Source organism: Rhodoplanes sp. P11 (genome assembly GCF_964266735.1).
Lineage (GTDB): Bacteria > Pseudomonadota > Alphaproteobacteria > Rhizobiales > Xanthobacteraceae > Rhodoplanes > Rhodoplanes serenus.
Window position 1 is genome coordinate 1 of record NZ_CAXWGY010000018.1, and the last position, 113,457, is coordinate 113,457.

General features: G+C 70.8%; 100 protein-coding genes, 1 tRNA gene and 1 CRISPR repeat array. Of the genes, 39 read left to right on the forward strand and 62 right to left on the reverse strand.

Features of this window, described 5'->3' with window-relative positions:
- Positions 1-277: 277 nt before the first annotated feature.
- Positions 278-1,093 (forward strand): 4-hydroxy-tetrahydrodipicolinate reductase, encoded by an 816-nt coding sequence (gene dapB, locus ACFQUV_RS16815; RefSeq protein WP_129608860.1) that lies wholly within the window; start codon positions 278-280, stop codon positions 1,091-1,093.
- 133 nt (positions 1,094-1,226) lie between these two features.
- Here the strand turns inward: dapB and typA are convergent, their stop codons facing one another.
- From typA to ACFQUV_RS16830, 3 genes are all read right to left on the reverse strand, one after another.
- Positions 1,227-3,053 (reverse strand): translational GTPase TypA, encoded by a 1,827-nt coding sequence (typA, locus tag ACFQUV_RS16820; protein ID WP_129608861.1) that lies wholly within the window; start codon positions 3,051-3,053, stop codon positions 1,227-1,229.
- A 180-nt stretch (positions 3,054-3,233) separates the two neighbouring features.
- The gene (locus ACFQUV_RS16825) at positions 3,234-4,835 is read right to left on the reverse strand and encodes a TAXI family TRAP transporter solute-binding subunit (protein WP_129608862.1); all 1,602 of its coding nucleotides are present in this window, start codon (positions 4,833-4,835) and stop codon (positions 3,234-3,236) included.
- Between the two features lie 229 nt (positions 4,836-5,064).
- Positions 5,065-6,183 carry a site-2 protease family protein gene (locus ACFQUV_RS16830; RefSeq protein ID WP_129608863.1) on the reverse strand — a complete coding sequence of 373 codons (1,119 nt, stop codon included), beginning with the start codon at positions 6,181-6,183 and terminating at the stop codon, positions 5,065-5,067.
- Between the two features lie 118 nt (positions 6,184-6,301).
- Here ACFQUV_RS16830 and ACFQUV_RS16835 point away from each other — a divergent pair, with 118 nt between their 5' ends.
- From ACFQUV_RS16835 to ACFQUV_RS16845, 3 genes are all read left to right on the forward strand, one after another.
- Positions 6,302-6,604 (forward strand): 4a-hydroxytetrahydrobiopterin dehydratase, encoded by a 303-nt coding sequence (locus ACFQUV_RS16835; protein WP_111388621.1) that lies wholly within the window; start codon positions 6,302-6,304, stop codon positions 6,602-6,604.
- A 97-nt stretch (positions 6,605-6,701) separates the two neighbouring features.
- Positions 6,702-7,097, forward strand: a complete 396-nt coding sequence (locus ACFQUV_RS16840; protein WP_371851701.1) for a YkvA family protein — start codon at positions 6,702-6,704, stop codon at positions 7,095-7,097.
- Positions 7,098-7,410: 313 nt separating this feature from the next.
- Positions 7,411-8,031 (forward strand): invasion associated locus B family protein, encoded by a 621-nt coding sequence (locus ACFQUV_RS16845; protein ID WP_129608966.1) that lies wholly within the window; start codon positions 7,411-7,413, stop codon positions 8,029-8,031.
- Positions 8,032-8,392: 361 nt separating this feature from the next.
- Here the strand turns inward: ACFQUV_RS16845 and ACFQUV_RS16850 are convergent, their stop codons facing one another.
- The 8 genes from ACFQUV_RS16850 to ACFQUV_RS16885 all read right to left on the reverse strand — a co-directional run bounded on the left by ACFQUV_RS16850 (position 8,393) and on the right by ACFQUV_RS16885 (position 18,184).
- Complete coding sequence (locus tag ACFQUV_RS16850) at positions 8,393-10,444, reverse strand: hydantoinase/oxoprolinase family protein (protein ID WP_129608864.1); 2,052 nt, start codon at positions 10,442-10,444, stop codon at positions 8,393-8,395.
- A gap of 2 nt (positions 10,445-10,446) precedes the next feature.
- Positions 10,447-12,108, reverse strand: a complete 1,662-nt coding sequence (locus ACFQUV_RS16855; RefSeq protein ID WP_129608865.1) for a hydantoinase B/oxoprolinase family protein — start codon at positions 12,106-12,108, stop codon at positions 10,447-10,449.
- A gap of 92 nt (positions 12,109-12,200) precedes the next feature.
- Complete coding sequence (locus ACFQUV_RS16860; RefSeq protein WP_129608866.1) at positions 12,201-13,517, reverse strand: aspartate aminotransferase family protein; 1,317 nt, start codon at positions 13,515-13,517, stop codon at positions 12,201-12,203.
- 89 nt (positions 13,518-13,606) lie between these two features.
- Positions 13,607-14,314, reverse strand: coding sequence for an ABC transporter ATP-binding protein (locus ACFQUV_RS16865; RefSeq protein ID WP_129608867.1), 708 nt, complete (start codon positions 14,312-14,314; stop codon positions 13,607-13,609).
- Positions 14,301-15,038, reverse strand: a complete 738-nt coding sequence (locus ACFQUV_RS16870; protein ID WP_129608868.1) for an ABC transporter ATP-binding protein — start codon at positions 15,036-15,038, stop codon at positions 14,301-14,303. The genes ACFQUV_RS16865 and ACFQUV_RS16870 overlap by 14 nt, the downstream gene beginning before the upstream one ends.
- Positions 15,035-16,006, reverse strand: a complete 972-nt coding sequence (locus ACFQUV_RS16875) for a branched-chain amino acid ABC transporter permease (protein ID WP_129608869.1) — start codon at positions 16,004-16,006, stop codon at positions 15,035-15,037. Before ACFQUV_RS16875 ends, ACFQUV_RS16870 begins: the two co-directional genes overlap by 4 nt.
- Before the next feature lie 3 nt (positions 16,007-16,009).
- Positions 16,010-16,885, reverse strand: coding sequence for a branched-chain amino acid ABC transporter permease (locus tag ACFQUV_RS16880; protein ID WP_111388240.1), 876 nt, complete (start codon positions 16,883-16,885; stop codon positions 16,010-16,012).
- A 147-nt stretch (positions 16,886-17,032) separates the two neighbouring features.
- The gene (locus ACFQUV_RS16885; RefSeq protein WP_129608871.1) at positions 17,033-18,184 is read right to left on the reverse strand and encodes an ABC transporter substrate-binding protein; all 1,152 of its coding nucleotides are present in this window, start codon (positions 18,182-18,184) and stop codon (positions 17,033-17,035) included.
- A gap of 164 nt (positions 18,185-18,348) precedes the next feature.
- Here ACFQUV_RS16885 and ACFQUV_RS16890 point away from each other — a divergent pair, with 164 nt between their 5' ends.
- From ACFQUV_RS16890 to ACFQUV_RS16900, 3 genes are all read left to right on the forward strand, one after another.
- A complete protein-coding gene (locus ACFQUV_RS16890) occupies positions 18,349-19,149 on the forward strand; it encodes an IclR family transcriptional regulator (protein WP_165363862.1) in 801 nt (266 codons plus the stop codon).
- A gap of 115 nt (positions 19,150-19,264) precedes the next feature.
- Complete coding sequence (locus ACFQUV_RS16895) at positions 19,265-19,564, forward strand: antibiotic biosynthesis monooxygenase (protein ID WP_129608873.1); 300 nt, start codon at positions 19,265-19,267, stop codon at positions 19,562-19,564.
- Positions 19,561-20,748 carry an iron-containing alcohol dehydrogenase gene (locus ACFQUV_RS16900; RefSeq protein ID WP_129608874.1) on the forward strand — a complete coding sequence of 396 codons (1,188 nt, stop codon included), beginning with the start codon at positions 19,561-19,563 and terminating at the stop codon, positions 20,746-20,748. The genes ACFQUV_RS16895 and ACFQUV_RS16900 overlap by 4 nt, the downstream gene beginning before the upstream one ends.
- Positions 20,749-20,938: 190 nt before the next feature.
- On the opposite strand, the gene pyk is transcribed toward ACFQUV_RS16900, so the two are convergent.
- A complete protein-coding gene (gene pyk, locus ACFQUV_RS16905) occupies positions 20,939-22,369 on the reverse strand; it encodes a pyruvate kinase (protein ID WP_129608875.1) in 1,431 nt (476 codons plus the stop codon).
- 748 nt (positions 22,370-23,117) lie between these two features.
- Here pyk and pflB point away from each other — a divergent pair.
- The 4 genes from pflB (at position 23,118) to ACFQUV_RS16925 (ending at position 29,139) form a co-directional block, all read left to right on the forward strand.
- Positions 23,118-25,376: a formate C-acetyltransferase gene (pflB, locus tag ACFQUV_RS16910; protein WP_129608876.1), complete on the forward strand. Its 2,259-nt coding sequence runs from the start codon at positions 23,118-23,120 to the stop codon at positions 25,374-25,376.
- 33 nt (positions 25,377-25,409) lie between these two features.
- Entirely contained in the window at positions 25,410-26,330 is a 921-nt protein-coding gene (locus ACFQUV_RS16915) for a formate/nitrite transporter family protein (protein WP_129608877.1), read from the forward strand.
- Positions 26,327-27,133: a pyruvate formate-lyase-activating protein gene (gene pflA, locus ACFQUV_RS16920; RefSeq protein WP_280176753.1), complete on the forward strand. Its 807-nt coding sequence runs from the start codon at positions 26,327-26,329 to the stop codon at positions 27,131-27,133. The genes ACFQUV_RS16915 and pflA overlap by 4 nt, the downstream gene beginning before the upstream one ends.
- Positions 27,134-27,249: 116 nt before the next feature.
- Positions 27,250-29,139 carry a sensor histidine kinase gene (locus tag ACFQUV_RS16925; protein WP_129608879.1) on the forward strand — a complete coding sequence of 630 codons (1,890 nt, stop codon included), beginning with the start codon at positions 27,250-27,252 and terminating at the stop codon, positions 29,137-29,139.
- Positions 29,140-29,239: 100 nt separating this feature from the next.
- On the opposite strand, the gene otnK is transcribed toward ACFQUV_RS16925, so the two are convergent.
- The 7 genes from otnK to ACFQUV_RS16960 all read right to left on the reverse strand — a co-directional run bounded on the left by otnK (position 29,240) and on the right by ACFQUV_RS16960 (position 36,965).
- Positions 29,240-30,499 carry a 3-oxo-tetronate kinase gene (gene otnK, locus ACFQUV_RS16930; protein ID WP_129608880.1) on the reverse strand — a complete coding sequence of 420 codons (1,260 nt, stop codon included), beginning with the start codon at positions 30,497-30,499 and terminating at the stop codon, positions 29,240-29,242.
- A gap of 41 nt (positions 30,500-30,540) precedes the next feature.
- Complete coding sequence (locus tag ACFQUV_RS16935; RefSeq protein ID WP_129608881.1) at positions 30,541-31,206, reverse strand: arylsulfatase; 666 nt, start codon at positions 31,204-31,206, stop codon at positions 30,541-30,543.
- Positions 31,207-31,387: 181 nt separating this feature from the next.
- Positions 31,388-32,473, reverse strand: coding sequence for an isocitrate/isopropylmalate dehydrogenase family protein (locus tag ACFQUV_RS16940; RefSeq protein WP_129608967.1), 1,086 nt, complete (start codon positions 32,471-32,473; stop codon positions 31,388-31,390).
- A 160-nt stretch (positions 32,474-32,633) separates the two neighbouring features.
- The gene (locus ACFQUV_RS16945; protein ID WP_129608882.1) at positions 32,634-34,142 is read right to left on the reverse strand and encodes a tripartite tricarboxylate transporter permease; all 1,509 of its coding nucleotides are present in this window, start codon (positions 34,140-34,142) and stop codon (positions 32,634-32,636) included.
- Between the two features lie 9 nt (positions 34,143-34,151).
- Complete coding sequence (locus ACFQUV_RS16950) at positions 34,152-34,694, reverse strand: tripartite tricarboxylate transporter TctB family protein (protein ID WP_378395325.1); 543 nt, start codon at positions 34,692-34,694, stop codon at positions 34,152-34,154.
- 92 nt (positions 34,695-34,786) lie between these two features.
- Entirely contained in the window at positions 34,787-35,767 is a 981-nt protein-coding gene (locus ACFQUV_RS16955; protein ID WP_129608884.1) for a tripartite tricarboxylate transporter substrate binding protein, read from the reverse strand.
- Between the two features lie 274 nt (positions 35,768-36,041).
- Positions 36,042-36,965 carry a LysR family transcriptional regulator gene (locus ACFQUV_RS16960; protein ID WP_129608885.1) on the reverse strand — a complete coding sequence of 308 codons (924 nt, stop codon included), beginning with the start codon at positions 36,963-36,965 and terminating at the stop codon, positions 36,042-36,044.
- 200 nt (positions 36,966-37,165) lie between these two features.
- On the opposite strand from ACFQUV_RS16960, the gene ACFQUV_RS16965 reads away from it, so the two are divergent.
- Together ACFQUV_RS16965 and ACFQUV_RS16970 are read left to right on the forward strand one after the other, a co-directional pair.
- Positions 37,166-38,233, forward strand: a complete 1,068-nt coding sequence (locus tag ACFQUV_RS16965) for an isocitrate/isopropylmalate dehydrogenase family protein (RefSeq protein ID WP_129608886.1) — start codon at positions 37,166-37,168, stop codon at positions 38,231-38,233.
- Between the two features lie 99 nt (positions 38,234-38,332).
- On the forward strand, positions 38,333-39,268 hold the full coding sequence (locus tag ACFQUV_RS16970) for an amidohydrolase (RefSeq protein WP_129608887.1): 936 nt from the start codon (positions 38,333-38,335) through the stop codon (positions 39,266-39,268).
- Positions 39,269-39,307: 39 nt separating this feature from the next.
- Here the strand turns inward: ACFQUV_RS16970 and proB are convergent, their stop codons facing one another.
- On the reverse strand, positions 39,308-40,468 hold the full coding sequence (gene proB, locus ACFQUV_RS16975; RefSeq protein ID WP_129608888.1) for a glutamate 5-kinase: 1,161 nt from the start codon (positions 40,466-40,468) through the stop codon (positions 39,308-39,310).
- Positions 40,469-40,777: 309 nt separating this feature from the next.
- Here proB and ACFQUV_RS16980 point away from each other — a divergent pair, with 309 nt between their 5' ends.
- Positions 40,778-41,518: a DUF72 domain-containing protein gene (locus ACFQUV_RS16980; RefSeq protein WP_244601558.1), complete on the forward strand. Its 741-nt coding sequence runs from the start codon at positions 40,778-40,780 to the stop codon at positions 41,516-41,518.
- Between the two features lie 28 nt (positions 41,519-41,546).
- Here the strand turns inward: ACFQUV_RS16980 and ACFQUV_RS16985 are convergent, their stop codons facing one another.
- Positions 41,547-42,551, reverse strand: a complete 1,005-nt coding sequence (locus tag ACFQUV_RS16985) for a GDP-L-fucose synthase (protein WP_244601559.1) — start codon at positions 42,549-42,551, stop codon at positions 41,547-41,549.
- Positions 42,552-42,683: 132 nt separating this feature from the next.
- Between ACFQUV_RS16985 and ACFQUV_RS16990 the strand changes: the two genes are divergently transcribed.
- Positions 42,684-44,102: a hypothetical protein gene (locus ACFQUV_RS16990; protein ID WP_129608891.1), complete on the forward strand. Its 1,419-nt coding sequence runs from the start codon at positions 42,684-42,686 to the stop codon at positions 44,100-44,102.
- Here ACFQUV_RS16990 and ACFQUV_RS16995 read toward each other — a convergent pair.
- From ACFQUV_RS16995 to rplU, 8 genes are all read right to left on the reverse strand, one after another.
- Positions 44,086-45,948, reverse strand: a complete 1,863-nt coding sequence (locus ACFQUV_RS16995; RefSeq protein ID WP_129608892.1) for a glycosyltransferase — start codon at positions 45,946-45,948, stop codon at positions 44,086-44,088. The genes ACFQUV_RS16990 and ACFQUV_RS16995 overlap by 17 nt on opposite strands.
- A 60-nt stretch (positions 45,949-46,008) precedes the next feature.
- The gene (locus ACFQUV_RS17000; protein ID WP_129608893.1) at positions 46,009-46,911 is read right to left on the reverse strand and encodes a PepSY-associated TM helix domain-containing protein; all 903 of its coding nucleotides are present in this window, start codon (positions 46,909-46,911) and stop codon (positions 46,009-46,011) included.
- Positions 46,912-47,023: 112 nt separating this feature from the next.
- Positions 47,024-48,064, reverse strand: coding sequence for a GTPase ObgE (gene obgE, locus ACFQUV_RS17005; protein WP_129608894.1), 1,041 nt, complete (start codon positions 48,062-48,064; stop codon positions 47,024-47,026).
- A gap of 4 nt (positions 48,065-48,068) precedes the next feature.
- Complete coding sequence (locus ACFQUV_RS17010) at positions 48,069-48,512, reverse strand: type II toxin-antitoxin system VapC family toxin (protein WP_129608895.1); 444 nt, start codon at positions 48,510-48,512, stop codon at positions 48,069-48,071.
- Entirely contained in the window at positions 48,509-48,760 is a 252-nt protein-coding gene (locus ACFQUV_RS17015) for a type II toxin-antitoxin system Phd/YefM family antitoxin (RefSeq protein WP_111384133.1), read from the reverse strand. The genes ACFQUV_RS17010 and ACFQUV_RS17015 overlap by 4 nt, the downstream gene beginning before the upstream one ends.
- A gap of 102 nt (positions 48,761-48,862) precedes the next feature.
- A complete protein-coding gene (locus ACFQUV_RS17020) occupies positions 48,863-49,471 on the reverse strand; it encodes a GNAT family N-acetyltransferase (RefSeq protein WP_111384132.1) in 609 nt (202 codons plus the stop codon).
- A gap of 137 nt (positions 49,472-49,608) precedes the next feature.
- Positions 49,609-49,881 (reverse strand): 50S ribosomal protein L27, encoded by a 273-nt coding sequence (gene rpmA / locus ACFQUV_RS17025; RefSeq protein ID WP_111384131.1) that lies wholly within the window; start codon positions 49,879-49,881, stop codon positions 49,609-49,611.
- 99 nt (positions 49,882-49,980) lie between these two features.
- Entirely contained in the window at positions 49,981-50,355 is a 375-nt protein-coding gene (rplU, locus tag ACFQUV_RS17030; protein WP_111384130.1) for a 50S ribosomal protein L21, read from the reverse strand.
- Between the two features lie 451 nt (positions 50,356-50,806).
- Between rplU and ACFQUV_RS17035 the strand changes: the two genes are divergently transcribed.
- Positions 50,807-50,896, forward strand: a tRNA-Ser gene (locus ACFQUV_RS17035).
- Between the two features lie 260 nt (positions 50,897-51,156).
- Here ACFQUV_RS17035 and ACFQUV_RS17040 read toward each other — a convergent pair.
- From ACFQUV_RS17040 to ccmA, 5 genes are all read right to left on the reverse strand, one after another.
- On the reverse strand, positions 51,157-51,750 hold the full coding sequence (locus tag ACFQUV_RS17040; protein WP_129608896.1) for a DsbE family thiol:disulfide interchange protein: 594 nt from the start codon (positions 51,748-51,750) through the stop codon (positions 51,157-51,159).
- On the reverse strand, positions 51,747-51,968 hold the full coding sequence (gene ccmD / locus ACFQUV_RS17045; protein ID WP_129608897.1) for a heme exporter protein CcmD: 222 nt from the start codon (positions 51,966-51,968) through the stop codon (positions 51,747-51,749). The genes ACFQUV_RS17040 and ccmD overlap by 4 nt, the downstream gene beginning before the upstream one ends.
- Positions 51,969-51,972: 4 nt before the next feature.
- Positions 51,973-52,707 carry a heme ABC transporter permease gene (locus ACFQUV_RS17050; protein WP_111384128.1) on the reverse strand — a complete coding sequence of 245 codons (735 nt, stop codon included), beginning with the start codon at positions 52,705-52,707 and terminating at the stop codon, positions 51,973-51,975.
- A 75-nt stretch (positions 52,708-52,782) separates the two neighbouring features.
- A complete protein-coding gene (ccmB, locus tag ACFQUV_RS17055; protein WP_111384127.1) occupies positions 52,783-53,451 on the reverse strand; it encodes a heme exporter protein CcmB in 669 nt (222 codons plus the stop codon).
- A 196-nt stretch (positions 53,452-53,647) separates the two neighbouring features.
- Positions 53,648-54,250: a heme ABC exporter ATP-binding protein CcmA gene (ccmA, locus tag ACFQUV_RS17060; protein WP_129608898.1), complete on the reverse strand. Its 603-nt coding sequence runs from the start codon at positions 54,248-54,250 to the stop codon at positions 53,648-53,650.
- 248 nt (positions 54,251-54,498) lie between these two features.
- On the opposite strand from ccmA, the gene acnA reads away from it, so the two are divergent.
- The 6 genes from acnA to ACFQUV_RS17090 all read left to right on the forward strand — a co-directional run bounded on the left by acnA (position 54,499) and on the right by ACFQUV_RS17090 (position 64,377).
- Positions 54,499-57,204, forward strand: coding sequence for an aconitate hydratase AcnA (gene acnA, locus ACFQUV_RS17065; protein WP_129608899.1), 2,706 nt, complete (start codon positions 54,499-54,501; stop codon positions 57,202-57,204).
- Between the two features lie 205 nt (positions 57,205-57,409).
- Positions 57,410-58,639, forward strand: a complete 1,230-nt coding sequence (locus tag ACFQUV_RS17070) for an aminotransferase class I/II-fold pyridoxal phosphate-dependent enzyme (protein ID WP_371851702.1) — start codon at positions 57,410-57,412, stop codon at positions 58,637-58,639.
- A gap of 43 nt (positions 58,640-58,682) precedes the next feature.
- Positions 58,683-61,232, forward strand: coding sequence for a DNA translocase FtsK (locus tag ACFQUV_RS17075; RefSeq protein WP_129608900.1), 2,550 nt, complete (start codon positions 58,683-58,685; stop codon positions 61,230-61,232).
- A 222-nt stretch (positions 61,233-61,454) separates the two neighbouring features.
- On the forward strand, positions 61,455-62,279 hold the full coding sequence (locus tag ACFQUV_RS17080; RefSeq protein ID WP_207211449.1) for an outer membrane lipoprotein carrier protein LolA: 825 nt from the start codon (positions 61,455-61,457) through the stop codon (positions 62,277-62,279).
- A 152-nt stretch (positions 62,280-62,431) separates the two neighbouring features.
- Positions 62,432-63,466 (forward strand): alpha/beta fold hydrolase, encoded by a 1,035-nt coding sequence (locus tag ACFQUV_RS17085; RefSeq protein WP_129608902.1) that lies wholly within the window; start codon positions 62,432-62,434, stop codon positions 63,464-63,466.
- A gap of 95 nt (positions 63,467-63,561) precedes the next feature.
- Entirely contained in the window at positions 63,562-64,377 is an 816-nt protein-coding gene (locus ACFQUV_RS17090; protein WP_129608903.1) for an exodeoxyribonuclease III, read from the forward strand.
- A gap of 144 nt (positions 64,378-64,521) precedes the next feature.
- On the opposite strand, the gene ACFQUV_RS17095 is transcribed toward ACFQUV_RS17090, so the two are convergent.
- Together ACFQUV_RS17095 and ACFQUV_RS17100 are read right to left on the reverse strand one after the other, a co-directional pair.
- Positions 64,522-64,986, reverse strand: coding sequence for a cyclic nucleotide-binding domain-containing protein (locus tag ACFQUV_RS17095; RefSeq protein WP_129608904.1), 465 nt, complete (start codon positions 64,984-64,986; stop codon positions 64,522-64,524).
- 106 nt (positions 64,987-65,092) lie between these two features.
- On the reverse strand, positions 65,093-65,779 hold the full coding sequence (locus tag ACFQUV_RS17100; protein WP_378395336.1) for a response regulator transcription factor: 687 nt from the start codon (positions 65,777-65,779) through the stop codon (positions 65,093-65,095).
- Positions 65,780-65,948: 169 nt separating this feature from the next.
- Here ACFQUV_RS17100 and ACFQUV_RS17105 point away from each other — a divergent pair, with 169 nt between their 5' ends.
- Positions 65,949-66,452, forward strand: coding sequence for a L,D-transpeptidase (locus ACFQUV_RS17105; RefSeq protein ID WP_244601560.1), 504 nt, complete (start codon positions 65,949-65,951; stop codon positions 66,450-66,452).
- Positions 66,453-66,611: 159 nt separating this feature from the next.
- Here the strand turns inward: ACFQUV_RS17105 and ACFQUV_RS17110 are convergent, their stop codons facing one another.
- The 9 genes from ACFQUV_RS17110 to ACFQUV_RS17150 all read right to left on the reverse strand — a co-directional run bounded on the left by ACFQUV_RS17110 (position 66,612) and on the right by ACFQUV_RS17150 (position 71,975).
- Complete coding sequence (locus ACFQUV_RS17110) at positions 66,612-66,905, reverse strand: DUF6460 domain-containing protein (protein ID WP_129608969.1); 294 nt, start codon at positions 66,903-66,905, stop codon at positions 66,612-66,614.
- Positions 66,906-67,016: 111 nt separating this feature from the next.
- Positions 67,017-67,367, reverse strand: a complete 351-nt coding sequence (locus ACFQUV_RS17115) for an MmcQ/YjbR family DNA-binding protein (RefSeq protein WP_129608906.1) — start codon at positions 67,365-67,367, stop codon at positions 67,017-67,019.
- Positions 67,367-67,777 (reverse strand): VOC family protein, encoded by a 411-nt coding sequence (locus ACFQUV_RS17120; RefSeq protein WP_207211450.1) that lies wholly within the window; start codon positions 67,775-67,777, stop codon positions 67,367-67,369. Before ACFQUV_RS17120 ends, ACFQUV_RS17115 begins: the two co-directional genes overlap by 1 nt.
- 128 nt (positions 67,778-67,905) lie before the next feature.
- The gene (locus tag ACFQUV_RS17125) at positions 67,906-69,024 is read right to left on the reverse strand and encodes a sialidase family protein (protein WP_129608908.1); all 1,119 of its coding nucleotides are present in this window, start codon (positions 69,022-69,024) and stop codon (positions 67,906-67,908) included.
- A gap of 3 nt (positions 69,025-69,027) precedes the next feature.
- Positions 69,028-69,297: a MoaD/ThiS family protein gene (locus ACFQUV_RS17130; RefSeq protein WP_111384157.1), complete on the reverse strand. Its 270-nt coding sequence runs from the start codon at positions 69,295-69,297 to the stop codon at positions 69,028-69,030.
- A gap of 18 nt (positions 69,298-69,315) precedes the next feature.
- Positions 69,316-69,732, reverse strand: coding sequence for a VOC family protein (locus ACFQUV_RS17135; protein ID WP_129608909.1), 417 nt, complete (start codon positions 69,730-69,732; stop codon positions 69,316-69,318).
- Between the two features lie 43 nt (positions 69,733-69,775).
- A complete protein-coding gene (locus ACFQUV_RS17140; protein ID WP_129608910.1) occupies positions 69,776-70,144 on the reverse strand; it encodes a DUF1428 domain-containing protein in 369 nt (122 codons plus the stop codon).
- A 114-nt stretch (positions 70,145-70,258) separates the two neighbouring features.
- A complete protein-coding gene (locus ACFQUV_RS17145) occupies positions 70,259-71,554 on the reverse strand; it encodes an RNA polymerase sigma factor (protein ID WP_129608911.1) in 1,296 nt (431 codons plus the stop codon).
- 28 nt (positions 71,555-71,582) lie between these two features.
- Positions 71,583-71,975: a YciI family protein gene (locus ACFQUV_RS17150; RefSeq protein ID WP_111384161.1), complete on the reverse strand. Its 393-nt coding sequence runs from the start codon at positions 71,973-71,975 to the stop codon at positions 71,583-71,585.
- A 142-nt stretch (positions 71,976-72,117) separates the two neighbouring features.
- Here ACFQUV_RS17150 and ACFQUV_RS17155 point away from each other — a divergent pair, with 142 nt between their 5' ends.
- Positions 72,118-72,612 (forward strand): anthrone oxygenase family protein, encoded by a 495-nt coding sequence (locus ACFQUV_RS17155; protein ID WP_244601561.1) that lies wholly within the window; start codon positions 72,118-72,120, stop codon positions 72,610-72,612.
- Positions 72,613-72,624: 12 nt separating this feature from the next.
- Here ACFQUV_RS17155 and ACFQUV_RS17160 read toward each other — a convergent pair whose 3' ends face one another.
- From ACFQUV_RS17160 to ACFQUV_RS17175, 4 genes are all read right to left on the reverse strand, one after another.
- Positions 72,625-74,331 (reverse strand): cisplatin damage response ATP-dependent DNA ligase, encoded by a 1,707-nt coding sequence (locus ACFQUV_RS17160; RefSeq protein ID WP_129608913.1) that lies wholly within the window; start codon positions 74,329-74,331, stop codon positions 72,625-72,627.
- Positions 74,328-75,377: a ligase-associated DNA damage response exonuclease gene (locus ACFQUV_RS17165; RefSeq protein WP_129608914.1), complete on the reverse strand. Its 1,050-nt coding sequence runs from the start codon at positions 75,375-75,377 to the stop codon at positions 74,328-74,330. Before ACFQUV_RS17165 ends, ACFQUV_RS17160 begins: the two co-directional genes overlap by 4 nt.
- 39 nt (positions 75,378-75,416) lie before the next feature.
- Positions 75,417-76,514: a quinone-dependent dihydroorotate dehydrogenase gene (locus ACFQUV_RS17170; RefSeq protein WP_129608915.1), complete on the reverse strand. Its 1,098-nt coding sequence runs from the start codon at positions 76,512-76,514 to the stop codon at positions 75,417-75,419.
- 80 nt (positions 76,515-76,594) lie between these two features.
- Entirely contained in the window at positions 76,595-77,956 is a 1,362-nt protein-coding gene (locus ACFQUV_RS17175; protein ID WP_129608916.1) for a tetratricopeptide repeat protein, read from the reverse strand.
- Positions 77,957-78,076: 120 nt separating this feature from the next.
- On the opposite strand from ACFQUV_RS17175, the gene ACFQUV_RS17180 reads away from it, so the two are divergent.
- From ACFQUV_RS17180 to cysK, 3 genes are all read left to right on the forward strand, one after another.
- On the forward strand, positions 78,077-80,776 hold the full coding sequence (locus tag ACFQUV_RS17180) for a ligase-associated DNA damage response DEXH box helicase (protein WP_129608917.1): 2,700 nt from the start codon (positions 78,077-78,079) through the stop codon (positions 80,774-80,776).
- A gap of 76 nt (positions 80,777-80,852) precedes the next feature.
- Positions 80,853-81,626 carry a ligase-associated DNA damage response endonuclease PdeM gene (pdeM, locus tag ACFQUV_RS17185; protein ID WP_371851703.1) on the forward strand — a complete coding sequence of 258 codons (774 nt, stop codon included), beginning with the start codon at positions 80,853-80,855 and terminating at the stop codon, positions 81,624-81,626.
- Positions 81,627-81,863: 237 nt separating this feature from the next.
- Positions 81,864-82,853, forward strand: a complete 990-nt coding sequence (cysK, locus tag ACFQUV_RS17190) for a cysteine synthase A (protein WP_129608918.1) — start codon at positions 81,864-81,866, stop codon at positions 82,851-82,853.
- A 72-nt stretch (positions 82,854-82,925) separates the two neighbouring features.
- Here cysK and ACFQUV_RS17195 read toward each other — a convergent pair whose 3' ends face one another.
- From ACFQUV_RS17195 to ACFQUV_RS17205, 3 genes are all read right to left on the reverse strand, one after another.
- Complete coding sequence (locus ACFQUV_RS17195; protein ID WP_129608919.1) at positions 82,926-83,108, reverse strand: hypothetical protein; 183 nt, start codon at positions 83,106-83,108, stop codon at positions 82,926-82,928.
- A 13-nt stretch (positions 83,109-83,121) separates the two neighbouring features.
- On the reverse strand, positions 83,122-83,379 hold the full coding sequence (locus ACFQUV_RS17200; RefSeq protein WP_129608920.1) for a hypothetical protein: 258 nt from the start codon (positions 83,377-83,379) through the stop codon (positions 83,122-83,124).
- A 145-nt stretch (positions 83,380-83,524) separates the two neighbouring features.
- Positions 83,525-84,043 carry a hypothetical protein gene (locus tag ACFQUV_RS17205; protein WP_129608921.1) on the reverse strand — a complete coding sequence of 173 codons (519 nt, stop codon included), beginning with the start codon at positions 84,041-84,043 and terminating at the stop codon, positions 83,525-83,527.
- Positions 84,044-84,498: 455 nt separating this feature from the next.
- Here ACFQUV_RS17205 and ACFQUV_RS17210 point away from each other — a divergent pair, with 455 nt between their 5' ends.
- From ACFQUV_RS17210 to ACFQUV_RS17220, 3 genes are all read left to right on the forward strand, one after another.
- Positions 84,499-84,912, forward strand: coding sequence for a c-type cytochrome domain-containing protein (locus ACFQUV_RS17210; RefSeq protein ID WP_111384169.1), 414 nt, complete (start codon positions 84,499-84,501; stop codon positions 84,910-84,912).
- 328 nt (positions 84,913-85,240) lie between these two features.
- Positions 85,241-86,638, forward strand: a complete 1,398-nt coding sequence (locus tag ACFQUV_RS17215) for a lipopolysaccharide biosynthesis protein (protein WP_207211452.1) — start codon at positions 85,241-85,243, stop codon at positions 86,636-86,638.
- Between the two features lie 2 nt (positions 86,639-86,640).
- Positions 86,641-87,822: a GNAT family N-acetyltransferase gene (locus ACFQUV_RS17220; RefSeq protein ID WP_129608922.1), complete on the forward strand. Its 1,182-nt coding sequence runs from the start codon at positions 86,641-86,643 to the stop codon at positions 87,820-87,822.
- Positions 87,823-87,907: 85 nt separating this feature from the next.
- On the opposite strand, the gene ACFQUV_RS17225 is transcribed toward ACFQUV_RS17220, so the two are convergent.
- From ACFQUV_RS17225 to ACFQUV_RS17255, 7 genes are all read right to left on the reverse strand, one after another.
- Positions 87,908-88,726, reverse strand: coding sequence for a hypothetical protein (locus ACFQUV_RS17225; RefSeq protein ID WP_129608923.1), 819 nt, complete (start codon positions 88,724-88,726; stop codon positions 87,908-87,910).
- Positions 88,621-89,706, reverse strand: coding sequence for a hypothetical protein (locus ACFQUV_RS17230; RefSeq protein ID WP_129608924.1), 1,086 nt, complete (start codon positions 89,704-89,706; stop codon positions 88,621-88,623). The genes ACFQUV_RS17225 and ACFQUV_RS17230 overlap by 106 nt, the downstream gene beginning before the upstream one ends.
- Positions 89,707-89,748: 42 nt before the next feature.
- Positions 89,749-91,677, reverse strand: coding sequence for a hypothetical protein (locus tag ACFQUV_RS17235; RefSeq protein WP_129608925.1), 1,929 nt, complete (start codon positions 91,675-91,677; stop codon positions 89,749-89,751).
- A 151-nt stretch (positions 91,678-91,828) separates the two neighbouring features.
- Positions 91,829-94,213, reverse strand: a complete 2,385-nt coding sequence (locus ACFQUV_RS17240) for an RAMP superfamily CRISPR-associated protein (RefSeq protein WP_129608926.1) — start codon at positions 94,211-94,213, stop codon at positions 91,829-91,831.
- Positions 94,213-95,679 carry an RAMP superfamily CRISPR-associated protein gene (locus ACFQUV_RS17245; protein ID WP_129608927.1) on the reverse strand — a complete coding sequence of 489 codons (1,467 nt, stop codon included), beginning with the start codon at positions 95,677-95,679 and terminating at the stop codon, positions 94,213-94,215. The genes ACFQUV_RS17240 and ACFQUV_RS17245 overlap by 1 nt, the downstream gene beginning before the upstream one ends.
- Positions 95,672-97,567 carry an RAMP superfamily CRISPR-associated protein gene (locus ACFQUV_RS17250; protein ID WP_165363863.1) on the reverse strand — a complete coding sequence of 632 codons (1,896 nt, stop codon included), beginning with the start codon at positions 97,565-97,567 and terminating at the stop codon, positions 95,672-95,674. The genes ACFQUV_RS17245 and ACFQUV_RS17250 overlap by 8 nt, the downstream gene beginning before the upstream one ends.
- Positions 97,564-99,300, reverse strand: a complete 1,737-nt coding sequence (locus tag ACFQUV_RS17255) for a hypothetical protein (protein ID WP_129608929.1) — start codon at positions 99,298-99,300, stop codon at positions 97,564-97,566. Before ACFQUV_RS17255 ends, ACFQUV_RS17250 begins: the two co-directional genes overlap by 4 nt.
- Before the next feature lie 55 nt (positions 99,301-99,355).
- Positions 99,356-100,042: a CRISPR direct-repeat array (repeat unit 37 nt; unit sequence GTTTCAATCCGCTTCACGTCGCGGAGGGTCGGCAGAC).
- Between the two features lie 305 nt (positions 100,043-100,347).
- On the opposite strand from ACFQUV_RS17255, the gene cas1 reads away from it, so the two are divergent.
- The 3 genes from cas1 to cas6 are packed head-to-tail and all read left to right on the forward strand — an operon-like array spanning position 100,348 to position 103,677.
- On the forward strand, positions 100,348-102,372 hold the full coding sequence (gene cas1 / locus ACFQUV_RS17260; protein ID WP_129608930.1) for a CRISPR-associated endonuclease Cas1: 2,025 nt from the start codon (positions 100,348-100,350) through the stop codon (positions 102,370-102,372).
- Positions 102,373-102,379: 7 nt separating this feature from the next.
- A complete protein-coding gene (gene cas2, locus ACFQUV_RS17265; RefSeq protein WP_129608931.1) occupies positions 102,380-102,664 on the forward strand; it encodes a CRISPR-associated endonuclease Cas2 in 285 nt (94 codons plus the stop codon).
- Entirely contained in the window at positions 102,661-103,677 is a 1,017-nt protein-coding gene (gene cas6, locus ACFQUV_RS17270) for a CRISPR system precrRNA processing endoribonuclease RAMP protein Cas6 (protein ID WP_129608932.1), read from the forward strand. The genes cas2 and cas6 overlap by 4 nt, the downstream gene beginning before the upstream one ends.
- A 124-nt stretch (positions 103,678-103,801) precedes the next feature.
- Here the strand turns inward: cas6 and ACFQUV_RS17275 are convergent, their stop codons facing one another.
- Positions 103,802-105,754: a propionyl-CoA synthetase gene (locus tag ACFQUV_RS17275; RefSeq protein ID WP_280176754.1), complete on the reverse strand. Its 1,953-nt coding sequence runs from the start codon at positions 105,752-105,754 to the stop codon at positions 103,802-103,804.
- A 306-nt stretch (positions 105,755-106,060) separates the two neighbouring features.
- Between ACFQUV_RS17275 and ACFQUV_RS17280 the strand changes: the two genes are divergently transcribed.
- The 3 genes from ACFQUV_RS17280 to ACFQUV_RS17290 all read left to right on the forward strand — a co-directional run bounded on the left by ACFQUV_RS17280 (position 106,061) and on the right by ACFQUV_RS17290 (position 109,746).
- Positions 106,061-106,825, forward strand: a complete 765-nt coding sequence (locus tag ACFQUV_RS17280) for a sulfite exporter TauE/SafE family protein (protein WP_129608973.1) — start codon at positions 106,061-106,063, stop codon at positions 106,823-106,825.
- Between the two features lie 149 nt (positions 106,826-106,974).
- A complete protein-coding gene (locus tag ACFQUV_RS17285) occupies positions 106,975-108,603 on the forward strand; it encodes an acyl-CoA synthetase (RefSeq protein ID WP_129608933.1) in 1,629 nt (542 codons plus the stop codon).
- Positions 108,604-108,981: 378 nt separating this feature from the next.
- Positions 108,982-109,746 (forward strand): bifunctional 2-polyprenyl-6-hydroxyphenol methylase/3-demethylubiquinol 3-O-methyltransferase UbiG, encoded by a 765-nt coding sequence (locus tag ACFQUV_RS17290; RefSeq protein ID WP_129608934.1) that lies wholly within the window; start codon positions 108,982-108,984, stop codon positions 109,744-109,746.
- A 140-nt stretch (positions 109,747-109,886) separates the two neighbouring features.
- On the opposite strand, the gene ACFQUV_RS17295 is transcribed toward ACFQUV_RS17290, so the two are convergent.
- Positions 109,887-110,063 carry a YdcH family protein gene (locus ACFQUV_RS17295; RefSeq protein WP_129608935.1) on the reverse strand — a complete coding sequence of 59 codons (177 nt, stop codon included), beginning with the start codon at positions 110,061-110,063 and terminating at the stop codon, positions 109,887-109,889.
- A gap of 232 nt (positions 110,064-110,295) precedes the next feature.
- Between ACFQUV_RS17295 and ACFQUV_RS17300 the strand changes: the two genes are divergently transcribed.
- A complete protein-coding gene (locus ACFQUV_RS17300) occupies positions 110,296-110,502 on the forward strand; it encodes a YdcH family protein (RefSeq protein WP_111387767.1) in 207 nt (68 codons plus the stop codon).
- Between the two features lie 252 nt (positions 110,503-110,754).
- Here the strand turns inward: ACFQUV_RS17300 and ACFQUV_RS17305 are convergent, their stop codons facing one another.
- Entirely contained in the window at positions 110,755-111,516 is a 762-nt protein-coding gene (locus ACFQUV_RS17305; protein WP_129608936.1) for a GGDEF domain-containing protein, read from the reverse strand.
- A gap of 231 nt (positions 111,517-111,747) precedes the next feature.
- Here ACFQUV_RS17305 and purE point away from each other — a divergent pair, with 231 nt between their 5' ends.
- Positions 111,748-112,245: a 5-(carboxyamino)imidazole ribonucleotide mutase gene (gene purE, locus ACFQUV_RS17310; protein ID WP_129608937.1), complete on the forward strand. Its 498-nt coding sequence runs from the start codon at positions 111,748-111,750 to the stop codon at positions 112,243-112,245.
- Positions 112,242-113,330 (forward strand): 5-(carboxyamino)imidazole ribonucleotide synthase, encoded by a 1,089-nt coding sequence (locus tag ACFQUV_RS17315; protein ID WP_129608938.1) that lies wholly within the window; start codon positions 112,242-112,244, stop codon positions 113,328-113,330. Before purE ends, ACFQUV_RS17315 begins: the two co-directional genes overlap by 4 nt.
- The last annotated feature ends 127 nt before the right edge of the window (positions 113,331-113,457 follow it).

The window sequence follows — 113,457 nt, forward strand, 5'->3', positions numbered from 1 at the left end:
CCCAACGACAATCCGCTGCTCCCCATCGCGACACTCCGATCAGCCCGAAGTGTCCGACATGGAATCATGCGAAGCCCCCACTACGGAAGAGCTGCCGACACCCCCGAGTCACTCCGCCGCACCACGATGTGTGCATGCCCTAGCCCGCAAGCGGGGAGAGGGAGAGCCGCCGCCGTGCCTCGGAAGCTGGAAGCGGCTGTCCCTGCTGAAAGCCGGCGTCCCTGTTGTCCGCCCCCGTGCCCCTCCTCTATACCGACCCGACAGGCAGGAGGGCGCGATGAGCGATGTTCGACTGATCGTGGCGGGAGCGGGCGGCCGCATGGGCCGCACCCTGGTGAAGGCGATCGCCGACGCGCCGGGCGTCGTCCTGGCGGGCGCCGTCGACGCGCCGGGCTCGGCGGCGCTGGGCCGCGATTCCGGCGAGCTGGCCGGCCTCGGGCCGAACGGCATCGCGGTGACGGCCGATCTGGCCGCCCTCGCGGACGGCGCCGACGGCGTCGTTGACTTCACGCTGCCGGCCGGCTCCGTGGCGCTCGTCCGCCAGACCGCGGCGACGGGCCTGTTCCACGTGATCGGCACCACCGGCTTCTCGGTCGCCGACGAGCAGGTGATCGCCGAGGCGGCGCAGCGCATCCCGATCGTCAAGTCCGGCAACATGAGCCTGGGCGTCAACCTCTTGGCGGCCCTCGCCAAGCGGGTGGCGGCGACGCTCGACGAGGACTTCGACATCGAAATCCTCGAGATGCATCACAACAAGAAGGTCGACGCGCCGTCCGGCACCGCGCTGCTGCTCGGGCAGGCGGCGGCGGCGGGGCGCGGCATCGACCTCGCCACCCGCTCGGAGCGCGGCCGCGACGGCCACACCGGCGACCGCCGGCGCGGCGACATCGGCTTCGCGTCCCTGCGGGGCGGCACCGTGGTGGGCGAGCACTGGGCGATCTTCGCCGGACCGGCCGAGCGCATCGAGCTGGTCCACAAGGCCGAGGACCGGATGATCTTCGCGCGCGGCGCCGTGCGGGCCGCGACATGGGCCAGGGGCCGCGCCCCGGGCCTGTACTCGATGATGGACGTCCTCGGCCTAGCCGACGTCTGACACTGTGCCGGGTGATCAGCGCACCGTCATTCCGGGGCGCCGCGCAGCCGCGAACCCGGAGCTCTCGGCGGGATTCCGGATAGCCGCTTCGCGGCTTCCGGAATGACACCGAATGGATCAGCCGGATCTCGTGTCACACGCCTTCGGCGACGCGGCGGCGCTCTTCCTTCTTGCGCTCGTTGGGGTCGAGGATCTTCTTGCGAAGCCGGATCGACTTCGGCGTCACCTCGACCAGCTCGTCGTCCTGGATGTAGGCGAGCGCCTTCTCCAGCGTCATCTTCATCGGCGGCGTCAGCCGCACCGCCTCGTCCTTCGAGGTGGTGCGGATGTTGGTGAGCTTCTTGCCCTTGAGCACGTTCACCTCGAGATCGTTGTCGCGGGTGTGCTCGCCGACGATCATGCCCTGATAGACCTTCCAGCCGGGCTCGATCATCATCGGGCCGCGGTCCTCCAGGTTCCACAGCGCATAGGCGACCGCCTCGCCGGCGTCGGTGGAGATCAGCACGCCGGTGCGACGCCCCTGCACCTCGCCCTTGTAGGGCGCATAAGCGTGGAACAGCCGGTTCATGATGGCGGTGCCGCGGGTGTCGGTCAGCAGCTCGCCCTGGTAGCCGATCAGGCCGCGGGTCGGGGCGTAGAAGACGAGCCGGGTGCGGCCACCGCCGGACGGCCGCATCTCGATCAGCTCGGCCTTGCGCTCCGACATCTTCTGAACGACGACGCCCGAGAACTGCTCGTCGACGTCGATGACGACCTCCTCGATCGGCTCGCGCAGCTCGCCGTTCGCCTCGTCGCGCTGGAGCAGCACCTTGGGGCGCGACACCGACAGCTCGTAGCCTTCGCGCCGCATGGTCTCGATCAGGATGCCGAGCTGAAGCTCGCCGCGGCCGGCGACCTCCATCGAGTCCTTCTCGTCCGACTCGCTGACCCGCAGCGCCACATTGCCCTCCGCCTCGCGCAGCAGGCGGTCGCGGATCATGCGGCCGGTCACCTTGTCGCCCTCGGTGCCGGCGAGCGGCGAGTCGTTGACGCGGAACGTCATCGACAGCGTCGGCGGATCGATCGGCTGGGCCGGCAGCGGCTCCGACACCTCGGGGGCGCAGATGGTGTGGGCGACCGTCGCCTCCGGCAGCCCGGCGACCGACACGATGTCGCCGGCCACCGCCTCGTCGATCGGCTGGCGCTCCAGGCCGCGAAACGCCAGCACCTTGGAGATGCGCCCGCTCTCGACGATGCGGCCGTTGCGGTCCAGCACCTTGGCGGCCTGGTTCGGCTTGATGCTGCCGGAGGTGATCCGCCCGGTAACGATGCGGCCGAGATACGGGTTCGATTCGAGGATGGTGCCGAGCATGCGGAACGGCCCGTGCTCGATGGTGGGCGGCGGCACATGCTTCAGCACCAGATCAAACAGCGGCGTCATCGAGTCCTTCGGACCCTCCAGGCTCGGCGCCATCCAGCCTTCCTTGGCGGAGCCGTAGAGGATCGGGAAGTCGAGCTGCTCCTCGGAGGCGTCGAGCGCCGCGAACAGGTCGAACACCTCGCCGGCGACGACGTCGGGCCGGGCGTCGGAGCGATCGACCTTGTTGATGGCGACAATCGGCTTCAGGCCGATCTTGAGCGCCTTGGACACCACGAACTTGGTCTGCGGCAGCGGGCCTTCGGCGGCGTCCACCAGCACGATGGCGCCGTCCACCATGTTGAGGATGCGCTCGACCTCGCCGCCGAAATCGGCGTGGCCCGGGGTGTCGACGATGTTGATGCGCACGTCCTTCCAGACGATCGAGGTCGCCTTGGCCAGAATCGTGATGCCGCGCTCGCGCTCCAGGTCGCCGGAGTCCATGGCGCGCTCGGTGACCCGTTGGTTCTCGCGGAACACGCCGGACTGCTGGAGCAGCCGATCGACCAGGGTGGTCTTCCCGTGGTCGACATGGGCGATGATGGCGACGTTGCGCAGCGTCATAGGCGTCCTTTGGAAACGGAACGCGGGCCTCGTGGCCCGCGAAAGTTGCGCGGAATATAATCGAGGCCCGGCCGGAGGCAATGCCGACCGCCGGTTTCATCGATCTTTCACACGCGGGTTCGCGCAATCCGCCCGGCCGAGCAGCAACCTCTCGTTGTGCCGCGCGCGGCGTCGGGCCGGTCAGGACGGGTCGGAGGCTGAGGCGATGCGCAGCGGCGCGACGGAGCCGCCCGGCGCCTCGGGGCGGAGCGCGGCGGCAGCCGGAGATGTCGGCGGGCCGGCGAGCGCCGCCCGGCGCGCCGCGATGGCGCCGCGGGCCTGATCGAGGGCGAGCGAGAAGGCGGCGAGCGAGCCGTGGTCGAGGGCACTGCGGTCTCCCGGCAGCAGCACCCGCTTCAGGATGATGTCGATCTCGGCCTCCAGCGCCGCAACATCGTCGAGACTCCCGGCCGACCGCGCCCGCTCCAAGATCCCGACGAGCTGCTCCAGCAGGCGCTGGCGCCGGCCGCGGCTGTCGGCGCGGAAGTGGCTGGCCAGCCAGGCGAGCCCGGAGCCGACGCCCGACACCGCCATCACGCCCAGATAGATGAAGTCGCTGTAGCGATCGAAGAAGGTCTGCTGCTCGTTGTCGATATAGGCGGCGGCCCCCGGATGCGCCGGCACCGCGGCGTCGCGGTCGGTGTCGGGCTTCTCGATGCGGGCCGCCATCGGGAACTCGCCGGAGAGCGTCTGCCGCACCGCGAAGATCTGCCGGGTGAGATCCGCCACCGTGTCGTCCGGCACGCTGCGCCGCGCCACGATGTAGTGCTTGAAGCCGACGGTCTCGACGTTTTCGGCCGGCTGCGGGGTCTGGCCGCCGAACACGCCGGCCTTCAGCTCGGCCTCCTCGTAGGCCGGGGTGCGGGCCGCGATCGCCTCGGAGGCGCCGATCTCCAGGAAGGTCGGGCCGGTGCGGCCGTTGCTGGCCGCCGCCACCACGCCGGCCACCTGCGGGCTGGCCACCGGCCCGAGCGCCAGGATGGCGTCGACCGGGTTGGCCCGCAGCGCGGTGGCGAGGTCGCGGGCGTCGAGCGGCACCACGGTGACCTTCTCGGTCGGGACCTGGTACTGGCGCAGGATGGCGTCGAGCAGCTCGCGGTCGCCGACGCCGGGGCCGACCAGGCCGATGCGGCGGCCCGCCAGATCCTCGATGCTCTCGATCCGGGGCGGAGCGGGAGGCGGCGGGGCCGCGGAAGGGGCGGCAGCCTTGCGCTTGCGACCGCTCGATGGCGGTGGCGGCGCGGGTGCCGGCGGCGGCGGAGCGGCGCGGGCGCCGCCGGCCGCCAGCGAGCCCTCGGCCGGCACCACCAGAACGGCGACATTGTCGTGCAGCACCACCACGGCCCGGGCCGAGCCCGGCAAGGCGACGTCGCGGCGCACCACCGCGACATCGGCCTCACGGCCCTGGAGGGCGCGCGCCGCCTGGGCGGGCCCCTCCTTGACCACCGGCACGAGGCGGACCGCGGCGCCGCGGTCGCGGGCGAACTGCTGGGCCATCGCCTGGATCAGCCGGGCGTCCTCCCCGCCGGCCGGGCCGACCGCGATGCGCAGCGTCGTCGGACGGTCCGAGAGGTAGAACACCGCCGCCACGCCGCCCACTGCCAGGAACACCCCGAGCAGCAGGAGCGACGGGCTCTGCCGCAGCAGCACCCGCAGGCGCCGCTGCGCCCGGCCGGAGCGCACGCCGGTCCGCCGGTCCCGAACCACCAGCGTGGCGGCGATACGGCGCAGCGGCGAGGGCATGCGGGAGGGCTCCGGAGGGAGGATCGCGGCTCGTTCCGCTGATGTGGTAGCAGCCCGAGGTCACCGAAAGAGGGCGGCGGCGGGGCAGCAGCGGCCGCTTTCGCGGCAGACGGTAAACTCCGCATGCCCATGGCCGGCCGGTCCGAAGCCAGCCGAGAGTCACAAGCTTGCCGCGGGATGACGTGTTTCGCTGGGTTCCGACGGCCACCTGATCACCCGGAAACAGGCATCAGATGCCGGTGGCGGGTCCCCACGGGCCGACCCGCGCGTCGCGCGGCAGCGCCTCGCGCACCATCAGCATCTCGCCGATGGTCTCCGAGGTGACGAGGCCGACCAGCCGCCCGGCCGCATCGACGATGCCGACGGCCGGCTTCTGCTTCTCCTGCAAGGTGCGGAAGGCGTGCTCCAGCCGGCCGCGGTGGCTCATCAGCGGGACGTCGACGGTCATCACGTCGGCGACGGCCGCATGCGGACCGACCTGCTTGAGGGCGCGGATCATGTCGGCCCGGCTGAGCACCCCGACCAGCCGCCGCTGACCGTCGACCACCGGGAACTCCTGCTGGCTGGTGCGCAGCAGCGTCTCGATCGCCGCCTCGATCGGCTCGTCGGGCGCCAGCGTCGCGAACTCGGTGATCATCGCGGCCGACACCGGCACGTCGCGCGACATCGCCCGGATGGCGACGAGCTGCGCCTCCGAGGAGGCCGCCAGGTACACGAAGATGGCGATGAAGATCAGCAGCGGATTGCCGAACAGCCCGATGAAGCCGAACACGAAGGCGGCGGCCTGGCCGATCCAGGCGGCGATCTCGGTGGCCCGCACATGGCCGAGCTTGATCGCCAGCAGCGCCCGTAGCACCCGGCCGCCATCCATCGGGAACGCCGGGATCATGTTGAACAGCACCAGGAAGATGTTCACGGCGGCGAGCCGGTCGACCATCGCGGTCGCCGAGCTCTCCATCGCGGCGAGATTGCGCACCGACGGGTCGGCGCCGAACAGCACGATCAGCAGCGCCGCGATGACGACGTTGACCATCGGGCCGGCGACCGCCACCAAAAACTCCTCGCCGGGGGCCTCGGGGATGCGCTCCAGCCGCGCGACGCCGCCGATCGGCAGCAGCGTCACGTCGGGCGTCGCCACCCCGAAGGTCCGCGCCGCGAAGATGTGGCCGAACTCGTGCGCCAGCACGCAGGCGAACACCAGCAGCATGAAGACGAGGCCGCTCCACGCCGCGTCGATGCCCCCCTGGGTCCAGCTCGCCGCGAAGATCCAGACGAGGAACAGCACGAAGGTGACGTGGATGCGCACCGCCGTTCCGGCGATCGAGCCGATGTTCACCGACCACGTCATGCCTGTCTCCTCGCGTCCCTCTTGCCGCCGACGCTCGCACTCCAGATATGATCGCTCGGGGCCAGCCACCAGACGGCGCCCCGACACACGATGCACCGCGACAGCGACGGAGGGCGCGATGACGCAACGACTGAGCGCCGAGCGGCGGCGGGAGGCGCTCGCCGCCCTGCCCGGCTGGCAGGAGGTGGCCGGGCGCGACGCCATCGCCAAGACGTTCACGTTCGCGGACTTCAATGCCGCCTTCGGCTTCATGGCGCGGGTGGCGCTCGTCGCCGAGAAGCTCGACCATCATCCGGAGTGGTCGAACGTCTACCGCACCGTGGCGGTGACGCTGGCGACCCACGACGCCGGCGGCGTCACCGAGCGCGATGTCGCGCTCGCCACCGCGATGGAGCGCATCGCGGCCGGGTCGGGCGGCTGAGCCGGCCATCGCGCGGCGCGGCGGCGCCTTGCGGCCGCCGTCCCGGCACCTATCTGGTGGTGCGGCTGCTGCGGACAGCCGGTCGACGAGAGAGACGATGATCGACGTCATGGGCATGGGCCGGGGAGCGGCCGGCGGGCATGCGGGACCCGCGGACGCCGAGGCACGGGCGCAACGCGACGAGGACACGGTGCGGCGCGGCTTCTGGCCGAAGATCCGCCGTGTCGCGGCGCGGCTGCCCTTCGCCGAGGACCTGATCGCCGCCTACTACTGCGCTCTCGACCGCGGCACCCCGCACCATGTCCGCGTCGCGCTGCTCGGGGCGCTCGCCTATTTCGTGCTGCCCGCCGACCTGATGCCGGACCTCCTGCCGGCGCTCGGCTTCACCGACGACGCCGCCGTGCTGGCCGGGGTGGTGCGGCTGTTCTTCACCCACCTCACACCCGAGCATCGCACCGCCGCCCGCCACGCCCTCGACGAAATGGCGCGCTAGACCGCGAATCGGGGGAGCGCGGCGCACGGGGCACCGCGTCGCCGGTCGGCCACGATCTCCGGGACCATCGCCCTAGGCGCGGGCGGCGGCCTGGGGTAGCATGCCGGCCGTCCGGGATTGTTGCGGGCTGATAATGGGATACGATGTTTGCGAAGGCGCCGCCCGCGGCGGCGCGCGCCGGCGATTCGAGCGAGGAGCCACGATGGCCGTGCGGAGGCCGCCGGTGCCGAACCACCCGATGCGCGAGCGAGGCCGCACGCGCACCCTCCTGCTGGCCGGTGGTGCCGCGCTCGCGAGTGCCGCGCTCCTGCTGATGGCGGCCGGACCGGCCGCCGCCCAGCAGCCACCCGGTCAGCCCGCGGCCCCGCAGGCGCAGCCTCGCCCGGCGCAGCCGCCACGGCCGAAGCCGCCGGCCCAGACGCCAGCCGCTCAGCCCTCCGGGCAGCCGCCGCGCGCCCCCACGGTGCCGGCCGCCGCGGCCGGCGGCGCCGGGGCGCAGCTGCTCGGCCAATTCGGCAGCTGGGGCGCCTACACGGCGAGCCCGGGCGGCCGCAAGGTGTGCTTCGCGCTCGCCAAGCCGAGCCGGGCCGACACCGACCCGCCCGGCCGCCCGCGCGACCCGACCTTCCTGTTCATCGCATCGCGCCCCGCCGAGAAGGTGAAGGACGAGGTCTCGGTGATCTTCGGCTACGGCTTCAAGCCCAATGCGGATGCGGCCGTCGAGGTCGGCGGCGCCAGCTTCGCCATGTACACCCAGGCGGATGGCGGCTGGATCAAGAACGCCGCCGAGGAGCCGCGCCTGGTCGAATCGCTGCGCCGCGCCGGCGACGCCGTCGTGAAGGGCGTGTCGGCGCGCGGTACCGGCTCGACCGACGTCTACTCACTCAAGGGGCTCGCCCAGGCGCTCGACCGCGTCGCCCAGGAATGTCGCTGACGGCGGGTTCGGTGAGTGGCGGGTGCCGCTGATCGCCGGCTCTGCTCCCGCTACGCATCTTGTCATGCGGCCGTCCGTCGCGGCTGCGGTCATCCGCCCATTCGTGATCCAGGCCGGTTCCGGTGGCGTAGCACTCCTATCGCAACCGCCGACCCGGAGGACCTCCCATGGGCTACTTCAACGAAGCAAGTCTGCAAGAGCGTGCCGCCATCGCCATCACGGCCGCGCTGACGCTGCTGCCCCTGGTCGTGTACGTCGGGTGAGCACGACGTGATCTGATCCGCGCCTCGACCATTGGACAACGAAGCCCCCGGTGGACCCGCCGGGGGCTGTCACGTCGCCATTCCTCGACCGCGTCGCATCAGCCTTCGAGGCCGACCGCGATATCGAGCCAGCCGCGCGCATCCACGCGCAGACGGTCGGCGCGCCCGATCCGCACCGTGGTGGTCTCCGCCTCGATCAGCGCCGGCCCGACGATGCGATCGCCGGGCTTCAGCGCATCGAAGCGATACACCGGCACCTCGGCCCAGCCCTCCAGATAGACGCGGCGCCGCCCGTGCGGCACCGCGTCCGCCTCGCTCGCCATCGCCGCCGCCTCGACCGCGATCGCCGGCACGCTCCCCACGGCGGCGACGCGGGCATTGACGAACACCACCTCCTGGTCGGGCGAGGCGTAGGTGTAGAGCGCCTCGTGGCGGCGGTGGAAGCGCTCCTCCAGGGCCTCGACCAGCGTCGGCGATGCGAGATCGAGCCCGTCGAGATCGACGTCGATCTCGAAGATCTGCTCGCCGTAACGCATCTCGGCCGACCGCTCGAGGCGCACCGGGCCGTCGAACCAGCCCCGCATCCGCGCCGTCGCCTGCTGCTCCAGATCGCCGAACACGTCGCGCACCGCCGCGACGCTGGTGCGGCCGCTCGCCGCGATGCTGGTGCGGCCGACCTCGTAGCGCAGGTCGCTCGCCAGCATCCCCCAGGCGGACAGCACCGACGCGGCGACCGGCACCACGACGCGCGGAATTTCCAGCTCGCGCGCCACGTCGGCGGCATGCAGGCCGGCGGCGCCGCCGAAGCTGAGCACCGCGAAGCGACGCGGATCGACACCGCGGCGCAGCGTCATCAGACGGATGCCGTCCGCCATGGCGAGATTGACGACGCGGTGGATGCCGGCCGCCGCCTGCTCGCGCGACACGCCGAGCTTTTCCGCGATGCCGTCGACCGCCGCGGCGGCGGCGGCCGCATCGAGCCGGCGGGCGCCGCCCATGAAGGCGTCGGGATCGAGATAGCCGAGCACCACATTGGCGTCGGTGACGGTCGCGGCGGTGCCGCCGTTGCCGTAGCAGGCCGGCCCCGGCTGCGAGCCGGCGCTGGCCGGCCCGACATGCAGGGTGCCGCCGGCATCGACCGCGGCGATCGAGCCGCCGCCCGCCGCGATGCTGGCGATGTCGAGGCTGCGCAGCGCGATGCGCTGGCCGGCGAGGCCGGCGTCCGCCGTGAGCATCGCCTGGCCGTCGACGATCAGCGAGATGTCGGTGCTGGTGCCGCCCATGTCGAACGGCACCAGATCGGCGATGCCGAGCAGCTCGGCGCAGCGCCGGCAGCCCGAGATGCCGCCCGCCGGCCCCGACAGCACGGTGCCGGCAGCGAGCCGCGACGCCTCCTCGACCGGCGCCATGCCGCCATGGGACAGCACGATGAACAGGCTGCCGGCGAAGCCGGCGGCGGCCAGCCGCCGCTCCAGATTGCCGAGATAGTGCTCGACCGCCGGCCCCACATAGGCGTTGACCACCGTGGTGGAGACGCGCTCGTACTCCTTGATCTGCGGCCACACGTCGCTCGACCGCGACACGTAGACGTCGGGCAGCGCCCGCCGCAGCCGCTCCACCGTGGCGATCTCGTGGGCCGGATTGCGGTAGGCATGCAGGTAGCACACCGCGACCGACGTGGCGCCGGCGCGGCGCACCGCCTCGATCGCCGCGTCGAGCGAGGCGATGTCGAGCGGCACCCGCACGGCGCCGTCCGGCCCCAGCCGCTCGCGCACCCCGAAGCGGCGCTGGCGCGGCACCAGCGGCTCCGGCGGCGGCGAGCGCAGATCGTAGCGGTCGCCCTTCAGGCCCTCGCGCATCTCCAGCACGTCGCGGTGGCCCTCGGTGGTGAGCAGCGCCACGGTGGCGCCCTTGCGCTCCAGCAGCGCGTTGGTGGCGACCGTGGTGCCGTGGACGAGACGCCCGGTGCGGGCGAGCAGATCGCCGCGGGCGAGGCCGAGGCGGCGCGCCAGCTCGTCGAGCCCGGCCATCACGCCGAGGGACTGATCCTGCGGCGTGGACGGCGCCTTGGCGAAGACGACACGGCGGTCCGGCCCGATCGCCACCAGATCCGTGAAGGTGCCGCCGACATCGATGCCGATCGCGTACATGGTCAGTGCTCCTGCGCGCCGGCGTCGACGAGGCCCTGCTCGACATCGCGCCGCTGTGCCGCGGCGGTGCGCTCGGCCGGCGGCCCCCAGCCGCCGCCACCGCCCGAGCGGATCTCCAGGACGTCGCCGGGTGCCAGCACGATGCCGGCCTCCTTGGTCTTCAGCACCCGCGGCGGCCGGCCGGCCGAGACGAGGCGGTAGTCGTGCGGCGCACCGTCCTCGCCGCCGTGCAGCCCGCAGGCGCCGTGGCGGACACCGTCGCCCGCCGTGTTGGCGAGCGCCGGCCGCTCGGTCTCGACGACGAGATCGAGGGCGACACCGAGGCCGCCGCGATGACGCCCGCGACCGCCCGAGCCGGGGCGGAACTCGTGCCGGCGGAAGTGCAGCGGAAAGCGCACCTCGGCGACCTCGATGGAGCCGAACTTGATGCCGCCCGCGGTGTGCCACTCGCCGATCGACGACCAGCCGTCGCCGCCCGGCGAGGCGCCGCCGCCCGGGCGCGCCTGGAACATGTGCCAGATGAAGCCGCGATGGCTGCGCGGGTCCTCGCCCTTGATGGCGAGGCGGAAGCGGCGGCTCCAGCCCGCCATGGCGCGGTCCGGGCAGCAGCCGGCGAGCGCCTTGATCACCGCCTCGACGATCTCGTTGGACGGGTGGCTGGTGCACAGCGTCACCGGCCGGCCGGGATCGGCCCACACGATCGTGCCCTGCTTCGCCACCACCTTGAGGGGCCGCAGGGCGCCGTCGTTCTTGGGCGTCGCCGGATCGATCAGATAGGCGAAGGCCATCGCCACCGCGGCCTGGGTGTTGGCATGCGACGAGTTGACGAAGCTGTCGGCCTGCGGGTCCGAGTCGCTCAGATCCACCTCGATGTCGCTGCCGCGCTTGGTCACCGTCGCGGCGATGCGCAGGTTCTCCCGGCCGCGACCGTCGTCGTCGAGGAACGCCTCGCCGTGGAACACGCCGTCGGCCCAGCCGGCAACGACGGCGCGCGCCTGCTGTTCGGCGGCGTCGAGGATGGCCTCCACGGCGGCCTCCACCACCGCCGTGCCGAACTCGGCGAACAGCCGCTCCAGCCGGCGCTGGCCGAGATGGGCGGCCCCCACCATGGCGGCGAGATCGCCGCGGAAGTCGCGGGCGTTGCGGACGTTGAGGGCCAGCATGTCGAGCAGGTCGTCGCGCGCCCGCCCGCCCTCGTGCAGGCGCAGCGGCGGGATGCGCAGCCCCTCCTGCCAGATCTCGGTCGCCTCCGGATTGTAGCCGCCATGGGTGGCGCCGCCGATGTCGCTCTGGTGCGCCCGCACGACGGTCCAGAAGAACCGCCGCCCGTCGGCGAACACCGGCACGAAGGCGGTGAGATCGGGCAGATGGCTGCCGCCGTGATAGGGATCGTTGAGCAGCATCACGTCGCCGGGCACGATATCGGCGAAGCGCGCCTCGACGGCGCGCACCGCCCAGGGCAGCGCCCCGACATGCACCGGGATGTGATCGGCTTGCGCCACCAGGCGGGCGCGGGTGTCGCAGATCGCGATGGAGAAATCGCGGCTGGAGTTGAGGATCTGCGAGTAGGAGGTGCGCAGCATCGCCTCGCCCATCTCGGCCACGATGGACGACAGCCGGTGCTGGATGACGGAGCGAGTGATCGGATCGACCGCGGTGGACATGGAGGGCCTTCGTCGTCGACACGGGATGGACGGTGGCGCGGCGGCGGCGCCGTCGGGTCACACGATACGGGAGCTGGAGATCCGTTCGGCCGTCACATCGCCGCGACCTCGGCGAGCGAGTCGGAGATGGCCGCCACCACGGTCTCGATGTCGTCGTCGGTCATCGGGGTCGACAGCGCGATCAGCCCGTAGCCGGCGGCGAGCACGCCGCGGTTCAGCAGTTCGAGATTGAGGCGCGCCAGCCGGGCCGCCTCGGCAGGCGTCTGCCAAGCGCTGCGATAGTCGCGCACCGGCCGCTCGGTGAAATGGATCTTGGCGAGCGAGCCGAGCCCGACGGCGCGGCCCGCCACACGGTGGCGCGCGAACGCCTCGTCGATGCCGCGGCGCAGCCGCTCGCCGATGGCGTCGAGCCGCGCGAAGGCGGCATGGTCGAGGAGCTGCATGGCGGCGAGCCCGGCCCGCATGGTCACCGGATTGGCCGAGAAGGTGCCGCCGTGGGGCAGCGCCGGCTTGCCGGCGGTCGGATCGAACACCGCCATCACGTCGGCACGGCCGCCGACGGCGCCGACCGGGAAGCCGCCGCCGATGATCTTGCCGAGCGTCGTCAGGTCGGGGTCGATGCCCCACAGGCCCTGGGCGCCGGTGTAGCCGAGCCGGAAGGTGATCACCTCGTCGAAGATCAGCAGCGCGCCGACCTCGTGGGCGACGTCACGGAGGGCTTCGAGATACGCCTTGTCGGCGGGCACGAGGCCGGCGCGGTTCGGCATCGGGTCGACCAGGATGCCGGCGAGATCGGCGCCGTGCTCGCGCACCAGCGCGACCGCCGCGTCGGTGTCGTTGAAGGGCAGCGTCAGCGTGTCGGCCAGCACGCTCGCCGGCGTGCCCTTGGCGTAGGCGACCGACACCGGCGCATTGCCGCCCCAGTCGGCGGGACCGGGATCGAGACTCACCTCGGCGTAGTCGTAGGAGCCGTGATAGGCGCCCTCGCACTTGGCGATCTTGGGCCGCCCGGTGAAGGCGCGGGCCGCCTTGAGGGCCATCATCACCGCCTCGGTGCCGGAGTTGCAGAAGCGGATCTGGTCGACGGCGGGCAGGCGCGACACCAAGAGCTCGGCCAGATCGATCTCCGACTCGGTCGGCAGGCCGAAGGCGGAGCCGAGCGCGATCTGCGCAGTCGCCGCCGCCACCAGCGCCGGATGGGCGTGGCCGTGGATCAGCGCCGTGAAGTTGTTGATGCAGTCGATCCGGGCGACGCCGTCGACGTCGACCACTCGGCAGCCCTCACCACGCGCCGCGTAGATCGGATACGGCTTCATGAACACCGTGGTGCGGGTGTTGCCGCCCGGCAGGCTCGCCTGGGCACGCCGGGCGAGCGCCTGCGAGCGCGACGACGGGTCCGGATAGGTCATCTCGTGTGCTCCTCGCTGCGGCATCATCCGACGATCTTGTTAGATCGCATGGTCGACGGCGAACCGAGTTCCCTTCGCCGGACCATGCTCTAGCGGCCCAGATAGGCTTGGCGGACGCGCACGTCCTGGCGCAGATCCGCGGCGGCGCCCGCCAGCACGATGCGGCCGTTCTCCAGCACGTAGCCGCGATCGGCGACGGCGAGCGCCAGCACGGTGTTCTGCTCCACCACCAGGATGGTCAGCCCCGCCGCCGCGATCTCGCGGATGCGCTCGTAGACCTCCTCGGCGAGCCGCGGCGCCAGGCCGAGCGACGGCTCGTCGAGCAGCAGCATCCGGGGGCGCGCCATCAGGGCGCGGCCGATCGCCAGCATCTGCTGCTCGCCGCCCGACAGCGACCAGCCGAGCTGTCCGCGGCGCTCGCGCAGCCGCGGAAACAGATCGAAGACGCGGTCGAGATCGGCCGTATAGGACTGCCCCCAGCGCCGCCACGGCGTGGTGCCGAGGATCAGGTTCTCGGCGACCGTCAGCCCGGGGAACACCCGCCGACCCTCCGGCACATGGGCGATGCCGAGGCGCACCCGCGCCTCGGCGGCGCGGCGGCCGAGCGGCTGGCCGTCGAAGCGAATTTCGCCCGAGCGCACCGGCGCCAGGCCCGAGACGGTGCGCAGCAGCGTCGTCTTGCCGGCCCCGTTGGCGCCGATCAGCGCCACCGTCTCGCCCGCCGCGACCGCGATCGAGAGACCGTGCAGCACCACGTTCTCGCCATAGGCGACGACCAGGTCCTCAGCCGCCAGCATGGACATAGCCCTCGCCCAGATAGGCGGTGAGCACCGCCGGATCGGTCTGGATCTGTGCCGGCGGTCCCTCGGCGATGCGGCAGCCGAAGTTGAGCACCAGGATGCGCTCGGCGAGCCGCATCACCATCCCCATGTTGTGCTCGATCAGCACCACGGCGATCCGGTGGGTGGCGCGCAGCTCGGTCAGCCGCTCGATCAGGTGCTCGACCTCGCCGGAGTTGAGGCCGGCGGCCGGCTCGTCGAGCAGCAGCAGGCGCGGCTCGCCGGCCAGCACGCGGCACAGCTCGACCATGCGGCGCCGCCCGTAGGAGAGCGACCCGACCGCCTGACCGGCCTCGGCGGCGAGCCCCATGCGGTCCAGCACCGCGTGCGCGGCGTCGCGCAGCGCCGCCTCGCTGCGGTCGCGGCGGATGGCGGCGCCGACCATCACGTTCTCCAGGACGGAGAGGCGATCGAACAGCCGCCCGTGCTGGAAGGTGCGGCCGAGCCCGGCGCGGATGCGCGCGTGGGTCGACGCCCGGGTGATGTCGCGGCCGTCGAGCAGGACCTTGCCGGCGGTCGGGTAGACGAGCCCGGTGAGCACGTTCAGGAAGGTCGACTTGCCGGCGCCGTTCGGTCCGATCACGGCGACGAACTCAGCCGGCGCGACCGCGAGGTCGACGCCCGACAGCGCCATCAGGCCGCCATAGCGCATGGAGACGCCGGTGGCGTGCAGGAGCGTCATGGCGCGCCTCGCGGGGTGGCGGCGGCGCCGCGGCGAAACCGGAGACGAGCGGCCATACGCACCAGCCCGATCAGGCCGGTCGGCAGGAAGATCAGGATGACGAGCATCATCAAGCCGAAAAAGGCGAGATACGCATCGCCGAGACCGCGCAGCCACTCGGGCAGGAAGGTCAGCAGCGCGGCGCCGATCACCGCACCCACGACCGTACCCTCGCCGCCGACGATCAGCATGGCGAGATAGACGATCGAGTGCGCGTAGTTGAAGTCCTCCGGCGCGACGAAGCGGACATGGGTGGCGAACAGCACGCCGGCGAGACCCGCGGCGGCCGCCGACAGGCACAGCGCCGCCACCTTGGTGCGGGTGACGTCGATGCCGGACATGCGGGCCGCGGTCTCGTCGTCGCGCACCGCCATCATGGCGCGGCCGTGGCGCGAGCGTTGCAGCGCCACCGCGGCGGCGGCGACCACCGCCAGCGCCACCAGCCCGAGCCACAGGAAACGCCGCTCGTCGTCGATCACGAGGCCGGCGACCGCGAACGGCGGAACGCCGGAGATGCCGTTGGTGCCGTTGGTCAGCGCGATCCAGTTGGCGGTCACGATGGTGAAGCTGACATTGAGCCCGAGCGTCGCCAGCGCCAGGTAGTGGCCGCGCAACCGCAGCAGCGGATAGCCGATCAGCGCCGCGAACAGCGTCGTCACCGCGACCCCGACGGGCGCCGCGAGCCACGGCGACCAGCCGAGCTTGGTGGTGAGGATCGCCAGCGTGTAGGCCCCCATGCCGACGAAAGCGGCGTGGCCGAGCGAGATCAGCCCGGCGAGCCCGAAAGCGACGTTGAAGCCGATCACCGCGACGGCCGAGATCACCGAGAGATTGAGAAGCCGCAGGCTGTAGTCGGCGAGCCCGAGGGAGAGCAGGCCGCCGCCGGCCAGGATCGCCACCGCGGCGAGGAGGCTGTCGCGCACCCGCATCGCTCAGCCCCGGTCCTGGATGCGCTCGCCGAACACGCCCTGCGGGCGCACCAGCAGGAACAGGATCATCGCCCCGAAGGCGATCAGATCCTTGTAGGCGGACGACACGTAGGAGGCGCCGAGCAGCTCGGCGAGGCCGACGAACAGGCCGCCCGCGATGGCACCCGGCAGGCTGCCGAAGCCGCCGATGATGGTGGCGGCGAACGCCTTGAGGGCGATCGGATCGCCCATGTTGACGTCGGCGAACCACATCGGCCCGAGCAGCAGGCCGGCGATGCCGGCGAGCATCGCGGCCAGCACCCAGGACAGCGCCAGCAGGCGATTGACCGGCAGGCCCATCAGCCGCGCCGCCTCGACATCCTGGGCCACCGCGCGCATGCCGATGCCCAGCGCGGTGCGGTAGAACAGGAGCCAGATCAGGCCGATCAGCAGCGCCGTCACCGCCACCACCATCACCGCATGGGCGGTGATCATGGCGCCGCCGATCTGGAGCATGATGCCGTCGAGCGGCGACGGCAGCCGGAACGGCCACGAGCCGAAGCCGAGCAGCACGGCGTTCTGCATGACGATGCCGATCGCCACCGTGCCGATGATGATGGTGACCACCGGGCTCTTCCGCAGCGGCAGGTAGACCAGGACGAAGAACAGGACCCCGAACAGCGCCATGGCGGCGAGCGCCGCACCGTAGCCGAGGCCGAGCGGCAGCGCCCCCTGGGTGATCATGCCGACGCCCGCGAAGGTGCCGAGCATGACGAACTGGCCGGCCGCGAAGTTCACCACGCCGGTCGCCGCGTAGACGATGACGAAGCCGATGGCGGCGAGCGCGTAGACGCTGCCGAGCGCCAGCCCGTTGACGCACAGTTGGATGAAGTCGGCCATGTCTCGCCTCGCGCTCTCGTCTCGCGCTGGTGTCGCGGGTGGTCGACGGGCCGCACGGCGCCCTCGCGTCGCGTGCGGCGACGGCAGAGTTCAGAACCATGCCGGCGGGCACGCCGGCGCGCTGCGCCGACGCGCCGGTGCGTCGGGTCAGTCGACCTTGACGGTCTGCACCAGCTCCAGCGTCTTGGTGCCGGGCTTGGCCTTGACGACGGCGAGGTCGCGCACGCCGTTGCCCTTGGCATCGAACCCGTAGACGTGGCCGATGCCGGGCCAGTCGCGCAGGCCGGCGATCCAGTCGCGCAGCGCCTTGGGATCGAGCCCGACCTTGCGCATGCCCTCGGCCATGATCAGGGCGCCGTCGTAGTAGGCGAGGCCGTAGGGGTCGGCATCGGTGCCGAACATCTTGCGGTAGCGCTCGACGAAGTCCTTCATGCGGTCGCCGACGCTCGCATCCATGTAGGCGTCGACGACGCCCCAGACATTGACGAGATCGGCCGGCGACAGGAGTTGCAAGGCGGCGGGCACCAGCGCGGCCGACGAGGTGACGATCGGCATCTTCAGATCGAGCATCTTGGCCTGGCGCAGCAGCAGCGCGCCGTCCTGCGGGTAGTTGAACAGCACCAGCACGTCGGCGCCCTTGGCGCGCAGGCTCAGCATCTGGGCCGAGAAGTCCTTGTCGTTCTGCCCGTACGCCTCCATGCCGACCACCGGGGTGCCGGCGGCCTCGAACTGCTTCGCCGCCACGTTGGCGCCGCCCTGGCCGAAGTCGTTCTGGATGAAGAGAATGCCGGGCTTCTTGGCGTTCAGGATGGTGGTCGCCGCGGTCACCATGCCGCGCGCCGCGACCGAGTCGGCCGGGCGGATACGGAACATCCACTCGTTGCCCTGCTCGGCCACCACGTCGGCGCCGCCCGCATACATGGCCGGCACGCCGATCTTCTTCAGCTCCGGCGCCACCGCGAGGTTCTGGGTCGAGTAGCTCGACAGGAAGTAGAAGGCCGGCTTGGTCTCCTGGGCGAGCTTCATGAAGGCGTTGACGGCGGTGCTGTTGGACGCCTGGGTGTCCTCGAACACGATCCTGATCTTGCGGCCGCCGATGCCGCCCGCCGCGTTGATGTCCTGCTCGGCCATCCGCAGCGAGTTCAGATACTGCTTGCCGGTGAGCGACAGCGGCCCGGTGGTCGGCACCGTGGCGCCGATCAGGATGTCGCCCTGCTGGGCGAGAGTGGCGGCCGGAAGCGCCGGCGCCAGGGCGGCGGCCAGCGCGAGCCGCAAGACGGTCTGTCGGGTCAGTGTCATCGGACGTCTCCTCCACGGGCGCCTGCGGCGCGGCCGTCGTGATGGTGGCGGCGATCTCTGCGGATCGCTTGACGAATTCCGATATTCGGAATATCATTCCACAAATCGTTACTGACGATACGGGCTGCTCCGGTCCGTGTCAATCGGGCCGCGAGGATGCGACATTGGGTACCGACGCGACGGGTGCCGACAGGGAGAGCGACGGTCCGCTCGACCGCTACATGACGGTCCTGGAGCTGATCGCGGCCTTCCCGGGCAAGCTGACGCTCGCCGAGGTGGCGACACTGCTCGACCTGCCGAAGACGACGGCGCACCGGCTGCTGAAGGGGCTCGTCAAGGCGCGGCTGGCCAGTGGCGGCCAGGGCGGCCGCGCCTACGACATCGGCGACCGCCTCGCCCGGCTGCTGCACGCCACTGCGGCGGACGGCTGGCTGGAGACGCTGGTGCGGCCGGTGCTGGAGCGGCTGGCCGGCGACTCCAACGAGGCGTGCTATCTGACGCGGCTGGTGGGAGATCGCGTGCTGGTGGCGATCTCGCAGGCGCCCGAGGTGCGCTGGCGCAGCTACGTCCAGCCCGGCATCGAGATGCCCCCGCACGCGGCCGCCAGCGCCAAGGCAATCCTGGCGTTCCAGGACGACGCGCTGATCGCGTCGGCGCTCGCGACCGAGCGGCCGAAGCTCACCGTCAACACCCGCACCGAGCCGGCGTGGATCACGCAGGAATACGCCGCGGTGCGCCGGCAGGGCCACGCCACCTGCATCGGCGAGATCGACGAGGGGCTCGCCGCCATCGCGGTGCCGGTGCGCCAGCCCGACGGCGCGGTGCTGCACGCGGTCGCCATGACCGGGCCGCTCCAGCGCATCATGAACGGCGAGCTGCCGGGGCGGCTGCGCGCCCTGACGGACGCCGCCGAGGCGCTCGCCGGCAAGCTGGCGCTCGGCGCCCGCGCCGCCGCGCGGCCCTGAGGCGCGCCGCAGCGTCGCCGCACCATCAGCGCCTCGCGGCGCCCGCACGCCGTGGTGTCGGGCGCGGCGTTGCAGTACGGTCGGGGCGCCGCCCTCCTCGCGTGGAGCCCGACCGATGCACGTCACCCTCGTCCATGTCGTCGTCAAGCCCGAGGCCGTCGACGCCTTCATCGCCGCCACGCGCGCGAACCACGAGGCGTCGGTGCGCGAGCCGGGCAACCGCCGCTTCGATGTCCTCCAATCGCCGGACGATCCGGCCCGCTTCGTGCTCTACGAGGCGTATGCGAGCGCCGCCGAGGCCGCCGCCCACAAGCAGACGCCGCACTACGCCGTGTGGCGCGATACCGTCGCCCCGATGATGGCGGCGCCGCGCGAGGGCGTGCCGATGCGCGGGCTGTTCCCGAGCACACCATGATCGCGCCGTTCTCCATCGCCCGGCTGCCGCGCATCGTGTTCGGCGTCGGGGTCGTCAAGCAGTTGCCGGACCTCGTCGCGGCCTACGGGTCGCGACTGCTGCTGGTCACCGGCACGCGCTCGTTCCGCGCCTCGCCGCAGGCCGCGCCGCTGCTCGCCGGCTTGGCGGCGCAGGGCTGCACCATCGACACCGTCGAGATCACCGGCGAGCCGTCGCCCGAGATGGTCGACGATGCGGTGCGCAGCTTCGGGGGGCGCGCCATCGACGTGGTGGTCGGCATCGGCGGCGGCAGCGCCCTCGATGCGGCGAAAGCCATCGCCGGGCTGCTGCGGCCCGGCACCTCGGTGATGGACCATCTCGAAGGCGTCGGACCGGAGGCCCCCTATCGCGGCCCGACGACGCCGTTCATCGCGGTGCCGACCACCGCGGGCACCGGCTCGGAGGCGACCAAGAACGCGGTGCTGTCACGTCACGGCCCGGACGGCTTCAAGAAGTCGTTCCGCGACGAGGCGCTGGTCGCCGCGGTGGCGGTGGTCGATCCCGATCTCCTGGCCGGCTGCCCGCCGGAGCTGATCGCCGCCAACGGCATGGACGCGCTGACGCAGCTCCTCGAATCCTTCGTGTCCAGCCGCGCCAACCCGCTCACCGACGCGCTGGCACTATCGGGCCTCGCCGCGGTGCGCGACGGCCTTCTCGCCTGGCACGACGGCGGCGCCGCGGCCGCCGCGGCGCGCGCCCGCATGGCCTATGGGTCGCTGCTGTCCGGCGTGTGCCTGGCGCAGACCGGGCTCGGCGCCGTGCATGGGCTCGCCTCGCCGCTCGGGGCGTTCTTCCCGATCCCCCATGGCGTGGTGTGCGGCACCCTGATGGCGGCGGCGACGCGCGTCAACATCGCGGCCCTGGAGGCGCGGGCGCCGCAGAGCCCGGCGCTGGCGAAATACGCCGCCGTCGGGCGCCTGCTGTCCGACCGCGACAGCCGCGACGTGCGCGACGATCGCGCCCGCCTGGTCGACCTCCTCGAGGCGTGGACGGAGCGGCTGGCGCTGCCGCGTCTCTCCGCGCTCGGCGTCGCCGCCGCGGACGTGCCGCGCATCGTGGCCGCGAGCCGCGGCTCCAGCATGAAGACCAACCCGGTGGTGCTGACCGACGACGAGATCGCCGGGCTTCTCGCCGCACGACTGTGAGGCGAGAGGCCGGCGCCGTGCCGCCGGATCATACAGTTTGCAGTTTGCGGGTGATCAGTTCTCGTCTTTCCGGGACGCCGCGCAGCGGCGAGCCCAGAATCCAGCGCCAATTCGGAACTCTCGGCTGGATTCCGGACAGCCGCTTCGCGGCTTCCGGAATGACCACCAAATCGATCAGTCGGATCTCGTATCAGACCTCGCGCTTGTCGCTGATCTGCGCGACCCGCAGATTGTTGGTGGTGCCGGCACGGCCGAACGGAATGCCGGCCACGATGACGATGAAGTCGGCCGGCTGGGCGAAGCCCTCCAGGCTCGCCACCGACATGCCGCGCTCGACCATCTCCTCGTAGGAGCCGACGTCGCCGGCGAGCGAGGCATGCACGCCCCACAGCAGGCTCATGCGGCGCGCCGTCTCGCGGCTCGGCGTGATCGCCAGGATCGGCAGCGGCGGGCGCTTGCGGGCGATGCGGGTCGCGGTGGTGCCGGACGACGTGAAGGCCACGATGGCGGGCGCCCCGATCGACTCGGCGAGATCGGCGGCGGCGGCCGCCACCGCATGGGGCGGCGTCTCCTCGGTGCCGGGCTGCGACGCCTGGACGATCGAGCGGTACAGCTTGTGGGCCTCGGTGGCGCGGATGATCCGGTCCATCATCGCGACGGTCTCGACCGGATAGCGGCCGGTCGCGGACTCGGCCGACAGCATCACGGCGTCGGCGCCGTCGTAGATGGCGGTGGCGACGTCGGAGGCTTCGGCTCGCGTCGGCGTCGGCGCCCCGACCATGGAGTCGAGCATCTGGGTGGCGACGATCACCGGCTTGGCGGCCTGGCGGCAGGCCCGCACGATCTCCTTCTGCCGGCCCGGCACCAGCTCGTGCGGGATCTCGACGCCGAGATCGCCGCGCGCCACCATGACACCGTCGGCGAGACGGAGGATGTCGTCGATCGAATCGAGGGCGCTCGGCTTCTCGATCTTGGCGATGAGGCCGGCGCGGTCACCGACCAGTCGGCGCGCCTCGATGACGTCGGTCGCCTTCTGGACGAACGACAGCGCCACCCAGTCGACCCCGAGCTCGAGCCCGAAGGCGACGTCGGCGCGATCCTTGGGGGTGAGCGGCGAGACGTCCAGGATGGTGCCCGGCAGGTTGACGCCCTTGCGATTGGAGATGGTGCCGCCGAGCACCACCTCGGCGTCGATCGAGTCGCCGGTCAGCCCCGTCACCCGCACCTTCACCCGGCCGTCGTCGATCAGAAGCTCGTGGCCCGGCAGCACGGCATCGAAGATCTCGGGATGCGGCAGCGGGATCGACATGGCGTCGCCGTCGGCGCCGGTGCGCACGAAGCGGATCGCCTCGCCGGCCTCGACCTGCACGGCACCGCCCGCCAGCGTGCCGACGCGGATCTTCGGCCCCTGGAGATCCTGAAGGATGCCGATGGAGCTGCCGACCTCGGCCTCCAGCGCCCGGATGGCGGCGTGCACCCGCGCATGGTCGTCGTGGGTGCCGTGGCTGAAGTTCAACCGGAAGGTGTCGACGCCGGCGAGCAGAAGGGCACGCAGCGTCGCCGGATCGGCACTCGCGGGACCGACCGTGGCCACGATCTTGGCTCGACGAAAACGACGCATGGCAAACCTGCTCGATCATTTGGTGTGTGTCGGACCGCCGTCGAGGGCGGCCGACGGAAACGCCGGGGGAGCGCTTCCGCCGTTGTTGGTAGCCGGTGAAGGACCCGCACCGCAATCGGCTTCGCGCGATCGGCGCCCGGCCGAATGCCGGCTCTGCGCCGGAGCACGACACGAGACGCACGACACGAGCGCACGACGTGAGGCGCAGACGACCGACCTCGAGCACCGCCGCGCGCCTCCAAGGGGCTGCTCCTCGCGAACGCATCGCGACGGCGGCCGACCATCGCGCGGCTTCGTGCAACAAATAAGACCGGGCGACGACCATCGCGCCGTGTGCGCCACCCGACGTGCGGCGCCGGCGGGCGCGTCCGACCCTCGCGGCGGCGCCCGCCACGGCGGCTACGGCCTACGAACTACTGCTTACCGGCGAGGGGCCGTCGCAAGAAACTTCATCGTGCCTGCCGGGTCGCGTCATCCCATGTCGTCGGGGCGCGCCGGACGCGAACATTCGGAAAGGTCCCCGCCCAGCGGGCATCTGGCATTCGCGGCGCCGCCTGCCGGGCGAAGTATGTGGTGATATATCACGCTCGCTGTCCGGGCCGCCGCGGCCCTCGCGTCGCCCCGTCATGACGCAGTCTCGTCGCGGTCTCCGCATGGTTCGACACGACGTCGATCCCGGCCGACAGCCCGTGAGGCGCGACCGTCCAGGTCTCGCCACACGGCCGAACCTGATCAGAACGAGGTCGTCATGAACGCCGTCACCGAGAACGCCACCGCCGGAGAGCCCTGGACCGGCTTCGCCGCCGCACCGTGGCAGAGCCGCATCGACGTGCGCGGCTTCATCCAGGCGAACTACAACCCGTATCTCGGCGACGCGCGCTTCCTGGCCGGCCCGACGACCCGCACCCTCGGCCTCTGGGCGAAGCTCTGCGACCTGCTCGCCGAGGAGCGCCGCAAGGGCGTTCTCGACGTCTCGGTCGATCGCCCGGCCGCCATCACGGCGCATGCGCCGGGCTACATCGAGCGTGACGCCGAGCTGATCGTCGGCCTCCAGACCGACGCGCCGCTCAAGCGCGCCATCATGCCGAACGGCGGCCTGCGCATGGTCGAGACCGGCCTCGAAGCCTACGGCTACACGGTCGATCCCGTGGTGCAGGAGATCTGGACCAAGTACCGCAAGAGCCACAACCAGGGTGTCTTCGACGGCTACTCGCCGGAGATCATGGCGGCGCGCAAGTCCGGCATCGTCACCGGCCTGCCGGACGCCTACGGGCGCGGCCGCATCATCGGCGACTACCGTCGCGTCGCCCTCTACGGCACCGATCGGCTGAAGGCCGACAAGCGGCGCGAGCTGCACGAGATCGACGACGCGGTGTTCGACGAGGCGACGATCCGGCTGCGCGAGGAGCTCAACGAGCAGATCCGCGCCCTCGACGAGCTGGCCGAGATGGCGGTGAGCTACGGCTGCGACGTGACCCGCCCGGCCGCCAGCGGCCGCGAGGCGGTGCAGTGGACCTATCTGGGCTATCTCGCCGCCGTGAAGGAGCAGAATGGCGCCGCGATGTCGCTCGGCCGCGTCTCCACCTTCCTCGACATCTATCTCGACCGCGATCTTTCGCGCGGGCTCATCACCGAGGCGCAGGCCCAGGAGCTGATCGACGATCTCGTCATGAAGCTGCGCATCGTCCGCTTCCTGCGCACGCCCGAGTACGATTCGCTGTTCTCCGGCGATCCGACCTGGGTGACCGAGTCGATCGGCGGCATCGGCGAGGACGGCCGTCCGCTGGTCACCAAGACCAGCTTCCGCTTCCTCCAGACCCTCTTCAATCTCGGCCCGGCGCCGGAGCCGAACCTGACGGTGCTGTGGTCGACGCAGCTTCCCGAGGGCTTCAAGGACTACTGCGCCAAGGTGTCGATCGAGACCTCGTCGATCCAGTACGAGAACGACGACGTCATGCGGCCGCACTGGGGCGACGACTACGGCATCGCCTGCTGCGTGTCGCCGATGCGCATCGGCAAGCAGATGCAGTTCTTCGGCGCCCGCGCCAACCTGGCCAAGGCGCTGCTCTACGCCATCAACGGCGGCGTCGACGAGAAGTCGGGCCTCCTGGTGGCGGAAGGCTTCACGCCGATCGAAGGCGACGTGCTCGACTACGACACCGTCGTGGCCAAGCTCGACCCGATGCTGAGCTGGCTCGCCAAGACCTACGTCAAGGCGCTCAACGTCATCCACTACATGCACGACAAGTACGCCTACGAGCGCATCGAGATGGCGCTGCACGACCGCGACGTGCTGCGCACCATGGCGTGCGGCATCGCCGGCCTGTCGGTCGCCGCCGACAGCCTGTCGGCCATCAAGCACGCCACCGTGAAGGTGGTGCGCAACGCCGCCGGGCTGGCCGTCGACTACGTGATCGAGGGCGACTATCCGGCCTACGGCAACAACGACGATCGCGTCGACGCCATCGCGGTGTGGCTGACCGAGACCTTCATCGAGAAGATCAAGGCGCAGCCCTGCTTCTATCGCGACGCGATGCCGACCCAGTCGGTGCTGACCATCACGTCCAACGTGGTCTACGGCAAGAAGACCGGCAACACGCCCGACGGCCGCCGCGCCGGCGAGCCGTTCGCGCCCGGCGCCAACCCGATGAACGGCCGCGACCGCAAGGGCTTCGTGGCGGCCGGCGCCTCGGTGTCGAAGATCCCGTATGCCTGCGCGCTCGACGGCATCTCGTGGACCGCCTCGGCGACCCCGACGGCGCTCGGCCGCGTGCCGGAGGAGCGGCAGAAGAACCTCGCCGCCTGCCTCGACGCCTTCGCGGGCGCCATGGGCCACCACGTCAACGTCAACGTGCTCGACCGCGAGACCCTGCTCGACGCCATGGAGCGCCCGGAGGTCTATCCGCAGCTCACCATCCGGGTCTCCGGCTATGCGGTGAACTTCGTCAAGCTGACGCGCGAGCAGCAGCTCGACGTCGTCAACCGGACGTTCCACGCCGGCATGTGACGGCGGCGGACGGGCGGTCGGGAGGAGCGGACCATGGGGACGGACGACAGCGGAGGACGCGCCGATGCTCTCGGCGCGCTCGGCGCGGGCGCTCTGGCGCCGGCCGCGATCCAGGAGAAGATCGAGGTCCTCGGCATCAAGAAGGTCCGCCTGCCGCTGCCCGCCAGCGCCCTGCTCGCGGTGGTGGCCGGCGGCTTCATCGGCCTCGGCGCGCTGTTCTTCTGCATCGTGCTGGCCGATCCGACGCTCGGCTTCGCGGCCCAGCGCGTGCTCGGCGGCGTGGTTTTCTCGCTCGGCCTCGTCCTGGTGACGATCGCCGGCGCCGAGCTGTTCACCGGCAACTGCCTCGTCGTCATGGCGTGGATGAGCCGGCAGATCCGCGGCGCCGAGGTGCTGCGGAACTGGGCCGTCGTGTGGATCGGCAACCTGGTCGGCGCACTCGGGCTCGTCGCCCTGGTGGTCCTGGCGCACCATCCGGATCTCGGCGACGGCCGCGTCGGCGCCGCCGTGCTGACGCTGGCGGCCGGCAAGATCGCGCCGGACGCCGCCACCATCTTCGTCAAGGGCGTGCTCTGCAACGTGCTGGTCTGTCTCGGCGTGTGGCTCGCTCATGCGGGCCGCTCGGTCACCGACAAGATGGCCGGCATGGTGCTGCCGGTCGCCTGCTTCGTCGCCGCCGGCTTCGAGCACTGCGTCGCCAACATGTACATCCTGCCGCTCGCCTGGGTGCTGGTCGCCACCGGCCAGGTGCCGGCGGGCTTCGACGCCTCGCTGATCACGCTCCCGGGCATCGCCCACAATCTGATCGCGGCGACGCTCGGCAACATCGTGGGCGGCGCCGGACTGGTCGGCCTGGTGTACTGGACGATCTACCGCCGATGCCTCGGCGAACGCGAACCCGCCGGCGGCGCCCGGCGCGGCCCGGTGGTCGGCACCGGCGGGAGGGCATCGTGATCCGCCCCTCGCTCCCGGGGACCGCGGGCCCGGCGGCCAGGCCGAGCGTCGCACCAGGAATCGCCCCTTCCGATCCCGTCGGCTTCCTGCATTCGGTCGAGACCGGCGCGGCCGGCGACGGGCCGGGCATGCGCTTCGTGTTCTTCATGGCGGGCTGCCCGCTGCGCTGCCAGTACTGCCACAACCCGGACACCTGGAAGCTGAAGGCGGGCCGCCGCATCGATCTCGACGAGGCGATCGCCGAGGTGGCGCCCTATCGCGGCTTCCTGCGCCTCGCCGGCGGCGTCACCGTGTCGGGTGGCGAACCGATGACGCAGCCGGAGTTCGTCGGCGCGCTGCTCGCCCGGCTGCACGACGAGCTGCGGCTGCACACCGCGCTCGACACCACCGGGTTCCTCGGCCGCAACGTCGCCGACGACTGGTTCGACCCGGTCGATCTGGTGATGCTCGACATCAAGCACGCCGACCCTGCCGCCTACCGGCGAATCACCGGCTGCGATCTCCAGCCGACCCTCGACTTCGCCCGCCGCATGGTGCGCCTCGGCGTCCCGATGTGGATTCGCTACGTGCTGGTGCCGGGCCTCACCGACGACGACGCCGACATCGCCCGGCTCGCCGGCTTCCTCGCCGATCTCGGCCCGCTGGTCCATCAGGTCGACGTGCTGCCCTATCATCGGCTCGGGGTGCAGAAATGGGCCGCGCTCGGCCGCCCCTATCCGCTCGGCGACACGCCGACCCCGACCCGCGCCGACATCGACGCCGCCGTCGCGATCTTCCGCAGCCACGGCCTGACGGCCCGGTGACCCGGCCGATCAGCGCCGCCTCTCGGTGTGCCGGGGGCCCCGGGATGTAGCCGAGAACTGGCCAGACGGTCAGGGCTGATATATCAGGTCTCTCGGGAGGACGGCATGGAGACCTCATGGACGCGGGAGCGAACGCCAGTGCGGCCACCGCGGCCGAGCCGCATTGTCGGCCCGCCACAGGCGCCGTCGGCCCGGATCGCGGAGGCGGCGGGCTGACGATCCGGCATCGCCTGTTCCTCCTCGTGGTCGCCTGCACGGCGCCGATGCTGCTGCTCTCCTTCGCGATCATCTGGCAGCTCGCCCACCGCGAGCGCGAGACGAGCCGGCAGGCCATCACCTATGCGTCGCGCTCGATCGTCAGCGCGGTCGACGCGCAGTTCCGGCACTACATCGCGGTCGGGCAGGCGCTGGCGATCTCGCCGTCGCTCCAGACCGGCGATCTCGCCGCCTTCAGGGCCGAGGCCGAGCGGGCCATGACGGTGGTGCCCGGCGGCTGGCTGACGCTCGCCGACACGACCGGCCAGCAGCTCGTGAACACGTTGATTCCCGCCGGCGAGCCTCTGCCCCGGTTGGCTCCCGCCGTGGCGGAGGACGGCCGTCGCGCCTTCGCGTCCAAGACGGTCAAGATCGCCGATGTCGTCTTCGGCCCGGTCGCCAAGGCGCCGGTGACCGGCATCGGCGTGCCGGTCTTTCGCGGCGGCGAGCCGGCCTATTATCTGCTCGTCGGGGTGCCGGCGGCATCCTTCCGCGCCCTGCTCAACGACGGCCGGATGCCGGAAGGCTGGCTGGTCGCCGTGATCGACAGCCGGGGCAACCTCGTCGCCCGCTCGCGCGACCACGACCGCCTGGTCGGCCAACCCGCCGCGGCGGGCTGGCGCGCCGCCATGCATCGGGACGGGCTGATCGAGACCGAGACCCTCGAGGGGCGCCCGGTGCTGACCGCCAACACGGTGTCGCCGCTCACCGGCTGGGCGGTCGGGGTGGCCTCCGAGAGGGCACTTCTGGAGGCGCGGGTCTGGCGGACGCTGGCGGTCGCCGGCCTGGCCAGCGTCATGGTGAGCGTCGCGAGCGGGCTGCTGGCCGCCTGGATCGCCCGGCGCATCACCGTCCCGATCCAGGCGCTCGAAACCGGCGCCGGGCTGCTGGAGCGCGGCGAGCGGGTCCGGTTCGGGGAGACCCGGGTGCCGGAGATCGATCGGGCGCTGCACGCCTTCGATGCCGCCGCCGCCGAGCTGACCGCTCACGAGCGTGCGGTGGCGACGTTGCAGAGCGAGCTGTGGCACGTCTCCCGCCTGTCCGAGATGGGGCAGATGGCGGCGGCACTCGCCCACGAGCTCAACCAGCCGCTCACCGCGCTCGCCGTCTATGTGGGCGGGTGCGAGCGCCTCATGAAGGCCGACCCGTTCGACGACGCGCGCCGGGAGCAGATGCGCAATCTGCTCAAGGCGATCTCCGACCAGGCGTTGCGGGCCGGCGAGATCATCAAGCAGCTCCGCAGCTTCGTGCAGAAGGGCGAGGGCGAGCGGCGGGTCGAGAGCGCCGGCAAGGTCATGCGGGAGGCGGCGCGGCTGGCGATGACGGCGGCCAAGCACAAGGACGTGACATTCCGCTGCAATGTCGACGACACCGCCAGCATCCTCGTCAACAAGGTGCAGATCCAGCAGGTCGTCTTCAACCTGATCCGCAACGCCATCGAGGCGATGGAGACGAGCGCACGCCGCGAGATCGACGTCACCGTCGTGGTCGGCGACGGACAGGTCGAGACGAGCATCGCCGACACCGGCTGCGGGCTGGCTCCGGAGATCGCCGCGCGCCTGTTCATGCCGTTCGCCTCGACCAAGACCCACGGCATGGGAATCGGCCTGTCGGTCTGCCGTGACATCATCGAGGCGCACCGGGGGCGCATCTGGGCGGACTCGATCCCCGACGGCGGAACCGTGTTCCGCTTCACGCTGCCGGTGGTCTCCAGCGATCCGGCCGACGATTCCGAGCCGACCGAGACGTGACGCTCGGCATCGCCGGAGGGCGCCCCGCGTGCCGGCGAGCGATCGCGCCGCTCGACGACGGCCGCCGGGCCGCGCGAGATCGGCCCGCCCCACGGCAGCGCTACTGGAGCAGGTCCCAGGCTTTGACGAAGAGGTCGGGGCTGCCGAAGTTGCCCGACTTGAGAGCGAGGGCGAGATCGGCACCGGACAGTGATCGCGTCCACGGCACGCCGGGTGCGATCTCGGGCCCGATGCGCAACGCCCCGACCCCGAGCGCGGCGACGACGGCGCCGGACGTCTCGCCGCCGGCGACGATCAGGCGCGTGAAGCCGCGGCCCGGAAGGGCGCGCGCGACGTCGGCGAGACACTGCTCGACGAGCTCGCCGGCCGCCGCCGGACCGAGCTTCTCCTGAACCCGCCGCAGGTCGTCGGGATCGGCACTGGAGTAGACCAGCAACGGCCGCGCGTCGGACTGGCGCGCGATCCAGTCGAGGATGTCCGCGGCGGAGAGCCGGCCGGCGCTCAGCACCAGCGGATCGATCTTAAAGGCCGGAAAGCCGGCGGCGAGCGCGGCAGCGACCTGGCCACGGGTGGCGGCCGAGCACGACCCGGCCAGGATGGCACAGCGGCCCGTCGGCGCCGCCATCCGCTGCCCGGTGCGCTCGTGCGGCGCGAGGCCGAAGGCCCCCGGCAGACCCATGGCGACCCCCGACCCGCCGGTGATGACGGCGAGATCGTGGGCGGCGGCACCGATGGCGCGGAGGTGTGCGTCGGTGATGGCATCGACGACGACGATACGATGGCCGGCGGCGCGCGCATCCGCAAAGGCGGCCTTCAGCGCCTCGGGCCCGGCTGCCACCGCCTCGTAGCCCACGAGACCGACCGACATCCGCGTCTGCCGCCCGAGCACGCGAACCAGATTGGAGTCGCGCATCGGCGTCAGCGGATGGTCCTTCATGCTGGAGTCGCTCAGCAGCACGTCACCGACGAACAGGTGGCCGCGATAGACGGTGCGCCCGTTCGCCGGAAAGGCGGGACAGGCCAGGGTGAAGTCGCTGCCGGTGACATCGAGCAACGCCTCGATCACCGGACCGATGTTGCCGTCGTCGGTGGAATCGAACGTCGAGCAGTACTTGAAGAAGAGATGACGGGCACCCGCCCCGGTCAGTGCCTCGGCAGCGCGGACCGCCTGCGCCACCGCGGCGGCCGCAGGGATCGTGCGCGACTTCAACGCCACCACGACGGCGTCGGCCTCGGAGATGTCCAGCTCCCGATCGGGAACGCCCGCCGTCTGAACGACATTCATGCCCTCGCGGGCCAGCATGAGCGCGAGGTCGGTCGCTCCGGTCAGATCGTCGGCGATGCAGCCCAGTCGGACCATTCTGGAGTCCTTCAGAGTTATGTCGGCGGCGTCTCGACCGCTCACCCGCCGCCACGCTCGACGAGCGCCCGCACCTTCCGGACGGCACTCGCCGGGCTGGTGAAGACCGGCGTCCTGGTCTTCTCCCGAACGGCGGCCTCGGCGTAGGAGGTGGAGAAATGCGCCAGCAGCAATGCGTCGTATCCGGCCAGCTGCTCCGCGGCCTCCGCCACGAGCGTGTTGTGGAGTGCCGCATCGCCGTTGTTGATCGCGACGAGAGCGCTCGGCACACAGACCGTCGTGAGCGTCGCCACCGACTGTCTGGCCCGAGCCAGCTCGTAGAACTCGTTCTCCATCGACGCGACTGCCGACGGATTCGTGACGATCATCGCCACCCGCGTGCCCTGATCGAGGGCCGCGTCGAACATCCCTTCATTCGGCTTCACGACGGGAATTCCGGACGTTCGTGCCGCCAGAGAAATCGCATCTCCGAAGGCCGAGCAGGTGAACAGCAGACCGTCGGCGCCGATCGCCTCGGCATAGGCCGTCAAAGCGCAGAAACGGCGAAACAGCTCGGGCGTCAGCCGACCCGCCGCGGCGAGATCGGGCGCCAGCGAGTCGTCGAGGATGTTGACGCAGTCGGCCGCGGGCCAGAGCGTGCGAAAGGCGTCCTCGATCGGCTGCATCGCAACCTTGAGGGCATGGACGAGGGCAATTCGCTTGGTCATTCAGGTCGCTCGGACTGCTGATATCCAGAACCATGGTTCGCGAAGATCGGGCTGCGGGCGGCGCCGTCCGATCGGCGCCTTGTCGAGCGTTCGTCGCCGCCCGCAGTCCGTCGGTGATGCCGGTGCAGTGTGGCCACCTGCCGGCTCCGCCGCATTCCATCGTCGCCGACGTGAGAGCCCCTCACGCCGCCGATGCTCGCCTCATGCAGACGGCCTCGGCCACCGCCCGACCGAACTCGTCGGTGTTCAGCGTGCCGCCGAGGTCCCGGGTCCGGGTCGCCGGGTCCGCCAGGACGATGTCGACAGCCTCCTGCATCGCCGCGCCGGCCGCCTCGAAGACCGGCAGCTTCCGCTGCTCGCCGAGCCAGCTCAGCATCATGGCGGCCGACAAGATGAGGGACGTCGGATTGGCGATGTTCAGGCCCTGAATATCCGGCGCCGACCCGTGCTGCGCCTGCGCGCAGATCTTCCCCGTCTCCGCGTTGGCATTGATCGATCCCGCGAGGCCGAGCCCTCCGGAGAGCTCGCTCGCCAGATCCGAAAGAATGTCCGCGTGGAAATTCGTGGCCACGATGACGTCGTAGCGGCTGGAGTCACGGACGAGGTGCGCCGCCATCGCGTCGATGATGACCTCGTTCAGCTCGACCTCCGGGAACTCGGCCGCGACGCTGCGCACCTGGTCGAGAAACAGCCCGTCGGAGATGATGAAGTTGTTGACCTTGTGGATCGCCGTCACCTTCTTGCGGCGCTTCATCGCCAGCACGAATGCGGCGCGCGCGATCCGCTCGCAGCCACGTGCCGTCAACTTGCGGACCGACAAAGCGACGTCGGGCGTCGGCATGAACTCGCCGATCCCCTTGTACATGTTGCGGTCCGGATAGAAGCCCTCCGTCGCCTCCCGCATGATGACCAGATCCATCGACTTGGCCACGGAGTTGAGGAACGGCCGGGACCGAGCCGGGCGGACATTGGCATAGAGATCGAGCTTGACGCGGAACTGGGCGGATGGATTCGGCCCGCCCTTGTCGCGGGGCGGGTAGTCCAGGTGCGAGATCGGCCCGAGAAGGATCGCGTCGTAGCTCTTCGACTTCTCGATGGTCTCGTCGCGCAATGTCGTGCCGTACCTCTCGAGACTGGCAAACCCGATATCGTCGAAATCGAACGAAAGCCCGAGATCAAATCCCCGATTGGCCGCCTGGAGCACCATGACCGCCGCCTCGGCGATCTCCGGCCCGATGCCATCTCCTGGCAGAACATAGATTCTCATCACTTTCTCCTTCCGCACGAACGAGACCCGCCGTTGCCTCGCCGCCTGGCCCCTTAGCATTCTCCGGCGAAGTGGACGCCGGTTCGCCGTCGAGAATGCGATCACGCAAGGACCTCTGCCGCTTCGCCCACCAGCTCCGGACGATCGAACACCGGCCTGATCACGACGCCTCCGCTGTTGCTCTCGCGGCGGCGAACTGCTTCGATTTCTTCAGAATGACCGGCAGGAACAGGAAGGCGACCGCGCAGATGAGCAGCACGAGCGCGATCGGCTTCTCGAAAAAGATCCAGTTCGAGCCGTCGGAGATGATCAGTGCCTGACGGTATGCCTGCTCCATCTTGCCGCCGAGGATCAGGCCGAGGACGAGCGGCTCGATCGGATACTTGTGCTGCCGCATGTAGTAGCCGAGCACGCCGGCCGCACCCGTGATCACCAGGTCGACATCGGAATAGTTGAGCCCCCACACGCCGATCGTCGAAACGACCAGGACGATCGGCATCAGGTACTTCGCGGGCACCCGCATCACTCGGGCGAACACGTTGACCAGCGGCCAGTTGAGGACCAGCAGCAGCACGTTGCCGACATACATGGACGCGATCAGCGTCCACAGCATGGCCCCGTGCTTCTCGAACATCAGAGGTCCCGGCGCGATATCGAGCATCATCAGGGCGCCGAGCATCACGGCCGTCGCGCCGCCACCGGGCAGCCCCAGCGTCAGCAGCGGCACCAGCGAGGCACCGCTCGCCGCGTTGTTCGCGGACTCCGGGCAGGCGACACCGCGAATGTCGCCGGTGCCGAGCCGCTCCGGGTTCCTGCACAGGCGTTTCTCGATGTTGTAGGCGATGAAGGTCGACAGCGTCGCTCCCGCGCCGGGCAGCATGCCGACCAGGAAGCCGAACACGGTGCCGCGGCCGATCGACGGCAGCGAATAGACGAACTCCGACCACGTCACCCAGATGCCCTTGGGCTCGATGATCTCGGCACGGACGCCCGAGCGCACCTCGCGGGCGGTGACCACCACCTCGGTGAGTGCGAACATGCCGATCGCGATGACCACGAAGTCGATCCCATCCGAGAGGAAGGGATTGCCGAAGGTGAAGCGGGCCGCCCCCGAGACGAGGTCGATGCCCACCGTCGCGATCATCAGGCCGAAGCAGGTGGTGATGATCGACTTGAGCACATTGGTGCCGGTCAGGCTCGCCACGGTGCACAGGCCAAACACCATCAGGGCGAAGAACTCGGCCGGCCCGAACAGCAGCGAATAGGTGGCGATCGGCTTCCCGACTAGGCTGAGCATCACGACCGAGAAAGTGCCGGCGATGAACGAGCCGATGGCCGCGATGGCGAGCGCCGGTCCGGCGCGGCCCTGCATGGCCATCTTGTGACCGTCGATCGTCGTGATCACGGATGCGGACTCGCCCGGAATGTTGACCAGGATCGAGGTGGTCGAGCCGCCGTACATGGCGCCGTAGTAGACCGACGTCAGAAGGATCAGCGCAGTCGCCGGCGACATCGAGAAGATCAGCGGGATCAGCATCGCCAATGTGGCGGCCGGGCCGAGCCCCGGCAGAACGCCGATGAGGGTGCCGATCAGGCAGCCGGACAAGGCGATGAGGATATTGGTCGGCTGTAGCGCGATGGCGAAGCCGCCGAGGAGCTGTTCCAGCATGGCGGGCTCCTATTGTCCGGCCTGGACGTCGAGGACGCCGAGGGGAAGCCGCACGTTCAGTCCGGTCTTGAAGGTCACGTAGATGATCGCCGTCGACGCGATCGCGAGCCCGAGAACGACATGCCAGCGCGTCTCGCCGAGCAGATAGAAGAACACCACCAGGACCGCGAAGGTGGCGAGCGGAAAGCCGAGATCCGGCATCGTCCACAGATAGCCGAGGATCACCGTCCACATGGCGATCAGATGCCACTCCGAGGCGACGCGGGCGACGAGCCCCCGGCGTGGCTCGGCGGCGGTGGCGGGCAGCGCGGTGCCGGCGTCCGGCTCCTTCGTCAGGCGTTCGATCAGATCCTTCGGGGAGACCAGCAGCCAGACGCCGCACACCGCGAAGATCACGCCGAGCAGATACGGAAACGTGGTCGGACCGGGCACGCCGGGAACGTGATAGAACTCCGGCACACTGTGGGCTTCCCACAAGTAGCCGAGGCCGACGAGGAGAATGACGAGCCCTTCGACACGCGCGCGGGTCGCATACAGGCGGAGACTGCTCATGGACGGACCTCCCTCGGCAAGGGACCGACTCGCGACGGCATCGGGTGCCGGACGACCAGCCGCCCAGCGGCCGGCACGGCCGCGGCAATGGCTTACTTGACGAAGCCGAGCTCCCTGAGCAGATCGCGCGACTGCCGGAGATCGTCGTTCAGGAATTGAACGAAGTCGTCTCCGAAGCGATTGACGGACTCCCAGCCGAGCTTCTCCAGCGCGGCCGCGTATTCGGGCGTCTCGACCATCTTCCTGATCGTGTCCGACCACCATTTGACGGCTTCGGGGGGTGCGCCGGGCGCCATGTAGAAGCCGCGCCAGACCAGGTAGCTGACGTCGACTCCCTGCTCGTAGGTGGTCGGGATGTCCTTGAGGCGCGACGACCTCTGCTGCGCCATGATGGCGAGGCCCCGCATCTTGCCGGCCTCCACCTGGCCCGCCGCCTCAGAGGTGTCGATCGCCGCCACCTGGACGTGACCGCCGAGCACCGCGGACACCGCCTCGGCGCCGCCCTGGAACGGGACGTAAGGCACCTTGGTCGGGTCGACGCCGATGGCCTTGGCGAACTTGGCGACCTTGATGTGGTCGAGCCCGCCCGGGGCGGAGCCGCCGGCGAAGGTGACGCCCTTCGGATTGGCCTTCATGGCGGTGACCATGTCGGCGAGGGTCTTGTACTTGGAGTCGTCCCTGACGAAGAAGCCGCCGATCTCGGCGACGGTCTGGGCGAGCGGGATCACGTCGTTGAAGGTGTGCGGCGTGCGGCCCATGGCCATGGTGAAGGTGAGCGAGTTGGCGGTCGCCACGATCAGATTGGGATCGCCCTTTCGTTTGGCGATGACGCTGGCGATGCCGACGGCGCCGCTGCCGCCCGGCACGTTGGTCACGTAGATCGGCTCGCGATAGAGACCCGTCTTTTGCAGAGCCGACACGGTCATGCGGCAGATGGTGTCGAGACCGCTTCCTGGACCGGACGGCGCCATGCATTCGACCTGCCCCTTGGGCTCCCACGCCTGCGACTGCGCCGGCGCCAGCCAGGCGAGGACCGCCACGGCTGTCGAGAGAAGGATTTGATGCCGATGCATTTGCTGATCCTCCGAGGGAACGCGCCCGACCTCGCGGCTCGATGCACGCGGCACGGCGGCTGGCCCTTGGTTGCACCAGATGCCGCGCAGGAAAACCCGAAATCTCAACGGTACCGCGTCGGCGCCGGGGCCTCGCGCGGGTCGGCGAGGCCGCCTTACGGCCGAACCTTCACCGGCGCACTATTGGGCATCGCCCGGCTTTAGGGAATGCGCTTTCGTCTACTTTCGAAGTTCAGAAATGCTGAATGTTGCCCCGTCTCGTCGGGGGCTCGCATCAATCCCGGGGGCGGCGACGACGCGAATCGCCATCGTCGGGCTTCCTGCTCTTCTGGGAGACGACCGCATTGATGGCTTCGTTGACGAAGGCGCGGATCAGCCATTCGCGTGGAGACGTGCGCGGCCACAGCAGGCCGAACTGCCGACTGGGCGCGTTCGGCAGCGAGATCTTGCGGATGGCCAGCCCCTCCAGCCGCGGCGCCGGCCATTCGGGAACGAGCGCCACTCCGATGCCGCGATCGACCATCATGCCGATCGCGTCCAGCGAATCGAGCTCGTACTGCTCGTGTGGCCGGATCTTCATCTTGCGGAGGTAGCGATCGGCGATCCGCCCGCCCCAATTGTTGCGGTCCTGGCGGATGAACGGCTCCGTCGCCAGAATGGCGAGCGGGTCGCGGGCGCGCATGCGCGCCGGCACCACCACCACCAGCGGCTCCTCGCGCAGCAAGGCCCAGTTCAGCGTCTTGGGAATCTTGAAATGCGGCTTGACCATGATGGCGATGTCGATCTGGTCGGCGATCACCTTGGGGTAGAGATCGGCCGACTGGCCGCGCACGATGTGCACGTCGATCTTCGGCCGGTTCCGCTTCAGCGCCACCAGGATGTCCGGGAGAAGCCCGATGATGGCGCTGTTGCTCGCCCCGACGGTGAGCCCGCCCGCCTCGATGCTGCCTCCGGCGATCGCGCTGATGTCGCGGGCGGCGCGCACCATCCGCACGGCCTCGGGCAGAATCGCGGCGCCCGCCGCGGTGGGTCGCATCGAATGCCCCGAGCGATGGATGAGCTTGCGGCCGATCTCGCCTTCCAGCACGCGGATACGCTGGATCACCGCAGACGGCGTGATGTTCAGCTTCCGCGCGGTCTCGGCCAGCGAGGAGGTCTCTGCGACCACGATGAAGGTCTGGAGGAAGCGCGTTTCCATCGTCAGTTATCCTAAAGCTCGAAACGCAAAAATTAATATTCCCTTCTTCTCGACCCTGCCCTCAGATCTAGCGGGAGGCGCGGCGGGGTCCGCGTCACCAGCCGTCGGTGGAATTCGCGGCATGGTGCGCCGACGTCGGGCGCGCAGCGATGGTGGCGTTTCTTCACACACGATAGCCGGATCATCGGGAGACTGTCAGCATGAAGATCGCTGTGCTTCCTGGCGACGATATAGGCCCGGAAATCACCGATGCGACGCTCGCCGTTCTGCGCACGGTCGACGACGTCCACCGCCTCGGGCTCGACTTCGAGATCCACGAGGTGGGGATGGCGTCGCATCGGCGATGCGGCACCACGCTGCCGGACCGGGTCGTGGAGATGGCGAGGGCCGCCGACGGCGTCTTGCTCGGTCCTGCCGGGATGACTGCGTATCCGCCCCTGTCCGAGGGTGGTCGCAACATCCCCGGCGCGATCCGCAAGGAGCTCGATCTGTTCGCCAACATCCGGCCGGCGCGCGCCCGGCGCGGCCTGCCGAAGGCGCAACCGGGCCTCGACTGCGTCATCGTGCGGGAGAACACGGAAGGCTTCTACGCCGACCGCAACCTCTATTTGGGATATGGCGAGTTCATGCCGACCCCGGACGTGGCGATGTCGCTGCGGCTGATCACGGCGCGTGCCTCGCGACGGATCAGCGAGCGCGCCTTCGCGATTGCCGAGACGCGCCGCAAGCATGTGACGTTCATCGGCAAGCGGCATGTCCTGAAGGTCACCGACGGCCTGTTCTGGCGCGAGGTCGAGCGGGTCGCGGCACAGCATCCCGACGTCACCTTGCGCGAGGTGGATGTCGATGCGGCGGCGGCCGAGCTCTACTCTCGTCCGCAGGCGTTCGACGTCATCCTGACCAGCAACATGTTCGGGGACATTCTCTCCAACCTGGCCAACGCCCTGGCCGGGAGCCTCGGGCTCGCCGCGGCGCTCAATGTCGGGGAGAAGCACGCGGCCGCCAATGCCGGCCACGGCTCGGCTCCCGACATCGCCGGCAAGGGCATCGCCAATCCGGCCAGCCTGATCCTGTCGGCCGCCATGCTGCTCGACTGGTACGGCGAGACGCGCGGGTCAGGGCCTCATCGCCAGGCGGCATCGGACATCGAGGCGGCCCTCGACGCCACGCTCGAGATGCCCTCGGCGCGGACGCCGGATCTCGGTGGAACGGCCGGCACCAAGGATGTCAGCGCCGCTCTGTGCGCGCTCATTCGCAATGGCAAGTGACGTTCTGATCGATCACGGGCTTCCCCGCCGGCATCGAACCGCGTGTGGACCACGGCTCTCCCCCGAACGAGGACGCACCGTCAAACTGGAGGCGAGACCATGTCCGGACCCACCCGCCGAGAGATCGTGGCGCTGATCGTGGGAGGAGCCGCATTGTCGACGGGCACTCTGCCGGCGTCGGCCGAGGAGGCGCGGACCGCTGGTCCGACCACCCCGACGTTCAAGGCGCCGCCGCTGACCTGCGACACGCATTTTCACATCTACGACAGCAAGTACCGGCCCGATCCCAAGGCCAGCCTGATCCCGCCGGATGCCTTGCTGGAGGACTATGCGAAACTACGGGCGAGGCTCGGGATCGAGCGCAGCGTCATCGTCCAGCCTTCCACCTATGGAACCGACAACTCGTGCATGCTCGACGCTCTGTCCCGGCTGGGCGGGGCGGCGAGAGGCATCGCGGTCGTCGACACGTCCGTGACCCAGGAGGAGCTGAAGCGGCTGGACGCGGCCGGCGTGCGCGGCATCCGGTTCAATCTCGGACGCAACACCGGCGCCACCACCGTCGAGATGATCGAGCCTCTCTCGAAGCGAATCGCGGATCTCGGCTGGCATATCCAGATGCACATGCTCGGTGCCGACATCGCCGCGCATGCGGCGCTCTTCCAGAACCTCCCGGTGATCACCGTGTTCGACCATCTCGGCCGCATTCCGCAGCCCGGCGGCAAGGATCATCCGGCCTTCAAGGTGATCGCCGACCTGCTCCAGCGAGGCCGGGCCTACACCAAGCTGTCGAGCATCTATCAGGACACGGCGGTCGGCCCGCCCGGCTATGCCGACATGGCCGTGCTCGCCAGGGCCTACCTCGCCGTCGCGCCCGAGCGCGTCCTCTGGGCCTCCGACTGGCCGCATCCGTCGCCCGGCAAGCACGGCAAGCCGGACGATGGGCTGCTGATGGATCTGAGCGCCGAATGGGCCGGAGACGACGCGACGCGGCGCAAGATCTTCGTCGAGAACGCGGCCGGGCTCTACCGCTTCTAGCGCGCGCAGCCCTGCCGGCTCGCTCGGGCCGCCCGCGCCCTACCCCTGCCCGAGCACCAGGTCGTCGCGGTGGATGATCGCGGTGCGGCCGTGGGTGCCGAGAATCGCCGGGATGTCGGCGGTCGAATGGCCGCGCAGGCGCTCGGCATCCTCGGCGTCGTAGGCGACCAGGCCGCGGCCGACCTCGAAGCCGTCCGGCCCGCGCACCAGCACGGCGTCGCCCCGGGCGAACGAGCCCTCGATGCGCACCACCCCGGCCGGCAGCAGGCTGCCGCCGCGGCGCAGCGCCGCCACCGCGCCGGCATCGATCACCACCGTTCCCTTCGGCTCCAGCGAGCCGGCGATCCAGCGCTTGCGCGACGTCACCGGGTTGTCGGTGGCGATGAACCAGGTGGCGCGGCCGCCTTCGGCGATGGCGCGCAGCGGGTGATCGATCCGGCCCGAGGCGATCACCATGTGGGTGCCGGCCGTGGTGGCGATCTTGCCGGCCTCGATCTTGGTCCGCATGCCGCCCTTGGACAGCTCGGAGGCCGAATCGCCGGCCATCGCCTCGATCTCCGGGGTGATGCACTCCACCACCGGGATCAGCCGCGCGCTCGGGTCGGCCCCGGGCGGAGCCGTGTACAGCCCGTCGATGTCGGACAAGAGCACCAGGAGGTCGGCGCTCGCCATGGTGGCGACGCGCGCGCCGAGGCGGTCGTTGTCGCCGTAGCGGATCTCGTTGGTGGCGACGGTGTCGTTCTCGTTGATCACCGGCACGACGCGCCAGTCGAGCAGGCGGCCGATGGTGGAGCGGGCATTGAGGTAGCGGCGGCGCTCCTCGGTGTCGCCGAGCGTCACCAGGATCTGGCCGGCCGTGATGCCGTGGCGGCCGAGCGCCTCGGCCCAGATGCGGGCCAGCGCGATCTGCCCGATGGCGGCCGCCGCCTGGCTGTCCTCCAGCGCCAGCGGCCCCTTGGGCAGCCGCAGCAGCGAGCGGCCGAGCGCGATGGCGCCCGACGAGACTACCAGGAGGTCGCGGCCGTCGCGGTGCAGGCCGGCGAGATCGTCGACCAGCGAGGCCAGCCAGGTCTCCTTGACGCAGCCGGCTTCGGCATCGACCAGCAGCGACGAGCCGACCTTGACGACGATGCGGCCGAAATCGCCGAGGGAGGGAATGCGGCCCGGCGTGGCCGGGTTGAGCGAGGAAGAACCGGACATGACCGAACCGGACGGGCTGGACGCGGACCTGCGGCGATGACGCGAGACGACGGACGACATGGCCTGCATGTCCCACACCCGGGCGGGGTTTGGCAATCGAGCCGGGCGCGCGGCTGCCGCCCGCCGGGCCGCCATCGGTGCCTCTGTAGGGTCTCCGACACAGACCGAAACCGAGTGCTGCCGCCGGGGTTTACTTCTGAGGAGCGGCATTTTTGGCCGGCTCTCGAGTGCCTATTTGATCGCATTTTCGACGGCGAACCGGGTCCCACTTCGCCGGAAAATGCTCCAGCTCGCAAGGAGTGTCGCACCGTGCCCGTCTCGTCGCAGGTCCATATCGGTACGTCGGGTTGGAGCTATGACGGCTGGCGGGGCTCGTTCTTTCCCGCGGATCTGCCCAAGCGGAAATGGCTGTCCTGGTACGGCACGCGCTTCAACTCCACCGAGATCAACGGCTCGTTCTATCGCACGCCGCCGCTCGGCGCCGTCTCGGCGTGGCACGACCAGACTCCGGAGGACTTCCTGTTCGCCTGGAAGGCGTCGCGCTTCATCACCCATTGGAAGCGGCTGTCGCCGCGCACCGCCGACAGCCTGGCGCTGATGCAGACCCGGCTGGACAAGCTCGGCGGCAAGGCCGGCCCGGTGCTGTTCCAACTGCCCGCCCGCTTCGGCGTCGATCTCGCCCGTCTCCAGGAGTTCCTCGGCCTCCTGGCTCCCGGCCGCCCCTATGTGCTGGAGGTGCGCGACGAGAGCTGGTTCGACGACGCCGTCTACGACCTGCTGCGGCAGCACGACGTGGCCCTGTGCTTCTCCGACCACCGCGACGCCCGCACCCCGTGGGTGATCACGGCGCGCCACGTCTATGTCCGCGGCCATGGGCCGGCGGGCGACTACCGCGACCGCTATCCGGAGGAGACCTTGCGCGACTGGGCCGGGCACATCCGCACCTGGCGCCACCAGATGCGCACCGTCTACGTCTATTTCGACAATGATCAGAAGGGCGCCGCGCCACACGACGCGCAGCGCCTGCGCGAGCTCGTTGCCGAGAGCTGACGCGCCGGGCGTCGACGTGCCGCTCTCGTCAGTCGAGCGGCCGGCCGGGACCGCGGGCGCCGCCGGCCAGGAAGTCCGCATAGGCCCGGGCGAGCCCGTCGGCGAGGTCGGTACGGGGGCGCCACCCCAGCGCCTCCAGGCGACGGCCGTCGAGCAGCTTGCGCGGCATCCCGTCCGGCCGGCTCGGATCGAACACGAGGTCGCCCGCATAGCCGACCGTGTCGGCGACCAGCCGGGCGAAGGCCGCGATGGTGATGTCGTGGCCGACCCCGACATTGACGATGCCGGGGGCCGACCAGTGCTTCAGCACGAACACGGCGGCGTCGGCGAGATCGTCGACATACATGAACTCGCGCCGCGGCTGGCCCGTTCCCCACACCGTGACGGTCGGGTCGCCGCGCCGCTTGGCCTCGTGGAACCGGCGGATCAGCGCGGCCGGCACATGGCTCGACTCGGGGTCGTAATTGTCGCCCGGACCGAACAGGTTGGTGGGCATCACCGAGACGAAGTCGCAGCCGTGCTGAAGCCGGTAGGCATCGCACAGGCGGATCGCCGCGATCTTGGCGATGGCGTACCATTCGTTGGTCGGCTCCAGCGGCCCGGTCAGCAGGGCCTCCTCGGGAATCGGCTGCGGCGCCTCGCGCGGATAGACGCAGGACGAGCCGAGATTGAGCAGCTTGCGGACGCCGCTCAGGCGCGCCGCCTGGATCACGTTCATCGCGATGGCGAGATTGTCGTAGATGAAGGAGGCCGGCCAGGTGCTGTTGGCGTAGATGCCGCCCACCCGGGCGGCGGCCACCACCACGACGTCGGGCTTCAGCCCGGCGATCAGACGCTCGGTCGCCTCCTGCCGACGCAGATCGGTGCCGGTGGCGTCGGTCACCAGCTCGCAGTCCTCGCTCGCCAGCCGGCGCATGATCGCCGCCCCGACCAGGCCCCGGTGACCGGCGACGAAGACGCGGAGGCCGCGCAGATCGAGCAGGGTCGGCGGCACCGCCCCGTCGGCAATCGATGAGGAAGGAGGCTGTGACACGCTGGGCATCCTTGCCGCGATGTGGGCTCTTGTGATTGATGCTGGGCGCCGGTTGGTGGCCCCGAACCACGGCCGTGCAACCTACCCCACCATTCCCGCAAGGGAAGCCCGGTTTGTTCGGGAACAACCAGCATGTGGACCACCGAGCACCTTGCCGCACTTGCCGAGGCTGTCGTCCGCGGGCCGTGCCGCGACGTCCTCGTGCTCGGGCCGGCCGAGGGGCCTGTCGCGGCCACCGTCCAAGCCGTCGTCGCGGCGCGGCAGGGATGCCTCACCATCCGCGATCCGTCACACTTCGATACCATTCCGCCGGCCGCGTCCGGCCCGGCGTCACCGCCGTCCCGTCTCGCCCGGCTGCGCGGCTGGCTGGCCGGCCGGTGGGGTCGCGACGGCGCCGACCTCGTGGTGGTGGACGACCTCGCCGCCACCCTGGCGGCTCCGGGGGTCACCGAGATGGCGCTGGCGCGGCTCGCCCGCGGCGGTCGCCTGATCGCCCGCGAGCCGCGCCGGCGTGACGTGGTGCCTCTGCTCGACCGTGCCCCGGCCGACCGCTGGTTCGCGCCGGCGCCGGGCGACGCCCCCGGGGCCGTCCGGGTGCTGGTCTGCGACCGGCCCGGCCGGCTGGGCCGGCGGCGCCTCGCCAAGCGGGTGGATGCCTGCCTCCTCTACAACGAGCTCGATCTCCTGGAGATCCGCCTGGAGGAGCTGTGGGAGCATGTCGACCATCTGGTCGTGGTCGAGGCCGAGACGACCTTTGCGGGCCGGCCCAAACCGCTGTTCCTGCGCGAGAATGCGGCCCGTTTCGCGCCCTATGCGGCGAAGCTCGTGCACCATGTCGTTGCCGCCCCGTCGCAGCCGCCGCCGCGGACCGAGGCCGAGCGGTTCGCCTGGGAGGCGCGGCAGCGGGACGCCATCGGCGACGCCCTGGCGCCGCTGCGGCTCTCGCCGGACGACATCGCGATGGTTGGCGACGTCGACGAGATCCCGCGCGGCACCGCGGTGGAGCGGGTCGACGCGCTCCTGGCGGCCCGCGACTACGCGGTCTTCGTTCTCGCCAACCACCGCGGTTATCTCAACAATCTGTCGCGCGAGGCGCTGAACGGGACGCAGTTCGCCGGGCCGGTGGCGTGCCGGGTCTCGACCCTGCGACGCGAGGGCGCCCAGGCGGTGCGGCGGGGCGACGAGAAGTCCGGCCATGTGGTGTCGCAGCGCTCGCCCGCCTACGCCTATGTGGAGGGCGGGGGCTGGCACTTCTCGTCGCTGGGCGGCCCCGAGGCGGTGTGGCTCAAGGCCGCCAACTTCTCCCACATCGAGGACCCCTACCGGGTGATCGGGCTCGGCGCGGCGGAGCCCGGCCAGCAGGTGTTCGGTGCGGCGCTCGACCGCGAGACCTGCCGGGCGCGCCAGCGGCTCTATCTGGCGCATTGCCAGCAGCCGGCCTTCGCGCCGCTCGACTTCGACCGCTTCGAGGTCACTGCCGACCTGCCGGCCCATCTGGTGGGGGCGCGCGAGCGCTATCGCGGTTTCTTCTTCTTCACCGACCTGGTCTGAGGGCGCGGACGAGGAGCCGCTCCCTCACACCCCGCAGGCCGTGGCGTGCCAGGAACACCGGCAGCCGCAGCAGGCGGGCCGGCAGGCCACGCACGTCGCGCAGATACGAGACGAGACCTTTGCGCAGCCGCCGGCGGCGGACGAGCTTGCGCAAGATGCGCTCCGCCTCGGCCTCGGCGACGACGTCATGGGGCGGCGCCGGCAGGTCGATCGGGGCGAAGTGCAGCCGGCGGTCGATCCGCGTTTGCGCCTCGGGCAGCTTGTCGGCAAACCCGCTGTGGCTCGGATCGTCGGCACGCCGCCGGTACTCCGCGGTGAGGCGCCAGGTGGGGACGAAGCGCGCCGAGGCCGAGAAGCGCAGCAGCAGGTAATAGTCCTCGCCGACCACCAGCTCCGGATCGGGACCGGCCCGCCGCAGCAGGTCGGACCGCGCCACCCAGGCGTTCGAGGCGATGAAGTTCTCGGTCCGGAACCGCGTCGCATCGAAGCGGGCGAGCAGCAGCCGGCTGCGGATGCCGCCGGGCTCGTCGACGGCGACCGAGCCCGAATAGGCGAGATCGAAGCCCGGATAGGCCGCGAGCGTCGCCAGGCCGGCGGCGACATGGTTCGGCATCACCGTGTCGTCGTCGTCGAGGACGGCGAAGAACGGCGTGTCGACGGCGGCGAGCCCGGTCCACAGCGCCGTGCTGCGCCGGCCGTTATCGGGTGACTCGATCACCCGGACCGGCAGCCGTCCAGGACGCGCCGCCACCCGGGCACGGATCGCATCGGCGTCGCGCCAAGCCACCACCAGCGCCCGGACGGTGGGATGCGTCTGCCGCTCCAACGAGTCGAGGGCACGGTCGAGCATCGCGAGGTCGCGGTCGCCGCTGCGCACCACCACGGTGACGGCTTGATCGGCCAGGTCGGGCGGCGAGGCCCAGCCGGCCCGCACTGCCGCCGTAAGGGCTGGGAGCTGATCGAGCAGCCGATCATAGGTGAACCGCTCGCTGACGATGCGGTGCGCGGTCGCCCGCATGGCTTCCGCGGCGTCCGGATGGGCGTCGATCCAGGCCAGGTGACGGGCGATGGCGGCGGCCACCGTCTCGGGCGGCGCCGTGCTGTCGACATAGAGAGCGGCGTCGCCGAACACCTCGCGCACGAAGGCGTGCTCGTCCGACAAAATGACGGCGCCGCCGATGGCGGCCTCGAACACCCGGCCGGCCGGCGTGCCGCCCCGACGATGGGCGTCCGAATGAAAGCACAGCGCGGCGGTCCGGCGGCCGAGCTCCGCCACGACGCTCTCGCCGTCGAACGGCAGGGTGGTCTTCGGCGGAAGGTCGGGCGGGTCGTGGCGGCTCGGCACCCCATAGCGGTGGAGCAGGACGGTCTTCGACAGCGCCTCGATCATGGCACGGTGCCGACCGCGGTCCCAACCGACCTCGAAATAGGCGAGCCCGCTGCGCGCGCCCTGCGGCAGCGGCGCCGCCTGGCACGACGGCACCCAGGTTCCTTCGACGAAGCCGGCCGGCACCGCGGCGATCAGGTCGCGGATGTGCCGCCGCGTCGCCCCATCGGCGAACAGGTGGCCGTCATAGGTGACGATGTTCTCGATGTAGTCGGGCTGCCCCTCCCAGAAGCCGGGCGGGTTCCACAAGAGGCCGAGCGTGGGAAACGGGGTGAGCTTCGGAACGATGAAGTGCTCGACCAGCACGAGATCGGGCGTGAAGGCGATGATGGCGGCGGGATCGTCGGACCGCATGCAGGGCCAATCGCGCCGGCCGCAGGCGATCTCCAGCCGGCGGAAGTGCTCGAACTCGGCCATCGGCCAATCGGCCTTGGTCATGGCGTGGACGGCGATCCGCATGCGCCGGGTCCTCCCGGGCGTGTTGATGCCGTCGCGCCACCGCCGTGACAAGCTGAAAGGTCAGGCCGACGCGGGGGCCGGGCCGCGCGTCCGCCGGCGGCGGAGCTGCCGCCGCCCCCACAGGACGAGCCCGGTGGCGAGCAGCGCCACCGCGGCGATCGAGATCACCACGTTGATCAGCGCCGAGACAGTGCCGGCCCAATTGCCCTCGTGGAGGAGCCGCGGCCAGTTGCGGCCGGCGGGGACGAGGCCGTCGCGGCCGACCGAGAAGACCGTGTGCTCGCCGCCGACGTCGATCCGGGCGAGCTGGTCGCGCCCGCGCTGGCGGACCCACAGCAGCGCCGACGGATCGTGCTGCGCCGTCACCATCCGCACCGCCTCGTGCAGCGGCACGGCGGGTCCGGCGGCCGGCAGCGGCCCCGACAGCGTGATCCCGAAGGCGAGCGCGAGCCCGGTGAGCGGGCTCAGGATCAGCAGCGGCAGCAGCACCCAGGCGACGCCCTTGTGCCAGCCGGCCAGCGAGTGCGACAGGCGCGGCCAGCCGAGCGCGATGCCGAGCCCGGCCAGCACCAGCATGGCGATGGTCGAGGCGGTGACGAGCCAGCCGAGATCGAAGATCAGGTGCTCGTGCAGGCCGCGCGAGCTGCCGAACAGGGCCGCGAGGGCGCCGGGGCCGGACCGTTCGGTGCCGGTCGAGAGATCGACCGTGAGGGGCGCGCCGCGCAAGCCCGAGAGGGTCAGCGATCCGTCATAGGGCCGCAGGAACAGCCCACGGGCCTGGCCGGCCGGATCGTGCTGCACGAGCAGCGCATCGAGCTGTGCGGCCGTGACGGTTCCGGGCGACCGGCCCGCCGCCATCGGCTCGAACGACAGGATCAGCCCAGTGATCAGAACGACGGCGAGCGGCAGCGCGAAGACGAGCGTGATCCAGCGGTGCAGCCGCAGCAGCAGCGGGCGTGACATGGTGGCCCCCGGTCATCGAATTCTGCCCGGGGTTATCGGCCGCAGGGCGGTATTCAAATGAAGTCTTGGTAATGCGCGGCGCAGGGTGGCTGCGACCCGGCCCCGCACAGGCTCACGGCTGCCAGCCGGCCTCCGCCGGGGCGGTGTCGGCCCGCTCGGCCGCGCGGGCGCCGTCGACCACCGCCAGCACGGCCCGCAGCACCTCGGGCACCCCCTGGCCAGTCGCCCCGGAGAGCAGCAGCGGCTTCGCCTTGGCGGCCCGCTTGAGGCGGGCCACCTGCTGCTTGAGGTCCTCGGGGCTGAGGGCGTCGATCTTATTGAGGGCGACGATCTCGGGCTTGTCGAGAAGGCCGTGCTCGTAGGCGGCGAGCTCGCCCCGCACGGTCTTGTAGGCTTTTCCCGCGTGCTCGCAGGTGCCGTCGACCAGATGCAGCAGCACCCGGCAGCGCTCCACATGGCCGAGGAAGCGGGTGCCGAGGCCGGCGCCCTCGTGGGCGCCCTCGATCAAGCCCGGGATGTCGGCCAGCACGAACTCGCGGCCGTCGACCCGGACGACGCCGAGCTGCGGATGCAGGGTGGTGAAGGGATAATCGGCGATCTTCGGCTTGGCGGCGCTGACGGCGGCCAGGAAGGTCGACTTGCCGGCATTGGGCAGGCCGACCAGCCCGGCATCGGCGATCAGCTTGAGACGCAGCCAGATGGTGCGCTCCTCGCCCGGCTGGCCCGGATTGGCGCGCCGCGGCGCTTGGTTGGTCGAGCTCTTGAAGTGGGCGTTGCCGAAGCCGCCATTGCCGCCCTTGGCGATGACGACGCGCTGGCCGACCGCCGTGAGGTCGGCGAGCAGCGTCTCGTTGTCCTCGTCGAACACCTGGGTGCCGACCGGCACCTTGAGGACCATGTCGGCGCCGCGGCCGCCGGCGCGGTCCTTGCCCATGCCGTGGCCGCCGGTCTTGGCCTTGAAATGCTGCTGGTAGCGGTAGTCGATCAGCGTGTTGAGCCCGTCGACGCACTCCACCACGACGTCGCCGCCGCGGCCGCCGTCGCCGCCGTTGGGACCGCCGAACTCGATGAACTTCTCGCGCCGGAACGAGACGCAGCCGGCGCCACCGTCGCCGGAGCGGATGTAGATCTTGGCCTGGTCGAGGAATTTCATCGTGTCATCCCGGCCGTCCGGCCGTGTCCTGCTCCAGGAGAGGGATGTTCAGCGTCCGTGCGGCTGCTTCCATTCCGACATCGAACGTCATAAGTCGAGCGCCGATTCGCTGGGTGATCGCGATGTTGAGGGCGTCGGGAGCCCGCAGAGGCAGATCGAGTCGTCGGACGAAGGATGTCGCCTGGGCGACGTCCGCCGCGACCGTCTCGACCCGCCGCGCGCTTCGTGCCGTCCATCCGTCGAAGTTCACGAAGGCGTCCCGGGCCGCCTGCACGGTCAGGTCGGCGGTCCTGACCCGCCGCGCCACCGCGGACGAGAACTCGGCGGCCGCGAAGTCGCTGACGACGAGGACGGGGGCGGTCGTCCGCAGAATCACTTCGGCCCGGGCCGAGTTGCGGTCGCGGACGAACAGCGAGACGAGCACGCTGGCGTCGAGATAGATCGTCAATGCTCCCCCTCGTCGCGCAGCCGCGACAGCAGGGTGCCGGAATCTTCGCTGGGCTCGTGACCGCCGACGCGATGGGCCGCCAGCCAGTCGAGCGCCTCGGGGGTGACCGGCCCGACCACCGGCTCGATCGGGGCGAGCCGCGCCACCGGACGGCCGTGGCGGGTGATCACCACCTCCTCGCCGCGTAGCGCGCGGTCGATCAGGTCGGAGAGCTGGTTCTTGGCTTCGACGACGCTATGGGTGCCCATCGCTCTAAAATAGCCAGCAGCTAGCCATTTTCAAGCGAGCGCCGCCACCGGCACCGGCGCCTTCCGACCGAGCAGAGGCCCGGCCGGAGCGGCGGTCGGCGGTCAGGCGACGCAGCGCACCCGCGTCTCGGTGCGGCCCCAGTCCTTCAGGGCCGTCCAGATGCCGCGATCGAGCCGGAAGCGGTCGAACGGGGCGGACGAGCTGATGGCGCGGATGCGGTGCAGCACGACCCCGGTCCACTGGAAGCCGCACTTCTCCAGCACCCGCCGCGACGCCGGGTTGCTGATGCGGGCGCCGGCGACGAGCGCGTCGCAGTCCGGGTCGGCGAACGCATGATCGACCAGGGCGCGCGCCGCCTCGGTGGCGAAGCCCTTGCCCCAGTAGGGGGCGCCCAGCCAGTAGCCGATCTCCGAACCCTCCGGGCCGCGCCGACGCAGGTCGCAGGCCCCGATCAGCAGTCCGTTGCGCAGGGTGATCACAAAGGTCTCGTCGTCGCCGGCCGCCGTCGCGGCGATCCAGTCGGCGGCATCGCCGGGGCCGTAGGGGTGGGGAATCCGCAGCGTGTTCTCGGCAATACGGCGGTCGTCGGCGAGCGTCGCGATCGCTTTGGCGTCCCCGAGTCGCGGCGCTCGCAGAACGAGGCGGTCAGTCTCGAGGACGTGGATACAGCTCTCGGTCGGATCGACCCTGGGCCGTTCGAGAATCGACATCGCGGGCTCCTTACTTCCAGAAACTGCTTCCAGAAACGACGAGGGGGAGCCGGCGCCCGGTCTCCCCCTTGCACGAACCCATTCTGTCGAGGGTCCACCGGGGTGACTGCGCCGGCGGACCTCGAATGATCCACCGTCTACTCGGCCGCGGCCTCCGTCGCCGGTACCACCGACACGTAGGTGCGGCCCTGCGCTTTCGTACGGTACGCGATCGTGCCGTCGACGAGGGCGAAGAGGGTGTGGTCCTTGCCGAGGCCGACATTCTCGCCCGGGTGCCACTTGGTGCCGCGCTGACGCACGATGATGTTGCCGGCGCGGCAACGCTCGCCGCCGAACATCTTCACGCCGAGGCGCTGACCGGCCGAATCACGGCCGTTGCGCGAGGAGCCGCCTGCTTTCTTGTGAGCCATCGCTCGAATCCGTTTCGCTGAAGGGTCTAGCTTCGATTTGTGACCAAATCATCACCGCGGCGGTCACCAAGAGTTCAGTCTTCGCGCCGCGGTGCTGCCTCACTCGGCCGCCGGAGTCTCCGGGGCGGGCTCGGCCGGCTTCGCCGTCCGCGACGGCGTACGACCCTCGGTCAGAATCTCGGTGATGCGCACCAGCGTGAAGTCCTGCCGGTGGCCGCGCTTGCGCCGCGAGTTCTTGCGGCGGCGCTTCTTGAAGGCGATGACCTTGGGACCGCGCGCCTGGCGAACCACCTCGGCCGCCACGCTGGCGCCGGCCACCGTCGGGACGCCGAGCAGGGGCGTGTCACCGCCCACCACCAGCACCTCGCCGAAGGTGACGACGTCGCCGGGCTCGCCCGCGACCTTGTCGACCTGGAGCAGGTCGTCGGCGACGACGCGGTACTGCTTGCCGCCGGTCTTGATGACTGCGAACATCTTTCTATCCTCGTGTTCGTCCCCGGCCTGGAGGGGCCGGCTTCTTGCAGTCGGGTTTCTGAATGGCCGCGACGGCCGGGCTCGCGCCCGATCGTGATCACCTTCGGGATCGTCTCGACCCGCAGGGTGTCGCGGCCATAGCGAAACACGCGGGCCGAAAGCCCGCGCGTGCCTGCCGGTTATGGCGATGCGTCACGGCTCTGTCAAGGAACGTGCCGGGACGATGGAGCCACAACCCTGGCGTCGGGATGGCTGTCGCTCGCGCCGCGCCTGCGGCGCGTCCCCCTGACGGCGGCCACCGACTCGTCTGCCGGCCGATGGAACGCCTACCAACCGGAGGGGGCGAGCAGATCCGCGTGCGGAGAGGTGCGCAGCGGCCTTGTGTCGGCGGTGCCGGTTCGTGTAGAAGTCCGTCCCGCCGGGCGGCTGCGTCGTCCGGACTCGGCCCCGCGGAGAGGTGGCAGAGTGGTTGAATGCACCGCACTCGAAATGCGGCATACGGGTAACCGTATCGGGGGTTCGAATCCCTCCCTCTCCGCCAGCGCCGCCTGCCTCCGTGCTGTTATTCGGCCGCGGTGATCCAGGCCGCAAAGCCGGGTCTCGCTCTCGCGTCTCTGAATCTCGCCGGAAGGGGCTCGTCGTGAAGCCTCGCCGCGCCCGCATCGAGGCCCATCGCTCCGCTCCGGGCGAGACCGTGTGGGCCGAGATCATGCGGGCCGAGAGGTGCCGTTCAGGCCGCCGTGTCGCGCCGATCGCCGGATCGCGCCTGACCGGCATCTCGCCGCCACAGCCGATGCCCGCCTACGATCCCTTCGCCAGCGCCTTCTCGATCTCGGGGCGGAGCACGCTGTCGAGATTGCGCTCGGTGATCGGGCCGACCAGCTTGTAGGCGATGGTGCCGTCGCGGGCGATCACGAAGGTCTCGGGGACGCCGTAGACGCCCCACTCGATGCCGGCGCGGCCACGCAGGTCCGCCCCGGTGGCCGCATAGGGATTGCCGTAGCGGGCCAGGAACTGGAGCGCGTTGCGTGCCTCGTCCTTGTAGTTGAGGCCGAGAATCCGGATGCGCTTGTCCTCGGCGAGCCGCATCAGCAGCGGCGCCTCCTCGCGGCACGGCACGCACCACGAGGCCCAGACGTTGAACACCGTGACGGCGCCCTTGAAGTCGGCGGCGGTCAGCCCGGGCACCGGCTTGCCGTCGCGCTCGAGGCCGGCAATGCCGGGCAGCTCGGTCGCCGGAGCCGGCCGGCCGATCAGGGCGGAGGGCAGCGCCGACGGGTCGCCCGCTCCGAGCCGGTAGAGGAACAGGCCGGCGATCCCGAGGAAGACCAGCAGCGGCAGCAACAGCATCCAGCGCCGGCGCCCACGGGCCGGCTCGGTCGAAACTGCGGTCATGCGGCGCTTTCCTTCATCGGATCGGCGGGACCGGGGGAGGACGCCACCCCGGCGGAGCGGCGGCGCACGCCGCGCGCCTCCAGATCGGCCAGCAGCCGCCGCTGCCGGCGGTGATCGATCCACACCCACACGACCAGCATCATCACCACGGTGAACGCCAGCGCATAGACGGCGACGATGAACACGGCGTGCGGCCCGAGAGCGATGCCGAGACCCATGGCGTCAGGCTCCCCGGGCGGTCTGGGCTTGCAGCAGGCGCAGCGTCCGCACCCGCCGGCGCAGCACCTCGTTGCGCATCGCCGCGAGGTGGAGGGCGACGAACAGGAGCGTGAAGGCGATCGTCATGGCGAGCAGCGGCACCAGGATGGACGGATGGATGGTGGGGCCGTCCAGGCGCACCACCGAAGCCGGCTGGTGCAGGGTGTTCCACCAGTCGACCGAGAACTTGATGATCGGCAGGTTGAGGGCGCCGACGAGCGTCAGGATGGCGGCGGCGCGGCCGGCCCGGATCGGGTCCTCGACGGTCCGCCACAGGGCCAGGAGGCCGAGATACATCACGAACATCACCAACACCGAGGTGAGCCGCGCGTCCCACACCCAGTAGGTGCCCCACATCGGCTTGCCCCACAGGGCGCCGCTGACCAGGCACAGAAACGTGAAGGAGGCGCCGAGCGGCACCGCCGCCTTGGCGGCGACGTCGGCGAGCGGGTGGCGGAACACCAGGGTGCCGAGCGCCGAGACCGACATCATTCCCCAGCAGAACATGCCGAGCCACGCCGACGGCACATGGACGAACATGATCTTGACGGTGGCGCCCTGCTGATAGTCGTCGGGCGCGCCGAGCACCCCGACCACCGCGTAGGCGAAAGCCAGCACGGCGGCCGCCGCCAGCCAGGGCAGCGCCCGGTCGACGAGGCGCAGGAAGCGGGTCGGGTTGGCGAGATCGATCCAGGCCATGGCTCGTCTCTTAGTCCGCACGTCCGGAGCGCGCAATGCGGCAGTTCTACGGAGGGGCGAGCCGCCGCGGGCCGCTCACTCCATCCCGTGGCGCAGCGTGGCGCCGGCCGCCACCGGCCCGGTGACCAGGCCGACCAGGGTGAGGGCGCAGAGGATCGTGAACGGGGTGCCGAACGGCACCGGCCCGACGATCGCCGCATTGGAGGCGGCGACCCCGAAGATCAGCACCGGCACCGTGAGGGGCAGGACCAGCACCGGCAGCAGCAGCCCGCCACGGCGCAGCGCGGTGGCGAGCGCCGCCCCGATCAGCCCGGTGAAGGTGAGCGCCGGGGTGCCGGCCAGCAGCGTCAGCGCGACGGCCCCGATGGCGGCCGGCTCCAGGTTCAGGAACAGGCCGAGCACCGGCGCGGCGATCACCAGCGGCAGGCCGGTGGCGAGCCAGTGGGCGAGGCCCTTCACGGCCACCGCCAGCTCGATCGGAGCCCGCCCCATCAGGATCAGGTCGAGGGAGCCGTCGTCGTGGTCGGCGGCGAACAGGCGGTCGAGCGCCAGCAGCGAGGCGAGCAGCGCCCCGATCCACAGGATCGCCGGGCCGATCCGGCGCAGGAGCGCGAGATCGGGCCCGATGGCGAACGGCATCAGGGTCACGACGGTCAAGAAGAACAGCACGCCCATCATGGCGCCGCCGCCGATGCGCAGCGCGATCCGCAGGTCACGAAGCAGGAGGGCGCGCAGCGCGGTCATGCGGAGGCTCCAGACGGGGCGGCCTGTTCACCTCTCCCCGCCTGCGGGGAGAGGTCGGCAGGCGCCGAACCAGGCGAGGCGGACGCTGGGTGAGGCGGCCTCCGTGGAGACCGCAGCGCCCCCTCACCCGGAGCCCTCGCGGCGCTCGGTCTCCGACCTCTCCCCGCAGGCGGGGAGAGGTGACGTCGGCGCTCCGTCATCCCCACCCTCCCAGCCGCAGCTCGCGGGTGTCGAGGCCGAGCGGCCCATGGGTGGCGGCGAGGATCAGCCCGCCGCCGGCGAGGTGCGCCCGCATCAGCCCGGCCAGGCGCTCCTGCGAGGCGACGTCGAGCGCCGAGGTCGGCTCGTCGAGCAGCCACACCGGGCGCGCGACCGCCACCAGCCGGGCGATCGACAGCCGCCGCCGCTGGCCCGCCGACAGGTAGCCGGCCGGCAGGTCGGCGAGATCGTCGAGCGCCACCGCGTCGAGCGCGGTGGCGAGCCGGGCCGGGTCGCCGCCCAGATAGTCGATCCAGAAGCCGAGATTCTCGGTCACCGTCAGGGACGGCTTGAGGGCATCGAGATGGCCGAGATAGTGGGCCTGCTCGGGCACCGTCAGCTCGGGATCGCCGCCGTCGAGCCGCACGCTGCCGGCGGCCGGCCGCACCAGCCCGGCGATCAGCCGCAGCAGCGAGCTCTTGCCCGCCCCGTTGCGGCCGGTGAGCGCCAGCGCCTCGCCGGCGCCGACGCGGAAATCGAGGCCGGTGAAGACCTCGCGCTGCCCCCGCACGCAGGCGAGATCGTGTCCGATCAGGTCCATCCGGTGTCCGACGTCGGTCGTCCGACGCACCCCCACGGCCGCCACGGCCCGGCTGGCGCTCCGGGCCGCCCTCTTTGGAATTCCAACGATGTGGCAGAATTCCAAGAAAGCACTTATAAGCGCCCCGTGCCCGCGTTCTTCAACCCGACGACAGCCCGGCGCTGCTGCACAGGCGATCACTATCGCCCCGGGGTGCTCTCGTCCACTGGCAGTCCGGTCCCAGCTCCACCGGAATGGAACGAGACGACATGACCTCACTCGACAGCTTCAAATGCACCAGGACCCTCAAGGTCGGCACCAAGAGCTACGTGTATTACAGCCTGCCGGCCGCGGAAAAGAACGGCCTCCCCGGGATCTCCCGTCTGCCCTTCTCGATGAAGGTGCTGCTGGAGAACCTGCTGCGCCACGAGGACGGCCGCTCGGTGACCAAGGACGACATCCTGGCGGTCGCCCAGTGGCTCAAGAAGCGCACCTCGACCCGTGAGATCGCCTTCCGCCCGGCGCGCGTGCTGATGCAGGACTTCACCGGCGTGCCGGCCGTGGTCGACCTCGCGGCGATGCGCGACGCGATGAAGAAGCTCGGCGGCGACCCCAAGCAGATCAACCCGCTGGTGCCGGTGGATCTGGTCATCGACCACTCGGTGATCATCAACTATTTCGGCAGCAACGACGCCTTCAAGAAGAACGTCGACGAGGAGTACAAGCAGAACCAGGAGCGCTACCGCTTCCTCAAGTGGGCGCAGCTCTCGTTCGAGAATTTCCGCGTCGTGCCGCCCGGCACCGGCATCTGCCACCAGGTCAATCTGGAGTACCTGTCGCAGACCGTGTGGAGCGCCAAGGGCGAGGCGGTGGTCGGCGGCAAGACCGTGGCGGCCGAGATCGCCTATCCGGACACGCTGGTCGGCACCGATTCGCACACCACCATGGTCAACGGCCTGTCGGTGCTGGGCTGGGGCGTCGGCGGCATCGAGGCCGAGGCCGCGATGCTGGGCCAGCCCTACTCGATGCTGCTGCCCGAGGTGGTCGGCTTCCGGCTCGACGGCAAGCTGAAGGAGGGCGTCACCGCCACCGACCTGGTGCTGACCGTCACCCAGATGCTGCGCAAGAAGGGCGTGGTCGGCAAGTTCGTCGAGTTCTTCGGCCCGGGCCTCGCCGCGCTGTCGATCGCCGACCGCGCCACCATCGGCAACATGGCGCCCGAATACGGCGCCACCTGCGGCTTCTTCCCGATCGACGAGGACACGCTCGGGTTCCTGGAGGGCACCGGCCGCAGCGCCCAGCGGGTCGCGCTGGTGAAGGCGTATGCCAAGGCGCAGGGCATGTACCGCACCCGCAACACGGCGGACCCGGTGTTCACCGAGGTGCTCAAGCTCGATCTCGCCAAGGTCGAGCCGTCGCTCGCCGGCCCGAAGCGGCCGCAGGACCGGGTGCCGCTCAAGAAGGTGAAGGCCGGCTTCCAGGCCGCGCTCGCCGAGGAGTTCGGCAAGGCCGGCGAGGCCGGCAAGCGGGTGGAGGTCGAGGGCCGCGACCACGATCTCGGCCACGGCGACGTGGTGATCGCGGCGATCACCTCGTGCACCAACACCTCGAACCCGAGCGTCATGCTGGGCGCCGGCCTGCTGGCCAAGAAGGCGGTGGCCAAGGGCCTCAAGGTGAAGCCGTGGGTGAAGACCTCGCTCGCCCCCGGTTCGCAGGTGGTCGGCGAGTATCTGGCCAAGTCCGGGCTCCAGAAGGATCTCGACAAGCTCGGCTTCAACCTGGTCGGCTTCGGCTGCACCACCTGCATCGGCAATTCCGGGCCGCTGCCGGCGGAGATCTCGAAGGCGATCAACGAGCACGATCTCGTCGCCGCCGCCGTGCTGTCGGGCAACCGCAACTTCGAGGGCCGGGTCAATCCGGACGTGCGGGCCAACTATCTGGCGTCGCCGCCGCTGGTCGTAGCCTACGCGATCGCCGGCACGATGAACTTCGATCCGGTGAAGACCCCGCTCGGCGTCGACAAGGCCGGCAACAAGGTGTTCCTCAAGGACATCTGGCCGACCAAGCGCGAGATCGACGCGGTGATCAAGAAGGCGGTCACCAAGCAGCTCTTCGCCAAGAAGTACGCCGACGTGTTCAAGGGCGACGAGAACTGGGGCAAGATCGCCGTCAAGGGCGGCCTCGGCTATGCGTGGGACGGCAAGTCGACCTACGTGCAGAACCCACCCTACTTCGTCGGCATGGGCAAGCAGCCGGCGGCCACCACCGACATCGTCGAGGCGCGCATCCTCGGCCTGTTCCTCGACTCGATCACCACCGACCACATCTCGCCGGCGGGCTCGATCAAGCTCACCTCGCCGGCCGGCCAGTACCTGATCGACCGCAAGGTGAAGCCGCTGGACTTCAACCAGTACGGCACCCGGCGCGGCAATCACGAGGTGATGATGCGGGGCACCTTCGCCAATATCCGCATCAAGAACCAGATGGTGCCGGGCGTCGAAGGCGGGGTGACGATTCACTATCCGTCCAAGGAGCAGCTGCCGATCTACGACGCGGCGATGCGCTACAAGAGCGAGAAGGTGCCGCTGGTGGTGTTCGCCGGCCGGGAGTACGGCACCGGCTCGTCGCGCGACTGGGCCGCCAAGGGCACCATGCTGCTCGGCATCCGAGCGGTGATCGCGCAGTCCTTCGAGCGCATCCACCGCTCGAACCTGATCGGCATGGGCGTGGTGCCGCTCACCTTCGAGGAGGGCACCTCGTGGCAGTCGCTCGGCCTCAAGGGTGACGAGCGGGTGACCCTGCGCGGCCTCGGGGCGGACCTCAAGCCGCGCCAGATCCTCGAAGCCGAGATCGTCGGGGCGGACGGCAAGACCCGCAAGGTGCCGCTGCTGTGCCGGATCGACACCCTCGACGAGCTGGAATACTTCCGGAACGGCGGCATCCTGCACTACGTGCTGCGCCAGCTCGCCGCCTGACGCGATATCCGAGCCAGACCGGCCGCCGTGCTCCGGCACGGCGGCCGTTTCATGTCGAGACGCCGCCGCGATCCGGCCCCTTCGCGGGCCTGGCGGCCCGTCGCCGGCCGATGGTTAATCGCGCCTTAACCTCGGCCTCCCTATCATTCATGCGACGCTTCTCCGCCGGCCGGCGGCGGAGGCCGTCCGACCGACCATGCCGCCGATGCCCATGACGCCCCCCGCCAACGCGCCTTCGCCTTCGACCGGAAGGCCGCCCGACACCCGTTCGCCGTTCGTGCGGCTGGCCGATCTCCTGGCCGGCGTCGCGCCCGGCCGGCCGGCCATCAACCTGTCGATCGGCGAGCCCCAGCACCCGGTGCCGGACTTCGTCGCCGCGGCGCTCGTCTCCGATCTCGCCTCGCTCGGCCGCTATCCGGCCGGCAAGGGCACCGCGGCGTTCCGGACCGCCGCCGCCGCCTGGGCCACCCGCCGCTACGACCTGCCGCACCCGCTCGATCCGGAGCGCGAGGTGCTGGTGCTCAACGGCTCCCGCGAGGGGCTGTTTCTCGGTGCCCATGCGGCCAAGCGGTACGTGACGGCGAACCGTGGCCCGCGCCCCGGCCGGCCGGCCGTGCTGGTGCCCAACCCGTTCTATGCCGCCTACCCGATCGGCGGCGACACCGCCGACTGCGAGGTGGTCTACCTGCCGGCGCGCGAGCCGTCCGGATTCCTGCCCGATCTCGCGTCGCTCGACGCGGCATTGCTCGCCCGCACGGTCGCCTTCTACGTCGCCTCCCCGGCCAATCCGCAGGGCGCCGTGGCCGATCTCGCCTATCTGACCCGCCTGCTGGGGCTCGCCCGCCAGCACGGCTTCCTGGTCTTCGCCGACGAGTGCTACTCGGAGATCTACACCCGCGAGCCGCCCCCCGGCCTGCTCCAGGCGGCCGGTCCCGACTTCGCCAACGCGGTGATGTTCCAGTCGCTGTCCAAGCGCTCGAACCTGCCGGGGCTGCGCGTCGGCTTCGCGGCCGGCGACGCGGCGTTCCTGGAGAAGTTCCTCGATCTGCGCAACGTCGCCGCCCCGCAGGTGCCGGTGCCCTCGCAGATCGTCGCCGCGGCGGCCTATGCGGACGAGGCGCATGTCGAGGACAACCGCCGGCGCTATGCGCGAAAGTTCGATCTCGCCGACCAGATCGTCGGCGACCGCTGGGGCTACCGCCGGCCGGCCGGCGGCTTCTACCTGTGGCTCGACGTCGGCGCGCTCGGCGGCAGCGAGGCGGTGACGGCGCGGCTGTGGGCCGAGGCGGGGCTGAAGGTGCTGCCCGGCCGCTACATCGCCCGCGACCAGGCCGACGGCTCCAATCCGGGCGCCGACTACATTCGCATCGCCATGGTGCAGGACGAGGAGACCACGGCCGAGGCGCTGCACCGCCTCGTCGCCGTGCTGGGCTGACACCGCGGCCTCGGGCCGCCGGCCTCAATCGAGCGGAGACGCAATGCCCGCGCTGCAACGCCGAGTCGGAGCCGCCCCCCTGCTGCCGGACGAGATCCGGGCCGGGCTGGAGCGGCGCGTCCGTCAGGCCGTCGGGCTGGTGCTGGTCGGGATCGCGGCGCTGTGCACCGCCGCTCTCGTCACCTGGTCGGTGAAGGACCCGAGCCTCAGCCACGCCACCAGCGCGCCGGTGCGCAACCTGCTCGGCGTGCCGGGCGCCATCGCGGCCGACCTGTGCATGCAGCTCTTCGGCCTCGCCACCCTGGCGCTGGTCGGCCCGGTCGCGGCCTGGGGCTGGCGGCTCGCCCATCTGCAACGCTTCGATCGCGAGCGCTGGCGGGTGGCCGCCTGGGTGCTCGGCGCCCCGCTCGCCGCCGGCTTCGTGGCCTGCCTGCCGCGCAGCGCCGCCTGGCCGCTGCCGAGCGGGCTCGGCGGCGTCGTCGGCGACTGGCTGGTGCGTGGCCCGGCCGCGCTGCTGCCGCTCGGCTGGAGCTATCCGGCGCTCGCCGCCGTGTACGGCCTTCTGGCCGCCGCCGCCCTGTTGTTCGCCTGCGGGTTCGGCTTCGCCGAGCCCGACGAGGACGCGCCGGCCCGCCCGGCGCCGGCCCGGCCGGCGCCCACCCCCGCCGCGGCCCGCGATCCGGACGCCGACACCGACGAGGACGACAACTCCCGCGCCGCCGTATCGATCGGCCTGGTGGTCCATGCGCTGCTCAGCCTCAAGGCGCGGGCGCTGCGGCTCGCCCGTCACGGCGCCGCCGCCGGGCTGCACTGGTTCAAGACGTCGCGCGAGCCGGCCATCGATCCGCTGGCCCGCCGCGAGCCGCGCTTCGAGGACGGTGGCAACGACCTCGCGCACGCCCGCCGCGCCCATGACGACGCGCCGCCCTTCGAGGCGGCTCCGGCGGCGAGTCGCCCCGCCGATCCGGCCGATACCGACGACGACCTCGACGACGCGGAGGAGCCGGCGCCGCCGCGCGCCGCCCGGAAGCCCGCCCCGGCCAAGAAGGCGGGCGGACGCGGCGGCAAGCCAGGCGAGTACGAGCTGCCCGGCCTCGGCCTGCTCGCCGCCCCCAAGCCGAACGAGCGCACCGCGCCTAGCATGGAGCTGATCAAGGCCAACGAGGCGGCGCTCCAGACCGTCCTGTCCGACTTCGGGGTGCGGGGCGAGATCCTCGACGCCCATCCGGGGCCGGTGGTGACGCTCTACGAGCTGGAGCCGGCCCCCGGCATCAAGTCGTCGCGCGTCATCGGGCTGGCCGACGACATCGCCCGCTCGATGAGCGCCGTGTCGGCGCGCGTCGCCGTCATTCCGGGCCGCAACGTGATCGGCATCGAGCTGCCCAACGCGACGCGCGAGAAGGTCTATCTGCGCGAGATGCTGGCGGCCGAGCAGTTCCACGATTCCAACGCCAAGCTGCCGCTTTGCCTCGGCAAGACCATCGGGGGCGATCCGGTCATCGTCGACCTCGCCCGCATGCCGCATCTCCTGATCGCCGGCACCACCGGCTCGGGCAAGTCGGTCGCCATCAACACCATGATCCTGAGCCTTCTGTACCGGCTGCGGCCGGACCAGTGCCGGCTCATCATGGTCGACCCCAAGATGCTGGAGCTGTCGGTCTACGACGGCATCCCGCATCTGCTCACCCCGGTCGTCACCGATCCCAAGAAGGCGGTGGTCGCGCTCAAATGGGCGGTGCGCGAGATGGAGAGCCGCTACAAGAAGCTCTCCAAGGTCGGGGTGCGCAACATCGACGGCTACAACGCCCGCCTCGCCGAGGCCAAGGCCAAGGGCGAGCGGCTGACCCGCACGGTGCACACCGGCTACGACAAGGAGAGCGGCACCGCCATCTACGAGACCGAGGAGCTGGATCTGGAGCCGCTGCCCTATCTCGTCGTCGTGGTGGACGAGATGGCCGACCTGATGATGGTGGCCGGCAAGGAGATCGAGGGCACGGTGCAGCGCCTCGCCCAGATGGCGCGCGCCGCCGGCATCCACGTCATCGTGGCCACCCAGCGTCCGTCGGTCGACGTCATCACCGGCACCATCAAGGCCAACTTCCCGACTCGCATCTCCTTCCAGGTCACCTCCAAGATCGACAGCCGCACGATCCTCGGCGAGCAGGGCGCCGAGCAGCTGCTCGGCCAGGGCGACATGCTCTACATGGCGGGCGGCGGCCGCATCAGCCGCGTCCACGGCCCGTTCGTGTCGGACGACGAGGTGGAGAAGATCGTCCGCCACCTGAAGACGCAAGGGCAGCCGCAGTATCTCGACGACGTCACCGCCGAGGAGCCGGAGGGCGACGGCGAGGCGGTGTTCGACGGCACCGCCATGGGCCAGGAGGGCGGCGACCTCTACCAGCAGGCCGTCCAGGTGGTGATGCGCGACCGCAAGGCGTCGACCAGCTACATCCAGCGCCGGCTCCAGATCGGCTACAACCGCGCCGCCTCGCTGATGGAGCGGATGGAGGCGGAGGGCATCGTCGGCCAGGCCAACCATGCCGGCAAGCGCGAGATCCTGGTGGGCGGCGACAGTGGCGAAGACGCCTTCTGACGGCTCGGCTATGCTGGCGGGAGCTGTCCGGCGAGTCGCGTCGAGACCACCGAAAGCACCGTCGGGCGGCAGCCCCGAAGGGACGTCCGCAGGGGCGCCCGAACGGGCGCCGCGGGTGCCGGCCACGCCGGGCGGGCGGGTCGCGAAATCGCCATAGACCTGGACGACAGCTCGTCGTCCAGTTTCAGGGGTGATAGGGCAAAGGTGAAATCGGAGATGGTCATGCGGACGACGGGGGCAGCCGCGCGGGTCGGCACCGTACTGATCGGCGGCGCGGTGCTCGGCACCCTGTCGGTCGGCATCCTGACGATCGGCGTCCTCGGGGTCGGCACCGCTCCCGCGGTGGCGGCCGGCGCCGAGACCGTCCCGCTGCCGGTGCCGCGGCCCAAGAAGCTCGCCCAGACGGCGCAGCCGGCGCGGCCGCCACTGGTCGCCCCCGCCCTCACCGGCACGCCGCCGACCGGCGCCGTGGTTCCGGTCGCCGCTCCGGCCCGCCCGGGCGTGCTCGACAACGCCCAGAAGGCGCTGGCCGACAAGGTCAGCGGCTATCTGTCCGGCATGCAGACGCTGGTCGGGAGCTTCATCCAGGTCGGCCCCGACGGCGGCCGCACCGAAGGCCAGTTCTACATCCAGAAACCCGGCAAGGTGCGCTTCGAGTACAGCCCGCCGAGCCCCATCGACGTGATCGCCGACGGCTCCTCGGTGGTGGTGCGCGATCGCAAGCTCGCCACCCAGGACCTCTACCCCCTGTCGCAGACCCCGCTGCGCTATCTGCTGGTCGAGAAGATCGACCTCACCCGCGACACCAACCTGGTCTCGGTCTCGGCCGACGACGTCTTCGTCACCGTGGTGATCGAGGAGAAGCAGGCGCTCACCGGCACCCACCGGATGATGATGATGTTCGGTGCCAAGGACTTCCAGCTCAAGCAGTGGACCGTGACCGACCCGCAGGGCTACGACACGACGGTCGCGGTCTACAATCTCGACCCGACCAAGCGGCCCGACCCCGGCCTGTTCCGCATCGAGTACGAGCGGGTCCTCCAGTAGCGGGCCTGGATCGTCCGTCCCGGCGAGCCCCAGGGGGCGCTGGAACGAGGCGGCAGGAACGAAGTCGAGCATCGCGGACTTTCGAAAGGGCGCGCCGGAGCGGCGCGCCCTTTTGCGTTCCGCCCCGGGCGGGACCCTGCCGGGGACGATCCATGAGAACCAAGACGCTCGGCGTCATCGCCGGCCTCATCGCCGTCCACGCGCTCGCGCTCGCGGTCGCGGCCCGCCGGGCGGAGCGGCGGCACCCGCCGCGCGGACGCTTCGTCACCGTGGACGGGCTGCGGCTGCATTACCTCGAGGCGGGACCGCCGGACGGGCCGCCGGTAATCCTGCTGCACGGCAACGGGGCGACCGCCGACGACTGGGCGGCGAGCGGCCTCCTCGGCCGGCTCGCCCGCCGCCACCGGGTGATCGCGTTCGACCGGCCGGGCTTCGGCTATAGCGACCGGCCCTGGCTGCCGCAGCCGCCGGAGGCGCAGGCGCGGCTCCTCGCCGAGGCGGCGGCCCGTCTCGGGATCGACCGCGCCGTGGTGGTGGGCCACTCCTGGGGCACCCTGGTGGCTCTCGCCATGGCGCTGGAGCGGCCCGCCCGGGTGGCCGGGCTGGTGCTGGCCGCCGGCTACTATGTGCCCACCCGCCGGCTCGACGTGTGGCTCGTCTCCGGCCCGGCGCTGCCGATCGTCGGCCCGCTGCTGCGCTACACGGTGGCGCCCATCCTCGCCCGGCTGGTGGCGCCGCGGGTGATCCGCCGGCTGTTCGCCCCAGTGGCCGTGCCAGCGGCGTTCACCAGCGGCTTCCCGGTGCCGCTGGCGCTCCGGCCGAGCCAGCTCCGCGCCACCGCCGAGGAATCGGCCCTGATGATCCCGGCCGCCCGGCGCCTGGCCGCTCGCTACGGCGAGATCGGCTGCCCGGTCACGGTGTTCGCGGCGGCCGGCGACCGGCTGGTCGAGTCGAGCCACGGCCCGCATCTGCGCGCCGCCCTGCCGGGTGCCGCGCTCCATGTGGTGCCGGGTGCCGGCCACATGCTCCACTACGCCGTGCCGGACGAGATCGCCCTGGCGGTCACGGCCCAGGCGGCCACCGCCGCGCCGGCGGCCGCCGGCCGCGACACCGCCGAGCGCCACACCGCCGACGCGCCGCCACTGCTGCCCGACCTGCCGGCCGTCACGACGCCGGCGCAGGGCTGACGCTCGCCGACGCGACGGCGGGGCCGAAAAGCGGCGCTCTGCCTTGTTCCTGCCGTCTCCGGGGCTATCAAGGGCCTGCGCAGAAGCAGAGTCCGATGCCCGTCACCATCTCGACCTGGAATATCAACTCGGTCCGGCTGCGGATCGATCTCGTCGCCAAGTTTCTGAAGGCCGTGCAGCCCGACGTGCTGTGCCTTCAGGAGACCAAGTGCCCGGACGACGCTTTTCCGCTGAAGCGGCTGGCGCGCCTCGGTTACACCCATGTCGCGACCAACGGCCAGAAGGGCTATCACGGGGTCGCCATCGTGTCGCGGCTGCCCTTCGAGGCGGTCGACCGCCGCAGCTTCTGCGACAAGCAGGACTGCCGCCATGTGGCGGTGACGCTCTCCGAAGAGGCCGGCCTGAAGGACCCCGCCGTCATCCACAACTTCTACGTCCCGGCCGGCGGCGACGAGCCCGATCCCGCCGTGAACCCGAAGTTCGCCCACAAGCTCGCCTTTCTGGACGAGATGCGGGATGCCGAGACGCTGCATCCGGTGAACGGCGCCCGCGCCATCCTGGTCGGCGATCTCAATGTCGCGCCGCTCGAGCACGACGTGTGGAGCCACAAGCAGATGCTGCGCGTCGTCTCGCATACGCCGGTCGAGTGCGAGAAGCTCGGCGCCGTGCAGGCCGCCGGCGGCTGGGTCGACGCCATGCGGGCGCATGTGCCGGCCAGCGAGAAGCTCTACACGTGGTGGAGCTACCGCGCGGCCGACTGGGCCGCCTCCGATCGCGGCCGCCGGCTCGATCACGTCTGGGTCAGCCCGGCGATCGGCGACCGCGTCTCGGCCATGACGGTGACGCGGGCGGCGCGCGGCTGGCCGCAGCCCTCCGACCACGTCCCGGTGACCGTGACGGTGGAGCTCTGAGGCCACCGCCCGCATCCCCACATGCGCCCAGGAGCCGAGCGGCTAGAGCGGAATCCGATCCAACTGGATCGTGTTCCGCTCTAGAAGTCTTTGCATGATCGCATTTTCGACGGCGAACCGGCGTCCACTTCGCCGGAAAATGCTCTACCCGCCGCGCGGGCCGGGGTCGAGATTGGTGCGCACCTGGGCGATATCGTCGGCGGTCTCCAGGGCGCGGGCCGCCAGATGGTCGCGCAGCCGATAGGCGGCGTCCGGGAAGCCTTCCAGCATCTTGAGAAAAAGCTGGCGCGGGATGCGCATGACGGCGGACGGCTCGGTCGCGGTCGCGGTCACCGGCCGCACCGTGTCGATGAGGAGCGCCAGCTCGCCGAGCAGCACGCCGGGCCCCACCGTGGTGACCGGGCCGTCCCGCTGGGCCGCATCGAGCCGGAAGGCGCCCTCCTGCACCACATAGCCGCAATCGGCGGCGTCGCCCGCCCGGAACAGCACGCCGCCCGAGGCGACCGACCGGCTCTCGCAGCCGATCGCCAGAATCCGCAGCGCATTGGGGCCGAGCAGCCGAAACGTCGGAACGCTCTCCAGGAACCCGATATCGTCTTCGATGCTCATGCGTTCGCGACGAGGTCCTGGCCGCGGGCGGCGACACGGGGCGTCCACGTCCGACGAGGATGAACCGGCCGCGCCCCCCGGCGACCGATCGGACCGACGATCTTGGTCAGGGCACCAGCTTGTAGCCCCCCGCCTCGGTGACCAGGATGGCGGGATTGGCGGCGTCGCGCTCCACCTTCTGACGCAGCCGATAGATGTGAGTCTCCAGCGTATGGGTGGTGACGCCGGAATTGTAGCCCCAGACCTCCTGAAGCAGCACGTCGCGCGACACCGGCTTCTGGCCGGCGCGATACAGGAAGCGCAGGATCGCCGTCTCCTTCTCGGTCAGCCGCACCTTGTTGCCCTTCGGGCTGACCAGGAGCTTGGAGCTCGGCCGGAACGTGTACGGCCCGATGGCGAACACCGCGTCCTCGCTCGCCTCGTGCTGGCGGAGCTGGGCGCGGATGCGGGCGAGCAGCACGGCGAAGCGGAACGGCTTCGGCACGTAGTCGTTGGCGTCCGACTCCAGCCCCAGGATGGTGTCGGAATCGGTGTCGTGGCCGGTCAGCATGATGATCGGCGCCTTGAAGCCGTTCTTGCGCAGAATGCGCACCGCCTCGCGCCCATCGATGTCGGGCAGGCCGACATCCATGATCACCAGGTCGAACGGCGTCGCCTTGGCGGCCTGCACGGCCTTGGCCCCGGTGTCGACGGCGGCCGGCTCGAATTCGTCGTGCAGCGAGAGCTGCTCGACGAGGGCGTCGCGCAACTCGGTCTCGTCATCGACGATCAGGATCTTGCGGGCATTCGGCATCGGTTCGCGGCCTCTGGCGCACGCGCACAAAAACGTGACGTTGCGCGAAGTAGAGCATTCGGGGACAAAAGCGCAAGCGTTCCGAACCCATTGTAAACGAGCCATACCCTTGATTCAGTTAAACCATCGATCGAGATCCCCGCGCGGTGGCAAGCTTCGGTGCATTTGGGTGGCGGCGCAGCCCGGTCGGCCGGACCGCGGCATCGCGGTCGCAGGGCTGCTGCGGCTGGTGGTCGCGCTCGGCCGCAGCGGCATCCGGGCCGACAAGCGTGAGGGCGACGGGGCGACCCCGCGGGGCCGTTTCCGGCCGGTGCGGGTGTGGTGGCGGGCCGATCGCGGCCCGCGGCCGCGGACGGGCCTGCCGGTCCGCCGCATCGATCCGGCCGACGCCTGGTGCGAGGACCCGGCCGATCGCCGCTACAACCGGCCGTTCCGGCGGCGAGGCGGCGAGGCGGGCGATCGGTTGTGGCGCGACGACCGGCTCTACGACCTGATCATCGAGCTCGATCACAACACCCGCCCGCGCGTCGCCGGCCGCGGCAGCGCGGTCTTCGTCCATCTGGCCCGCGAGACGTTCGGCCCCACCGCCGGCTGCGTCGGCTTCGATCCGGCGGCCTTGCGGCGGCTGGTCGCCCGGATCGGCCCGGACACCCGCATCGTCATCGGCCGATAGAGCCTCGTCCGGCGACATGGCCGCCGGTTCGCCGTCGACAATGCGATCAGGCAAGGATTTCTGGAGCGAACTCCGATCCCCTGGGATCGGAGTTCGCTCTCGCCTCACCCGATCGGGTGAGGGCGACACCGAGCAAGACACCGCGACCGCGCATGCGGCTCAGCGGCCGCCCTTGCTCAACCGGACGATCAGCCAGATCGGAATCACCACCACGGCGCCGAGCAGGAAGTAGCGCCACAGCCACACCACGGCGTCGAAGCCCATGTCCCAGACGGCGCGGACGAGGCGCTCCAGGCTCTGGATGATGTTCCAGGGATCGAGCCCGATCGCCGACAAAATGACGCCGACCAGCACCGAGAGCAGCACGAGGCGCACCGCCACGGCCCCCGGCGAGCCGCCCAGCAGCCGGTTCATATCCGTGTTCGATCGCTGCATCTCGTCCTCGTACCGCATCGGCTGCCGCGACCGTGGGTCCTGCATGGTCATCGCCGTCTCCCATGGTGCCGCGCCCTCGGGGCAGCTTACCACAGCCGGACGCCGCACCGCAGCCGCGCCGCGCGCGCCTCATTCCGGCGACCGCGACCGCGTCCTGCCGGCGCCACGCCGGGCCGGCACGGCGTGCCGCCACGCCATCTCCAGGGCGGCGGCCAGCTCGTCGGGCGACAGGGCCGCGAGGGTCACGGTGGTCCAGCCGCGCGTCCCGAAGGCGTTCGGGACGGGAGCGAACGCCTCAGGCGCCACCGTGCATTTGAGCGCCTGCTCGTCGGGCGTGTAGGCGAGATTGGCGGTGAGGCCATCGGCCGTCAGCGTCGCGTAGGTGCGGGCGACCCGGAAGGCGCGGCGATCGAAATGCGGGGTCTCGACGGTGCCGGGCAGCGCCAGCGCCAGACGGCGGAGATCGGCGGCGGTCGCCATCAGGTTCCGGCCCGCCAGGGGTCGTAGGTTCCGACCGTCCACAGATGCCCCTCCGGATCGCGGAACGAGAAGCCGCGGCCGCCGAAGCTCTCGTCCTTGAGGGCGACCACGATGTCGGCGCCGCCCGCCACCGCGCGGCGGTGCACCGCATCGGCGTCCGGCACCACCACATAGGGGCTCTGGCTGTTGCCACCGAGCGCCGCGGGCGGCTGCTGGAGCTTGCCGAAGGCGTCGTCGCGCGCGGTGCCGATCATGATCAGGCCGGGGCCGAGCGACAGCTCGGCATGGGCGATGCCACCCTTATCGTCCTCGTAGACGGCATGCCGCGCGAAGCCGACCACCTCGCACAGCCAGTCGATCATCTGCCGGGGGTCGCGGTAGCGCAGGGTCGGGATCACGGTGCTGGTCACAGGCAGCCTCCCTGAACGAATGGACCGGGATCGCGGCATGACGACGCCGGCCCCAGTGCCGACTCGAGGTCGACGCAGCGGGCCGGCTCCGGTTCCGGGCGCTCGCGCGCTGCGGCGTGTCCCGCCGTTCAGGCGAAGCGCACCGCATAGACGGGCGGCAGCGTGTGGCTGACGCAGGTCCAGCGGTCGCCCTGGTCCTCGCTCACCCACAGGCCGCCGGTGGTGGAGCCGATCGCGAGGCGCTCGCCGCTGTCGTCGAGGGCCAGCGCATGGCGGTAGACGACGTCGTAGGCGTGGCGCTGCGGCAGACCCTCGGTCAGCACGTCGAAGGACCGGCCGCCGTCGCGGGTGCGGGTGACGACGAGCCGCCCGTCCTTGGGAATGCGCTTCTCGTCCTTGATCTCCGGCACGAACCACGCGGTGTCGGGCTCGCGCGGATGCACCGCGACCGCGAACCCGAAGGTCGACGGCCCGGCCTTGTCGATCTCGGTGAAGCTCGTGCCCTCGTCGGACGAGACGAAGATGCCGTTGTGGTGCTGCACCCACATCCGCTCGGGCGCCTCGCGGCAGCGCACCAGGCAATGGACGTCCTGGGCGATCGGGTCGTCGGCCTGCTCGGGCGGCATGTACTCGGCCCGCATGCCGCCGCCGCGCAGCGTCCAGCTGTCGCCGCCGTCCTCGCTCGCCCACACGCCGCCGGTGGACACCGCGATGGCGAGCCGCCGCGCATTGCGCGGATCGACACAGATCGAATGCAGGCCGGGCAGGTCGGCGCCGCCGCCGCCCCATTTCTGCCGGAGCGGATGGTCCCACAGCGAGCGGACGAGCTGCCAGCTCGCGCCGTGATCGGTCGACTTGAACAGCCCGCCCGGCAGGGTGCCGCACCACAGCGTGCCGGGCTCGTCCGCGCCGCCGGCGGCGAGCGCCCACACCCGCACCGTGCTCCACGGCAGCGGCCGGCCCCACATGTCGAACTCCTCGTGGCCCTCCGGCTTCTCCGGATAGGTCGGCGTGGCGATCTCCTCGAAGCCGCCGCCGGCGGTGGAGCGATGCAGCTTGACACCGAAATGGCCGTGATCGAGCGCCGCGTAGTGGCGGCCGTCACGCGGATCGGTGAGCGTCAGCGTGACGTTGTCGCCGAGGAAGTCGACCGCGGCGACGTCCCACCCGCCGCCGTCGCGCTTCACCGTGAACAGGCCCTTGCGGGTCGAGACGAGCAGCGTGTCACTGGGCTGCGTGTGGCTCATGGATCAGCCTCCCGAGAGCGCCTGAAAGACGTGGACGGTGCTCGCCGGGCCGACCGGCTCGGCGAGGGTCGTGCGGTCGCGCACCATCGTGCCGTCGACGAACACGGTCATGTGCTTGCGCAACGCGCCCTGGTCGTCGAGGACGTAGCTGCGCGCCGAAGGGCTGTCGGCGAACACCGCCTCCAGCACCTCGCGCACGGTGCCGCCCGCGACCTCGGTCTCGGGCAGCGCGACGTGGCGCTGGATGTTCTGCGTGAAGACGACGCGGACCATGGCGGCAGCCGCGCTCGGTCAGGCCGCGGCCTGCGGCTGCACATGGGCCGGGTCCATCCAGAACACCTCCCAGGTGTGGCCGTCGAGATCGTCGAAGGCGCGGTGATACATGAAGCCGTAGTCGTGGGGCTTGCGCGGCTCGCTGGCGCCCGCCTTCACGGCGGTGTCGACCAAGCGGTCGACCGCGTCGCGGCTGTCGCTCGACAGCGCGATCAGCACGGCCGACGTCGTGCGCGTGTCGGCGATCGCCTTGTCGGTGAACTGCCGGTACTTCTCGTGAGTCAGCAGCATCGCATGGATGTCGTCGGCGATCACCAGGCAGGCCGCGGTGTCGTCGCTGAACTGCGTGTTGAAGGTGTAGCCGAGCGACTCGAAGAAGCGCATCGACCGCGGCAGATCGGCGACCGGCAGGTTGACGAAGATCTTGGTGGCCATCGGGGGTCCTCGTTGTGGTGACGATTGTGTCCAGTGGCGGCGGTCAAACGTCGACCAGCACGTCGAAGCCGCCCCAGAACATGCGCTTGCCGTCGAACATCATCGGGTCCTGCGAAATCACGGCGCTGCGCGGATCGGCCATCACGGCGGCGTTGATGCGATCGCGCTCGGCCCGCGACGGAAAGACGATCCAGGCGAACACCACGGTCTCGTCCGCTTGCAGGTCGACGGCCTGCGGGAACGACGTGTAGGTGCCGGGCTTCACATCCTCGCCGACACACTCGACATAGGCGAGGGCGCCGTGCTCGCGCCAGATCGCCCCCACCCGAGCGGCGAACTCCCGGAACGCCTCGACCTTCGCCTTGGGGAGCGGCAGAACATAACCGTCGACGTATTTTCCTGCGTAGTCCATCGGGGTCTCCTGGTGGTGACGCGGTTGCCGTCTCGGTCGGCCGCGGCCGAAGCGCCGAGTACGCCCTGAAAGACGGGCGCGGGCTCGGCAGCCCGACACCGCGTGCGAAAAAAATCAGGCGGTATCGCGGGAGGGTGCGCCGTCCGGCGGCAGGCCCGGCAACGCCTCGGCCTCCGCGGCGAGACGATCGAGATGGCGGCGGATGTGCGCCGCCTCGGCGGGCGAATGGGCGAGCGCGATGGCGCGGTCGAAGGCGACGCGCGCCTCGGCCCGGCGGCCGAGCCGGTCGAGCAGCGCGCCTTCGAGGCCGTGATAGTAGAAGTAGCCGGCGAGCTTTTCACGTAGCGGCTCGATCAGGCCGAGCGCGGCGAGCGGGCCGCGCGTCTTCGACACCGCGACGGCGCGATTGAGCGTCACCACCGGCGACGGCTGGAGCCGCTCCAGCGCGCCGTACACAAGCTCGATCTGGGTCCAGTCGGTATCCTCGGGCCGCGCCGCGCGGGCATGCAACGCGGCGATGGCGGCCTGGAGTTGATAAGGACCCGGCCGACGGTGCCGCATCGCCTTGTCGAGCAGCGCCAGCCCCTCGGCGATCATCGGCCGATTCCAGCGACCGCGGTCCTGATCGTCGAGCAGCACGATGGCGCCGTCGGCATCGAGCCGCGCCGCGGCGCGCGCGTGCTGAAGCAGCATCAGCGCCGCCAGGCCCATCACCTCGGGCTCGGCGGGGAACAACCGCAAGAGCAGGCGGGCGAGGCGGATCGCCTCCTCGCACAGCGGCGCGCGCAGATGCGCCTCGCCGCCGCTCGCCGCATAGCCCTCGTTGAACACGAGATAGAGCGTCGCCATCACGGCGGCGAGCCGCTCGGCCCGCTCCGGCGCGCTCGGCGCCTCGAACGGCACGGCGGCCGCGGCGACCCGCCGCTTGGCGCGGGTGATACGCTGCTCCATGGCGGTCTCGCTGGTGAGGAACGCGCGGGCGATCTCCTTCACCGACAGTCCCGAGACGATGCGCAGCGCCAGCGCCACCTGCTGGCCGGCCGGCAGCTCGGGATGGCAGCAGACGAACAGGAGCCGCAGGATGTCGTCGCGGTAATGGCTCTCGTCGAGCTCGGCCGCCAGCACCGCCTCGGTGTCGTCACGGTCCGACAGTGCGTCCTCGTCGGGCAGCGGCGCCTCGCGACGGCGGCGGCGCACCGCGTCGATGGCGGCGTTGCGGCCCACCATGATGAGCCAGGCGGCCGCATCGCGCGGCGGGCCGTTGCGTGGCCAGGTGCGCAGCGCCCGCAAGCACGCCTCCTGCAACGCCTCCTCGGCGGCGTCGAGATCGCGGAACGCCCGCGTCAGCGCGGCGAGCGCCTGCGGGCGCGCCGCCGACAGCGCCGCGCCGATCCAATCGACGTCCATCATCACCCCACAGCCATCGTCACGCGAGCCATCAGGACGTGATCCTGGTGCCCGCTCCCGGCGTCTCGGCAGGATTGAACAGGGCGACCGGCCGCAGCTCGTAGGAGCCGCCCGGATTGGCCTCGCCCAGCTCGCGGGCGATCTCCAGCGCCTCGTCGAGCGACGCACAGTCGACGATGTAGAAGCCGAGAAGCTGCTCCTTGGTCTCGGCGAACGGCCCGTCGAGCACGAGCGGCGGATCGCGGTCCTTGCGCAGCGTCGTCGCCGCGGTGGTCGGCATCAGCCGCGCCACCGGGCCGAGCCGACCCTGGCGGGCGAGGCGGTTCTGGATGACGGCGAGCTTCGCCATCACGGCGTCGTCCTCCTCCTGGCTCCAGGCACAGACGACGTCCTCTTGATGGTAACACAGGATGGCGTAGAGCATGCGGGGGCACTCCGATCGCTGGCAAGGACGGACCAGCCTAGCCGAACCCGACAGCCGGGCGAAAATCCGGCGCAACGCGGGCACGGAACGGCCGCGAGTTCGGCGGGTTCACTGGGCAAGCGACGAGCGACGGAGGTGGCTCGTGATCGCCTTGCAGGTGACGGCCCTGGTTCTCGTCGCGGTCGCGATGGGGCTAGCGCTCGCCCACGCGCTGGAGTTTCCGGGCAAGCTGCGGCTGACGCGCGAGCAGTATCTGGCCACCCAGTCGATCTACTATCCGGGCTTCACCATCGGCGGCATCGCCGAGCCGGTGGCACTGGTGGCGCTCGCCGTGCTGGTCTGGCTGACGCCCGCCGGTACCGTCCGCGGCCTGACCATTGCGGCCCTCGCCGCGATCGCGGCCATGCACGCCACGTATTGGCTACTCACGCATCCGGTGAACGGATTCTGGACCGCGGGCGCCGCGCTCGACCGGCTCGGCCGCGGCTTCTTCGCCTTCGATCCGCTCGGCCGCGGGCACTCGGACGAGCCGCCGGACTGGACCCGGATGCGCGACCGCTGGGAGGTCTCGCATGTCGTGCGCGCCGCCTTCGGGCTCGCCGGCCTGATCCTGCTCGCCACCGCGCTGGCACTCTGACCGGGTTACGGCTCAGCCGCCCTTGCGCTTGCCGGTGCGCGCGACGGCGGGATCGAGCACGCGGCCGCCGGACGCGGGCGTGCGTTCAGCCTCCGCCAGCATGCCGAGCAGCGTGTCGAGACGATCCGCCTCGGCGGGCGGCTTGTCGAAGCGCAGCCGGCTGATGCGGGGAAACCGCATGGCGATGCCGGAGCGATGGCGGGTGGAGCGTTGCAGCCCCTCGAACGCCACCTCGAAGACGAGGCCTGCGTCCTTCTCGTGCACCACCTCGCGCACCGGGCCGTAGCGATCGACGGTGTTCTGGCGCACGAAACGGTCGATCTTCAGCAGCTCCTCGTCGGTGAAGCCGAAATACGCCTTGCCGACCGGCACCAGGGTGTCGCCGCCCTCGCCGGCCGTCCACAGGCCGAACGTATAGTCGGAATAATAGGACGATCGCTTGCCGTGACCGCGCTGGGCGTACATCAGCACGGCGTCCACGATGAACGGGTCGCGCTTCCACTTCCACCACGGACCCTTGGGCCGGCCGGGGACATAGGGCGCGTCGCGGCGCTTGATCATCACGCCCTCGATCGCCTCGGCGTCGGTGTCGGCCCCGGCCGCACGCGGGTCCTGGCGTGCCTGCGCGAGGGCGTCCCAGTCGGCGAACGGAATCTCCGGCGAGAGGTCGATGCGCGGCTCGTTCAGACGCTGCACCAGCGCGGCGAGGCGGGCGCGGCGCCCGCCGAGCGGCCGGCCATGCAGATCCTCGCCGCCCTCGGCGAGCAGATCGTAGGCGCGCAGATGCGCCGGGAACTCGGTGATCAGCTTGGCCGTCACCGCCTTACGATTCAGCCGCTGCTGGAGGACGTTGAACGACTGCACCCGACCGTCGCGCACGATCAGCAATTCGCCGTCGACGGCGCCGTCGAAGGTCATGACCTCGACCAGATCCGGGAAGGCACCCGAGATGTCCTCGCCGGTGCGCGAATAGAGCCGGGCGACGCGCCGGCCGTCCGCACAGGTGCCGGCGACCGCCTGCACCCGGATGCCGTCCCACTTCCACTCGGCGACGAAGTCGTTCGGATCGAGCGCCGCGAAATCGGCGGCACCGATCGGATGCGACAGCATCGGCGGATGGAAGCGCGCCGGATCGTCGACCACCGGCCGCTCGGCGCGGCCCTCCACCCAGGCGAACAGGTCCGCATAGGGCGGCGCGAGACCCGGCCACAGCACCTCGATCTCGTCCGGGTCCTTGCCGCCGAGCGCCGCCACCGCGGTCTTGGCCAGCCGTGCCGACACGCCGATGCGCAACGACCCGGTGAGGAGCTTGAGGAGCGCCCAGCGGCCGGTCTCGTCGAGACCGTCGAGCCAGTGGGCCAGCACCTTCGGCAGCTCGGCCTTGCCGAGCGTCTGCAACGTCGTGATCACGTCGGCGAGCGAGGGGGCGTCGTCGGTGCGGCCTCCGGGCGCCGGCCACATCAGCGCCACCGTCTCGGAGAGATCGCCGACATAGTCGTAGGACATCGCGAACAGCACCGGATCGGTGCGCTCGGCGATCAGGGTGCGGATCAGCCCCGGCTTGGCGTGCGGGAACGACAGCGCGCCGGTGAGCGCCGCCAGCGCGAAGCCCCGCTCGGGATCGGGCGTGGTGCGCAGGTAGTCGGTGATCTGCCGCAGCTTGGCGTTGCGGCCGGGCTCGTAGGCGAGACGATCGAGCAGCGCGGCGAAGCGATTCATGCGGGCTCTTCCGTGGTGCCACCGGCGGCGGCCTCGATCGCCTCGACCTCCTCGTCGTCGCCGTAACCGACGAGATGCAGCGGCCGGGCCCGCAGGCCGCGCGTTCCGCACCAGTGGACCAGCGCCTCCTCGGCACCGTGGGTCAGCCAGATCTCCGCGGCGCCGGTCGCCGGGATGACGCGGGTCAGCCCGTCCCAGTCGCAGTGATCGGAGACGACGAGCGGCAGTTCGACGCCGCGCTGGCGGGCGCGGGCGCGGATGCGCATCCAGCCCGACGCGAAGCAGGCGATCGGGTCGGGGAAGCGCCGCGTCCAGCGGTCGCCGAGCGCCGACGGCGGGCACAGCACCACGGCGCCGGCAAGCTCGTCCGGCGCGGCGTCGCGCACCGCCCGCAGCTCGCCGAGATCCATGCGGCCGGCGTAATAGCGGGTGACCGCCTCGGCGGCGCCGTGCAGCAGGATCGGCCGCTCCCAGCCGGCGGCGCGCAAGAGCGCGATCAGCCGCTGTGCCTTGCCGAGCGTGTAGGCGCCGAGGAGATGCGTGCGCTCGGGAAACAGCGCGAGCGAGCGCAGGAGCTTGCCCGTCTCGGCCGCGGCGTCACCGTGGCGGAACACCGGCAGCCCGAAGGTCGCCTCGCTGATGAAGACGTGACAGGGCACCAGCTCGAACGGCGTGCAGGTCGGGTCGGGCCGGTCCTTGTAGTCGCCGGACGCGACGATCACGAGCCCGTCCTTCTCGACCCGCACCTGGGCGGAGCCGAGCACGTGCCCGGCCGGGTGCAGGCTCACCCGCACGCCGTCGAGCGTCACCGCCTCACCGTAGCGAAGCGCCTGCGTGGCGCCGGCGAAGCCATCGCCGAGCCGCAGCCGCATCAGGTCGAGCGTCTCAGGCGTCGCCAGCACAGCGCCGTGGCCGGGCCGCGCATGATCCGAATGCGCGTGGGTGATCACCGCGCGCGCCACCGGCCGCAGCGGATCGATGTGGAAGCCGCCGTCGGGGCAGCACAGACCGGCGGGGGTCGGAACCAGCAGGCTTTCGGGACGCATGCCGCAGAGATAAGCGGTCGCCGCCGCGATGCGAAGGGCTCACCTCACATCGACACCGACCACCTCGGAGATGTGCTTCACCCCGTCGCGATCCATCAGGTCGAGGAGACCGCGGGTCACCCGCCGCACCACGCCCGGCCCTTCGTAGACGAGCGCGGTGAGCAGCGCGACCAGCGACGCGCCCTTGCGGATCTTGGCGTAGGCATCCGCCGCGGTCGACACGCCGCCCGAGGCGAACAGCACGTAGCGGCCGCGGTCCATGCGGCGGCAGCATTCCACCAGGCAGTCGTCGAGCAGCGCCGCCGACGGCGGTCCGGAGACGGCGCCGGGCATTCGCTCCCACACGGCGCGCGGTGTCGTCAGGCCGGCCGGCTTGCCGCTCGGCAGGTTGAACATGAAGCCGGTGATCTTGCGGTGGCGGCCGACGATCTCCAGAAGCTGCTCGATCATGGCGACGCCGCCGAGCGGCGACACCTTCAGGAACGACGGCCGCGGCGCATAGTCGGTCTCGTCGAGCGCCGTCAGCCAGGCATCGAGGCGGACCGGATCGGCAAAGAAGTCGCGCCCGTCGGTGGTGTTGGGGCAGCTCAGGTTGAACATCAGATAGTCGGACACCGGCGCCAGCAGGCGCGCCGCCTGCATGTACTCGGCGATCAGCGCATCGTCGCAGATTACCGGCGCCCCGGGGCCGCGATTGGTGCCGACGATGTTCAGCCCGAGCGGCACCGGCAGCCGCTGGCCGGCGAGCCGGCGCGACACCGCCGCGGCGCCCGCGTTGGGCACCCCGTAGGCGACCGCGAGCGCCCGGTCGGCCGGCAGGCGGAACAGCCGCGGCGGCGGATTGCCGTTCGAGGGCTCGGCCGACACCGAGCCGACCTCGACGAAGCCGAAGCCGAGAGCCGCCAGGCTCGCCACCGCGTCGCCGTTCTTGTCGAAGCCGGCCGACAGGCCGATCGGGGTCGGGAACGTCAGGCCGCCGACCGTGACGGCGAGCCGCGGATCGTCGACCGCCGTCACGGCCCGGAGGAGTGGCGCCACGGCGCCGGCCCGCGCGGCGAGCCCGATCGCCAGATGGTGGACGCGCTCGGGATCGAGCCGGAACAGGGCCGGGCGCAGGACGGACGTGTAGAAGGACATCGGAGTTGCCGCGATCGTCGGACCCCGACCCTAGCCGGTTCGCGGCGGCGCCGATACGGAACGGCCCGCAATGCTGCCGGTCAGCCGGCGCGCGCCCCGCGGCGCAGCCCCACCACGACGGCGACGCGGTCGCGGCCCGCCTGGTGCTCGTGGACGGCGTCGTCCAGAAACTCCACCGAGAAACCCGCCGCCGCCGCGCTGCGCACCAGATGGCCGCGGCCGTGAACGAAGCAGCCACTCTGCCCGAGGCCGTCGAGCGGCCCGAGCGCGAAGCCGTCGGGATCGCGCTCGTCCGGGAACAGGGTGGCGGCGAGGACGCCGCCATCCCGCAGGGCCGAAGCCGCCGCCGCCAGCGCGGGCGCGAGATCGCCCACATGCACCAGCACGGCCGCCGCCGTGACGGCGTCGTAGGCGGCCGGCCGCGCCGCCAGGAAGTCGACCATCTCGGCGCGATGCAGAGCGTCATAGACACCTTTCGCCCGGGCCTGCGCCAGCATCGCGTCGGACAGGTCGACACCGTCGAGACGCCGCGCCAGCGGCCGCACCAGGGTGCCGACCAACCCGGTGCCGCAGCCGAGATCGACGACGTCGAGCCGCTCCGGCCCGGGCGCCAGGCGGGCGAGGGCGTCGGCGGTCAGGCGAGCGCCGCGATAGCCGAGCGGCCCCGCGGAGCCCGCATCCCAGCGGGCCGCCTGCCCGGCATAGAGGCTCTCGATCTGGCGATCCGAGGCGCGCGCCGGCAGCGGCCCGTCGCCGAGCGAGGCGAGCAGGAGGGCGACGCCGTCGCGGTCCTCGGGGTCCTGGCGGAGCGCCGCCTCGAAGCAGATGCGGGCCGGCGCCACGGCGCCGCAGCGAGCCAGCAGCAGGCCGAGCAGCCGGTGCGGCACGCCCGGCCGGTCGGCGAGCCGGGCCGCGATCTCGGCGCAGCCGAGCGCCCCCGCCACGTCGCCACGCTCCACCAGCGCCAGGCCGAGATGCACCTGACCCTGGATATCGAACGGTCGCAGCGCCACGGCCCGGCTCAGATGGGTGATCGCCTCGTCGAACGCCCCGAGAGTCGCCAGGGTGGTGCCGAGCGCCAGCAGCGCCTCCGCGAAGTCGGGCGCGAGCGCCAGCGCCTGCCGGTAATGGCCGATGGCGCCGGCCGTGTCGCCCTGGCGCGCGAGCGCATTGGCGAGATTGTTGTGGACCAGGGCGGCGCTCGGATCGGCGGCCAGGGCCTGGCGGAGATGGGCGATGGCCTCGTGAGGACGACCGAGCTCGGTCAGCAGGTTGGCCAGGTTGTTATGGACGATCGCCGACCGCGGCGCGATCTCCAGTGCCTCCTGGTAGCGGCGGACCGCCCCCGCGAGCTTGCCTTGCTGCTTCAGGGCGGCGGCATCGGCGCAGATCGCCTCGGCATTGCCCTGCTTGGCGGCCGCCCGCCGGTCGCGACGATTCATCCGCGCCCCCGTGGTTCGCAATCCGCCCGAGCCATAGCGGACAACCGTTTACTGTCCGTTAACCATGATGCGGCGGCTGGCCCGCTTGGAACGGGGGAGCCGCCGCGCTAGGACGGCCGGGTGAGCGACCCCGCCGCCCCCTCGCCGCCCGCCCTGCCGGTGCCTTTCGACCGCTGGTTCGCGGCCCGTGGCTGGACGCCGCGGCCACACCAGCTCGCGCTGCTCGCCGCCGCCCGCGCCGGCCGCTCGGCCCTGCTGATCGCCCCGACCGGGGCCGGCAAGACGCTGGCCGGCTTCCTGCCGACCCTGGTGGAGGTCGGGGAGCGGCGGTCCGGTGATCCGCAGCGCTCGCCGCGCACGCTGTCGCCCTCTCCCCCTGTGGGAGAGGGCGGCGAGCGACCCGAGGTCGCGAGCCGGGTGAGGGGTGACACGGCAACGCTCAGGCTCGACCCCTCACCCGGTCCCTCGCTGCGCTCGGGACCACCCTCTCCCACAAGGGGAGAGGGTTCAGGCAGCGTGCGTGGCGGCGGCCTGCACACCCTCTATGTCTCGCCCCTCAAGGCGCTCGCCGTCGACATCGCCCGCAACCTGGAGCAGCCGGTCGCCGAGATGGGGCTTCCGGTCCGCATCGAGACCCGCACCGGCGACACCCCGCCGAGCCGACGCCAGCGCCAGCGCCGCGACCCACCCGACATCCTGCTGACCACGCCCGAGCAGCTCGCACTGCTGCTGGCCAGCGCCGATGCGCCCTACCTGTTCGGCGACCTGCGCCGCGTCGTACTCGACGAGCTGCACGCCCTGGTCACCTCCAAGCGCGGCGATCTGCTGTCGCTCGGCCTCGCCCGCCTGTTCGCGCTGGCGCCGGGGCTGACGACGGTCGGGCTCTCCGCGACGGTGGCCGAGCCGCACGATCTGGCGCGCGTCCTGGTGCCGCAGCGACCGGGCGAGACGCACGCCGCCGAGATCGTCCAGGTCGGCGGCGGCGCCCCCCCGATCGTCGAGATGCTCGACACCGCCGAGCGGCTGCCCTGGGCCGGCCACTCCGCCTTGCACGCGCTCGCCGAGATCTACGCGATGATCGGCCGGCACCGCACCACGCTGGTCTTCGTCAACACCCGCAGCCAGGCCGAGATGCTGTTCCAGGCGCTGTGGCGGATCAACGACGACGGCCACGCCATCGCGCTCCATCACGGCTCCCTCGACGTCGCCCAGCGCCGCAAGGTCGAGGCCGCCATGGGCGAGGGCCGGCTGCGCGCCGTCGTCTGCACCTCGTCGCTCGATCTCGGCATCGACTGGGGCGACGTCGACCTGGTGATCAATGTGGGCGCCCCGAAAGGCGCGTCGCGGCTGACCCAGCGCATCGGCCGCGCCAACCACCGGCTCGACGAGCCGTCGCGCGCCGTGCTGGTGCCGGCCAACAGGTTCGAGGTGCTGGAGTGTCGCGCCGCCATCGAGGCGGTCGCCGAGAACGCCCAGGACACGCCGCCGCTGCGCACCGGCGCCCTCGACGTGCTGGCCCAGCATGTGCTCGGCCGCGCCTGCGCCGGGCCGTTCGCGGCCGACGACCTGTTCGCCGAGGTGCGCTCGGCCGCCCCCTATGCGGCGCTGTCGCGCGAGAGCTTCGATGCGGTGGTCGATTTCGTCGCCACCGGCGGCTACGCCCTGAAAGCCTACGAGCGCTTCTCCAAGATCCGACATGGCCGCGACGGGCATTGGCGCATCAGCCATCCGCAGGTGGCGCAGCGCTATCGGCTCAATGTCGGCACCATCGTCGAGGAGCCGATGATCAAGATCCGCCTGGTGCCGTCGCGCGGCGCGGCGGCGCGCGGCCCCTCGGGGGCGCTCCTGCGCGGCGGCCGGGTGCTCGGCGAGGTCGAGGAGTATTTCGTCGAGACGCTGGTGCCGGGCGACACCTTCGTGTTCGCCGGCGAGGTGCTGCGCTACGAGACGCTGGTGGAGAACGAGGCTTACGTCTCGCGCGCCGCCGCCGCCGACCCCAAGGTGCCGGCCTACATGGGCGGCAAGTTCCCGCTGTCGACCTATCTGGCGGCGCGGGTGCGCGACCTGATCGCGACGCCGGCCGCATGGCCGCGGCTGACCGGGCAGGTGCACGAATGGCTCGATCTGCAACGCCTGCGCTCGCGCGTGCCGAAGGCGGGCGATCTCCTGGTCGAGACGTTTCCGCGCGCCGACAAGCACTATCTGGTCTGCTACCCGTTCGAGGGGCGGCTGGCGCATCAGACGCTCGGCATGCTGCTGACCCGCAGGCTGGAGCGGGCGCGCCTGCGGCCGCTCGGCTTCGTCGCCAATGAATACGCACTCGCCGTGTGGGGGCTCGGCGACCTGAGCCTCGCGGTGACGCAGGACCGGCTGTCGCTCGCCGACCTGTTCGCCGAGGACATGCTGGGCGACGATCTCGAAGCTTGGCTCGCCGAATCGGCGCTGATGAAGCGCACCTTCCGCCAGTGTGCGGTGATCGCCGGGCTGATCGAGCGGCGCAGCGGCGGCGCCGAGAAGAGCCGCCGGCAGGTGACGATCTCGACCGACCTCGTCTACGACGTGCTGCGCAAGCACCAGCCCGACCATCTGCTGCTGCGGGCCGCCCGGGCCGAGGCCGCCACCGGGCTGCTTGACATTCGCCGGCTCGGTTTGCTGCTCTCGCGGGTGAGGGGGCGAATCGTCCACGAGCCGTTGCCGCGCGTGTCTCCGCTCGCCGTGCCGGTGATGCTGGAGATCGGGCGCGAGCCGGTGCATGGCGAAGCCTCGGAGGCTCTGCTGGCGGAAGCCGAAGCGGACCTGGTCAGGGAGGCGATGGGGTGACGGCACGGCTCGGCGAACGCCGGTCGCGCGGAGATCTCGCGCGGCCATCGAGGGTCTTCGGCGCGAGGGCGCCGCGGTGAGGGACGCCCGCACCATCGCGCCGGCCGCCGCCGACGGTGGCGCCACCGACGGCGGTGCCGCCGCGGTGGCGGGCACCACCCTGGTGGTCGCCGGCGTGCCGCTGGTGGCCGACCTTTCGGGCGCGCTGTGGTGGCCGGCGCGGCGGACCCTGGTGGTGGCCGACCTGCATCTCGAGAAGGGCTCGGCCTGCGCGGTCCGCGGCGCCCTGCTGCCGCCGTTCGACACCGCCGAGACGCTAGAGCGGCTCGCCTGGGTGATCGGCTTCTACGATCCGGCGCGGGTGATCGCCCTCGGCGACTCGTTCCACGACGGTGAGGGTGCCGACCGCCTCGCCGCCGAGAACCGCGCCCATCTGCGCACCCTCCAGAGCGGCCGCGACTGGGTGTGGATCGCCGGCAACCACGATCCCGAGCCGGCTCGCGCGGTCGGCGGCCGCTTCGCCGACACGCTCGTCGACGGGCCGCTGCTGTTCCGCCACGAGCCGAGCGCCGCCAGCCCGGCCACTGGCAGCCTGGCCGCCCCGGTTGGCGAGATCGCCGGCCATCTGCACCCCTGCGCCCGCATCGTCCAGCGCGGCCGCAGCCTGACCCGGCGCTGCTTCGCCACCGACGGGCGGCGGCTGGTGATGCCGGCCTTCGGGGCCTACACGGGCGGCCTCAGCGTGCGTCACCGGGCCTTCGCCCGGGTGTTCGGCGGCGACGCCTTCACCACGCATCTGATCGGCGACAGCCGCCTCTACACGGTGCCGGCGGTGCGCTGCATCGCCTGAGTGCATTGCCTGACGGACCGGCACGACCGCACGGCACCGCGGTGCCCGCCTCGCACCGTCACGCGAGTCACGATCGTCCTGCCGGCCGGTGCCGGCGGAGGGCGATCTGTCGCGACGGTGTCATCCGGTAGGATGATTTTTCGTTCTACGACCCTCATGTTGTCGAGGGGAGACGATCATTCTAGGACTCGTGCCGAAGGGCGGACCGCGGGTCCGTCACCGCAGTGGAGAGACCTCATGGCCGAAGCCGCGCGCAAGCCGCTGTCGTCCTCGCCGGCCCGCGCCCCCGGGCGCGGACGCATCTTCGACTCGATCACCGACACCATCGGCGACACCCCCCTGGTGCGCCTGCACCGCCTGCCCCAGCTCCAGGGCGTCAAGGCCAACATCCTGGCCAAGCTGGAATTCTTCAACCCGATCGCGAGCGTGAAGGACCGCATCGGCGTCGCCATGATCGACGCGCTCGAGGCCGAGGGGCGGCTGACGCCCGACTCGGTGCTGATCGAGCCGACCTCCGGCAACACCGGCATCGCGCTCGCCTTCGTGGCGGCGGCGCGCGGCTATCGGCTGGTCCTGGTGATGCCGGAATCGATGTCGATCGAGCGCCGCAAGATGCTGGCGCTGCTCGGCGCCGAGCTGGTGCTGACGCCGGCCGCCCAGGGCATGAGCGGCGCCGTCGCCAAGGCCGACGAGCTGGCGCGCGAGACCCCCAACGCCATCATCCCGCAGCAGTTCCGCAATCCCGCCAACCCGGAGATCCACCGGCACACCACCGCCGAGGAGATCTGGAACGACACCGACGGCCAGCTCGACGTGTTCGTCTCCGGCGTCGGCACCGGCGGCACCATCACGGGCGTCGGCCAGGTGCTCAAGCCGCGGCGGCCGTCGCTGAAGATCGTCGCGGTCGAGCCGGAGGACAGCCCGGTGCTGTCCGGCGGCAAGGCGGGCCCGCACAAGATCCAGGGCATCGGCGCCGGCTTCGTGCCCGACGTGCTCGATCGCAGCGTCATCGACGAGGTGGTGACGGTCGGCAACCAGACGGCGTTCGAGACGGCGCGGGCGCTGGCGCGCTACGAGGGCATCCCGGCCGGCATCTCGTCGGGGGCGGCGGTCGCGGCCGCCCTCAAGATCGGCGCCCGGCCGGAATATGCCGGCAAGACCATCGTGACGGTGCTGCCCTCCTTCGCCGAGCGCTATCTGTCCACCGCGCTGTTCGAAGGACTCTGAGCTCGGGGCGCCACCCGGCACGGCGCCAGACCACGCGGCGCCAAACGACGCGGCGGCTCGCCGCCGTGTTGGTCACCGAGCGCCGCCAGGCGGCGGATCGCTCGGGCCATGATCGGGCGAGCGCAGTTCGGCGGCCGCGCGCAAGCGTGACGCATCGCGGCGTCGCTCGCGGCGGATCGAGACGAGCTGCCACACGCCGAGCCCGATCGCGGTGCCCGAGAACAAAATCTCGATCGCGACGATCTGCCAGTCCATCGTGCTGCGGCGGCTACCGGCGCGGGCCGGGGAGAGTCGATGCTGCGGACGACGATGCGACAGTCGATGATGCTGCGGTTGATGATCCCGCGGACGACGACGCCGCGGACGTTGCACGGCTGGTCGGTGCGGCCGCACGATCCCGGCGCAGGCCGCGCAGCTCGCGCAGCCCGAAGCCGAACACCACAGCGAGCACCAACACCAGCTCGATCAGCACCAGCGTGTTGCCGGATTCGCTTCCGTCCACGCACGACTCCTGGGTTGCGATCAACTAACGGAATCCGACCCAACGGGATCGGACTCCGCTCTAGACGTCCTTATTCGATCGCATTCTCGACGGCAAACCGGAGTCCACTTCGCCGGAAAATGCTCTAGCTCCGACACCGGGTCCGACGACGGAGCGACCCGGCCGATCGTCACCCGGCGCGATTCGTCGGCACCGGCCCGGGCACCGGCCCGTCCGTCGCCGGCTGCGGCGGGCCGCGGTCGTTGGCCGGCAGGCCCATATAGGCCGGCATCGCACCCGCCCCGGCCGGAGCAGCCGCGATGCCTGCGGCTGCCGCGGCCTCGGCGGCGGCCGCCTCCGCGGCCACGAGATCGCTCGTCCGATAGGTGGTGCGCAGGCTCATCCAGGCGCCGTAGCCGGCCAGCATGAACAGCACCCCGGCGACGTCGAAGTAGGACAGCACGTCCTCGCCGTCGAGCATCACGAACAGCACCACGGTCTTGATCGCGGCATAGACCAGGAAGGCGAGGATGATCGGCCGCATGATCTCGCGGAACGCGGCGACCGAGCGCAACCCGGGCTCGCCCGGCACGATGCCGCGCGCCGCCGCGGCGGCCCGCGCCGCCAGCACGCGGCGCTTGTGCAGGACGGCCGCGACGAACAGCGCCGCGCCGGCCGCGAAGAAGACGATGCCGACCCAGTATCGCATGGCGTGACCCCGATCTCGACGACCTGGTCGGACGACCCGGTTCGACGATGCTTCGATTCCGAGGATGCGACTCGACCCGCACATTCGTCTCGACGACGCGGCCGGAGGGACCCGATCCGCGATCGAAGATCCGCGACCACGATCGACGAGACAATTCGACGACGATTCGAATCGAGCATGCCGCCCTGATCTCGCGCCAGCGCATCACGACGTCGCCGCCAAGGCAAATCACATGGCCGCGGGCGGCGGATGTGGCCGAGGTGGCGCCGCCATGCGGGTTCCGGCCGGCTGGGGCGCATCGGCTTCGCGCTCTCCCTGATTGTTTTCCTCCCGAACGGTCCTAGCATCGCCCTGCGGGGGCCGCCTCCGCTGTGTCCGGCACGACGTGCCCCCGCCCGTCCGGACTCCTCGATCGACAGCGCTGGCACTCACACGGTGAGATGAGGAGACGAACAATGACGAGATGGCTGCGGGGCATCACTGCCGTCGTCGCCGTTCTGGCAGCCGCCACGCTGCCGTTCGACGCCGACGCCCAGAGCTCGAAACCGGCCAAGAAGAAGGCGCCGACGGTCAGCTTCCAGGAGGACATCGTGCCGATCCTCAAGGGGCGTTGCGTCGACTGCCATCAGCCGGGCGGCGCCGGCTTCGACGCCAGCGGGCTGGACCTGCGGACGCATGCGGGCCTGATGAAGGGCACCAAGTTCGGTCCCATGGTGGTGGCCGGCGATGCCGATGCGTCGAGCCTGATGGCGCTGCTCGACTGGCGGGTGAAGCCCGAGATCCGGATGCCGCACGGCTCCAAGAAGCTGTCGACCTGCGACCGCGACGTCATTCGGCGGTGGATTCAGGAAGGCGCGCTGAACAACTGATCGGGCCCCGGACCGCCGGACGGCACGGTCGACCGTCCGGCGCCGGGAACCGGCCTCGCCATGGAGCGGGCGATCTCGTGCGGCCGATCTCGTCTGGCCATCTCCGCATGAGACGGGCGGGCGATGGTCGCGTGCATGGCCCGGTCCGGCGCCGCCGCGGCGGGCGGGGGGTGTTCCCGCTGCGGAGCGGGCTTGCGGATGCGGTCGCGCCGGTTGATCCTGGCAGTCGTGGCCCTCGAAAGCCGCGTCGCGGGCCGTGACCACGGCGAACCGAACGTTAACGGCCGCCCGCTAGGCTCCGCCGGAACTGCGCGCGGCGGAGGGACCCGTGGCCTTGAGCGAGATCGATCACGGCCGCGGAGCTCGGGCGTCGCGGCTGGCCGCGCTGGCCGGCCGCCTGGCGTCGCGCCTGGCCGCTTGGCGGCACGACGACAGCGACCGCTCGGTCGCCCAGCGCAGCGCCGGCTCCGCCTTCCTGATCCGCGTCGCGAGCGCCGGCATCGTCTTCGTCACCCAGATCCTGCTGGCCCGCTGGATGGGCCGCTTCGAGTTCGGCATCTACGTCTCGGTGTGGGCGTGGGCGAGCGTGCTCGGGCCGCTGGCGGCGCTCGGCATCGCCCACGCGGCACAGCGCTTCATTCCGGAGTATCGCCTGGGCGGCGATCTCGACGGCCTGCGCGGCTTTCTCTCCGGCAGCCGCTGGCTGTGCTTCGGCCTCGGCGCCGGCGCCGGCGCCCTGGTGGCGGCGGCCGTGCTGGTCTCCGACCTGGTGCCGCCCGCCTTCGTGGTGCCGTTCCTGGTCTGCGCCGCCATCCTGCCGGTGTTCACCCTCAGCATGATGCAGGACGGCATCGCCCGCTCGTTCGACTGGGTCAATCTCGCGCTGGTGCCGCTGTTCGTCGTGCAGCCGGTGATGATCCTCGCCGTGATGGGCGGCCTGAAGCTGTTCGACGGCCCGATGGATGCCGTCGCGGCGCTCGTCACCGCCGGCGTCGCCATGTGGCTCGTCACCCTCGCCCAGACGCTGCTGCTCGGGCGCCGGCTCGCCGGCGCGGTGCCGCCCGGCCGCCGCCGCCACGATCTGCGCCACTGGCTGGCGGTGTCGCTACCGGTGTTCGTGGTCGACGGCTTCTTCCTGCTGCTGTTCTACGTCGACATCCTGGTGCTCCAGCTCTATGTCGACCCGCGCGAGGTGGCGATCTACTACGCGGCCAGCAAGACGCTGTCGCTCGTCCACTTCATCTCGTTCGCGGTCGGTGCCGCGGTGGCGCACCGCTTCAGCGCCTATCACGTCACCGGCGAGCGCGAGAAGCTGGAAGGCTTCATCGCCGACGCGGTGCGTTGGACGTTCTGGCCGACGCTCGCCTTCGGGCTGCTGCTCATCGTCCTCGGCAAGCCGATCCTGATGCTATTCGGCCCCGGCTTCGAGGCCGGCTATCCGCTGATCGCCATCATCATGATCGGGCTGATCGCACGCGGCGCCGTCGGGCCGGCCGAGCGGCTGCTCAACATGACCGGGCAGCAGCGCCTGTGCGCCGTCGTCTACGCGGTGGCGCTCGCCACCAACCTGACGCTGTGCGTCGTGCTGATCCCGCGCCAGGGGATCTTCGGGGCCGCCTGGGCGACGGCCGGCGCCGTGGTGGTGGAATCGCTCCTGCTGTTCCTCGTGGTGAAGCGGCGGCTCGGCCTGCACGCCTTCGTGTGGCAGCCGCGCCGGCGCGGCTGACCATGTGGTCGGCGCCCGACGGCGCGTTGCGGACGACGTGGCGGAGCCTCGCCGAGCTCGTGGCGCCCTCCGGCGGCGGCGGCGATGACGGCGACGAAGACGGTGACGCCCTGTGCTCCGGCTGGGCCGCCCTCGCGGCCCGGGCGATCGAGCCCAACGTCTTCTACGGGCCGGCGGTCGCGGCCGCCGCCGCCCCGCTCTACGGGGCCGATGTCGTGGTCCTGCTGGTGCACGGGCCGGACGGCGACCTCGTCGGCTTGCTGCCGCTGCGGCCGACACGGCGACGCTACGGCCTGCCGGTCGCGGTCGTCACCGGCTGGAGCCATCCGTTCGGGCCGCTCGGAACGCCGCTGATCGATCCGGCCGACCCGGCCGGCATCGCCGGCGTCATGCTGGATGCGGTGGCGACGCGCTTCGGCGCGGCGCCGCTGCTGCTGCCGCATTTCCCGGAGGACGGGCCGGTCGCCGCCGCCTTCGACACCGCGCTGGCGGCGCGCCGCGGCCGTGTGATGGCGTTCGACCGCCATGCCCGCGCCGTGCTGCGGCGCCCCGCCTCGCCCGGCGATCCCGCCGCGATCACCGACCCGCGCCGCAAGGAGCACGCCCGCCAGCGCCGTCGCCTCGCCGAGCACGGCCGCCTCGCCTTCGACATGGCGACCACACCGCACGAGGTCACGGCGGCGCTCGCCGACGTCCTGGCGCTGGAGACGCGCGGCTGGAAGGGTCGCGCCGGCACGGCGGCGGCGCAGACGCCAGGCCAGCAGGCGCTGGTCACGGCGGCCGTCGCGACTCTGGCGGCGGCGAGCGCCGCCCGGGTGGCGCGCCTGCGGCTCGGCGACCGCACCGTCGCGGCCGGCATCGTGCTGGTCGCCGGCCCGACCGCCTGGTTCTGGAAGACCGCCTACGACGAGGCGCTGGCCAGATACTCGCCGGGTGTGCTGCTCACCCTCGATCTCTCGGCGGCACTGCTGGACGACCCGCAGATCGCGCTGGTGGATTCCTGTGCGATCGCCGGCCATCCGATGATCGACCGCCTGTGGGGCGGACGGCGTACCCTGTCCGATCGCCTGATCGGCTTCGACCCGGGCCTGCGCTTCGCCCTGGTGGGCCGGCTGGAGACCGCCCGCCGGACCGCCCTCGGGACGGCCCGCCGCGTGCGCGACGCGATGCGGCGCCGCGGGTAGAAGGCATGACTACCAGCAGATCATCGGCGCCCGGCCCGCCATATTCGGGCCGCACGATATCGGCGATGCGTTGAGGGTGGAGGTCTCATTTCTGTAGCCATCCAATCAACATCCCCAGAAAGCCGACGCCGATCAGAGCCTTCAGGGCGATGTCCTGAAACGTCGAACGTTGGCTCGGCAGCGCCCCACGCACCAAGCCCAAACCAAGCCCTCCGAACGCCACAAGAACCACGCCTATTGCCGTCAACTGCCATCTTACTTTGTCCCAGTAACCTCCCTCTGCCACCGTCGCTCCTCGCTGACCCAATGCCTTTATGCTCTCGCCATCGAATAGTACGTTCATTCCCAAAAATGCGAACGCCAATCCGAAGACCACGCCGATCGACGCCACTCCGGCCAACCCGTTCGCGGTCTCGGTCTGATATCGCTGTTCCTTCGACAGCAGAAACTGACTTGCTGCTTCGATATCCGCCTTCAGCTCATTGAATGGCACATCGATTCGAACGGCATTCCGCCATTTCTCGACCAGCTCGTGTGCCTGCGTTGCGTTCGACAAGACCACGAATCTGAAATTGGCGACGTATCCTAGAAACGCTCGTTCGATAGCCGAAATATTACCGACAACCCCATCGCCGCTGACTTTTGAGGATGAGGATTGAACCGCGGCATCGAGAAGTCGCCTGACCCTATCTTTCATGATCAGCAGAGAGGCGAACTCTACGACGATCTGTCGGCCGATCTGGAGGTACTGACGTCTGAAATGATGAACAAGATCTTCATCGAAAAACAACCCTGCTCCTACAACGGCGAAATGATGGCGGGCAAAGACATAGCGCGTAGATGCGATGGTGGCGTCGGACGGAAAGAAGCGATCGTAGCATGCGGCGCGCTCGAAATCGTGCATAAAACTCGGCGCGTACGGAAGTGGGGAATCATCCGAAGCATCGACGTAACACAGCCGGTACCAATCCCGCGCGAGATCGACCACAGCGCGGCCTTATTATCCACACCTTCTTTGGTAAGTGATACATAGGTCATGATAGGGATGCGGGTCTCGATCGCACTCGTCCACGTCGCGCCATCAACCTCTCCGGCTTTGCCGTATCCGGCGATGCGCAACGGACTCAGGATCGCTGCCCAATGACGCAAGACCGGAGTCGTTCGGTGCTTCGCGACGAATGCATCCGGATTGCCCAGGTCGAGGTCACCGGGCACAATATCGAGATTGCCCCAACTCACTCTCTCGCCCGGAGCGTGCGTTTGCATCGGCCCACTGAGTTGAACGGACGCGACATAGTCGAGCACGTCGGCGAGCGTGAGCGCCGCAGAGCGAGATTGCCGATCGCTGAATTCGATCTTACTCGGAGTGCTCGTCTCCAGCACCAAGAGGGCGAGACCGTTGTCGTAAAGGAAGAGATCACACCGTTCGACATGGCTTAGGACCGAACGTCCGCTCGCGAGCGGTACCGTCAGTGGCCCGGGATTCCGCGATCTGCGAAAGAGCCGGACAGCCGGCGCTTCAGGTGTTCTTTCACCAAAGAGAACTGGTTGAACAAATTCGTGAAAATACGCGAACTCCTCGTAACGGGACCGAGGGTCGCGCTCCGCTGATCCCGCGTGGTCGCGCAAGTCCGGGACGAGTTGCCAATCTTCGGACCTCTGGAGGTCGTCGAGGACTTCAGCAACGGCCTGCGGCACTCCTTTCGGATCGAGGAGCGTTTTGTTACAGACGCGAAGCGCGAGGGGATAAAGGAATATCTGCCGAAGCGCCGCAACCTCGATATCTCTCGCGACCTTCCATTGATCGGGTCGATAGAGCGAAGGGTTCGATCCGAGCCATTCGTCGGGCCAGCCACGCGGCCATTGCTCCGGAACCGCTGCCATTGCGTCCTCCACCTATTTCGAGACGACTCCATCGCTCGGTTGTCAGTACGAGAACAGCGCTTTGATCGGAGCCGGATAGGCGAAGGCAGCAGCACATAAGGCCATAAAGCCGAACCAGAGAAGGACACGACCGATGGAAGGGACGTTTTTCGTGCCACGCCGGTCGAAGTCGAATGCCCGGATCAAAGCTCCTCCGAGCACCGAGAGCACCCCGATTGTCGCGGCGGCAATCGCCAGCTGCTTGGAGAGTTCGACGGGCGCCGCCTCGCCCTCGAAGATTGCTCGAAGCGTCTCGGGGTTGAAGACGACATTCATGCCGAGCGCGCTGAACGCCAAGCCGAACACGACACCGATAGTGGCCACCTGTGAGAGCTTGACGGCCTCCAGGCTGGTCCGTGTCTGTGCTTGCGTAGACAGGAATTCGTTCGCTGTATGGATTTCACTCCGGAGATCATCGAACATTCGGGCCAAGTCCAGCCGGTCGCGCCAGAGGTCGAAAATCTCGCGCCCTTGGATTTGGTTCGACACGCCAGTGAAACGAAACCGATGCACGAAATGCAAGAACTGCTCTTCGATCCCAGAAAGAGCATCCTGAAGGTTTCCGTGCGCCCTCTGGAGGCCATGGCATTCGACAGCCCGGCTGATCTGCGACGAAAAGGCGAGCAGGGTCGCCTGCTCGAAATGAAGAAGGAGACCCATCTGAAAATAGTGGCGCCGAACATAATTCATAACGTACATGTTAAAATGACTACCGGACCCCACGGCGACAAAAGCAGTCCCTGAAATCAGGAACAACGTGCCCATCGATCGGAAGCGGGCATAGGCGTGCTTCGTCCAAAGCATGTCACCAAGAAATTCGCGATCGTAGGGGTAGTCCTGTTCTCCCGAACCGCTTCCGTCGGCAAAACAGAGACGGATCAGGTCGCTTTCTTGCACAATTTTAGTGATGTCACACGTCCGGAACTTGTCTTCGGCGTTTGGTGAGTCGTGACCGGATGTGAGGGAAATCGTCGCTATGGTCGGCATTCGCTCATCGACCACCTGATGCCACCGACCTGTGCCCTCGCCAGGGTCTCCATCGATGGCAAGAGCGTTGTCCAGAAGACACTTCCAATGGGGCAAGATGGGTGGGCGTCGCCGACCGTCCGCGTCGGGGTGTTGAACAAGGGCTTCCACCTCGGCCTGCGACGAACAGCTGTTACCGGCCCCGGGTGTCGCCCCGACGATCTGAGAAGAAGAGTCGAGCTCGGCATCATGACGGAATTCAATTGCAAGCCGTACCGGGACTTCGGCCTCCGGAACGGCCGGTCGGTAGGGCACGTAAACGCGACGAACGAGCTCGTGAAAATCCTGCACCTGGGCCAGGGTCCAGCCGCTGGTGCCGTCCGCGCCCGACGGCGCCCACAGCTCCAGCACCAGGATGGCGACGCCGGTGCGGAACAGATAGAGATTGAGGCGCTCGACCGTGAGCCGCTTGTCTGTCGCGCCGTTCTTCGTGCCGATGGTCACCTCGGCGAAACGAAGGTCGTCGCGCTGGAACAGATGGAACGGCGCATCGCGCCCGTCGGCCTGCTTGCGGAACAGGAAGCTCTGCACGAACTCGTGGAAGTACACCGTCTCGGCATAGGCCGCGTTCTTCCAGGCGGCCACCTCCTCGGCCTTGCTGGGCATCGGGATGTGGTGCAGCGGGTCGGGCTGGTGGCGCCAGCGGGTCGTCTGCTTCTGCTCACGCCGGCGCAGCGCCTCGGCCACGTCCCGCACGGCATCCGCCATGGCCCGGGCCTCGCAGTTCCGGCCGCTCAGATGCAACGTCAGCGGCCACAGCAGGATGAAGCGCGCCTCGCGCACCGGAATGCCGCCCGCCGGACGGGACGGCGCGGCGGCGGGTCGGTTCGGCGCCGGCCCGGCGCCGTCGCTCGGCGTGTCGCTCGAAACTCCGGTCGAGGTGTCGGTCGGCACATCTGTGGTCATGTCGAACGCTCGCTGGCCGGCTGTCGTGCCGGACCATAGATGTCCGGCGACCCACGGACAATTTCACGCCGATGATCGCGCCGAGCTGATCGCGCGGCGAGATCGCGCCCTGCGCCGCCACGACGGCACGCAACGGCGAGATCGCGACCGCTCAGGTCCAGAACACCGGCGGCTTGCGGGGCTGCTTCGGCGCCGGCAGCAGGCGCCCATCGTCGGCGGTGGCGCGAGCCGGCGGCTTGGGGGTTTGCCCCCGCGGCGCCTTCAGAGGCTTGACCGTTCCGCGCAGCTCGTTGAAAGCTTTGAGCCCCATATAGTCGAGCTGCGCGTCCGACACATCGACCGCCGGCTCGCTGGCGCCGAGGAACTCCAGCACGGCCGGCACGCCTGGGAACTTGTCCAGCCCCGGCTGCGCGCGCATATGCGCCGCGAAGGCGACCAGGAACGGCTTCAGGCTGGCGGTGCCCTTGTCGGTGCAGAAGCCGGTGCGCGTGTCCGGGCTCGCCAGCTCCTCGCCGGCCGGCGGCGGAATCGTGCGCCCGTCGTTCGCCTCCGCGGCGAGATCGAGCGTGCGCAGCCGCATCTGGCCGGCGCCGAACGGTCTCGCCCGCCCGATCATGTGGCGGTAGGGCTTGGCCGGATCGCCCCCGTGGGTGAGCGCGAACAGCACCGCCCCGATCTCCGCCGCGGTGACGTTGTGCAGGCGGATTTCGCCTTCGAAGACGAGCGGCTTGCCGGCGTCGCGCGGCAGCAGGAAGCGGAGGCGGCTCTTCACCTCCTCGCTGACCGAGCGCCCCGTGGAGCGGTCGCTTGCAGCCTCGATTTGGCGCTCGCCCATCGTCTTGATCTTGGCGAGCCGCCCGAGAGCATCCGCCGCCCCGTCGCGCGGCCGGTAGCGCTTGCGGCCGGCGAGCCGCGGCGGCTGCTCGGCACTGTAGTCGGCTTCGCCGTCGTTCGCCCCCGGTCGCGCGGGCTGCAAGTAGAACGGCGCGAACGAGGCGCGCGGCGCCGACTGGATGACGACCACCGGATCGGACAGGCGGGCACGGCCGAAGCCGGGCATCGGCGTCGCGAACGAGAAGGCGATGCGCCCCTTGCGGGCGATGCTCGGCGGTGCGCTGCTGGCCGACTGGTCGGCGCCGATATCCTTGGGCTCGACCACGTAGCCGAACAGGCCCTCGACGAAGTCGGCGTGGTAGGCCAGGTCGTTCTGCTGGCCATAAGCTGGCTGATGCCGCGCATGGCTCACCGCGAGGACGTCGCCGACGGACCGTCGGTGCGGCAGCTTCATCATGCGGGTGAGGCCGAAGAAGAAGTCCCGTCCCTGCGCCTCCAGGTCGCCCACATAGAAGACCGGAATGCGACGATCGGCGTCGAAGGTCGGCTTCAGCTCCTTCCAGGAGCCGTCCGGAACCGGCCGGTTCTTCGACGGCTTCGAGTTCATCCGCACGAAGTCCTCGACGATGGCGTCGTCGATCGGCACCGGCCGGGCGCCGCGGCGATCGAAGAAGGCGTATTCGTACTTCTTCTTGCCGCCGCGTCCGGGCAGCTTGCCGGACATCACCGGGACGCCGGGCGTGCCGCCCTTCATCGGCTTGCGCACGGTGCGGCCCTTGTCGTCGAAGGGCGGGCCGTACCCGAAGGTCTCGTGGAAATCGTAGAGGATCGGCTTGCCGCCACCCGGCGCGAGGCCGAGCGCCTGGTACTTGTCGGTGAGCGACTTGACGATCCAGTCCTCGCGGCGCGACACCCGCCCGGCGAACTCGGGCGCCGCCGCCATGTCGTCGATCAGCACATGAGCCCAGTCGCAAGGCACGATCTCCATCGTGACCTTGCCGTCGGGGTCGGTCGATCCGGTGAGCCATCCCGCCTCGACCCGGTCGACCTTGGCGACCAGCTCGTAATAGGGATGCTCGAAGTCGCGAATACCGAAGCGGTGATGCAGGTTGGCGCTGCCGAGCCTGCCGTGGGCGACGATCTCGACGGCCGCGCGGACCAGCCCCCGCAGGGTCGCCCCCGGGATCACATAGGCGTCGGTGCCTCCCATGGTCATCGGCACGACGATGCCCTCGTCGGGACCGGACCGCGACGCCTCGGCACCGACCAGCAGCGGCGTCTCCGCCTCGAGCGTGTAGCGGATCGTGGCGCAGTAGCCATCCGCCCGGGGGATGTCGAGCCGGACCTGATCGGCCGGCACCACCTGATCCGGCAGGGTGACGAACACGAAGGGTGACGTGTAGGGCGCCAGCTCGCGCGGCGTGCCGCCCCGGGCGATGTCGAAGGGCCTCGCCCCGCCCTTCGCGCCGGCGGCCGGACGGCTGCCGGGACGCGCGCCGGCGCCAGTCCCGACGCCGGGAGCGGCACCGACCTTGCCGAGCGCCGCCCGCGCATAGGCTTCGAGCTCGTCGTTCTCCATCGCCTCGAAGGACTCGTATCCGGCCAGCAAATCCACGGCGCCAGGAATGTCCCGGGTGTCGCGAACGCCCTTGCGACGGAGGATGCCGGCGGCCTCCTCGACCAGCTTGTCGTTCAGGCTCATCACGAAGCCCCCTCGGACCGGAACCAGCCGAAACCCTTGTTGCCGCCGTGGCCGAGCGTCAGCCCGTTCTTGCGGATGTCGTCGAGCAGGTCGTGGTACAGCGCCTCGTCCTGCGCGCCGCGATCGGCGTCCAGCCCGGCCAGGCGGCCCGGCCCGAGCCGCAGCACCAGCGCCAGCCGCACGCCGATGAAGGTCCGGGTCTTGAACAGGGCGTTGTCGACGGGGCCGCCGGTGAAGCGGTCGAGCTTCACCGAGGTGACGTCCCACGGGGTGCCGCCGCGCACCTCCACCCGCACGATCTCCAGCCGGCCGCGCAGGCCGGTGATGCCGAACAGACGCTGCACGCTGCTGAGACGACCCGGATCGTCGCCCTTCCGCCAGACGACGCCCTCCGGATCGACCTTTTCGGCGGCGCCGTCACGCAGCCCCCGCAGCCGCGCCCGCATCTCCAGCCAGCGGGCACGCGCCCGCAGCACGCCGGCGACGCTGGTGCCGAGCAGCAGCGGCTCGTCCTTGACCAGAACCTGCGCCGCGATGTGGGGCTCTTTGCCCTCGTCGCTGCCGCCCTGCTTGCGCGTCTTCGAGGCGTCGACGACCAGGAACGGCCCGTCGCAGACGAGCCGCAGCACGTCCACGGCCGCGGCAGCGGACGTGCGGCGCGCGAGCGGTCGCTTGGTCGTGCGCGACGTGAAGGTTCCGTCGGCGCCCAGCACGCGCTCCTGGATCTTCACCGAGGCGGGATCGAGGCGCACGCGCCCGAAGCCGTCGCTCTGCCCCTTCCCGATCGGCCGCCCGCTCTCCTCACAGAGGAGGTCGAGCAGCGCGAGCAGATCCGACAGGGTCGCGTTTGCCTCGAGCCGGGCGTCGCGGCCGTCACGCGCCGCCGCCTCGGTCTGTATCACATGATCGCCCCCTGCCCCGCCGACGCGGCCGCGCGTGTCGATGCGCAGGCGCAGCGCGAAGGTGGTCTCCGGCGCGACCATCTCCTGATGGAAGAGCGTGTGGTCGCCGGCCGTTCCCGACTCCGGATCGATCCGGGTGCGGGCGGCGACGAACACGCCGCGCCCGAGGTCGTCGGCCGCACCGGCCACGAATGGTGCCTCCGGCACCGCCGGCGCCGCGATCCGGCGGGCACCGAACACGGTCACCCGGCCCGCGGCGCCACCGCCCCCCGCCTCGATCGACGACTTGATCGATCCGAACAGCCGCTCCACGGCCTCGCCGTCGCGGCCGTGGCGCTCCTCGGCGAGGCGGCGCAGCAGGCCCTTGATGGTGGTTCCCGGAAGATAGGGCGCGTCGTCGGCGTCGCGCACGACGGCGGCCACCTCGGGCTGGCGGTTCGCCCCCTTCTTGCCCGTCACGGTCGAGATGTTGCAGGTGTCGCCGCTGCCGACATGCAGGGGCGACAGCACCACTAGGGTCGCGGTGATGTCGTGCAGAATGCGGGGCGAGGCTCCCTCACGCATGCCGCACCTCCTTCAGCAGTGTCACGCCGATCGGGCCGGAGAGGTGGTCGGCGGTGATCCGCCCATAGCCGTTCTCCCGCACATAAGGGCAGGTCTCCCAGTCGACCGCCCGCCCGTCGATGGTCGCGGGCGGCAGCCCGGTCCGGCACAGGTCGCGAAGGCGCGCGAGATCGTCGCCGCGGACGCCCGACAGATGGAACACCGAGCCCGCCTCGGTGATCAGGAAGGGATGATAAGCCTTTTGCCCGCGCGCCCGGCGGCGCCGCGCCAGATAGCCCCCCGTATAACGCTGACAGGCGATGGCGCCGACCAGCGTCGCCGCGGGCAAAAGCGCGCGCCAATAGTCGGCATAGGCTTTCTGGGGCGAGATATCTTTCCAGGCCGGCCGGCCGTCGCGCATCTCGACGAGGCTCGCCGGGTCGAGCAGATGCGCCGGCGTCACCAGCATCACGGCATACTCGCCGGGGTGCCCGTCGATCTCGCGCAGCACCGGCGCCGGCGTCTCGCCGATCGCCCGGAAGGTGGCGCGCGCGCCGGTCTTGCCGATGCCGTCGAGGCCCTGCTCCAGCAGGGCGAGCAGGCGCAGCGAGGCGGCGTCGCCATCCGCCGCGACATCCACGATCCAGCTCCGGTCGGTCCATCCGCCGCCCTCGGCGGCCGAGCGCGCGCGGCGCACGCTGCGGGCCAACGTGGTGAACAGCGCCTGGTCGGTGGCGACCCCGCCGTGATCGATCTCCGTGTGGGTGCGGGCGATCGGCGGCGGCTCCTCCGTCGGCAGCCGCCCCAGCGCGGCATTGGCCTTCCCGAACCAGGGCGATTTCCAATCGCCCGCGAACCGCGCGGCCTCGCACTTGCGATCGCCCAGCCTCGAATCGACCCGCATCAGCACGCCACGACCGTCGGGACACCGCAGGGCGTCGCCGAAGACCTCGCCGTCGGCGCTGACCAGCGACAGCGGCAGCGGCAGCAGGCCCGGCGTGCCGCTGGGCTCCAGCGCGCCGCTGGCCTCGTCGCGCCGGAACGCCTCCGGGAACGCATGCCCGATCGACAGCGCCGCCAGGCTGTCGCGATAGGCGCCGGTCCGCGGGTCCTCGCCAGCGTGCATCAGCACCTGGGCCAGCGCGCCCTTGAACACCGCGCCCGGCACCACGACGCTGCCCAGCACCGCGTTGTCGGCGATCTTCTCGGCATCGACCAGGATCGGCCGGTCGAAGGTGACGCGATAGCGCCGCCGGACCGGGCCGCTCGACGCGACGGGAGGTGCAGCCGGGATCACGACCGGCGTCGCGGCGACGCGCTCGACCGCGGTGGCCGTCACCTCGCCATAGCCCGCCGACTTGGCGGTCCCGATGGCGGTGACCAGCGCCAGCGCGCGGCGCAGCCGCGTGGTCCACGCCTCCTCCTCGCCGACCGGCACGTAGAGCGTGGCGGTGCCCTCGAAGGTGACGGCCCGGCCGAACGGCGCCACCAGCTCCAGCACCTGCATCTTGCCTTCGTCGACCGCGCCGGTGTCGTTCTCGATCTCGATCCGGGTGGTCTCGTACTGCTCCGATCGATCGACCCCGCGCGCCACCAGATCCGAGACGATCAGCCGGCCGCGCAGCGGCTCGTTCGGCGTGCCCGCCGTCCGCTCCGCCGCCGACGGCCGGCCGAACAGGTCGAGAATGTCGGAGGCGCCGAGGCCCGCCCCGGCGGCGGCGAGGTCCTCGAAAGCATCGCGCAGGCAGCCGCGGATCTGATCGGCCGGGATGATCGGGTGCCGCTCCTCGTCGCGCAGCGCCGCGGCATCGAGACCGACCAGCTTGCCGCCGAGGCCGCGGAACAGGAACGGGCTCGCGACCGTGACCGACAGGGCGAGCGCGAGGCGCGTGTGGGGGTGGCTCTTCACGATGCGCTCCCGGCCGACGCTGCGAGCTGCGGGAAGTCCGGCGCGAACGGGGCGGCGTAGTCCCACAGGGTGACCAGCAGCGCCAGCGTCATGGCGAGACCGCGCGGCGAGCCACCGGCGATCTCGTCTAGATCGAGGTCCTCGCGGGACACACCGCGATCGGCGCCGGCACCGGCGAGATAGCGATCGAGCGCCTCCTCGACCGCGCGGTCCGCCCCGGGCTCGCCGACACCGATGCCCTTCTCACGCAGCCGGCGGAGCGCCCCGTAGATCTGCGAGCGCGGAAACGGGTCCTTGGTCCGGCGGCCTTGCTGGTCGACGGCGCCGTCACGGAGCGCGCCGATCTGCTCCATCAAATTGGCGAAGCGGTCGCCGTCGCCCGGCAGCGCCAGGTGCCTGGCGACGACGTCGTCGTCCGCCCGGGCGCCGAACACCGACTTGCGCCAGCGGCCGAGATCGCGATCCGGCGGATGCAGGCTCTCGAAGATCTCGAAGGTCGCGGTGCTCGTCCTGTCGAGGCCCGCCGCCTTGGCGGCGTCGGCCGCCTCCTTGGCGATGCTGCGGAGCTGGCGGATCGGCACCTTGACGTGCCCGATGGCGACCCCGACCGCATGGGTCAGCGGCATCCGCGACCCGTCCGCGATCGCGATGTCCCAGCCGGCGGTGGCGCGGAAGAAGCCGGCCACGAACGCGGTGGCGAGCCAGGCCGGCATCACGAAGGCGAACTCGTCGCCGCCCCACATCAGGGTCTCGAAGCGCAGGCCCGGCGGCCGCCCGGCCTTGCTGTCGACCTTGAAGACGTCGCCCCATTCGCGGCTCTCGGCGCCGTCGACGAGCCAGCTCGTGATTGCTTTCAGCAGCTCGTTTCGCTTGTCGTCGAGGTCGTCGGAAAACACCTTGGTGCCGGCGTTGGCGCGCAGCGCGCCGAACTTGTTGCCGTCCGCATAGACGACGGCGATCTTGTTGCGCACCGACAGCCCGGCCTCGGGCGGCGGCGCCGCCACGATGTCCTGAAAGTGCTGGGCGAAGCGCAGCCGCGGCCGGTCGCCGGCGAGCGCGGGGGGCAGGCTCTTTCCCAGTTCCCGGCCGTAGAATGTCTGGCGGGCACGACGGCCATATTCGCGGCGCGCCTTGACGGCGGGCGACACCGGGCGCCGCTTGCCGCGTCCGCCGTCGTCCTCGCCGTCGTCCACCGTGTCGTCCGGAAACCAGGCGGTCGCGGTGGCGGGGCGGATGCCGTCGCGCTCGTCGGCATCCTCGGCCGCGGGGTCGAAGACGATCGGCTGCTCGGTCCATCGGCGATATTGCTGCGCATGCCCGCGCGCCGCCGCGACCGTCAGGGCCTTTTTCTCCGCCTCGGCATTCTCGCCGGTGCCGGCGGGGATTTCGATCGGCGCCACCGAGACCACATGCATCATCACGGCGTGCGGGGGCGCACTGTAGGGGGGCTTGGCGTCGCGTCCGTCGGCGCGGGCGAGCGCCGTGCGGATCGTCTGCTCGATATCCGCGGCCGCCGCGTCCTCGCTCGTGGTCGTGGTGATGCGAAAGGCGCATTGCGACGCGCCGCGAAACTCCAGACGCGGCTCAAAACCTTTTTGTCGCAGAACCGCGCCGACCGCTTCGGCGACATAGAGGGCGGCCAGCCCGCCGCCCCGGATGGTCGACAAATCATTGGTATCGTCGATCGTGGCGGAAAAATTGACCGCCTCGACCCGGACAATCAGCTCGGGCATCGAAAAATCCCCGCAACCCCTAACGTGGAAAGGGTAGCGGCACGCTCGACTCGCGTCAATGTCGTGACAGGCCGACAGGAGGGTCGGCAGACCTGCTCCGACCTGTCGGGCGACTGCTCCGACCTGGTTTCAATCCGCTTCACGTCACGGAGGGTCGGCAGACGATCGGCTCCAAATCGTCAGTGCTGGAGCCATGGGTTTCAATCCGCTTCACGTCGCTGAGGGTCGGCAGACGTGACTGCCTTGACGGCTGCGCCCGAGATGGTTGTTTCAATCCGCTTCACGTCGCGGAGGGTCGGCAGACCCGACTTCGTCCGCGCCGTCGGCGTGGCGAAGTCGTCGTCGTTTCAATCCGCTTCACGTCGCTGAGGGTCGGCAGACGTGACTGCCTTGACGGCTGCGCCCGAGATGGTTGTTTCAATCCGCTTCACGTCGCGGAGGGTCGGCAGACGCCTCGCGCTCGACACGACCGGCATGACCGGTCTGTTTCAATCCGCTTCACGTCGCGGAGGGTCGGCAGACAGCGGAGGGAATATCCGCGACCCGTGGTGGTCGCAGAGTTTCAATCCGCTTCACGTCGCGGAGGGTCGGCAGACCCGCTGATCCGTGCGGCGCTTGAGGCGGGAGCCCAGGGGTTTCAATCCGCTTCACGTCGCGGAGGGTCGGCAGACGCGGTCTTCGTTCACGTGGGGTGGGTAGAACAGCGTTTCAATCCGCTTCACGTCGCGGAGGGTCGGCAGACTGTTCCTTCCCAACCCTTTCGTCAAGCTGAAGAATTAAGCTGGCTTTCCAGCATGACCCCGGCCGGGCCGTCAAGGCCGATCGCACAAAGCACGAACAAGGTCCCCTGAAACGGCATTTCGAGTTTTCAAAACAAAGGCTTATGGATTTTCCAGCATGGGTCTTCCAAGATTTCCCTTTCCGATCAATGATCGTGGTGGTGTTTTATAACCTTCGACAGCGCCGCCCGGGACAGCCGCAGGTGGCGAGAATTTTTGGCCAGTGCAATTTCAGCACGGTACCGCGCGCTCGACTCGGGGAAGACCCATGGCCCGCCCGGATCACCAGCGACTGCCCCTCGACGGCCAGGCCCTGTTCCTGGCGGCCACCACCCCGGCCGGCCTCGGCGACGGCTGGCAACGGGTGTGGCGCAACCAAGGCGCCGCCGGCGGCGACGGCATGACGGTCACGGCCTTCGCGGTCGGGGCGCCGGAGCGCCTCGCGGCGCTGTCGACGGCGCTGCGCGAGGGCACCTATCGGCCCGGGCCGCTGCGCCAGGCGAGCATTCCGAAGCCGTCCGGCGGCAGCCGTCGGCTCACCATCCCGTGCGTGCGCGACCGGGTGGCGCAGTCGGCGGTGGCGCAGAAGCTCGGGGCCGCCCTCGATGCCGAGATGGACGACGCGAGCTTCGGCTACCGCCCGGGACGCGGGGTCGCCGACGCGGTGAAGCGGGTGGAGACGCTGCGCCGGCGCGGCTTCGTCTGGACCCTCGACGCCGACATCGACGACTTCTTCGACAGCATCCCGATCGACGCGCTGGTGACGCGGCTGCTCGACTGGATCACCGACGGCCCGCTGATCGACCTCGTCGCGCTGTGGCTCGAGCAGGCCGCCGTGCAGGGGCGCGGCATCGCGCAGGGCTCGCCGCTGTCGCCGCTGCTCGCCAACCTCTATCTCGACCGGCTCGACGAGACGATGTCGGCCGGGGGCCTGCGGATCGTGCGTTACGCCGACGACTTCGTGGTGCTGGCGAAGGACCGCCCGGCCGCCGAGGCGGCGAGGACCCGGGTGGAGAAGCTGCTCGCCGATCACGGCCTCGGCCTCGATCCCGACAAGACGCGCATCCGCAGCTTCGACGACACGCTGAGATTCCTCGGCCACGCTTTCGTGCGCGGCTGGGCGATGCGGCCCACCGAGGGGACCGACGGCGACCCCGACAGCCTGTCGGCGGCGCTGCGCCGGCTCGCCGTGCAGGACGAGGCCGAGGCGAAGGCGCTCGACGCCGAGGCGGACGAGGCCGCGCAACTGTCGCGCGCCGGGCTCGATCGCGGCCTGCGGGTGCTGCATGTGCGCGAGCCGGGCCGCCGGCTCGGGTTGCGCAATCTGTCGTTCGCGGTGCACGAGGCGCCGGGGGACGGCGACCCCGGCGGCCGCGAGCTGATCGCCATCCATCACACCCGCATCGACCGCATCGAGCTGGGGCCGCACGCCGCCACCGATCTCGCCACGCTGCGGCACGCGCTCGCCTGCGACATCCCGGTGAGCTTCGTCGGCCGCCATGGCGAGACGCTCGGACATCTCGCCTGCCGGCTGGCGCCGCATGCCCGCCGGCATCTCGCCCAGGCACGGCTGGCGCTCGATCCGGCCGCCCGGCTCGATCTCGCCCGCCGCATCGTTGTCGGCCGGCTGGCGAACCAGCGCGCGCTGCTGCGCCGGATCAACCACCGCCGCGGCAGCGTCTTCGTCGATCGGGCGGCGGTGATCCTGTCACGGCTGATCCGGCGCGCCGCCGACGCCGCCACGATCGAGCAGGCGATGGGCCAGGAGGGGGTCGGCACGCGGGTGTTCTGGAAGGCGTGGGGCCGGCTGCTGCTGCACGGCTTCGGCTTCGAGGCGCGGGTGCGGCGGCGGCGCGCCGACCCGGCCAACATCGCGCTCGACCTGTGCGCCGCGCTGCTGGCGCGCGACGTGAGCGTCGTCGTGCTGGCGGCCGGGCTGCATCCCGGCTTCGGCGTGCTGCACGCCGCGGCCGATGGGCGCGACGCCTGCGTCTACGATCTGATGGAGGAGTTCCGGGCCGGGCTGGTGGAGAGCGTGGTGCTCGCCGCCATCAACAAGCAGGTGCTGCGTCTCGACATGTTCGCCGAGATGCCGGACGGCGGCGTGCGGCTGGGCCGCGCCGGCCAGGCCGCGCTGGTCCGCGCCTACGAGGAGCGCTGCACTCACGCGGTGACCAGCCGGCGCTCTGGCGCCCGGGTGAGCTGGCGGCGGTTGATGCGCGAGCAGGCCGAAGCCTATGCGGCGCATGCCGAGGGGCGGACCGCCTATCAGCCTTATGTGCTCGATCATTGAGGATCGGATGGCGCGGGAGCATCTGTTCGTGTTCTGCTACGACGTCGCCTCGGCGAAGGCGCGGCGGCGCATGGCCGAGCTTCTGGAGAGCACGGGGACACGGGTGCAGCAATCGGTGTTCGAGGTGCGCACGACGGCCGCACGGGCACAGGCGCTGCTGCGCCGGCTCGGCCAGGAGCGCCATGTCGGCGACAGCGTGCGGATGTACTGCCTGACCGAGGAGGGCCGCGCCCGATCGGCGGCGAGCGGCGGCGCCCCGATCCCCGAGCGCAGCGAGTTCTGGTTGCTATGACGGACCCGGCCGAGCGGCTCTCGCTCCGCGCCACCGCGCTCCGCGCCAGCGACCCGCAGGCCGCTGGCCTCCGCGATGGCAGCGCCATCGGCCGCTTCCTGCGAAGGCCGGCCGAGGCCGTCGATCTCGATGGCTTCGTGGCGCGGCTGGAGGCGCGGCGCATCCGGCTGCGGCTCGACGCGCTCGCCCCCGCGGCGGTCGACCCGGCACTGGCCGGCCGGCTGCGCGGCGCCCTCGGCGACGTGCTGGCTCGCACCGCCTCGCCGGAGGCCGTCGCCGGCCGGCCCTGCCCGTGGGACCCGCCCTGCGCGTTCGAGGCGCTGTTCCGCAAGCAGGGGCGCATGACGGCCGGCACCGACTTTCCGAGCCCCTGGGTGATCGCCGTCACGCCGCGGCGGGGCTGTCTCGATGTCGCGCTCACCGTGTTCGGCATCGCCCGGGAGTGGGCCCCGGCGGCCGCCGAGGCGCTGGTCGAGGCATGCCGGCGGATCGACTGGCGCGCCGCCGCCGGCGTGTTCGTCCCCGCCATGCAGGTGCTCGATCGCCGCGTCGAGGACGCATGGCTCCCCGATCTACCCGCCGGTACCGGCCTGGAGCTGGATTTCGTCTCCCCGCTGGTGATCTCCGGGGGCGATCCGCGCGAGGCGCCGGCCGCGGCCTTCACGAGCCTCGGCCTGCGGCTGGAGGGCCTCGCCCGCTGGCACGGCCTCACGCTGGCGCCGGTCGACTGGCGTGCCGTCGCAGCCGCCGCACAGGCGCTCGACTGGACGTGGTCGGAGGTCGACGCCATCCGCTGGCAGCGCGGCTCGCGTCGGCAGGATCGCTGGATCGGCATGACGGGCGTCACCGGACGCCTGCATGTCGGCGGTGCGCCCGACGCTCTCGCCCGGCTCGGGCCGCTGCTGCGCCTCGGCACGCTGACGCATGTCGGCGCCGACGTGTCGTTCGGCTGCGGCCGCTATCGTATCGTCCCGGACGCCGACGCCGCGTCGGCCAGTCTCGCCCGGTCGTAGACCGCGCGCGCCATGCGCGCGTCCGTCTCCCGCTGCACGAGGGCGAACAGCGCCCTTCGTGCGCGCGACGGCGCAAGGCCGCCACCGCGCACGACGGGGATGACGATGGCGACGACGCGCGACGTCAGGCGCCGATGCCGTGGTGCTTCAGCGACGCGGCGATCTCGTCGAGCGCCGCCGGATCGTCGATGGTGGCCGGCATGGTCCACGGATCGTCGTCGGCGATCTTCTTCATGGTGCCGCGCAGGATCTTGCCCGAGCGCGTCTTCGGCAGCCGGTTGACGCAGATGGCGATCTTGAACGCCGCCACCGGGCCGATCTTGTCGCGCACCAGCCGGACGATCTCCTGCTCGATGTCGCTCGGCTTCTTGGTCACGCCCGCCTTGAGGACGACGAAGCCGCACGGCACCTCGCCCTTGAGCTGGTCCTTGATGCCGATGACGGCGCACTCGGCGACGTCGGGATGCGACGCCAGCACCTCCTCCATGCCCCCCGTCGACAGCCGGTGGCCGGCCACGTTGATGATGTCGTCGGTGCGACCCATGATGTAGAGGTAGCCGTCCTCGTCCTTGAAGCCGGCATCGGCGGTCTTGTAGTAGCCCGGATACTCGGTGAGGTAGCTCTCGCGGAAGCGGTCGTCCTGCTCCCACAGGGTCGGCAGGCAAGCCGGCGGCAGCGGCAGCTTGACCACGATCGAGCCCATCTTGTTGGCGGGCATCTCGTGGCACGCCTCGTCGACGATGCGCACGTCGTAGCCCGGCATCGCCACCGTCGGCGAGCCCGGCTTCACCGGGAGCTGGCCGAGGCCGATGGGATTGCCGGCGATCGCCCAAGCGGTCTCGGTCTGCCACCAGTGATCGATCACCGGCACGCCGAGGATGCGCTCGGCCCACACCACGGTGTCGGGGTCGGCGCGCTCGCCGGCCAGGAACAGCGTGCGGAAGTGCGAGAGGTCGTACTGGCCGAGCAGCTTGGCCTCCGGGTCCTCCTTCTTGATGGCTCGGAAGGCGGTCGGCGCCGTGAACAGCGTCACGCACTTGTGTTCGGCGATCACCCGCCAGAAGGCACCGGCGTCCGGCGTGCCGACCGGCTTGCCCTCGTACAGGATGGTGGTGCAGCCGTGCAGCAGCGGCCCGTAGACGATGTAGCTGTGGCCGACCACCCAGCCGACATCCGAGGCGGCCCAGTACACCTCGCCGGGATCGACCCCGTACAGGTTCTTCATCGACCACTTCAGCGCCACCATGTGGCCGCCGTTGTCGCGCACCACGCCCTTCGGCTTGCCGGTGGTGCCGGAGGTGTAGAGGATGTAGAGCGGATCGGTGGACGCCAGCTTGACGCAATCGGCGGCGCGGCCGGACTTGAGCGCCGCGGCCCGCAGCGCCGCCCAGTCGTGATCACGTCCCGCCGTCAGCTCGGCCTGCACCTGCGGCCGCTGGAGCACCAGGCAGGCGGACGGCTTCTCGCTGGCGAACGTGATGGCGGCGTCGAGCAGCGGCTTGTAGGGCACGACGCGGCCCGGCTCGATGCCGCAGCTCGCGGTGAGGATCACCTTCGGCTTGGCGTCGTCGATGCGGGTGGCGAGCTCCTTGGCAGCGAAGCCGCCGAACACCACCGAGTGCACGGCGCCGATGCGGGCGCAGGCCAGCATCGCGAAGGCCGCCTCCGGCACCATCGGCATGTAGAGCAGCACGCGGTCGCCCTTGCCGACGCCGAAGTCGCGCAGGATGGCGGCGAGCGTGCGCACCTCCTGCAACAGGTCGTCGTAGGTGAACACGCGCTTGCTGCCGGTCACCGGCGAGTCGTAGATCAGCGCCGGCTGGGTGGCGCGGCCGTTCTGCACATGGCGATCGACGGCGTTGTAGCAGGTGTTGCAGGTCCCGCCGACGAACCAGCGGCCGTAGACGCCGGCGGTCGGGTCGAAGATCGTCTTCGGCTTCTCGTACCAGTCGATCGCCTCGGCCGCCTCGGCCCAGAACCCTTCCGGGTCCGACAGCCAGCCGGCGTAGACCTCGTGATAGCGGGTCGGCGCGAGCTCGTCCTGGCGGGACACACGATGCAATGCGGATGTCGTCACGGCGCTTCCTCCTGCTCGGCGTGCCCGCCTCACGCCTCGCCGGAGCGAAACGTTCCCGATGCTGCGGCCGCCATTTGCTGTCCCGGGGGCTTTTGGTGCGATTTTGCCGCACTCCCCCCGGTTTGCAAGCCCGCCGGTGCTTAACATTTGGTCGGGCCGCCCGCGGCCGATCGCAGCGGCTCGCCCCCGGGCGCCGCCTCCGGCCTGTCGGGCGCCGCCGGTAGGCTGGCGCCGCGGCGGCGGATCGGCTTTGATGCGCGCCCGCCCGCCGCGCGCCGCACCGCGCCTCTCGTCCGGCTGTCGACCGTGAACATCATCCAGGACCCCACCTTCTACCTGTTGGCGCTGCCGGCCGTGACGGCGCTCGGCCTGTCGAAGGGTGGCTTCGCCGGGGTGGGCACCATGGCGACCCCGCTGCTCGCGCTCTACGCGCCGCCCCTCCAGGCCGCCGCCATCCTGCTGCCGATCCTGATCATCCAGGACATGATCTCGGTCGTGACCTATCGGCGCGACTGGGACGCCTGGAACCTGCGGATCATGCTGCCCGGCGCGGTGCTCGGCGTCGGGCTCGCCTGGGCGATCGCGGCGCATGTCTCGGACGACGTCATCCGCATCGCGGTGGGGCTGATCGGGCTCGGCTTCGTGCTGAACGTCTGGTTCGGCCGGCCGCCCGCCACGACGCGGACGCCCGACCCGAAGGCCGGCGTGCTGTGGGGGGCGGTGGCGGGCTTCACCTCCACCATGGCGCAGGCGGGCGGCCCGCCCTTCCAGGTGTTCGTGCTACCGCAGAAGCTGCCCAAGCTGCGCCTGGTCGGCACCTCGACGATCTTCTTCGCGGTGGTGAACGCCCTCAAGGTGGTGCCCTATTTCGCCCTCGGGCACTTCACCGGCGACGCGCTGGGCACCTCGGCGGTGCTGCTGCCGCTGGCGGTGGCGACCAACTTCCTCGGCATCTGGCTGGTCCGCCGAACCCCGACTGCGCTGTTCTACCGGATCAGCTACGCCCTGGTGTTCATGATCTCGGTCACGCTGCTCTGGCAGGGCGTGTCGCACCTGGTCGCCGGCGCTTGAGAGCCCCGCTCGAAACTCGCCGCCGCGGCGGCGAACCGGGCCGACGTCGACCAAAGCAGGGCGCGACACCAGGGCGGTGAACCCGATATTGGAGCCGCCAGCCCGGTTCGATAACCTCGCCCCAACCGATTTCCAGGGAGTGAATTGCCATGGCCCCGACCGCCTACGATCTCGATCTCGACAAGAACCCCGCCAACCACCAGCCGCTCACCCCCCTGGTGTTCCTGGAGCGGGCCGCCCGGGTGCATCCCGATCATGTCGCCATCGTCCACGGCGCCCTGCGCCGGACCTATCGGGATTTCCACAATCGGGCAAAGAAGCTCGCCTCGGCGCTCGCCAAGCGCGGCATCGGCCGCGGCGACACCGTGTCGGTGATGCTGGCCAACACTCCGGCGATGCTCGAATGCCACTACGGCGTGCCGATGACCGGGGCGGTGCTCAACACTCTCAACACCCGACTCGACGCCGCCATCATCGGCTTCTCGCTCGACCACGCCGACGCCAAGGTGGTGATCACCGACCGCGAGTTCGCGCGGATCATGAAGCCGGCGCTCGAGGCCGCCAAGGTGAAGCCCCTGGTGATCGACTACGACGATCCGGAATACACCGGCCCCGGCGAGCGCATCGGCAGCCTCGACTACGAGGCGTTCGTGGCCGAGGGCGACGAGGGCTTCGTCCGGGCCCATCCGGGCGACGAGTGGGACGCCATCTCGCTGAACTACACGTCCGGCACCACCGGCAACCCGAAGGGCGTCGTCTATCACCACCGCGGCGCCGCGCTGCTCGCCACCGGCAACGTGGTCAACTGCGGCATGGGCAAGCACCCGGTCTATCTGTGGACCCTGCCGATGTTCCACTGCAACGGCTGGTGCTTCCCGTGGTCGGTGTCGGTGGTGGCCGGCACCCATGTGTGCCTGCGCCAGGTGCGCGCCGGCCTGATGTACGAGCTGATGGCCGAGCACGGCGTCACCCATCTGTGCGGCGCCCCGATCGTCATGTCGACGCTGCTCAACGCCGCCCCGCACGAGCGCAAGCCGCTCGCCCGCACGGTGCAGTTCTTCACCGCCGCAGCGCCGCCGCCCGAGTCGGTGCTGGTCGCCATGAAGGAGGCCGGCTTCGAGGTGACCCACCTCTACGGCCTCACCGAGAGCTACGGCCCGGCAGTGATCAACGACTGGCACCGCGAGTGGGACGCGCTGGCGGTCGACCAGTGGGGCGCCTTCAAGGCCCGCCAGGGCGTGCCCTATGTGGGCCTCGACGGCCTCACCGTGATGGACCCCGCCACTATGGAGGAGGTGCCGGCCGACGGCCAGACGCTGGGCGAGGTGATGTTCCGCGGCAACGTGGTGATGAAGGGCTATCTCAAGAACAAGAAGGCCACCGACGAGGCGTTCGCGGGCGGCTGGTTCCACTCCGGCGACCTCGGCGTGCTGCATCCGGACGGCTACATCCAGCTCAAGGACCGCGCCAAGGACATCATCATCTCGGGCGGCGAGAACATCTCGTCCATCGAGGTGGAGGACGCGCTGTACAAGCATCCGGCCGTGCAGGCGGTCGCGGTGGTGGCCAAGCCCGACGAGAAGTGGGGCGAGACGCCGTGCGCCTTCGTCGAGCTGCGCGAGGGCAAGGAGGCCAGCGCCGACGAGCTGATGCAGTGGTGCCGCCAGCATCTCGCCCACTTCAAGTGCCCGCGCCACGTCGTCTTCACCGAGATCCCGAAGACCTCGACCGGCAAGATCCAGAAGTTCAAGCTGCGCGAGCTGGCCAAGGAGGCGTGACGGGCGCCCTCGCACTCTCGCATGGGCCCGGCATGACGAGTCAGAATCAGCGGCCATCGGCATGAGAGAGCATGTCGTGAGGCCTCGTGCCCCGGACGCGGCGCGCAGCGCCGCGAGCCGGGGCCCAGAGCCGCAAGCGCCGTGATCGCCGCCTCTAGGTCCCGGGTCTCCGGCGCGTCGCGCCTTCGCCCGGGACACGCGACCTCCGACTAGATCCACAACGGCAACGCTCTCAGCCGGCACGAGGCCGGGCATGACGAGCCAGAATCAGCAGCCATCGGTATAAGGTCCGCGTCCCAGCGGCGATCGATCGGACCGGCATTCTCGGGAGACGGCGTCGGCCTTCCGGCCGGCGCGTCCCGACAGGCACGGCGGGCCATGACGGACGAGACGATCAATCGCTACGGCAGCCTGGCGGCGTGGGTCTACGACGTCGACAAGCCGGTCGGCCGCTCGTTCGGGGACGTCGACTACTATCGCGACCGGCTCGCCGGCTGCGCCGGGCCGGTGCTGGAGGCGGCCTGCGGCAACGGCCGGCTGCTGGTGCCGCTGCTGACCGCCGGGCTTGACCTGCACGGCTTCGACGCCTCCCCCGAGATGCTGGCGCTGTGCCGGGCGGCGTGCCGGGACCGCGGCTTCGACCCGCCGCTGTCGCTCCAGCGCTTCGAGAGCTTCGCCTTCGACACCCGGTTCGCCGCCATCGTGGTCGCGGTCGGCTCGATCCAGCTCGTCACCGATCCGGCGGTGCTGCGCGGCGTGCTGCGGCGGTTCCTCGATCATCTCCGGCCCGGCGGCCGGCTGCTGGTCGACCTCGTCCCGGTCGACCCGCCCGAGCAGACGGCGCGTACCCGTCGGTGGCCGGTGGCGGACGGGGAGCTGTGGCTCGACGAGCAGCCGGTCACCGCCGACCCGGCGGCGGACGTGGTGGTGTCGCGGCTGCGCTACGAGCATCGGCGCGGCGGCGTGCCGGTCGCCACCGAGGAGGAGCCGTTCGCGCTGCGTCGCTGGGATGCGGCTGCCTTCGCGGCCGTGCTGGACGAGGTGGGGTTCACCAGGACCGTGGTGTCGGGCGGGTATCGCTTCGGCGAAAAACCGCGACCAGATGACGCAGTGGTGTCGCTGGAGGCGGTCCGTCCGGCCTGATGGCGGAGCCATCGGGTGCCGCTCTCGACGTCATCCTGACGAGAGGCCGACGAGCCCCTGAAAACAGAACCGCCGGCCTCGTTTCCGAGGGCCGGCGGCTCTACCAAACAACGGAGTAGGTCAAATCAGAACGGATGGGCTCAGTGTACGCTGCTCTGGTGCTTGAGCCGAACGATGGCATCCTTCAGTTGCAGTTTCCGACGCTTCAACTCGGCGAGCTGGAGATCATCGACCGACGGATGTTGGAGGGCTTCAGACAATTCCGCTTCCAACATCCGATGCCGTTGTTCGAGGTCAGCAAGCGAGAGCGTGGCCATGTGGCGATTCTCCTCATGTCAGATTGTTGCCTGACCATGACAGTGTGCCACGTCAGGTTCGCAGAGTCGACCCGGTTCGATTTGTGCGACGCATCAGGAGGGTGCGACGGCTGTGGGCGGCGGACGTTGGAAAGCTTGAAAAAAATCGGGCGGCGAGCGATACATTGCGGCGACAGGCCGCGACCGCGCTTCACATGTGCATGACTGGACCGCGGCCGGTGCGGCGGTCCGAATGGCGAACGACAACGAAGCCGATCTGAAGGCGCAGCTCGCGCGCCTCCAACAAGAACATCGCGACCTCGACGTCGCCATCTCGGCGCTCCAGGACGCCCCCGGGTCCGACGTTCTCCAGGTCCAGCGCCTCAAGAAGCGGAAGCTCTGGCTGCGCGACCGCATCTCCTTCATCGAAGATCAGATCACGCCCGACATCATCGCCTGATCGACACGGCCGATGGATGCGAGGCGATCGAGGCGGGTGATCCGGAATAACCCGATCCGGTATCGCTCGATCCGGAATGGTCCGAGGTCGAGCGAGCGGCCCGGCTGCGGCGGGGCGGAGCCGGAGTGATCAGTTCGGACCGGCCGAGAGGCCGTGTGGCCGGACGGCCGGCACGCACCCGAGCCCCCTCCGTCCTCACCCTTCGCGGGCCGCCGCCGGCGGCATCCCGACGTGATCAGTCCGCCCGAGTGATCAGTCCGTCCGGCCGCGGGCGACGGCACGATCGCGCTTGCGCGCATACATGGCGGCGTCGGCGCGAGCGAGCGCCGCGGCCGTGTCGGTCGGGCCGGCCACCGCCGTGAGGCCGGCCGAGGCGCCGACCGCCACGGTGGCACCGTCCCACGGCACCCGCGCGGCCGCGATCATCGTCTCCAGCGACGCCGCCTTGGCGGCCGCGTCGGCATCGCCGAGATTCCACAACAGCACCGCGAACTCGTCGCCGCCGAGCCGCGCCACCAGATCCGAGGCCCGGACATGGCCGCGCAGCACCCCGGCCACCGCCCGCAGCACCGCGTCGCCGGCCGCATGGCCGTGGCGGTCGTTGATCGGCTTGAAGCCGTCGAGATCGAGATAGACCAGCACCAGCCGGCCGCCGTAGCGGTCGACATGGGCGGCGGCGCGCGCCAGCTCGCGGTCGAAGCCGCGGCGGTTGAGGACGCCGGTCAGCGGATCGTGATCCGCATGGGCCTCCAGCTCGGCGATGCGCGCCTGGGCGGCGACGAGCTCGGCCTCCAGCCGGGCGACCTCGCGGCCGAGCCGGGCGGCCTGCGCCGCCTGCTCCAATCGCTCCATCTCGCGGGCGAGCCGGCGCGGATCGGAGGCGGGCACCCCCGCGCCCCCGGTTGCGGGATCGACCGCCGGGTCGGCCCCCGCCTCGCCGGCCGCTGCCGCCGGCGGCCGCGCCACCGTCCGCCGTCCCTGCTGCACGCGCCGTTCCGCCGCCTTGCTCCGCATGTCGGCCGCCACCTCCCCGTGACCGCGCCGGTGTACGTGATTCGCGGCGCCGCCCGGAACCGCCACGGCATGGCAGATGTGCCGGCAGCAGGCGACCGGCCGCTCGCTTGCCAGCGGGACGGCGCTACCTATAATCCGCGCCCTTCCGCCGCCGGTTCGGCGGCCCTCGTGTCGTCGCGTCGAGATCGTTGCGCGCGACCGGCGCGTTCGAACGACAGCGAGTTCCCGATCATGAGCGCGACCCCGGTGGCCATCATCATGGGCAGCCAGTCCGACTGGGCCACCATGCGGCATGCCGCCGAGACGCTGACCGCCCTCGGGGTCGGCCACCTCACCCGCATCGTCTCGGCCCACCGCACGCCGGAGCGGCTCTACGCCTTCGCCAAGGGCGCCAAGGCGGCCGGCTTCCAGGTGATCGTCGCGGGCGCCGGCGGCGCCGCCCACCTGCCCGGCATGACGGCCGCGATGACCCCCCTGCCGGTGCTCGGCGTGCCGGTGGAATCGAAGGCGCTGTCGGGCGTCGACTCGCTCCACTCCATCGTCCAGATGCCGCCCGGCGTGCCGGTGGGGACGCTGGCCATCGGCCGCGCCGGCGCCATCAACGCGGCGCTGCTCGCCGCCGCCATCCTGGCGCTCGCCGACCCGGCGCTGGCCGGGCGGCTCGACGACTGGCGCCGCCGCCAGACCGAGAGCGTCGCCGAGACCCCCTCCGAGGAGCCTGCCCCGTGATCGTTCCGCCGCGTCCGCTCGGAACGGACGCCACCATCGGCATTCTCGGCGGCGGCCAGCTCGGCCGCATGCTGGCGCTCGCCGCCGCCCGCCTCGGCTTCAAGTGCCATGTGCTGTGCCCGGACCCGCAGTCCTGCGCGTTCGACGTGGTGCGGCGGGTCACCGAGGCCGACTACACCGACAAGGACGCCCTCGACCGCTTCGCCAACGACGTCGACGTGGTCACCTACGAGTTCGAGAACGTCCCGGCCGAGACCGCGACCTTCCTGTCGGCGCGCCGGCCGGTGCTGCCCGATCCGGCGATCCTCGCCACCACCCAGGACCGGCTGGTGGAGAAGTCCTTCGTAACCTCGCTCGGCATCGCCACGGCGCCGTTCGCCGCCGTCGACGATCGCGCCGGGCTCGATGCCGCGCTCGCCGCCATCGGCCGCCCGGCGGTGCTCAAGACCCGCCGCTTCGGCTACGACGGCAAGGGCCAGGTGATCGTCCGCGCCGGCGACGATCCCGGCGCCGCCTGGAACGCCATCGGCCGCCAGCCGGCCATCCTCGAAGCGTTCGTGCCGTTCAGCCGCGAGATCTCGGTGGTGGCGGCGCGCGGCCGCGACGGCGGCGTGGTGGTGTTCGACATCGGCGAGAACGAGCACCGCGACCACATCCTGGCGGTTACCCGGGTGCCCGCCGCGATCTCGCCGGCGCTCGCCGAGGCGGCCCGCGCGATCGCCGGCCGCATCGCCGGGGCGCTCGGCTATGTCGGGGTGCTGGCGGTCGAGATGTTCGTGGTCGAGGAGGGCGGCGGCCGCGTGCTCGTCAACGAGATCGCGCCGCGCGTGCACAATTCCGGCCACTGGACCCAAGACGGGTGCTCGATCTCCCAGTTCGAGCAGCACATCCGGGCGGTGGCGGGCTGGCCGCTGGTGGCGCCGCTGCGCCACGGCCGGGTCGAGATGCACAACCTGATCGGCCACGACGTCGCCGCCTACCGCGACTGGCTGACGGTGCCGGGCGCCTCGGTGCATCTCTACGGCAAGCCGGTGGTCCGCCCCGGCCGCAAGATGGGCCACGTCAACCGGGTGTTCCACGACTGATCGGCGGGCGCACCGTGTCCGGAATGCGGCGACGCACGATGGACTTCGCCTGTGGATTCTGCTAAACGCCCGGCCACTTGGGAGCCCGCGCGATCGTCTCGACCGCAGGCGGACGGCCCTGCGACAA

Bases quoted from the DNA above. Each gene is read 5' to 3' on its own strand.
- ACFQUV_RS17175 (WP_129608916.1), bottom strand. From the start codon at position 77,956: ATGAATCGTCGCGACCGGCGGGCGGCCGCCAAGCAGGGCAATGCCGAG.
- purE (WP_129608937.1), top strand. From the start codon at position 111,748: ATGAGCGCGACCCCGGTGGCCATCATCATGGGCAGCCAGTCCGACTGG.
- ACFQUV_RS16965 (WP_129608886.1), top strand. From the start codon at position 37,166: ATGAAGATCGCTGTGCTTCCTGGCGACGATATAGGCCCGGAAATCACC.
- pyk (WP_129608875.1), bottom strand. From the start codon at position 22,369: ATGCGTCGTTTTCGTCGAGCCAAGATCGTGGCCACGGTCGGTCCCGCG.
- ccmD (WP_129608897.1), bottom strand. From the start codon at position 51,968: ATGGGTCTCGGCATCGCTCTCGGGCCGCACGCCGTGTTCATCGTCGCC.
- ACFQUV_RS16990 (WP_129608891.1), top strand. From the start codon at position 42,684: ATGTGGACCACCGAGCACCTTGCCGCACTTGCCGAGGCTGTCGTCCGC.
- ACFQUV_RS16875 (WP_129608869.1), bottom strand. From the start codon at position 16,006: ATGCGGGTGCGCGACAGCCTCCTCGCCGCGGTGGCGATCCTGGCCGGC.
- ACFQUV_RS17015 (WP_111384133.1), bottom strand. From the start codon at position 48,760: ATGGGCACCCATAGCGTCGTCGAAGCCAAGAACCAGCTCTCCGACCTG.
- ACFQUV_RS16850 (WP_129608864.1), bottom strand. From the start codon at position 10,444: ATGTACGCGATCGGCATCGATGTCGGCGGCACCTTCACGGATCTGGTG.
- ACFQUV_RS16970 (WP_129608887.1), top strand. From the start codon at position 38,333: ATGTCCGGACCCACCCGCCGAGAGATCGTGGCGCTGATCGTGGGAGGA.
- ACFQUV_RS17300 (WP_111387767.1), top strand. From the start codon at position 110,296: ATGGCGAACGACAACGAAGCCGATCTGAAGGCGCAGCTCGCGCGCCTC.
- ACFQUV_RS16865 (WP_129608867.1), bottom strand. From the start codon at position 14,314: ATGCTGGCGGCTGAGGACCTGGTCGTCGCCTATGGCGAGAACGTGGTG.
- ACFQUV_RS16825 (WP_129608862.1), bottom strand. From the start codon at position 4,835: ATGCCCTCGCCGCTGCGCCGTATCGCCGCCACGCTGGTGGTTCGGGAC.
- cysK (WP_129608918.1), top strand. From the start codon at position 81,864: ATGGCCGAAGCCGCGCGCAAGCCGCTGTCGTCCTCGCCGGCCCGCGCC.
- ACFQUV_RS17235 (WP_129608925.1), bottom strand. From the start codon at position 91,677: ATGACCACAGATGTGCCGACCGACACCTCGACCGGAGTTTCGAGCGAC.
- ACFQUV_RS17100 (WP_378395336.1), bottom strand. From the start codon at position 65,779: ATGCCGAATGCCCGCAAGATCCTGATCGTCGATGACGAGACCGAGTTG.
- ACFQUV_RS16900 (WP_129608874.1), top strand. From the start codon at position 19,561: ATGATCGCGCCGTTCTCCATCGCCCGGCTGCCGCGCATCGTGTTCGGC.
- ACFQUV_RS16860 (WP_129608866.1), bottom strand. From the start codon at position 13,517: ATGACCTATCCGGACCCGTCGTCGCGCTCGCAGGCGCTCGCCCGGCGT.
- ACFQUV_RS16995 (WP_129608892.1), bottom strand. From the start codon at position 45,948: ATGCGGATCGCCGTCCACGCCATGACCAAGGCCGATTGGCCGATGGCC.
- ACFQUV_RS16940 (WP_129608967.1), bottom strand. From the start codon at position 32,473: ATGAGAATCTATGTTCTGCCAGGAGATGGCATCGGGCCGGAGATCGCC.
- ACFQUV_RS17110 (WP_129608969.1), bottom strand. From the start codon at position 66,905: ATGCGGTACGAGGACGAGATGCAGCGATCGAACACGGATATGAACCGG.
- ACFQUV_RS17165 (WP_129608914.1), bottom strand. From the start codon at position 75,377: ATGCGTCCCGAAAGCCTGCTGGTTCCGACCCCCGCCGGTCTGTGCTGC.
- ACFQUV_RS16915 (WP_129608877.1), top strand. From the start codon at position 25,410: ATGGGGACGGACGACAGCGGAGGACGCGCCGATGCTCTCGGCGCGCTC.
- rpmA (WP_111384131.1), bottom strand. From the start codon at position 49,881: ATGGCTCACAAGAAAGCAGGCGGCTCCTCGCGCAACGGCCGTGATTCG.
- ACFQUV_RS17150 (WP_111384161.1), bottom strand. From the start codon at position 71,975: ATGCTCTACGCCATCCTGTGTTACCATCAAGAGGACGTCGTCTGTGCC.
- cas1 (WP_129608930.1), top strand. From the start codon at position 100,348: ATGGCCCGCCCGGATCACCAGCGACTGCCCCTCGACGGCCAGGCCCTG.
- ACFQUV_RS16835 (WP_111388621.1), top strand. From the start codon at position 6,302: ATGACGCAACGACTGAGCGCCGAGCGGCGGCGGGAGGCGCTCGCCGCC.
- ACFQUV_RS17140 (WP_129608910.1), bottom strand. From the start codon at position 70,144: ATGGACTACGCAGGAAAATACGTCGACGGTTATGTTCTGCCGCTCCCC.
- ACFQUV_RS17080 (WP_207211449.1), top strand. From the start codon at position 61,455: ATGCGGACGACGGGGGCAGCCGCGCGGGTCGGCACCGTACTGATCGGC.
- ACFQUV_RS17000 (WP_129608893.1), bottom strand. From the start codon at position 46,911: ATGTCACGCCCGCTGCTGCTGCGGCTGCACCGCTGGATCACGCTCGTC.
- ACFQUV_RS17130 (WP_111384157.1), bottom strand. From the start codon at position 69,297: ATGGTCCGCGTCGTCTTCACGCAGAACATCCAGCGCCACGTCGCGCTG.
- ACFQUV_RS17050 (WP_111384128.1), bottom strand. From the start codon at position 52,707: ATGGCCTGGATCGATCTCGCCAACCCGACCCGCTTCCTGCGCCTCGTC.
- ACFQUV_RS17090 (WP_129608903.1), top strand. From the start codon at position 63,562: ATGCCCGTCACCATCTCGACCTGGAATATCAACTCGGTCCGGCTGCGG.
- ACFQUV_RS17115 (WP_129608906.1), bottom strand. From the start codon at position 67,367: ATGGCGACCGCCGCCGATCTCCGCCGTCTGGCGCTGGCGCTGCCCGGC.
- ACFQUV_RS16880 (WP_111388240.1), bottom strand. From the start codon at position 16,885: ATGGCCGACTTCATCCAACTGTGCGTCAACGGGCTGGCGCTCGGCAGC.
- otnK (WP_129608880.1), bottom strand. From the start codon at position 30,499: ATGGTCCGACTGGGCTGCATCGCCGACGATCTGACCGGAGCGACCGAC.
- ACFQUV_RS17290 (WP_129608934.1), top strand. From the start codon at position 108,982: ATGACGGACGAGACGATCAATCGCTACGGCAGCCTGGCGGCGTGGGTC.
- ACFQUV_RS17210 (WP_111384169.1), top strand. From the start codon at position 84,499: ATGACGAGATGGCTGCGGGGCATCACTGCCGTCGTCGCCGTTCTGGCA.
- ACFQUV_RS17245 (WP_129608927.1), bottom strand. From the start codon at position 95,679: ATGCGTGAGGGAGCCTCGCCCCGCATTCTGCACGACATCACCGCGACC.
- ACFQUV_RS17085 (WP_129608902.1), top strand. From the start codon at position 62,432: ATGAGAACCAAGACGCTCGGCGTCATCGCCGGCCTCATCGCCGTCCAC.
- ACFQUV_RS17240 (WP_129608926.1), bottom strand. From the start codon at position 94,213: ATGAGCCTGAACGACAAGCTGGTCGAGGAGGCCGCCGGCATCCTCCGT.
- ACFQUV_RS17075 (WP_129608900.1), top strand. From the start codon at position 58,683: ATGCCCGCGCTGCAACGCCGAGTCGGAGCCGCCCCCCTGCTGCCGGAC.
- ACFQUV_RS17255 (WP_129608929.1), bottom strand. From the start codon at position 99,300: ATGCCCGAGCTGATTGTCCGGGTCGAGGCGGTCAATTTTTCCGCCACG.
- ACFQUV_RS16895 (WP_129608873.1), top strand. From the start codon at position 19,265: ATGCACGTCACCCTCGTCCATGTCGTCGTCAAGCCCGAGGCCGTCGAC.
- ACFQUV_RS17095 (WP_129608904.1), bottom strand. From the start codon at position 64,986: ATGAGCATCGAAGACGATATCGGGTTCCTGGAGAGCGTTCCGACGTTT.
- pflB (WP_129608876.1), top strand. From the start codon at position 23,118: ATGAACGCCGTCACCGAGAACGCCACCGCCGGAGAGCCCTGGACCGGC.
- ACFQUV_RS17205 (WP_129608921.1), bottom strand. From the start codon at position 84,043: ATGCGATACTGGGTCGGCATCGTCTTCTTCGCGGCCGGCGCGGCGCTG.
- ACFQUV_RS16950 (WP_378395325.1), bottom strand. From the start codon at position 34,694: ATGAGCAGTCTCCGCCTGTATGCGACCCGCGCGCGTGTCGAAGGGCTC.
- ACFQUV_RS17145 (WP_129608911.1), bottom strand. From the start codon at position 71,554: ATGATGGACGTCGATTGGATCGGCGCGGCGCTGTCGGCGGCGCGCCCG.
- ACFQUV_RS16845 (WP_129608966.1), top strand. From the start codon at position 7,411: ATGGCGGCCGGACCGGCCGCCGCCCAGCAGCCACCCGGTCAGCCCGCG.
- ACFQUV_RS17040 (WP_129608896.1), bottom strand. From the start codon at position 51,750: ATGACCGCAGTTTCGACCGAGCCGGCCCGTGGGCGCCGGCGCTGGATG.
- ACFQUV_RS17020 (WP_111384132.1), bottom strand. From the start codon at position 49,471: ATGTCGATTCTCGAACGGCCCAGGGTCGATCCGACCGAGAGCTGTATC.
- ACFQUV_RS17170 (WP_129608915.1), bottom strand. From the start codon at position 76,514: ATGTCCTTCTACACGTCCGTCCTGCGCCCGGCCCTGTTCCGGCTCGAT.
- cas2 (WP_129608931.1), top strand. From the start codon at position 102,380: ATGGCGCGGGAGCATCTGTTCGTGTTCTGCTACGACGTCGCCTCGGCG.
- ACFQUV_RS16885 (WP_129608871.1), bottom strand. From the start codon at position 18,184: ATGACACTGACCCGACAGACCGTCTTGCGGCTCGCGCTGGCCGCCGCC.
- ACFQUV_RS16870 (WP_129608868.1), bottom strand. From the start codon at position 15,038: ATGACGCTCCTGCACGCCACCGGCGTCTCCATGCGCTATGGCGGCCTG.
- ACFQUV_RS17160 (WP_129608913.1), bottom strand. From the start codon at position 74,331: ATGAATCGCTTCGCCGCGCTGCTCGATCGTCTCGCCTACGAGCCCGGC.
- ACFQUV_RS16935 (WP_129608881.1), bottom strand. From the start codon at position 31,206: ATGACCAAGCGAATTGCCCTCGTCCATGCCCTCAAGGTTGCGATGCAG.
- ACFQUV_RS16960 (WP_129608885.1), bottom strand. From the start codon at position 36,965: ATGGAAACGCGCTTCCTCCAGACCTTCATCGTGGTCGCAGAGACCTCC.
- cas6 (WP_129608932.1), top strand. From the start codon at position 102,661: ATGACGGACCCGGCCGAGCGGCTCTCGCTCCGCGCCACCGCGCTCCGC.
- ACFQUV_RS16840 (WP_371851701.1), top strand. From the start codon at position 6,702: ATGATCGACGTCATGGGCATGGGCCGGGGAGCGGCCGGCGGGCATGCG.
- ACFQUV_RS16955 (WP_129608884.1), bottom strand. From the start codon at position 35,767: ATGCATCGGCATCAAATCCTTCTCTCGACAGCCGTGGCGGTCCTCGCC.
- ACFQUV_RS17070 (WP_371851702.1), top strand. From the start codon at position 57,410: ATGCCCATGACGCCCCCCGCCAACGCGCCTTCGCCTTCGACCGGAAGG.
- ACFQUV_RS17295 (WP_129608935.1), bottom strand. From the start codon at position 110,063: ATGGCCACGCTCTCGCTTGCTGACCTCGAACAACGGCATCGGATGTTG.
- ACFQUV_RS17125 (WP_129608908.1), bottom strand. From the start codon at position 69,024: ATGAGCCACACGCAGCCCAGTGACACGCTGCTCGTCTCGACCCGCAAG.
- ACFQUV_RS17230 (WP_129608924.1), bottom strand. From the start codon at position 89,706: ATGGCAGCGGTTCCGGAGCAATGGCCGCGTGGCTGGCCCGACGAATGG.
- ACFQUV_RS17225 (WP_129608923.1), bottom strand. From the start codon at position 88,726: ATGCACGATTTCGAGCGCGCCGCATGCTACGATCGCTTCTTTCCGTCC.
- rplU (WP_111384130.1), bottom strand. From the start codon at position 50,355: ATGTTCGCAGTCATCAAGACCGGCGGCAAGCAGTACCGCGTCGTCGCC.
- ACFQUV_RS17135 (WP_129608909.1), bottom strand. From the start codon at position 69,732: ATGGCCACCAAGATCTTCGTCAACCTGCCGGTCGCCGATCTGCCGCGG.
- acnA (WP_129608899.1), top strand. From the start codon at position 54,499: ATGACCTCACTCGACAGCTTCAAATGCACCAGGACCCTCAAGGTCGGC.
- ACFQUV_RS16830 (WP_129608863.1), bottom strand. From the start codon at position 6,183: ATGACGTGGTCGGTGAACATCGGCTCGATCGCCGGAACGGCGGTGCGC.
- ACFQUV_RS16925 (WP_129608879.1), top strand. From the start codon at position 27,250: ATGGACGCGGGAGCGAACGCCAGTGCGGCCACCGCGGCCGAGCCGCAT.
- ACFQUV_RS17220 (WP_129608922.1), top strand. From the start codon at position 86,641: ATGTGGTCGGCGCCCGACGGCGCGTTGCGGACGACGTGGCGGAGCCTC.
- ACFQUV_RS16945 (WP_129608882.1), bottom strand. From the start codon at position 34,142: ATGCTGGAACAGCTCCTCGGCGGCTTCGCCATCGCGCTACAGCCGACC.
- typA (WP_129608861.1), bottom strand. From the start codon at position 3,053: ATGACGCTGCGCAACGTCGCCATCATCGCCCATGTCGACCACGGGAAG.
- proB (WP_129608888.1), bottom strand. From the start codon at position 40,468: ATGTCCGGTTCTTCCTCGCTCAACCCGGCCACGCCGGGCCGCATTCCC.
- ACFQUV_RS17285 (WP_129608933.1), top strand. From the start codon at position 106,975: ATGGCCCCGACCGCCTACGATCTCGATCTCGACAAGAACCCCGCCAAC.
- dapB (WP_129608860.1), top strand. From the start codon at position 278: ATGAGCGATGTTCGACTGATCGTGGCGGGAGCGGGCGGCCGCATGGGC.
- obgE (WP_129608894.1), bottom strand. From the start codon at position 48,064: ATGAAATTCCTCGACCAGGCCAAGATCTACATCCGCTCCGGCGACGGT.
- ccmB (WP_111384127.1), bottom strand. From the start codon at position 53,451: ATGACCGCGCTGCGCGCCCTCCTGCTTCGTGACCTGCGGATCGCGCTG.
- ACFQUV_RS17195 (WP_129608919.1), bottom strand. From the start codon at position 83,108: ATGGACTGGCAGATCGTCGCGATCGAGATTTTGTTCTCGGGCACCGCG.
- ACFQUV_RS16855 (WP_129608865.1), bottom strand. From the start codon at position 12,108: ATGTCCACCGCGGTCGATCCGATCACTCGCTCCGTCATCCAGCACCGG.
- ACFQUV_RS17305 (WP_129608936.1), bottom strand. From the start codon at position 111,516: ATGCGGAGCAAGGCGGCGGAACGGCGCGTGCAGCAGGGACGGCGGACG.
- ccmA (WP_129608898.1), bottom strand. From the start codon at position 54,250: ATGGACCTGATCGGACACGATCTCGCCTGCGTGCGGGGGCAGCGCGAG.